A 115343-nucleotide genomic window follows, 5' to 3' on the forward strand; every position below is an offset into this window, starting at 1 on the left:
TTTTCGCAGGCGTAAGGACCGGTAAACGAACAGAACGTTGGTTACGTCTTGCTGAAGATTAGCGCTAATCGGCTAAAATCATAGGCTCCCGATGTTTCTCAGGTCGGAGGTCTTAAGCCGCGCTTGACGCGGCGGTCGTTTCGCTTTTTGAACTCCTTTTGATACTCTTCGATTCTTTCCTTGGTTGCCTCAAGCACCATTTCCTTTCGGCCCTTCAACTCCAGCAGGTAGACGAGAAGTTCGTTATGGAAGGCGGTGTCGAAACCTCCTTTAACCACTACCGACGCCTCGTCGTTTTTCGATAGTCCTCCCTCCGTGAGGTTTGCCGACCCAATAATTGCGGTGAATTTGCTGGAGGTTCTGAAATAATAGACCTTGGTGTGAAAGATCGAGCCTTTCTTTTCACAGAGGTAGAGCTTAGCCCCCCTGTGCTGCGAGACTAAGTCAAGCAACTCAGTGAGGGCCTCCGGCGTGGTGTTCCACTCGTTCAGGCTGGCGTAGATTTCCACCGGGACCCCACGCTCTAAAGCAGAGATGAGTTGCGATTTGATTAACCTGATGCCATTGGGTTTCCAGTAAGCCGCACAGAGGATGATAGATTCTGCGTCAGTTCCGGCCTTGGCGAGTACCTCTTCATGACTGTGTCCCTTGTTCAGGCTGTTGCTCACAAACTCTATGGAATCCATTTAGCAGTCTCCTTCATGGGGAATAGCAGTTTACTGGGGCTGATAAAGGCTAGAGGGGGGGCGTCCATGTATTGTGGGCTAATATTAGCAAGAGGGACGTGTTGAGATTTTAACTTCTTTCTCTGTTGCGTCTGCAAATCTCAGAATCTCAGCAACGTCCCCTAGTGCCCTAGTGCCTCTCTACCTTGCGATTTTAAGTAAATTTCAAGTAAGTCTTACTGTCAAATCTGTTCTACAACACTAACGCCGAGAGCGCAGCGTCGTGACCGCTGTCGCGCTTGTGATCTTTTGCCGTCAATCCCCGGTATCGGTGCCATGGCGCTTGCCAGCGGCTTCTTTTAAGATTTTTTCAAATCGTTATTGTCTGTGTGACAATCATTGCAAATATCATCTTTAAAATATGATGCAGGGAAGAACGACTTACATTTTTGGCACTTTATAAGTTTGTATCGTAAATACAACCACATTTCATTCCAGTATTCACTGTCTGATTCTTTCATCAACAGTGTTTCCTTCACCTCGTTCTTTTTTAAGGCAAATACAGCTTGGAAATAGGCGCCATTTCTGAGGTGATGCCGCAACGAAATGAGGTATGTAATTCTTGCGTTCGCAATTAGCGAACCGAACATAGTAACGTATATAAACTTTTTCGCACTAATTCTTGTCAAGTTCATTACTTTAAATGCAGTAGGGTCAATAATAAATAAAACTTTTGATATCAGTCCAATTTGATCAAACCAATACAGCAAAAAATAAAATACAGCTAAAATTAGAGACAAAAAGGAAATGTAGGTCAGGCATTCGGCAAATACCCACTGTTCTTCAATCTCCTTTCTGGCATCTTTGTCGAGAAGCAGCCAAAACATTGGCCAGAAAAAAATTGACTTAATTCCATATCTTGAATTGGGATATGCTTCATAAGCTCTAAGAATATTTCCGAGCAAAGTTGGCATTTCCGCTTGGTAACGCGGCACTCGTTCAGTTGGAATTTCTTTTATTGGAAAGCGGAGCAATTTGCCATTGATAACTTGTCGCTTTATCTGATCATTAGTCTGATCATAGACTGTTTGAAGATGTGTGATTTTTTTTTGTAATCGTGAAATGCAAAATTTTCTCAGAAATTCCGGCCAAAACCAGTACCCTTCGTAGAATCTTAAAATATGTTCTCCAATAAAGATACAAAATAAACCTACAGCAATTGAAAAGAAGATATAAAATTCAAAGTTACTACCTAGTCTGTAAGGAAACACACACTCGTACACTGGAGCTATAGCCAGCGATGCGAATGAACCCGGGATAATTATTCGCAATAAAAAAGGAAAGCCAAAACTGAAAAATGATTTCATGTACGCCCTCGTTGTTATTTCTTAGGAGGTGACGGAGGGACATCGTCTTCACCTCCAGGATTTACGCAGCAAACAGCGCTTTCAACGCCTATGACTTTTATTACCAAACCTGCGGTAATTTCTGGGTGTAACTTTACCAGCGCCCTGTGCTCACCAATAGCTTTTATTGGTTCTGTCAAAATTATGCGTTTTCTATCAATTTCTACGCCGCACTCTTTTAAATTATTGGCAAGTTCTAGGTTAGTGATAGAACCGAATAATTTGCCATGCTCTCCTGCTTTATGCTGCACAGTTATCTGTATAGCTTCAATTTTAGCTGCGAGTACTTTTGCTGCATCGAGGACTCGTTTCTTTTTATACTCTAAATGTCTTTTAGCGTGTTCAAGAGCTTTTGCGTTCTTTGTATTTGCTTCAACTGCAAATCCCTTAGGAAGTAAATAATTTCTTGCATAGCCTGGTGCTACTTTAACGATATCGCCAATTCTCCCAAGTTCCTCAATGTTCTCCTTTAGTATAACTTTCATTGCTCCTCCGTTCATATTGAAATTCTAATTTGTTAGGGGTGCTAAGGGGACGTTGTTGAGTTGATTGACTTGGCGGGGTAAAAGCAAACAACTTCCGCCTGCCATACCTTCGCCATATGGCCCCATCGTCACATGACCACCAATCTCGGCTATCAATATCCATATTCGAGACTGAGAACTTTGCTCACGCGGCCGCCTTTAAAACAAACACCTTGCATGAACTCATTGGGACCAAAGTTGTACAACCAAATCTCTCGGCAGTCTCTGGCGCCACCTGATCGAGTTGCCGGCTGTGCGCATTTTTCTAAGACCTCTCCCCTTGTGTCGCCTTTCGTCGCTATACCGTTACTGCACCTGCACGCTTCAAAGACGTTCATCCGGGTGTTGCCATTTGCTGCATTCATAGCAATCAATGCGACATTTTTCGGTGGGGCGGCGTGTTGTGGTGCAACCGGTGCCGGAGATGCCTGTTCAGGGGACAACGGTGAACCCTGCTGCAAACCTTGCTGGTATGCAGCCTGAATAGGTGCCTGTTCAGCACGGGGTGCTTGGTATCTTGCCGGGACGATAACGACCTCGTTCCCGTTCTTGTCGGTGTAGTGTTCGTAACCGGCTGAATCTGTCTGTTTCTGAGCCTGCTGGGCGTCCCCCTCTCTCCCTCTCTCCCTCTCTCCCTCTCTCCCTCTCTCCCTCTCTCCCTCTCTCCCTCTCTCCCTCTCTCCGATTGGTCTGAAAACCGACTGCTTGGGACACATTTGCTTACTTCAAAAAAAATGGAGAATTGCCTCTCCATCTTTCTCGAAGGGCTACCCCATTGTGGTTGATTGTTTTTTAAGTTGGCGAAGCAATAACCATGTGCTCATCATCACGCCAAGAATGGACCCAACTCCGGTAGAGAACTCGTATGTTAACCGAATTTTCTTCAATTCCCGAACGGGATAGAACACTCCAGTGCCCTCTTCGATAATGTTTAGTTCGTATTGCATTACTCCTAGCACATCCTGTGGCATAATGGATTGCGTTGGGCTACTACGGGGAGGGTAAATAATTTTTTGACTATAATTTGGTACTCCAAGTTTCTCGCTTGTCACCTCCTTCCAATCAGAAAGGACAATGTCATAAGAATACGGTACCTTTTTTGTGATTTTTTTGTGTATTAATATCGGCCTCCCAGATCCATCCATGACAGCCATTTTTAAATTTTGACGCCTGAGCTTGGAGGGAGGATCAGTGGCGAGGTGGTTTTCGGGAAGTTCCACTTCTTTCCATGCATATTGGGGTACGATTTCGTCATAAGTCACCGTTCTTTTTGGTAATACATGATCTAAGGTGATAGATAGAATTAGCGCCAGCGCACCACAGAGCAGTGGTGACAGAGCTATACACTCCTTTATTAAGCCCTCTTTTAAATATTTCATTGTGAATCCAATTTGCTATTCAGTAGCAGCCCGCAGTGTCCGATGTTTCAGCAATTGCTTATTAAGCGGGTCACACTATAAGATGTCTTTTGAGGCAAGTCAAACGGGAATGACTGCCATGCTGGAAGATCGACTGATCCAGTCACACGCAGGCTTGGAACACCGACGACCTCCCAGAGCGGGGAGGGGGGCGGGGCTTTGTGGTAAGAGTGGGGTCAGGGGGCGAGAACTGCTCGCGTGGGGACGAAAGAAGGGGCGAATGATTATTCGCCCCTACAGGGTCATGCGTACTGGCCTCAGCGCCCCACAGTGTACCAGGTCCCCCTGCCGTTGCCGTGCTGCAGGAGGTGCCCTTGCTGCACCAGTTGGCGGAAGTGAAGCTTGGCCGTGTTCCGGTTCAGACCGAGCAGTTCGACCGCATCGGAGATGGTGACCCTGCCACGCTCCCTGGCAATTGCCACCAGTCGCTCCGCCACCGGCGACATCCGCTCCAGGAGATTCTCGCGTTCCACCTTGTAGAGGAGGGCGTCCTTCTGCCTCTTCAGGCTCTGCAGGAAGAACCGCACCCATGGGTCGAGGTTCTCTTTCTCGCTGCGGATCTCGCGCTGCGCCTGCCGAAGCGCGCGGTAATAAGCATCCTTATTTTCCTCGATCACCCGCTCAAGCGAGCTGTAGGGGACGTAGCGGTAGCCGCTCCGGGTCAAGAGGAGGGTGGTGAGCACCCGGGAGAGCCGACCGTTGCCGTCTTGAAAGGGATGGATGGCGAGAAAGTGCACCGTGAAGGCCGCGACGACCAACAGCGGATGGAGTTCCCGCTCCGAGAGTGCACGGCGAGTCGCCTCGATGAACTCCGCCATGAGCTTCGGGGTGTCGAAGGGAGAGGCTGTCTCAAAGATGACGCCCAGGCTTTTGCCGTCAGGATCGAAGGCCTCGACGTTGTTGGAAAACTTCTTGTATTCCCCGCGGTGGGTCAGGTCCTTGCCGCTGTACTTGAGGAGAATACCGTGCAGTTGCTTCACGTGGTTCTCCGTGAGCGTGATCTGCTCCCAGGAATCGAAAACCACTCCCATGGCCTCGGCGTAGCCTGCGACCTCTTCCTCGTCTCGGGAGCGGAAGGAGTTCACGTCGAGGTTGGCGAGAAGAAGCTCCACCTGATGGTCGGAGAGCTTCGCCCCTTCGATCCTGGTCGAGGAACCGACCGATTCGATGGTGGCGACGCGGCGCAGCGACTGCAGCACGTCCGGCGCAAGTTTGCCCAGAAGTTCCCAGCGTCCCTTGAACTCGTCCAGTTCCGCAACCAGATTCAGCACACTTGCGTCGATAGTTATGCTTTCCAGTCTGATCATATCCCTCTCCACCCGTAAATATACCCATAAATACCCAAAAGAACAACGAGGATTCTCGCACGGTAAACCCCAAGTCCGTATCATGTAAGCGTGGTCGGGTCGAATGGGCGGTATTAGGGCGCAGTTGTTTTTCAGGAACGCGCTACAGACGCGATTTGGGACGGAAGCTTCTCAGAAGCCGTGCGAGGAAGTTGACTGGGAGATGCGGGATGGGATGAACGAAAGTAGGGGCGAATGATTATTCGCCCCTACAAGGTCATGCGTTTAGGTAATGGCGGAAGCACATGGGAATCGAACCCACCAGGGAAGTTTCTCACCCCCCTCACTGGTTTTGAAGACCAGGCCGCCCACCAGCGACGGTGGTGCTTCCTCATTCGTTTCTGTCGTACTTGTTTAAAACATCTCCAACCTTTAGTCAATATGTAAATTCGAATGTAATTCATTGGGCTCGGTCTGATCGAGCTGACCTACATCTTTCATATTTGTGCCCGGTATAAATTGTATTCGTTATTGCTAATACTTATCACACTCTCACTACCCCGCTCACCCTTGACAAACCATCGTGTTTTCTGTATAGCTTGGCATGCTTTACCACCCAATCTCTGAGGGGGAGAAATGATCCTGCTTGCCAACATCCTCTTGGCCCTTGCGAAGATCGTCGAGTTGGCCAGTGGTCTTTTAACCGTCTATAAGTACATACTGCTCGCGAGCGTCATCATCTCCTGGGTCAACGCCGATCCTTACAACCCCATCGTCAACTTCATCTACCGCGTGACGGAGCCGGCTCTGCGGCGCATCCGCCGCTACATGCCGGACACCGGGATGCTCGACCTCTCGCCGCTGGTCCTGTTCGCCCTCATCTACCTGGTGCAGATCATCGTCTTCGACACCGCCTATACCTACCTGATGATCTTCAGTACCCAGCTCAAAGGAGGGGGAACCCTGTGAAAATATCTCCGATGGACATCCAGCAGCAGCAGTTCAAGGGAAAGATGCTGGGCGGCCTCGACCCCGAGGACGTCGATAGCTTTCTGCAACTGGTTGCCGGCGAGATGGAGGAGCTGATCAGGGAGAACAACGACCTGAAGGAGCGCTTAAACCGTAACGCGACCGCGATGGCCGAGATGGAGGCCCGCGAATCGCAACTGCGAGAGACCATGCTCGCGGCCCAGCGCATCACCGAGGAGATGAAGGCGAACGCCCAGAAGGAGGCGCACCTCATGATCTCGGAGGCGGAGCTGAAGGGAGAGCGCATCATCGCGGACGCCGAGAACAAGCTGGTGCAGTTGAACAACCAGATACAGGACCTGAGAAGGGACAAGCTCCAGTTCGAGAGCGGCTTCAAGAACCTCCTGGATACCTACTACAAGTTGCTCGCGCTGGATAAATAATGAGCCAGGAGTCGGTGAGGGTTACCCAGACGCCGGAGGGGCTCATCTTTACGGTGCACGTGCAGCCGCGCGCCTCGCGCAGCGAGATCTGCGGCCCCAAGGAAGGCGAGCTCCGGGTCCGGCTCACGTCGCCGCCGGTTGACGACGCGGCCAACAAGCAGTGCGTGGAACTGATCGCGAAAAGCCTGGGCATCGCCAAGTCCAAGGTGAGCATCAAGTCCGGGTCCAAGTCCCGGCACAAGGTAGTGAGGGTGGAGGGGGTAGAGCAGGATGATCTCGACCCGCTATTCAAAATAAACAAGGAGCATCCATGAAGGCGAGAGACATTATGGTAACGGACGTGCCGTCCATCACCACCAAGACCACGGTGGCAGAGGCGGTCCGGATCATGAAGAGCAACTTCGGCGACGAGAGTTTCCTGAACGCGGCGCCGGGCCTGATCGTGGTCAACGAAAGGGGAGGGCTGGCAGGCATCCTGACGCCGCTCAGCATCATCACGGCCATCATGGACGGCGCGCCGGAAGGGAAATCCGACCCCGCTTTCTTCGGCTCTCTGTGCGACCGCATCAAGGATCTTCCCATCTCCGTCATCATGGAGCACCAGCCGATCTCGGTAACCCAGGACGCCAGCGTCAGCGATATAGCGCGGCTCTTCCTCACCCACCGCTTCCAGAGGGTGCCGGTGGTGGACGGCAAAAAGGTGGTGGGCCTCATCTACCGCTCGCGCCTGCTCTTCGCCATTTCCCATAGTCTCCAGGTTGCCCCTTGACAAAGATGGGGGCGGGTCTTTATATTAATCCTGCCCTTAGCCGTCTTATGGCTGGTGTCACAGTTTATTAGGAGGTAGCAAAGAAATGCCACTTTACGAGTATCAATGCAAAAGCTGCAATAATACCTTTGAGTTGCGCCAGAAGTTCTCCGACGCGCCCGCTTCCGAATGCCCCGCCTGCGGCGGCCCGGTCGAGAAGCTGATCTCCCAGTCTGGTTTTTCACTGAAAGGGGGAGGGTGGTACGGCGACGGTTACGGCACCACCAAGACTGCCGCACCCGCCTGCCCCTCCGGCGGAAGCTGCGCCGGCTGCCCCTCTGCCTCCTGATCGAAACCCACCAGGCCCCCGTTCGCGGGGGCCTTTTTTTGTCCCGTTTTCCGGCAAAGTCCTTTACAAAGACCCTCACTTTACTTATTATCGACAGCTTAAAACCTGATGCCGGTCGGGCCCGCGCGCCCGCACCGCGCCTGCATATTTCATTGAAAAGAGGGGTGCACGTTAATGGCGAAAATCATCGACGGGAAGGCCATCGCGGCGAAAATCCGCGCAGAGATCAGCGCAGAGGCGGCTCAGCTGAAGGAGAAGGGGATCGTCCCCGGTTTGGCCGTGGTGCTGGTGGGCGAGGACCCGGCCAGCAAGGTCTACGTCTCCATGAAGGAGAAGGCGTGCGCTGATGTGGGGATCTTTTCCGACGAGTACAAGCTCCCGGTGGAGACCAGCGAAGACGAGCTGTTGGCCCTGATCGCGAAGCTGAATGCGGACCCCAAGATCCACGGTATCCTGGTGCAGTTGCCGCTGCCCAAGCAGATCAACACCGAGCGCGTCCTCGAGGCGATCTCGCCGGACAAGGACGCTGACGGTTTCCACCCCTACAACGTGGGGCGCCTGGTGATCGGCAAGCCGCTCTTCCAGCCCTGCACCCCCTACGGCGTCATGGTGATGCTCAAGGAGGCGGGAGTGGAGCTTTCCGGCAAGGAAGTGGTCGTGGTGGGGCGCTCCAACATCGTCGGCAAGCCGGTCGCCTTCATGTGCCTGCAGCAAAACGCCACGGTGACCCTGTGCCACTCGAAGACGCGCGACTTGGCCGGCAAGGTGGCCCAGGCCGACGTAGTGATCGCGGCGGTGGGCGTGCCGGAGATGATCAAGGGCTCCTGGATCAAGGAAGGGGCGGTGGTCATCGACGTGGGCGTGAACCGCGTGGGCGAGAAAAAGCTGGTCGGCGACGTGGAGTACGCGGCCGCCAGCGAGCGCGCCTCGGCCATTACCCCGGTGCCGGGGGGCGTGGGGCCGATGACCATCACCATGCTGCTGCAGAACACGCTGGAGTCGGCGAAGCGCGGCATGTAGGAATGCTGACGGGGGCGCTGGGTTGGATGCGCCAGCTAGAAGCAAATCCCCCCTATCCCCCCTTCGCAAGGGGGGGACGTGAGGCGACGTGTTCCGCTAGTGGCCATCATTCTGCAATATTATTCAATGTGAGGTCTCGCTATGCGCGTTAAAAAGGCGGTCTTTCCGGTCGCAGGCCTGGGAACCAGGTTCCTGCCGGCCACCAAATCCACACCCAAGGAGATGCTGCCGCTCATCGACAAGCCACTGGTGCAGTACGTGGTGGAGGAGGCGGTAGCTTCGGGGATCGAACAGATCCTCTTCGTCACCGGCCGCGGCAAGAGGGCGATCGAGGACCACTTCGATATCGCTTTCGAGTTGGAGTCGCTGCTCTACGACAAGGGGAAGGACCACGAACTGCAGCAGGTGCGCCAGATCGCGGAGATGGCCAACATCTTCTTCGTGAGGCAGAAGGAGGCGCTAGGCCTTGGCCACGCCATCCTCTGCGCCAAGGATTTCGTGGGCGACGAGCCCTTCGCAGTCCTTTTGGGCGACGACATCATCGATGCCCAGCAGCCCTGTCTGGGGCAGCTCCTGGAGACCTACGAGACCTACCGCTCGCCGGTACTCGCCCTGGAGCAGGTCCCGATCGAGAACATCTCCTCGTACGGATGTGTCAAGGCGAACCACCTGGCCAAGCGCGCCTTCGAGGTGCTGGACCTGGTGGAGAAACCGCCGGTCGCGGAGGCGCCCTCGGACCTGGCCATCATCGGCCGCTACATCCTGACCCCGGGGATCTTCCCGATCCTGCAAAACCAGGAGCCGGGCAAGGGGGGAGAGATCCAGTTGACCGACGCCATCAAGACGCTCTCGCGCCAGGAGCCGATCTACGGCTGCCGCTTCGACGGCATTCGCCACGACTGCGGCGACAAGCTGGGCTTTTTGAAGGCAACGGTGGATATGGCGCTCAAGCGCGATGAGTTCAACGGGGATTTCGAGGCGTTTTTGAGGCAGCGCCTGGGCTGCTAGTGCAGCCGGCCGCTGCCGCTGCCGTAGTGGAAGAAGGCGATCAGTTTGAAGGTGTCGCCGGTGTACCCCTTGGGGAAGGAACCGACCGGTCCCAGGGCGTTCAGGGTGCGCAGCACCTCGTCGTCGAGGATCTTGCTCCCCGAACTCTCCAGCATGTCGACCCGGACGATCTCGCCCTTGCGGTTGAAGGTGATCCGGACCGGCGTGGTCCCCTCGATGCCGCGCAGAAGGGCCGCCTGCGGATAGTGCCACACGCCGTAGATCGCGTTTTCCAGGCGGCGTAAGAAGGAGCCGAAAAGGATATCGTCGGTGTTGAGGAAGCGGGTTTCCCCCTCCTCGACCTCGCTGCGGTACTTCTCCCGGTAGCTCTCCTCCAGGCGCGCCATCTTCGTGGCGCTGGGAAAGAGCTTGGCCCGGTCGGGAACCTGACCGGTCTTGGGCTTGAAGATCCCCTGGCCCGGAGTGACCGGCTCCTGGGAGGGTTGCACAGCCTGAGGTGAGGCCGGCTGTCTCGGCGCCGGGCGGCTCACCTGCGGCAGCGGTTTCGACCGGGGCAGCATCCGGTCCACCTCGTCCAGCCCCTTCGGTGCCGTCTCCTTGACAACACGCTGCGGTTTTTCCGCGTGCCGCTTGATCTCGGGCTTGGGCTCGGGCTTTTCCACGGGCTGGGGCTGCGGCTTCAGGTCGGGCAGCTCGGTGAGGTCGACCATGGTCGGTTCCGGTGCCGTTTTGGGTTGTCCTGGGGGGATTATCATGATAACAAGATATACCGCTACATGGACCAGTAGTGACAGCGCCAGCAGGTAGAGGAAGTTTTTTTCGATATATCTGTCGGACATGTAGCTCCACCCGCCGTTTCGGGTGTGGAATGGTCTTCACGCAAAGGGTTCCGCCCGTACGCTCCGCGTGATGGTAGAAGATCATCCGGCAAAATGCAAGGGGTTTGGGGGGCGCCCGGGCACCACGACGTTGCTAACTCCGCTGAACCCTTCCGTAAACATCCGCTCCTTGACCTAGGTCAACTTTTTTTCCCAATTCTCTAGTACTGTGAAGGCATCAAAATATCCGAGGTCACCATGCTCGTAGTGGTATGCGTTAAGCAGGTTCCCGACACAACGCAGGTACAGATCGATCCCGTCACCAACACCCTGATCCGCGAGGGTGTCCCCTTTATCGTCAACCCCTACGATACCCACGCGGTGGAGCAGGCGCTGCGCTTTAAGGACCGCTTCGGCTGCCGCGTGGCCGCCATCTCGATGGGGCCTCCCAACGCCGAGGCGACGCTGAGAAAGGCGCTGGCCCAGGGGGTTGACCGTGCGGTGCTCCTCTCCGACCGGACCTTCGGCGGCGCCGACACGCTGGCGACCAGCAAGGTGCTGGCCGCGGCCATCGAAAAGCTCGCCCAGGAAGAGGAGGTCGGGGTGGTGATCTGCGGCAAGCAGACCATCGACGGCGACACCGCCCAGGTCGGCCCCGGCATCGCCACCCGGCTCCACTTCTCGCAGCTCACCCTGGTGGACCGGGTCGACGAGCTCGATCTCTCCGCCAAGAAGATCCGGGTGAGCCGCAAGCTGGAGGGGCGCCACGAGCACGTGGAGGCGCCGCTGCCGGTGCTTTTGACCGTGGTGCGCGAGTTGAACCGGCCGCGCTACCCAACCGTCGCCATGCGCCTTGAGTCCGCCGACGCCCAGGTCGAGGTCTGGGACAACAAGGTGCTGCAACTCGACGCGAACGGCATCGGCCTGAAGGGCTCCCCCACCTGGGTGAGCCGCATCTTCTCGCCCGAACGGGCCAAGGGGGAGATGCTGGGGGACGGGGTGCACGACCCGGAAGGGGCGGCGCAGTTGCTGATCGACAAGATGCTGGAGAAGGACCTCCTGGCTCTCTAATTACATTACCAAGGGAAATGCAATGACCGATGCTGTGAAACCACCCAAGAAACCGCGCGGCAAGGCAAGGCTGCTGGAGAACAAGTGCATCGCCTGCGGGGCCCGCTGCCAGAGCGCCTGCCCGGTGGACGCGATCCAGATGAACGACGCCGGGGAGCCGATCATCGACGCCTCCCGCTGTATCGGCTGCGTCAAGTGCGTCAAGGTGTGCCCGGTGCAGGCGCTGGAGATGTCCTTCACCCCTGAAGAGCTGCGCATCCTGCAGGAGCTGGCGGCGGTGTCCGGCGGCGAGCCGGTTGAGGAGGACGCCGAGGAAGCGGCACTTAAGAAGAAGCTCGCCGCCTATTCCGGGGTCTGGGTCTTCGTGGAACAGACCGAGGGGGAGGCCGCCAAGGTCTCCTGGGAGCTTTTGGGTAAAGGGAAAGAGCTGGCACAGGCGCGCAAGTGCCCGCTGTGCGCCGTGGTGATGGGGGACGGGGTGGAGAAGCTCTGCGACCAGGCCTTCGGCTACGGCGCCGAGAAGGTCTATCTCATGGACGCGCCGGTTCTGCGCCACTACCGCACCGAGGCCTACCAGAAGAGCCTGTGCGCCCTGGTCGAGAAGTACAAGCCGGAGGTGATCCTGATGGGCGCCACCGGTCTCGGGCGCGATCTCGCTGGCGTGGTCGCCACCGTGATGGCCACCGGTCTCACCGCGGACTGCACCGGACTCTCCATCGACGACAAGGGGAACCTGATGCAGACCCGCCCGGCTTTTGGCGGCAACATCATGGCCACCATCGTCTGCGATAAGTTCCGCCCCCAGATGTCCACGGTGCGCCCGCACGTGATGCCCATGCCCGACTTCGACCCGCAGGCCAAGGGGGAGATCGTCCGGGAGCCGGTGCCGGTGGCCGAGGAGCAGGTCCTGGTCAAGGTGCTCGACATCCTGATGGACGGCGGCGGTTCCAAGGTCGACATCGCCGGGGCCGAGTTCATCGTCTCCGGTGGGCGCGGCATGATGGCCAAGGAGAACTTCTCCATGCTCGAGGAGCTGGCCCAAGTATTGGGCGGGGTGGTGGGCGCCTCTAGGAGCGCGGTCGACGCCGGCTGGATGCCCCCGGACCGCCAGGTGGGGCAGACCGGCAAGACGGTGCGCCCGAAGGTCTACATCGCCTGCGGCATCTCCGGCGCCATCCAGCACCTGGTCGGCATGCAGGACTCCGACGTGGTGATCGCCATCAACCGCGACGCCGAGGCCCCCATCTTCGAGGTGGCGAGCTACGGCCTCGTCGGCGACCTGTTCAAGATCATCCCGGCGCTGACCAACAAGCTGAGGGCCCTCAAGGCAGCCCGCTCCAAGGCGTGATCAACCTGAAAGACTAGTTGCGCGGCAGCGCCGCATTCCATAACGAGGTACCCCTATGATGCCGCAAACCGTTATTTTCACGACGCTCCTGGTCGCCTCGCTCCTCTTTTTCTGCTGGAGCGTGTACCGCCGCTTCTCGCTGGTCTACTTCGGCCAGCCGGAAGACAGGCTGGACCAACCGGCGCGCCGTCTTTCCGAGATGTTCCTGTACGCCTTCGGCCAGTTGCGCGTGCTGAGAAAGCCTTTCGGCCTGAACCACTTCGTGATCTTTTGGTCCTTCGTGATCCTGGCGCTTGCCAACGGCGAGTTCCTGGTCAACGGGGTCTTCCCGTCGGTGAGCCTCGCCCTGTTGCCGGAAGGGGTGCACCGGGTGCTCCTGTTCGCCTTCGACGTGGTGTCGCTGCTGACCCTGTTCGCCATCGCCTTCTCTTTCATCCGGCGGCTGGTGGTGAAGCCCCCCTACCTGGATAGCCTGTACGTGAAGGGGAGAAGCCCCGAGGCCTTCGCTATCCTATCCTTCATCGCGCTTTTGATGCTGGCTTACTTCGGCCTGCACGGCGCGCTGATCGCCCTCCAGACCGAGGGCAATTCCTCCGCCATGCCGGTGTCGAGCCTGGTAGGGGCCTGGCTTGGGCAGCACCCCTCCCTGATTCCGACCGTCTATCTCGTCTCCTGGTGGGTGCACGCCTTCGTGCTCTTCGCCTTCATCTGCTTTTTGCCGCACTCAAAGCACATGCACATCCTGACAGCGATCCCTAACTGCTACTTCGGGGCGCTCACCTGGCCCGCCACCCAGCCGCGGGAGAAGTTCGAGAAGGGAGCGGTCTACGGGGTAGGGGCCGTGGAGCGCTTCACCTGGAAGGACCTTTTCGACTCGTTCTCCTGCACCGAGTGCGGCCGCTGCCAGGCCGCCTGCCCGGCCACCAACACCGGTAAGGCCCTGAACCCGCGCCAGGTCGTGCACGCCATCAAGACCAACCTCATGGAGAACAGTCACGCGCTCCGGGAGGGGAGAAGCGGCACCCTGCCGCTCATCGGAGACGAGGGTGAGGGGACCAATACCGAGGAGGCCATCTGGGCCTGCACCACCTGCGGCGCCTGCATCGAGGCCTGCCCGGTGCTGATCGAGCAGATGCCCAAGATCGTCAAGATGCGGCGCCACCTGGTGGAAACCGAGTCCCGCTTCCCCGAGGAACTCTTGAACCTGTTCGAGAACATGGAACAGCGCTCCAACCCGTGGGGCATCGCCCCGGGCGAGCGTGCCAAGTGGGTTTCCACCCTGCCGGTGCAGCCGTTCGTCGCCGGCGAGACCGAGTACCTCCTCTACGTCGGGTGCGCGGGCTCCTTCGATTCCCGCGCCAAGCAGGTCACCGTGGCGCTCGCCACCGTGCTGAACGCCGCCGGCATCTCCTGGGGCATCCTGGGCAAGGACGAGAAGTGCTGCGGTGATTCGCTGAGAAGGCTCGGCAACGAGTACCTGTTCGAGAAGATGGCACTGGAGAACGTGGAAATTTTCCGCGAGCGCGGCGTCACCAAGGTGATCACCCTCTGCCCGCACTGCCTCACCACTTTGAAGAACGACTACCGCCAGTACGGCCTGGAGCTCGAGGTGGTGCACCAGAGCGAGCTGATCGCGGAACTCATCCGGAGCGGCCGCATCAAGCTGGACCGCAAGGACGACAGCCTGGGGCGGATCGCCTACCACGACCCCTGCTATCTTGGGCGCCACAACGACATCTTCGACGCACCGCGCACCCTCGTCGAGGCCGCGACCGGCACCGCCGCCGTCGAGGCGGAGCGCCACGGCAGGAACTCGTTCTGCTGCGGCGCCGGCGGCGGGCGCATGTGGATGGAGGAGTTCACCGGTGAGAGGGTGAACCACGCCCGCGTCGACGAACTCCTGGCCCAGAAGCCCGACACCATCTGCGTCGCCTGCCCATACTGCATGACCATGGTGGAGGACGGCCTCAAGGACAAGGGGGCGGGCCAGGTCCGGGTCAAGGACGTGGTCGAGGTGCTCGCCGAGGGGCTGTTGAGGAAGAACGCGTAAGGGTGGATTACTCCTCCCACCTGTAAGAGGGGGAGCGCACACCGTTCCTGTAGGGGCGAATAATATTCGCCCTCACCAGCCCTTTGCCCCTCACCCCGGCCCTCTCCCGAGGGAGAGGGGGATTGGACGGAAATGATGAAGAAGGCAATGAGCGCCACGAAAGCCTAAAAAGGAGGCTGCGGGCGGGAACCGATGCACCGTTAGTAGGCAAGGAAAGGAACTTCACCTGTCCCATTTCATCCGCATCAGCGCCAAGCTGCGCCCCTTCCGGGGCGCTGTCCTCTTTTTTTTACTCCTGCTGCCGTTCAGCGCCTACGGCGCGCCCACCGTCACCGTGGCCGCCGTGGGCGACATCATGATGGGGAGCGACTTCCCGACCTCGAAACTGCCCCCCCGCGACGGCCGGGAACTCTTCGCCGCGGTCGCTCCCTACCTGCGCCGCGCCGACCTCGCCCTGGGCAACCTGGAGGGGCCGCTGTGCAGCGAGGAAACGCCTACCAAACAGCCCCTTGCCGGGCGCCGCTACCTGTTCCGCACCCCGCCGTCCTACGCCCAAAACCTCAAAGATGCCGGCTTTTCCGTGCTCACCCTGGCCAACAATCACGCCCTGGACTTCGGCCGTGCCGGTCTCGAGTCGACCAGGAATGCGCTCAGCGAGGCGGGGCTACAGTTTTCCAGCAGGAAAGGTGAGATCGCCCGCTTCGACCTGCACGGCGTGCGCGTCGCCGTGATCGCGCTCTCCTTCGGCCCGCCGCCTCGCTCCCTCGTTTTTCCGGCACAGCCGCTGCAAGAGATCGCCCGTGCCTCCGCCGACTACGACGTGGTGATCCTCTCCATCCACGCCGGTGCCGAGGGGAGGGGGGCGCTGCACGTGGCTCCCGGGGAGGAGCGCTTTCTGGACGAGTCGCGCGGCGACTTGGTCCGCTTCGCCCACGATGCCATTGACCGCGGCGCCGACTTGGTGCTCGCCCACGGGCCGCACGTGCCGCGCGCCCTGGAGCTGTACCGCGGCAGGCTCATCGCCTACAGCCTCGGGAACTTCGCCACCTACGGCGGGGTGAGCGTCGCCGGCGAGAGCGGCTACGCGCCGCTTCTCAACGTGGAGCTGGCGGCGGACGGGTCCTTCTTGGGCGGGAGCATCGACTCCTTCCGGCAGTTCCGCTACACCGCCCCGCAACCCGACCCCAAGCGCCGCGCCCTGCGCCTGATACGCAGGCTCTCGGCCGATGACTTCCCTGAGTCGCCGCTGGTGTTAGGGGAGGGGGGGCGGATCACGGTAAAGAAATAGGATAACAACATCTAAATTCGGAGGTTCAATGTTCCTGATCGTGCAAAACGACCCGCTGTGCCCGGCTGGCGGACTGCTGCATCTGCTGAAGGAGTCCGGGTCCCCCTACCGCTGCCTGGCCGCTTACGCCGGTGAGCCCCTGCCCGACCCGGCCTCTTGCACCGGCATCGTGGTGCTTGGCGGGGAGATGGGGGTGCACGACACGGCTGACCACCCGCACCTTGCGCTGGTGATCGACTTCATCCGCGCGGCACTCACGACGAGGACGCCGCTTCTCGGTATCTGTCTCGGCGGCCAGCTCCTCTCCCACGCCGCCGGCGGGGTGGTGAGCTCCCCCTCGCCCCACCGCGAGATGGGGATCTGCCGGGTCGATGTGATCGCCGAGGGAAGCTCCGACCCGCTCTTCGCCGGTATCCCCAATCCTTTCGTCACCTTCCAGCTCCACAGCGACAGCTTCACCGTCCCCCCCGGCGGGACGCTTCTGGCCAGCTCCGGCGCCTGCCCTGCCCAAGCCTTCCGGCTACCCGGCTGCGTCTACGGCGTGCAATTTCACCCCGAGGTGGACCGCGCCATCGTCGACGCCTGGGACGGCCTGTTCTCACCCCGTGCCGACTACCTCTCCGGCTTCATCGCCGCCGAAACCGAGTTCAACGCTGCCTCCCGGGCCATCCTGGCCAACTTCATCTCCCTCGCTACGGGCGCCCGCCTGTCTTGAAATCCCAACCTTATATTGTAAAGTTCTAACGTTTCCCTTCCGGGCATCACGAGACCGCGCCCCCACCGGGGCGCCGGCCGGTCAATTCCCCCTCCGGAAGCGACAAAGGAGGTGCCGTGAAGCTTCCGTGGCCGGGAAAAAGCTCCCTCAAGTCCAGACTGATCACGTTCCTCCTCGGCTGCAACACGCTGCTGCTTCTTTGTCTCACCCTCAGTTTCATCTGCTACCACTTCTGCACCTCACCCCTCGCCGCCGCTTCACAATCCGCCTTCTTCGCGTCGCTCCAGTTCACCCTGGCCCTGCTCGGCTCGCTGGGGCTCGCCGCGCTGCTCTCCCAGCGCATCGACTGGACCATCTCTGAACCGATCCGGGACCTGAGCAGGAAGATGGAGATCGTCTCCAGGAGCCAGGATTACCGGGTCCGGGTGGAGCGCGCCGGCGAGGACGAGCTGGCGGTCCTGTTCGCCTGCTTCAACAACATGCTCGCCGAGATATCGGTCCGGGACGAGCGCCTCGCGCTGCACTCCGAGGAACTGGAGCTGGAGGTGGCGGAAAGGACCCAGGAGCTGTCGGAGGTGAACCGGCAGCTGGAGGCGAGCCTGGTGAGCGTGCGTGAGGCGATGCAGAGCGCCCAGTCGGCCAACCGCGCCAAGTCCGACTTCCTGGCCCAGATGAGCCACGAGATCAGGACCCCGATGTACGGCGTGCTCGGCATGACCGAGCTCCTGTTGGGGACCGACCTGACCAAGGAGCAGGCCCGCTACGTGGACACGGTGCGGCGCTCCGGGGAGGCGCTTCTCTCCATCATCAACAACATCCTCGATTTCTCCAAAATCGAGGCGGGGCGCATGGAGCTGGAAAAGATCCCCTTCGACCTGCACCAGTTGGCGTCCGACGCGGTCGCGGTCTGTGCCGAGGACGCGGCCAGGAAGGGTCTGGAGCTTACCCTGGCACTGGAGCAGGGGCTGCCGCGCATGTTCGTCGGGGACCCGGGGCGACTGCGCCAGGTGATGGTGAACCTCTTGGGCAACGCCGTGAAGTTCACCCTTAAGGGATCGGTACGCCTGTCCGTGGCGGTCGCCGAGTACCCCGCACAGGTGCGCTTCTGTGTCGAGGACACCGGTATCGGCATCGCCCCCGACGCGCAGCAGCGCATCTTCAACCAGTTCACCCAAGGCGACGAGTCGATGACCCGCAAGTACGGCGGCACCGGGCTGGGGCTGGCCATTGCCCGGCAGCTGACCGAACTTATGGGGGGCGCCCTGGAACTGGAGAGCGAACCTGGTCGCGGCTCCCGCTTCAGCTTCACCGCCAGGCTCGACCTTCACGAGGAGGCGCCGCGCCCTGAACGCTGCTGCACCGCACTGCGGGATAAACGGGTACTCCTGGCCACCGACGACGAACAGACCAGGGAGGGGATCGGTGAGCAGCTCGCGTCCTGGGGGGTGGACCTGGAATGCGTAGGCGATGCCCCTGATGCCTTTTGCCGCATCGTGACCGCCCCCTTCGACGTTGCCGTTGTGGACCATCGCCTGGCCGGAACCGACGGCATCGAACTGGCCGCCACCATGCGCACCGTCCCGGCAGGGCGCTCGGTCAGGATCCTGCTCCTTACCGAGCGGGATGACCAGGCGGGCGACCCTCGCCTGGCCGAACTGGAGGCATGCTCGTTCCCCAGGCGGCCGCTGTGGCAGGACGGGCTCTACCGCGCCTTGATGGGAGCATTGGGGATGGACGAGGAAGAGCGGCTGGCAGTAGGCTGCTGCGGCGCCCCCGCTCCGCACCAGCGCCAGGTGCTCCTCGTGGAGGACAATGTGGTGAACCAGGAGGTGGGAAAGGGGATGCTGGAAAGCCTGGGGTACCGAGTCAAGGTGGTGGAGGACGGCGCCGCCGCCGTGAGCGAGGTGCAACGTAACCGCTACGACGTGGTATTCATGGACTGTCAGATGCCTGTACTGGACGGGCTGGAGGCGACCAGGCGGATCAGGGCGTGGGAGCAGGGGAGCGGCAACCGGGTCCCCATCATAGCCCTGACCGCATACGCCATGCCGGGAGACCGGGTGGCATGCCTGGACGCCGGCGCGGACGACTACCTTTCCAAGCCCTTCACCTGTGACCAGATCGCCAAGGCGATGGATCGGCAGTTGGACGGCAGCGCCGCGACCATGGTGGCCGCCGAGAGGGATGGAGACGGGGCGAGTGCTCCCGTGGAGCCCTTGCAGGTGATCTCTCACGACAAGATGAGCGGCGCCCTGGAGATGATCCGCACGCTCCCCGGCCACCGCGGCATGGAGATCCTGCGCAAGGTGGTGGACCTGTACCTGGCCAGCACCCCCGCTCTTTTGCAGACCATGCGCGAGGCCGAATCCGGCGGTGACGCGGAGAAGCTCAAGGCGGCGGCGCACAGCTTCAAATCCAGTAGCGCCAATCTCGGCGCCCTGCGCCTGGCCGGCGTCTGCATGGAACTGGAGAGCCTGGGCCGGGCCGGATCAACGGAAGGGGCACTGCCGCTATTACACCAGGTCGAGGAAGAGTACCGGCTGGTGCGGGACGCGCTGAGGGGAGGACCGCTATGCTGACCAGAAAGTCCAAGCGAGTCACCCCGCTGGTCATGGTGGTGGATGACGATCAGGCCGTGCGGCTGCTGGCCCGGGAGACCCTGGAAAATACAGGTTTCGTGGTGCGCGACGTCGAGACCGGCGAGCAGGCGCTGGAGGAGTTCGTCGCCTACGCCCCCGACCTCGTGCTCCTGGATGTGATGCTCCCGGGGGTGGACGGCTTCTCCGTCTGCAGTTCCATCCGTCGCACCGAGGGGGGACGCGACACCCCGGTGCTCATGATGACCGGCCTGAACGACCTGGAATCTATCGACTGCGCTTACGAGGTCGGCGCCACCGACTTCATCACCAAGCCGATCAACTGGCACATCCTGGGCTACCGGGTGAGTTACATGCTCCGGGCCAGCAGCGCCCTCGAACAGCTCAGGGAGAGCCGCGCCGGCTTGGCCCACGCCCAGAGTCTCGCCCATATAGGTTCCTGGGAATGGGACCTCGCCACGGGGGAAATCCGCTGCTCGGAAGAGGTCTACAGCATCTGCTGCGTCGATCCCAAGTACCGCGACGGCAATCCCATCCTCGACCCGGTGCACCACCAGGACCGTGCCTTCGTGCAGGGCTCCATCGATGACGCCATCGCCAAACGTGCCCCGCTCAGCTTCGATTACCGCATCCTGTTGGAAGGGGGGGAGCGTACCCTGCACGCCGAATTGGTAACCGTACTGGACGAGGAGGGGGAGGCCGTCAGCCTGACCGGGACCATCCAGGATATTACCGAGCGCAAGCGGGCCGAAGAGCAGATCCGCCTCTTGGCTTACTACGACGCCCTGACCGGGCTCCCCAACCGCCGCTTCTTCCAGCAGCAACTGGAGCAGGCGCTGGTGTTCGCCAACAGAAACGACCGGATGCTGGCCGTGCTGTTCCTCGACTTGGACCGTTTCAAGCTGGTAAACGACACCCTGGGGCACGGGGTGGGGGACCGGCTCCTTCAGGACGTGGCCGACCGCCTGCTGCGCTGCGTGCGCCGCAGCGACTGCCTGGCCCGCGCCGAGGACGATTGTCCCCCCTCGCTGGTTTCCCGCCTGGGTGGCGACGAGTTCACCATCATGCTCTCGGACATCGAGCACTTCCAGGATGTGGCCAAGGTGGCAAGGCGCATCCTGGACACGGTGTCGGTCCCGTACTCGCTGGAAGGTCAGGAGGTATTCGTCTCGACCAGTATCGGCATCAGCCTCTACCCCTTCGACGCGACCACGGCCAGCGACCTGATCAGGAACGCGGACGGCGCCATGTACCAGGCGAAGGAACAGGGGAGAAACGGCTACCAGATCTACGACGAGTCCATGAATGCCAAGGCGCTGGAGCGGATCATCCTGGAGAGCCAGTTGCACAAGGCACTCAAGGATGAGGAATTCGAGGTGTACTACCAGCCCCAGGTCAGCTGCCGCACCGGCGAGGTGGTGGGGATCGAGGCGCTGGTGCGCTGGAACAGCAAGGAGTTGGGCGTGGTCGAGCCGGGGCGGTTCCTGCCGCTGGCCGAGGAGATCGGGCTGGTGATCCAGATCGACCAATGGGTGATGCGGGAGGCCTGCCGCCAGCACAAGCTCTGGATCGACCAGGGACTGCCGCCGGTTACTATCGCCGTCAACATCTCCGGCCAGCAGTTTTTGAAGAACGAACTTTTGGACACAGTCACCGCCGTCTTGGAGAGCAGTGGCCTCGACCCGGGCCTCTTGGAACTGGAACTCACCGAAGGGGTGCTCATGGCGCACACCGAACGGACCGTGAAGACCCTTCAGGCCCTCAAGGGGATGGGGGTGCGACTCGCCATAGACGACTTCGGCACCGGCTTTTCCTCGCTTTCCTATTTGAAGCGGTTCCCGCTCGACGTACTGAAGATCGATCGTACCTTCATCAACGACATCACCAACGATCCCGACGACGCGGCCATCACCCTTGCCACCATCGAGATGGCGCACACCCTGAAACTGCAGGTGATCGCGGAAGGGGTCGAGACCCAGGCCCAGCTCGAGTTCCTCACCAAGAACCGCTGCGACATGTTCCAGGGGTACCTGTTCAGCAAACCGATGCGGCCGGAGGAATATCCCCGTCTCTTTGCTGCCGCCCATGTTGATCCCGCTGTTTCCGACCGCTCCCCTATCGCCGCCGCCGACGTCTTGGATGGCGGGGTGGATGACGTCTCTCCCGAATCCCCCGCGCCCTGAGCTCCCATCGCACCAGCTGTCTTCCCACCCCATTCCCCTGCCTAAAAAAACATCATGGCTGCCGCAATAAAAGACCGCCTCGGCACCGCGTTTACGGTGCGAGGGTGAAAAATCCTATGGTTTCAACCTGTTGCACCTGTGAATGCGCGCTGGCACAGCCTGTGCTAAGAGATGATCACACGGCACGAAGGTGTGCCGCAGAAGGCTTTCCCGCCCGTTTAGGCAATGGTGCAGGTCGTGGTGGAGGGCATCATATCGGGAAAGGGGGAACTGTTTTCAAGGCTGGAAAGAGCTGTTTATTCAGAGTTGAACAAAAGGCAAGGGCATCGAAGCCTTCAGGGGCCTGAAAAGAGAGGGAAACCTGGAACCGATGGATGCTATGTCTGCAAGCCGGCTGATCGGCCTGCCGAATGTTCTGCAAGACCTGTGATGCACGCAGTGTGCAACGACAAATCCACCGCCATTACTAACAAAGGAGGCAAGCGATGAAGCTGATAGAAGCAATCATCAAGCCGTTCAAACTGGATGAGGTGAAAGACGCCCTCAACGAGATCGGGATAGAGGGGATCACCGTGAGCGAGGTGAAGGGGTACGGGCGCCAGAAAGGCCACACCGAACTGTACCGCGGCGCCGAGTATGTCGTGGACTTCATACCCAAGGTGAAATTGGAAATCGTCGTGGCTGACGAGCTGGCGGCAAAGGCCGTGGCCACCATCGAGGATACTGCCAAGACCGGCAGGATCGGCGACGGCAAGATCTTCATCCTTCAGCTGGAAGAAGCGGTCCGCATCAGGACCGGCGAGAAGGGCGACGAGGCGATCTAGGACTTCAGGTTCTTTCAATCCAACCCATAAATACGATCAATGGAGAGTGTTATGATGCGTGACATTAATAAGCTAAAGGATGCAGCCAAGCCCGCTTCCAGCTGCCTCACCATGAAACTCGGGAAGCTGACCCTCCTGGCCAGCCTGATGCTGGTACCGGTGCTCGCCATAGCCGAGGAGAAGGCGGCCGAATCCGCCGCCGCCCCGGCTGCCGCCACCGCCACCGCGGCCCCTGCAGTCGCAGCACCCGCCGCCGCACCGGCAGCCGCAGCACCGGCAGCCGCAGCACCCGCCGCCGCTCCGGCGGCCAAGAACGTCGCCCCGGTCCTCAACACCGGCGACACCGCCTGGATGCTGGTCTCCGCCGCCATGGTCCTGTTCATGACCCCGGGCCTCGCCCTGTTCTACGGCGGCATGGTTCGCCAGAAGAACGTCCTCTCCACCATGATGCATTCCCTGGTAGCCATGGGCATCGTCGGCGTGCAGTGGGCCATCATCGGCTACTCGCTCGCCTTCGGACCCGACATGGGTCACGGCCTGGTGGGTGACTTCAGCAAGGCCCTTTTGAACGGGCTGATCACCTTCAAGGACGGCAACGCGATCTACGCGTTGTTCCAGAACGTCCCGACCGAACCGGGTGCCATCCCCGAGTATGTCTTCGCCATGTACCAGGCCATGTTCGCCATCATCACCGTGGCGCTCATCTCGGGTGCCCTGGCCGAGAGGATCAAGTTCTCCGCCTACTGCCTGTTCGTGCTGCTCTGGACCACCCTGGTCTACGATCCGCTGGCGCACTGGGTCTGGATGTCCGACGGCTGGCTCTTCAAGATGGGCGCGCTCGACTTCGCAGGCGGCACCGTCGTTCACCTCTCCTCCGGTATCTCGTCCCTGGTGGTGCTCTACTTCCTCGGCAAGCGTCACGGCTTCCCGAACGAGCGCATGGCCCCGCATAACCTGCCCTTCACCCTGCTCGGCGTCGGCCTGCTCTGGTTCGGCTGGTTCGGCTTCAATGCCGGTTCCGCCATCGTGGGCGCAGGCTGCTCCGACGCTGCGGGCGGCTTGGCCGGCCTCGCCTTCATGACCACCACCATCGCACCGGCCGCTGCCGGCCTGACCTGGATGATCGCCGAGTGGATCCATGCCGGCAAACCTTCCGCCCTGGGCTTTGGCTCCGGCGTAGTGGCGGGCCTGGTTGTGATCACCCCCGCAGCCGGTTTCGTACAGCCGGGTGCCGCCCTGCTCATGGGCGTCGCCGGCGGCCTGGTCTGCTACGGCGGCGTGCTGCTCAAGGCGAAGCTTAAGTACGACGACTCCCTGGATGCCTTCGGCGTACACGGCGTGGGCGGCACCACCGGTGCCATCCTGACTGGCGTCTTCGCCACCGTCGGCGCCACCGGCCTCACCTCCGGCAACATGAAGCAGTTCGTCACCCAGCTGGTCGCCGTCGGTGCTGCAGGCGCCTACGCGGTGGTGGTGACCCTCGTGATCGCCTTCGTCCTGCACAAGACCATCGGCCTGCGCGTCGAGAAGGAAGACGAGATCATGGGCCTCGACCAGACCCAGCACTCCGAGACCGCCTACAACTAGAACGGACTGGACAGCTAGCACCGAGAAGGGGGGCCGAAAGGTCCCCCTTTTCTTATTTGGGTGGCCGCACAAGCTGGCAGAGCGAAAGCCCCCTCACTGTCCCTCCCCCTCCGGGGGCGGGGACGCTGCGGCAACTTGGTCAGAGACAACAACTGCGTTTCTTCACGTTGGTTCCCCTCTGCGCCCGACTGGCGCGCCTTTACTCGCATACCTGCTCCCCCGTTGCGGAAAAAATCGCCTACCCTTTTGAAATTGCGAGATTTCCTGTTACTGTTTTCCAGCCATAAATAGACCGTGAGGGGAGGAACGTTATGAATTCCAGGGACATGGTGCTCCGGAAGGAAGGGGACGGCATCGGGTACTACGAACGCTGCGGCGCCGAGGCAGGGGTAGCGGGGCTCTCCACCATCTTCAGGATGTTCAGCGAGGACGAGCTGCGTCACGCGGGTGCCCTGCGCGCGCTGCGGGACGGAGGGAGGGTGGACCTGCGCCAATCGGCCACGCTGGAGGGGGCCCGCCGCATCCTGCGCCGGCTCTCGGTCGAGGAACTGTCTCGTTATCGCGGCGATCTGGGACTGTACCGGAACGCCATGCAGTTCGAGGCCCTTTCCGCCCGCGCCTGTTCTGAGCTTGCCCGCGAGGCGCTGCACCCCTGGGAGCGCGAGATGTTGCAGACCATGGCCGACGAGGACGAGATCCACTTCACGCTCCTCGAGGAGATGCAGGAACTGTTGGAGGAAACAGATGTCCAGTGAGGTCGAGCTGCGTCACATGCTCGAGGTAGCCGTGGCGGCCGCACGCGAGGCCGGGGCTTTGCAGAAACAGAAGCTCTGGAGCGATTTCAGCTACTCCTTCAAGGGGGAAGTAGATATCGTAACCGAGGTGGACCGGGCTTGCGAGGAGATGATCGTCAGCCGAATCCGGAGCGCCTATCCCGGCCACAGCTTCCTGGCCGAAGAGAACCTCTACGCCGACGGCGACCCCTCCTGGCGCTGGGTCATCGACCCCCTCGATGGCACCACCAATTACGCCCACGGTTTCCCCTGGTTCTGCGTTTCCATCGCCCTGGAGCGAGAGGGGGAACTCACCCTCGGGGTGATCTACCACTGCATGATGGAGGAGCTCTTCACGACGACCCTGGGGGGAGGGGCCTTCTTGAACGGCGCTCCCATCCATGTCTCGTCGCGGCAGCCCTTGAGGCAGTCCCTGATCGCCACCGGGTTTCCCTACGACGTCGCGCGCGGCAACGAGAACAACTTCCGCAATTTCTTCGAACTGCAGCTTGCGGCGCGTGGGGTGCGCCGGGCCGGGGCCGCCGCGCTCGACTTGGCCTATGTGGCGGCGGGCCGGCTGGACGGCTACTGGGAGTGCAAACTGAAGCCCTGGGACGTCGCTGCCGGGGCGCTACTAGTCAGGGAGGCCGGCGGGATGGTGACCAATCACAAGGGAGAGCCGCACCGGATCGATGACCACCGCATACTGGCCACCAACGGGCTTATTCACGAGGAGATAGAATCGCTCCTGGAGCGGGCGGAAAAGGCTCAGCCGGTGCTGTGACCGGCACATCATAGTGGGAAAAGGGGCGCCTGCGGGCGCCTTTTTGGTTGGATTATGTTGAAGCAAATCCCGTAAAGGCAAATCCCCCCCGCCCCCCCTTCGCAAAGGGGGGAGCCCTAGCTCGCGGGCAGCGCTTCGTGGGCACGTGCCGGTGGTTGACAGGCGTCCAGGACGGATTTGATTTTCAATGGGCCGGGACCAGGAGACGGTTGCCACGAAGCTTTGCATGAGGCACCAGGTTCCCCCCTTTTGCGAAGGGAGGACAGGGGGGATTTGCCTTAAAATACTGTAGGAAAAAGCGCGGCGATGTTATATAGTTGAGCGGCCTTTCACCCCCCCAGCCGCACTCCGGAGGAAAGATGCTCAACCTGCGCAAGAAGATCCTGGTGGCCATCGACGGTTCACCGCTTTCGGACAAGGCCGCCGAGGAGGCGGTCCGTTTCGCGGCGGGCATCCCGAGCCAGTTTAAGAGCAAGGTCTACGGGCTCCTGGTGCTCCCCAACGCGCCGCGCAACACCTTCACCGACTTCGTCCCCGCCCGCCCCATCACCGAACAGGACCAGTGGACCGAACTCAAGGAACGTATCTTCTACGTGGTGGAGAAACTCGCCGGCGAACTCGAGGTGCCTCTGGAAACGGCCGTGGTCTACGGCGACCCGGCCGAGGAACTGATCCGTTTCGCCCAGAAGGAGGAAATCGACGTGATCGTGATCGGGAGCACCGGCAAGGGGTTCCTGAAACGGAAGCTCCTGGGGAGCGTGTCGCACAAGGTGGTGCGCGACGCGAAATGCTCGGTGTACGTGGTCAGGGGGTAGTCTTGGCGGTTTCCTGCCTCAGGTAGGCGAGGATCTCCTTGAGGCTTTGCGTGATGATGCCTTCTCCCTTGGGGAATTCATGGGGGGAAAGCTCGAGGGTCAGGATGTCGTTGTAGGCGGTGTTGCGCAGGTGGTTCAAAAAGCGGGTGAGCGGCAGGATGCCGTGCCCCGGCAGCAGGTGCTGACGGCCATGCCCGTAGTCGGAAAAATGGATGTTCCTGATCCGGCCGCTGTTGTAGCAGAGGTAGAAGTCGTTGATGAAGTTGGCCCGCCCGCTTCCCATGTGGGTGCAGTCGAAAGTGAGGTAGAGGTTCCTCTCGTGGAGGAACTCGATCAGCTTCTGGGTCTCGGAGAGGATGTAACCGTTGATCCGGTACTTGCCGGTCCAGGGCATGTTTTCCAGGGTGACCGCCACCTGGTCCCCGCCGATCTCCTTCTGGAAGTCCTGCATTCGGTACAGCCAGCGCCAGTAAGCGAACTCCAGTCCCAGCCATGAGGGGGGATGGAAGTTCACCAGCCCAATGCCGCACTCCGCCGCGATCTCCACGCACCGTTTCAAAGAATCGACCGGACTCCCCCAGCCGTCCAACTGCAGGAAAGGGGCATGGATCGAGAAGATCGGCATGGTCTCGCCGAGCTCCTTGACCAGCCTGCGCGCATTCACCTTCTGGAACTCCTGGTTGATCACCAGTTCCATACCGTCAAAGCCGGCCTCCCGCGCCATGGCGAAGGCCTTGGGGAGGGGGAAGGTGAACAGCGTTCCTGCGGAGATCGATATGCGCATGGCCGGTCCTATACCTGTCCCACCAGCCTCTGGTAGGCGATCTTCTGCAGGTTGAGCACCGCCTCCAGCGCGCTCCGAAGCCGCGCGTCGACCGCCATGCCGAAATCCTCCGGGTTGGCGAAGGCTGCCGCCCCTTCGCTGCGGATCTCACCCTCGATCCTCAACTGCATCAGGCACTGCAGCGCCTTCAAGAGCCGCTCGGCCAGCTCCACGTCCAGAGCGCCCCGGTAGAGGAGCTGCCGGATCCGCTCGAGCGTCCCCCCTTCGTGCACCTCCGCCTGCAGCGCCAGGATGCGGACCAGCTGCACCAGGGGGGAGAGCCCCAGGGTCTCGATGTCGATCTCCCCCTGGTGTTCTCCGCCGCGCTCCAGGCGCCAGCGTCCGAAGTGCCCGAGGGCGAGGGGGAGGTTGATGACACGGCGCGCCAGTTGGAAAAATGGATCGCGGCCGCGCTGCTCCTTGAGGGCGGACGCTGCTGCGCTGAGCGCCTGTTCGGCCAACGGCTCAAACCCCGCCACGTGGCAGAGATCAGCCATCGACTCCAGGCGCCAGCTCCATTCCGGGAGCGGGGGGGGCGCCTGTTTCTGCGCGGCGGCAAAGGGAGCCATCGGCTCCAGTTCGGGGGGGCGCTGCTCCTGGTGCCGATCCCCGTTTTTCAACAGCGAGCGCCATTCGGTCAGCGAGCCGTGCCAGGGTGTTTCACCCTCGTCTAGCAGCCCGGCTTCGTGGAGCGCCTGGGTCAGTTGGTGGCTGAACAGGTAGAAACGCTGGGAGTCGAGCTGGTGCAAGAGCAGGTAGCGGTTGCGACCGTAGAGGGTCTGTTCGCCGCGGCCACGATCACCGGAAACGAGCAGGGCGTAGACCGGCGCCGTCCCCTGTCCCAGGTCGCGCATCCGTTCCTCGGCCAGTTGTGCCGCGCGCAGTAGCACTCGGTCGTGCAGGGCGTTGCAGGTGCTGCACAGGGCCAGCGGGGAGTTGCGGCGCCGGAAATGGGCGGCAACCAGTTCCCGGTAGCGCGCCTGCAGCGGCACCAGCGCCGCCGGGGTGGAAGCCTCGGCGATCGCCTGATGCAGAGCCGTCAGTTCCTCATCCAGCTGCCCCTCGTAGACGAGTTCCTCCTTGAACGAGTCGATCAGCGTGCCGAGGAAGGCCTCAGCCTCCCGGGACGAACTGCTGCCCCACTTGCGCTCCAGGCGCTTCTTGAGGTTATCCACCAGGTCCGTGCTGGCGCGCCACTTGAGGATCTCGTCACCCTTGGTTCCCAAAAGCATGGGCATAAAAACTCCAGAACCGGTTCTACGTTCTATGTTCTACGTTCTACGTTGAAACCTTAGCTGACCCCCTACGACTTCCACCAAACCTGTTCTAAGTCTGATCCGAAATCTGCTGCTACCCCCGCCGCTTCAACTAGTTGAGACTGTGTAACCCTGCTCCTAAAACCTAGAACATAGAACGTAGAACGTCCTTTGCCTTTAATCCAGGTGCCCATGCACCTCCTGCTCCAGGAAGCGCCTCATCTCCTCGGGTGGGGCGGGGGTCGCGAGCGATACGGCGATCATTACGCAGATGACCAAGGGCGCGCCGCACAGGGCGGAGGCGGTGACCGGAAAATAGAAGGCCACCCCCGGCAGTACCCCTCCCAGAAGCGGGGTGGCGACGGTGCAGAGTACGCCGGTCACCATGCCGGCGATGGCGCCGTAACGGTTGGCCCGATCCCACCAGATCCCCAAAAGGAACAGTGGGAAGATGGTGTTGCCGGCCAGCGCGAAGGCGACCGCGGTGATCTCGGCGATGAGGCCGGGCGGGTTGAGCGCCACCAGGAGCACCAGGGCGGCCAGCACCAGGGTCCCCCCCTTGGCCACCTGCATGCGCGAGGTCTCGCTGGCCTTCGGGTTGATGAAGCTGTAGTAGAGGTCGTGGGAGATGGAGGCGGCGCCGGTCATCAAGAGACCGGCCACGGTGAAGAAGGCGGCCGACAGCGCACCTGCCGCCAGCACCCCCACCAGCCATCCCGGCAGCCCGGCCATCATGGCGGTCTTCAGGGCGATCACGTCGGCGGCGGCACGTGCTGTATCGGGGGTGAAGGCGATACCCTGACGTGCCTCGATCAGCCTGCCGAAGACGGCGAAGGCGGGCGCGGACCAGTAGATGAGGGCGATGAAGAAGAGCCCCCAGACCACGCTCCAGCGCGCGTCCCGCACGTTGGGGACGGTGTAGAAGCGCGACAGCACGTGGGGGAGCCCGCCGGTCCCGACCATCAGGGTGAAGCAGAGCGCGCACCACTCGAAGAGGGAGTCACCGGCGAAGGGGAGGGTGAAGTCGATGCGGAACTCCCGGGCGAGGTCGGTCAGGGCCCGGCCGTAGCCGAACTGGGGCAGCAGCCAGAAATAACCGAGCTTGCGGGCCAGCCACATGAGCGGAACGATGAAGGCGACGCAGATCACCAGGTACTGCAGCTGCTGATTGCGCGGCACCCCGAGCGCCCCGGAGACCACCAGGTAGGAGACCACGGCGAGCGCGCCGTAGGTTACCCCCTGCTCGTAGCCTATGTCGAACATGAACGCGAAGATGAGCCCGATCCCCTTGAACTGGGCCACGCAGTAGATCACGGAGATGGCGATGGCGATCACGGCGGCCATGAGCCTTGCGGCGGGGGATCCGTAGCGTTCGCCCACGAATTCGGGTGTGGTGAATTTGCCGAAGCGCCGGATCTGGCTGGCCAGGAGCACCAGCAGGAGCACGTAGCCGCCGGTCCAGCCGATTACGTAGGCGAGCCCCTGGTAGCCCCGCAGGTAGATGATGCCGGCCAGCCCCATGAGGCTCGCGGCGCTCATCCAGTTGCTGGCGATGGCCGCGCCGCCGCCGATCCTGCCGGTGTAACGCCCGCCGAAGCCGTACTCCTGGCTCTCGCGCGACTTCTGCCTGAGCCCAACCAGGATGAACGAGAGCAAGACAGCCAGAACGACGAAGATGGACCAGGACGAGTCATTCATAACTTTTGTCTCTCCGGCGGCTGTGGTACTCGCTGATCCGGTCCACGTAGATGTTGAAGATGACGCACAGGATGATGAACCACAAGGGGAGGAACTGCCCGGTGAACCAGAAGTGCAGCGGCAGGTTGAACAGGGTGAGCCGGGTCAGGATGCTGCCGGCGCCGGTGCCCCGGCAGGCGTAGACCAGGAACTGGAAGCCGAAGGTGCAGACTCCCCAGCCGAAGAGGATGGCAAGGATGATGCGCACCTCGTCCCGCATGTGCCCCTCTTTGGGGCGGAGCAGGTTGACCTTGGACTTCTCGGATCGGCTCATGTCTCCTCCGCTGATGGAGCCGCTTGGGGAAAACCCCGGCACGGCAAGGCTATCGCGCTCCTAAACTATGGAAAAGTTGGTGTGAATGGTCTTTTGCAGATCCTCGATGAGGAGCAGCGCCTGCCTCATCCGTTCCCGTTCGTCGTTGGGGAGCGAATAGGGGTTCAGGTAGTAGGCGTCGTTCTGGATTCCCTTGATTACCTTGATCTGGAGCAGGATACGGTGCTTAGTGAGGATGCGGTAGGCCGCCACGAGCCCGCGCGCCATGTTGGCCGAGAAGCTGTGCTCCTTTTCCAGAAGCTCGATCCTCTTCACCGTCGAGGTCGCGGGAATGCCCTGGTTGATGGCCAGTATGCGCACGTTCATCACCAGGGGGGCCCAGGCCAGGAGTTTCAGGTTGAAAGAGCCCTTGTGCTCGCCGCTCCCCTCGGTCCAGAACCGCTTTAAGAACCCGAGCGCCAGCTTCATCTCGGTGGCGGCCTTGGCCATGCCCCAAAGGGCCATGAAGTAGTCCTGCAAAAGGGAGCGGATCAGGGAGACCAGCCTGCCGGCCAGTTCGGCGTCACCGGCCACGAAGCGCGCGTCGGAGAGGACGATCAGGTCCATCATGTTCTTGCCGTAGTCCTCGGTCTCGTAGCGCACGATGGCGTGCAGCCGGCGCTGCCACTGCGACAGCGAGCCGCGCCAGTTGTCGTTGACCGGCATGATCCCGCCGCTGCACTTCTTGAAGCCGATCTCGGCCAACCGCTCCACCAGGATCCGGCTGTACTCCTGAAAGTATCGGTCGGCCTTCTCCCCGCCGTCGTCGCTGTAGACGATCAGGTAGTCCTGGTCGGTGATGAGGGTCTGTTCCTCGCGTCCGTCGCTCCCCATGCTCACCAAGGCGAAGGGGACCGGCGGGGGGGAGGGCATCTCGGCCTCGACCAGTTCCAGCGCCCGCCCGGCCAGCGCGTCGCGGTACCAAGTACAGTTCTCGTGCAGCGCGGTGACCGAGTAGAAGTTGAGGAAGCGCTCCATCTCGAGGAGGTTCAACTCCTCGTGGAGTTTCAGGAGTTGGGCGTAGTCGGTCTCGGTGCCCACCTGCTCGATGATGGCTTCTTCCCTGCCTGAGTACCGGCGCAGCTTCCCCAGTTCCTCGGAGCTTTGCCACACCAGTCCTTCCAGCAGCTTTTTCCCCTCGTTCCGGTCCAGCAGCGGGAGAAAGGCGTGCACCTCCGCCAGCAACTCCGAAAGGAGTTCGCCGTCGCCTGGCTCGGCTGGATAGATCTGATGGGGCATGCGGGGCCACCTCTTAATAAATATGCTGGCGTTGATTCTACAGAAAAAAACTGCGATGTAAAACTGTTTTGCTCATAACCGGAACGATTCGTTGACTTTTTCCGTTGTGCATGGAGCGGGGAAGGGGAGGAAAGGATTGGGCGCGGGACAAAAAAATTGGGGAAGGTTTCCCTTCCCCAATTCCATGCTGCTTTGCTGCTTGCTGACTAGTGCTCGACTGCCTTGGCCATACCCAAACCGGTGTTCTGGCGGACGTAGACCTCGTCGAACATTTCCTCGGAGCGCCGGTTCGGGAAGGCGAGTGCGCCCAGGATGGCGGCCATGAAGCCCAGGGGGATGGAGATGATGCCCGGGTTCTTCAGGGTGAAGAGCGGCTTATCCAGGCCAACGATGGAGGTGCCGTCCTGCTGAGCATCAACCTTCGCCTTGGCGAGCGCCTTGGCGTCCTTCTCGGCGAGGGTCTGGCCGGCCGGCAGTGCGGCCTGCTTCTTCTCCATGGCGGCTACCACTTTCTTGGCGCCGGCTGCGACCACTTTCGGGTAGGTCATGTTGGGGGATACCATCACCAGGCCGATGGAGGCGATGGTGCCGACCAAGAGGCCGGAGATGACGCCGCCGGTGTTGAACTTCCTCCAGAAGAGCGAGAGGATGACGACCGGGAGGTTGCCGGAGGCGGCGACGGCGAAGGCCAGCGCTACCAGGTGGGCGACGTTTTGTTTCTCGGCGGCGAGGCCGATCATGATGCCGCAGGCGCCTACCACGAAGGAGGTGACGCGGGCTGCGAAGACCTGCTCGTGCTGGTCGGCGTGGCCGTCCTTGATCACGTTCACGTAGATGTCGTGGGCGATGGCCGCGGAAGCCGCGAGCACCAGGCCGGAGACCACGGCGAGGATGGTGGCGAAGGCGACGGCGCACAGGAAGGCGAGGAAGAGGTCGCCGATGACCGGGGCGATGTCCGCGCCCATCTGCTGTGCCAGCATCAGGGTAGCCATGTTGCCGCCCGGGTCGACGGAGGTGATACCCTGCGGGGTCAGATGGATAGCGGCGCCGAAGCCGAGCAGGGTGGTCAGGATGTAGAAGCCGCCGATGATGAACATGGCGATGATGACGGACTTACGTGCGGCCTGTGCGGTCGGCACGGTGAAGAAGCGCATCAGGATGTGCGGCATACCGGCGGTGCCGAGCACCAGGGCCATGCCCAGCGAGATCTGGTCCAGCGGGTTCTTGAGGTACAGGCCGGGCTCGAGGAAGCGCTGCCCGGCGTCCATGCCCGAGAGGATGACGCCGTCTTTCAGCACCAGCTTGGAAACGTGGTCCTGGATGTCCGGGCTGCTGACGATGGTCGAGAAGAAGCCGATCGGGTTGAAGCCGGCCTTGACCATGACCAGGAAGGAGAGCAGGAAGGCGCCCGACATGAGGAGGCCCGCCTTGATGATCTGTACCCAGGTGGTGGCGACCATGCCGCCGAAGACAACGTAGCCGACCATGAGGATGCCGACGCCGATGATGGACATCTTGTAGGGGATACCGACCAAGAGTGCCATCAGTTTGCCCGCACCGACCATCTGGGCGGTGAGGTAGAAGGTGGAAACCGCGACAGTGGAGATGGCGGCGAAAGCGCGTACCGGCTTGGGCGAGGTCCTGAAGGAGAGAATGTCGCCCAGGGTGTACTTGCCCGCGTTGCGGCAGGGTTCCGCCACTATCAGAAGCACTGTGATGTACGCCACCAGCCAGCCGACCGAGTACATGAACCCGTCATAGCCGTAGAGCGAGATCAGGCCGGAAATACCCAGGAAGGAGGCTGCCGACATGTAGTCGCCGGCGATGGCCCAGCCGTTCTGGGTGCCGGTGATGCCGCCGCCCGCCGCGTAGAAGTCCGCAGCCGACTTGGTCTGCTTGGCGGCCCAGACCACGACGCCCATGGTGATGGCGATGATGATCATGAACATGCCGATGGTGATGGTCTTGTTGGTTTTCAGTTCCCTCTTGGCCGGTGCCGGTGCGGCAGGGGCAGGGGTGGCCACGGAAGCGGCTGCGTTGGGCGCGGGTGCGGTAGCTGTCGCGGCGGGTGCTCCCTGGGCTGCCGGGGCACTCATCGCCGGCGCTGCGCCGGCTGCCGGCGCCTTCTGCTCTTCAGCGTAGGCTGCTGCGGCGACCGAGAGGGCCAAGCTGGCTGCTATGAATATCTTCTTGATGGTCATGTCCTGTCCTCCTTCCCTAGAGATGTAATTCGTCGATCAGTTCCCTGGTCAACCGGTCAAAGTCCTTGTTGGCGACGTGAGAGTAGTAGAGTGCAATCCCCCAGGAGACGAAGAACTGGGAGAGTGCGAATACGTACCCGAAGTTGATCACGCCGATCATTTTGACCTTGAAGATCCCCGGTGTGTAGGCCGCCCCGATGGGGAGCAGGAAATAGTACACACAGGAGAAAATCCACCACCCGAAAAGGAAGGCCGTCTTCTTGTGATGCAGTTCCACGAATTTGGGATTTTTTGCGATTGCTTTCCAGTCGTACTGTCTTTCTGCCATGGTTGTCACTCCTTTCTCAGTAAGATGCGTTGCGGCGGCGTCCCGCCCCTCTGGTTTCAGTTCCCGATAAATCCCCCTTTCCAAGATCTGTAAATTTTGTTTCTAAAAATGTCGGTACTGTTTTGCTGGAAATGGTTAAAGCGTTCTGTTTGGAGCGCCGGTTTGCAAGTTACCGTTTTTTATGGAATGGCCGCATCAGGCGGTCTGTGGTAGCCCTTTCTCCTGCTTTCGGGCCTCGCCTCATTTTTCCGTATACGTGAGATTGTTGTATCACAGGATTTTCAAATGCACAATAAAAATAAACAGCGTTCTAAATAAATTGATGCTCTTGAGAGGCCTTGTTTTATGATCTGGTCGCGTGCAAATATTTTAAATGACAGGCGAAAAAAGAAAAGCAGACGGTAAATTATTTTTTATTATTGTTGGGTGGTCGCGCGGGGCTCGCCTTTTTGCTGAATTTCGTGGTGCCGTTTTGGGAGTTGCTCAAACGCTGTCGCATTATTGTGTCAAACAAATTTGATTCTCAATCTGGTTGTGCCATAAGCGTACCAGCGCACTATCCCGTGCTCAATGCATTGTTATTTCCAGGCAGTGGCGGGTTCAGCACAGATTGTCAGGCGATCAATGTGCTTCGTGAAGATTTCATGGGGAGAGTAAAGACAATAGAGACAGTGGATTTCGTATCAGGATAGCTTTGAGGCGTTCGTATCAGGCAGGAACTGTGAATGCTAGTGCGGTGGTGTAACTGTAATTACATGAAAAGGCATGACGATGTTTTATAATCATAATATTAGCGGAAGGAGATGGCAAAAACAAAGGGGAAACCTGGACCGGTTTCCCCTGTTAATACAGATGCATGTGGAGAAGAATCTACACGTGTTTCTCCGTTGTCAGTCTGCGGGGTCCATTCATGCGTATCGCGGCCGCGAACTCCATCCAGAAGATGAGATAGATGGAAATCATCAGGGAGAGCCCGATATTGGCGTTCTCCGGGCCAAGGGCCTTGGTGAGTATCGGGGAGGCGAAACCGGCGCCAAGGGTGCCGGTGGCCCGCTCCAGCAGGTAGAAGACGGGGAGGGTGATCAGGGTCCCCGCGAACATGATGGCGATGCCGCGTCCCCGTTTCACCCAGTACTTGGGCGAGAAGCCGAACATCCGCATGAATATCACCACCAGGATGATCCAGACCGAGTAGTCCACGGCTGCATCGGGAAGAGCGAGCTTGTTCTTGACCAGGGCCACCTCGAGGATAGTGACCGCGAAGAGCAGCACGAACATCCAGTTGAACTTCTCATTGGCCTGGGTCTGCCAGTTGCGGCTGTCAGGAGCGGCGGTCTCGCGCATGGAGTGGTTCGGTGTCCCCAGCGCGGAGAAGAGAATGGCGAACCAGATTCCCGCGTTATGGAACAAGAGCGAGGCGTGGTTGCCCGCCACGTTGGCGATGCGGGACATGGGATCGCGGGCGAAGTCGGCGGCGATCCGCATCAGAAACAGGTTCACGATCACCGAGCACATGATGATTACGGTCAGGGTGAAGATGCGCCGCGGCAGGAGGTATGGGTCGATTCGGTCCGGGAATCCCAGGATGAAAGCGAACCAGATCAGGTACATGATGAGGGGGATACCCAGGCAGATGCCGTAGACCGAGTTGCCGGCGAAGTCGCCGTTTTGCGCGTAGATGATGTACTTTTCGTCGTTGTCCGGGTCGGTGTTGGCCGCCTGCACCACTTCCTTGGCCACCTTCTTCACGTGGGGGAGAAGACCCATGCCGTACCAGCCATGGTCGCCCTGCGAGGTGTCCACCACCCAGTACTGGTCCCCCATCATCTCGTCGAGCCCCTGGAAGATGCGCAGGGAAAAGGTCGCGCAGAGGACGACGACCAGTAAAAGAAGTATCACGTTTGACAGTTTCATCGGCATGTGATGTTCCTCCTAATCGGCGCCAGGCGCTGTTATTCCTTGTGGGTGGTCCAGAACATGGAGACGGCGTTGGCGGCGAAGAGGCCATAGAGCCACATGGTGTTCCAGGCAGGCCCGGACCAGTGGCTGCCGCGACCGCCACCGACCACGCCGGAGGCGATGACGATGCCGATCATGGCGGTGAAGGCTACCATGGCGACGGCGCGCAGGATGGCAGAGTTGCGCCAGGTGTGCCGCTCCAACTCCTCAAGCCTCGAGAGCAGTTCAAGTTCTTTTTCACTCATCGCCGTTCTCCTTTTCCATAGTAGTGCAGTGCTGCTTTGATTCGTCCCCGCCCGGCTTCACCCGTCGGCTACACCAGGCAGAGGTTGGAATCGAGTTGCCCGGCCGGGACCCGGTCGGACAGCTCCTGGTATTTGAGGCACTCCCTGTGACGGCAACTGCAGAAGGTGATGATCTGCTTGACGTCGTGCGGCGAGATGTAGCCGCACCCCACGTCGCAGTAATCATCATTTTTGCCGAAGAAGGGGCAGACCGTCGCTTGCTGCATAGGACCTCATACCTTTTTACAACGTAAAGAAAGGGTGACGTAAACAGTGTTAGCAACTGGCGTACCAATTTGGCGTTTACCGGCAAATGGGTTGCAAAACAACGGAATACCAGAGGGTTGCGAGGTGTGACTTAGCGGGGGTGGGCGGCGGCGAGCGGGACGCTTTTGCAGAATCGCGAAGAAAGATTAAAGGGTGGCGACGCAGGAGTTAACTTTTCCCGCTGGGGGTGACTCGGAGCTGGCAGCGTTAAAATGGTGGTAAAACGGGTGGTTACGTGTCAAGGGGCGTGTAGTGCGGCTGCATTTGCAAGCCTGCAAGGGGGGGAGTCCCGTTTTTTGCATTGCTGCAAAAGCGGGCGTCACTTTGGTGAGGGCGTTAGCTGTTGTACTCGTCCTTCCTGATGCCGTATTTCTTGATCTTGCGGTAGATGGTGGCCATGTTGGCACCGGCCTCCTTGGCGGCCGCCTCCACGTTGCCCTGGTTCTTGCGCAAAAGCCCCCTCAGGTACTCGGTTTCAAAGCGCATCAGCGCCTTGGAGTATTCCCCCTCCTCGGAGAGCGCCTCGCCGGCGGTTTCCGTGGGAACCACCTCGATGAACTGGGACAGCACCGGCAGGGTGATGTAGTCGCTGCTCTCCATGGCGATGCAGGCCTCGATCACGTTTTTGAGCTGGCGGATGTTGCCCGGCCACGGGAATTCCACCGCGGCCTCCATGGCGTCGTGGGTAAGCCCTTTGATGTGGGTGCCGAACTTGGTGTTCTGCAGCGAGATGAAGTGTGCCGCCAGGAGGGCGATGTCGTCCCTGCGCTGGCGCAGCGGGGGGAGGTGGATGTTGACCACGTTCAGGCGGTAGTAGAGGTCCTCGCGGAACTCTCCCGCCTTCACCCCCTGCTTCATGTCGGCGTTGGTCGCGGAGAGGATGCGGACGTCGACCTTGGTCGGGGTGGGGTCGCCCAGCCGGTTGAACTCCTGCTCCTGGAGAAAACGCAGCAGGGTCTTTTGCACGGTCATAGGGAGGTTGCCCACCTCGTCCAGAAAGAGGGTGCCCCCGTCGGCGGTCTCCAGGAGGCCGCGCCTGTTCTCGGTGGCGCCGGTGAAGGCGCCCTTCTTGTAGCCGAAGAGTTCGCTTTCCAAAAGGGAGGCGGGGAGGGCGCCGCAGTTGATGGCGACGAACTTCTTCTCCTTCCTGGGGGAGTTGTAGTGTACCGCCTGCGCGATCAGTTCCTTGCCGGTTCCGGACTCGCCGGTGATGAGCACGGAGGTGTCGCGCACGGCCAGCTTCTCGACCCGCTCCAGCACCTCCTTGAGCGCGGTGGAGGCGCCGATGATGTTGCCGAAGTTGAAGCGCCCGACCAGCTCCTCGCGCAGCTCGCGGTTCTCCTCCATGAGGCGGGTGTGCTGCAGCGCGTTCTTGACCCGGTACAGCAGTTCCTCCGGTTCGAACGGCTTGGTGAGCATGTCATAGGCACCCTTCCGCAGGGCCTGGATGGACATCTCCACGGTGGCGTAGGCGGTCACCATGATCACCGGTATGGCGGGGTCCTTCTGCTTCACCTTCTGCAGCAGCTCGAGCCCGTCCATCCCCGGCATCTTGATGTCGGTGACCAGGAGATCCCACTGGCCGGCCTGGAAGCTCTCGGCGGCTTCGAAGCTCCTGGTGAACGCGGAGACCGCATAACCGTTATCGGAAAGGACCGCCTCCATCATCCGGCACAGCCCCTCCTCGTTATCCACCAACATCACCCGTTTTTTGGTCATGGACCTACTCCGTCAGCCGCGCGGGGGCGGCGGTAATTCAATAGTATTCATCCCTTTTCAAGGGAAGGCGCACCTCGACCGTGGTCCCCGCGCCGATCGTGCTCTCTATGCCGATCTTGCCGTGATGCTGCTCCACGATCTGCCTGGTGATGGCAAGCCCCAGCCCGGTCCCCTTCACCTTGGTGGTGAAGAAGGGCTCGAAGATCTTTTCCATGTGCTCGGGCGAGATCCCTGCGCCGTTGTCGCGGAACTTGAGGCTCACCCACTCCTCGCCGCCGGCCTCGGTGCTGACCACCAGCTCGCCACCTTTTTGCATGGCCGCCCCCGCATTGAGGATCAGGTTGATGGCCACCTGGCGCAGTTGGTCGCCGTCCACCATGATGGGCGGCAGGGTGTGGTCGAAGCTCTTTTTCACGCTGACGTGGTGCATGTCGGTGTGGTTGGCGGCGAAGTCGACGATCTGTTCCAAAAGCTCGTTGATGTCGGTCTCCTCAAGCACCGGCTGCGGCGTCCGGGCGTAGGAGAGGAGATCCTGGACGATCTTCTTGCAGCGCTTGCTCTCGCGCTTGATCTCGTGGATGAACTTGTAGTTGGGATCCTCGGGCGTGAGCTTGTTCTCGATGTAAGCCGCGTAGCCCAGGATGACCCCCAGCGGGTTGTTGATCTCGTGGGCGACCCCCGAGGAGAGGACGCCGAGCGAAGCCATCTTCCCCTGCTGGGCGAGATTTGCCTCTAACTCTTTGTTGTGCTTGATGATCCTGGTCATCCGGTTGAAGGCGTGGGCCAGTTCGCCCAGTTCGTCCTCGGAGTCGACCGGCATGGTCTCGTCCAGCCGTCCCTGTTTGACCCTGCGGATCACCTCGATCATCCGGCTGATCGGCTCGGTCATCACGCGCGAGGCGAGCAGCACCATGAACACCGACAGCACCGAGATCAGGATGGTGAGCACCACCATGCTCTCCAGGATGCGCCCCTTGATGGCGTTGGCCTCCTGGTAGAATTCCTCCTCGTAGGAACCGACCGCCACGATCCAGTTCCAGGGCTCGAAGTACTCGTAGCGCACGATCTTCATGCGCGGCGCCTCCTCCCCCTTGTTCTTCCAGGGGTAGCGGATCCAGCCGTTTTTGCGCTCGCACATCTCCTTGATGAAGTGCTGGCCGTTGGAGTCCTGGGCGTTGAGGAAGTTCCTCCCCTCGCCGGTGGGGTGGATCATGAAGTTGCCGGAGCTGTCCATGGCGTAGATGTAGCCGGTCTTGCCCACCTTCTTGCTCTTGATCTTTTCCTTGAGGGCCTCAAAGGAGCGCCGCTCGAAGGCGAGGTCCTCGTAGGTCTCCTCGAGGTAGCCGCCGGCGGCGATGATCCAGTCCCATTCCTTGAAGTAGCGGTAGGCAACCACCTTCTTCCTGAGCGACTTGTCGCCCAAGGCCGCGTTCTTCCAGGGGTAGACGATGTAGAGCACCTCGCCCGGCTTGGCGCGGTGCGCCTTCTCGATCATCTCCTTGATGAAGTAGCGGCCGGTCTCGTCCCGGCTCTCGGAGACGTTGGTCCCCTCCTGGGCCACGTGAACCTTCAGCTCGCCGCGGCTGTTCATGGCGTAGATGTAGCCGGTCTTGCCGACGTTCACCTTGAGGAGCGCGCTTCTCGCCTCGTGCATGGCGGTGGCCAGGTCCATGCGTCCGGACTTTTGCAGGTTGTGCTGGCTCTTGACCACGTTGTAGGCCAGTTCGCTCACCGTGCTCAGCTCTTCGTGGAAGCTCTTTTCCTTGTCCTGCTTGTAGACCTGGAACTGCTGATAGTGGGAGTTCAAAAGGTCGACCGTGAAGGAAGCCATGTGCTGCAGGTCGTCCTTGCTGGTCTGGGTGATGCCGAGATAGGCCTGCTTGGTGGAGATGTAACCGATGATGCCCCCCACCAGGAAGATGGGGATGATCACCAGGGGGAGCACCAGTACCACCATTTTCCAGCGCAGTTTCAGGTTCTTTATGAAGTTGAAGAGATATCTCTGCACTGCTCCCCCGGAAAAATCCGTTTTCTTTTTGCGCTATTTCCTAATTCTCTTTAACTGGACAGTGCCGCATTCTGCTTTATGATTACTGGCTTTGCGATTGCCAAACAGCTTTTTGCAAATGCTGATGGTAGAGTAACCGCGATACTACCGTATACGGTGAGGGAAATGCCAGTCCTTTTTTCGCAATTCTGCAAAAAAATGAGTATACTGACACAGATTTTTCCCGGGAGAGACAGATGGAGATTCCACGTTACCCACAAAGCCGCGGCATCGACTTGCAGGACAAGCCACTGTTGGACGTGCTTTTCGCCGAGTTGCAGCCCCGCGTCTCGGAACTGACCTTCGCCAACCTGTACCTGTTCCGCAAGGTGCACGAGTACCGACTGACGCTTGTGGGCGACGCGGTGGCGGCTCTCGGGCGCGGCTACGACGGCTCCGCCTACTTTCTCACTCCCTTTGGCGGCGACATCGCCGCGGCGACCCGGGAGTTGCTGGACCAGGGGCTTACCCTGTACGGCGCCGACGACGGCTTCCTCACCCGTTACCTGGACGGGGGGGAGGGCGTGGAGGCGACCGCGGATCGCAACAATTTCGACTACCTGCACCTGAAAGAAGAGATGGCGCAGTTAAACGGCAAGCAGTACCACAAGAAGAAAAACCGGGTGAACTACTTCCTCAACCGGCACCGGCACCAGGTGGAGATACTGAACGACGGGCACCTGCCCGGGGCGCTCGCGCTCCTGGAGGAGTGGGGGCGGGTCAGGACGGAGATCGTGCCGCGGGGGCTGGGAGAGGGTGGCTCGGTGCAGGGGGAGATCGAGGGGACGGCGGAGGCGCTCAGGCTGCACCGCGAGCTGGGGCTGTCCGGGGTGGTGATCCTGGTGGATGGCGCCGTGCGGGGCTTCGCGCTCGGGGAGCGGCTGAACCGGGAGACGGCGGTGTGTCACTTCGAGAAGGGAGATCTCTTCATGGAGGGGCTGTACCAGTTGCTGGACCGGGAGTTTTCCCGGCTTTTGTTCACCGAGTGCACCTACCTGAACCGGGAGCAGGACCTCGGTGAGGAGTCGCTGCGACAGGCGAAGCTTTCTTACCATCCGGTGGAGATGGTGGTGAAGTATCGGGTGAGGAAGGGCAGGGGCTAGGGGCTGGGGGGTAGGGCCAGCCGCGCGGCCAGGACCTTTTCCAACTCTTCGGCCGCCCGGTCGAAATCCTCCATGTCGAGGTTGAAGTCCGCTTCCCAGGTCCGGTTCTTGTAATACACCTTGTCGTAGTAGTCGCAGACCAGCCCGGTCATGAATTCCTTCATCTCCCAGCGCTCGAGGTTTTCCGCCAGTTCGTCGCACCGCTTTCCACCCAGCTTCTTCCTGATGCGCTGCAGGGCGACGCCCATCTCTTCCTTGTATTCGGGGAGGCCATATTCCTCGATCAGCCTGCGCACCCGGGTCTCCAGGCTAGCGTGGCACCACACCCGGACCCCCTGCGCCATCTTCTGGTAGAAGTCCCCGGGCAGAGAGACGCGGCCGATGCGCTCGCTTTCCCCTTCCAGGATCAGCGGTTGCCCCGCCGGCGCCTTGCGAATCGCGTCCCACAAGAGGGTTTCGAAGCGCTTCTGGGTGAGATCCTGGTTCAGACCGAGTTGGCCGAAGGCGGAACCGCGGTGACAGGCGAGCCCTTCCAGGTCGAGCACCGAGTTGCCCCGCTCCTTGAGGCGCTGCAACAGCGTGGTCTTGCCGATGCCGGTCATGCCGTGCAGCACGACGAGCGGTGTCTTGGGCAGGTAGGGCGTGAAGTACTCGCCGACCACGTGGCGATAGCTCTTGTAGCCGCCGATCAGCTGGGTCGCTTTCACCCCGGCGAGATCGAGGATCGAGGTGACCGTCTTGCTGCGCAGCCCGCCGCGCCAACAGTAGACCAGAACGGGACGGCCGGCAGCGCTGTCGGCGATCTGCCGCACCATCTCGGGGAAGCGGTGCGCGGTCAGTTCCAGCCCGCGCCGGCGGGCAGCGTAGGGGCCCTGCTCCTTGTGCAGGATGCCGATCTCGACCCTTTCCTCGTTGTCCAGCAGCGGAACGTTGATCGCACCGGGAATATGGTCTTCCAGGTATTCCAGGGGGGAACGGACGTCCACCAGCAGGTGGCTGTCCAGAAGTTCTTCGTTGAATGGGGTTGTTTCCACGTACAGGGGCTCCTTTTTGGCGGGCTCATTATAAAGACGCGCCGCCGTGATTGCAACAACCAGGGCGAATAATTCCACCGAGGGAGGGGGCTGGCTCCGCCAGGTGCCTGTCCCCTTTGGGTTTTCTCCACTGCCTGGGTAAGTGGCGCCAGCGGAATGTAGCGTTCCGCTAGAGGGACGGGCACCTAACGGAGCCAGTCCCTTCTGCTACCACCGCCCTCTCCAGAGAGGTAGGTATGAGGGGAGGGGGGCGGAACAGTTGTCACGGTCAGGCTTCTACTGGTGCTTCTGGTTCACTCACACTCTTTTCTAGGGGGGCGCAAATGGCTCATAGCAGGCGCCTTTTCAGTTGAGGGTTTCTCACTTTTGTGGTAGCGTACACTGTTTTTTTTATCCTGTTTTTACTGCTAAGGAGATTTCATAGATGTTTGGCGCGCTTATAAAGAAGTTTGTCGGCAGCAAGAACGAGCGGGAACTGAAGCGTCTTTGGCCCATTGTGGAGCGTATCAACCAATTGGAAGCCGAAATCGTCAAACTCTCCGACGACGAACTGCGCGGCAAGACCGCCCAGTTCAAAGAGCGCTATGCCAAGGGTGAGAGCCTGGACAACATGCTCCCCGAGGCCTTCGCCGTCTGCCGCGAAGCCGGCAAGCGCGTGCTGGGCATGCGCCACTTCGATGTGCAGCTGATCGGCGGCATGGTGCTTCACTCCGGCAAGATCGCCGAGATGAAGACCGGCGAGGGCAAGACCCTGGTGGCTACCCTTCCTTCCTATCTCAACGGCATCTCCGGCAAAGGCGTGCACGTGGTCACGGTCAACGACTACCTGGCCAAGCGCGACGCCGACTGGATGGGGCGCATCCATAAATTCCTGGGGCTGTCGGTAGGGGTCATCGTGCACGGCCTGGAGGACTGGGAGCGCCGCGAGGCCTACGCCGCCGACGTCACCTACGGCACCAACAACGAGTTCGGCTTCGACTACCTGCGCGACAACATGAAGTTCGACCTGGCGGACTACGTCCAGCGTCCCTTCAACTTCGCCGTCGTCGACGAGGTCGACTCTATCCTCATCGACGAGGCGAGGACGCCGCTCATCATCTCCGGCCCCACCGAGGACTCCACCGACAAGTACTACATCATCGACCGCATCATCCCCATGCTCAAGAAGGGCGAGGTGATCGAGGTCGAGGCCAACACCCTCTCGGGCAAGAGAAAGACCTATACCGGCGATTTCACCGTCGACGAAAAGGCGAAGAGCGCCTCCCTCACCGAGGAAGGGGTGCTGAAGGTCGAGCAGCTTCTGAAGATCGACAACCTTTACGATCCGCGCAACATGGAGATGCTGCACCACACCCAGCAGGCGCTCAGGGCGCACGCCCTGTTCAAGCGCGACGTGGACTACGTGGTGCGCGACAACGAGGTCCTCATCGTCGACGAGTTCACCGGCCGGCTCATGCCGGGGCGCCGCTGGTCCGACGGCCTGCACCAGGCTATCGAGGCTAAGGAAGGGGCGAAGATCGAGAACGAAAACCAGACCCTCGCCACCATCACCTTCCAGAACTACTTCCGCATGTACGACAAGCTCTCGGGCATGACCGGTACCGCCGACACCGAGGCGGAGGAGTTCCACAAGATCTACAAGCTGGACGTGGTGGTCATCCCGACCAACCGTCCGCTCTTGCGCCCGGACTTCCCGGATGTGATCTACAAGACCGAGCGCGAGAAGTTCAACGCGGTCATCGCCGAGATCAAGGAACTGCACGAGAAGGGGCAACCGGTTCTGGTCGGCACCATCTCCATCGAGAAGTCCGAACAACTCGCCGAGCTTTTGAAGCGTGAGGGGATCCCGCGCTTCGTCTTGAACGCGAAGCAGCACGAGAAGGAAGCGGAGATCGTGGCCCAGGCCGGGCGCAAGGGGATGGTCACCATCGCCACCAACATGGCCGGCCGCGGTACCGACATCGTCTTGGGCGGCAATCCCGACGGCCTGGCTCGCCAGGAGTTCGGCGGCACCCAGGAGACCAAGGCCGAGGCGTTCGTGCAGGCTTACGTCGAGGCGCAGGCGAACGGCCTGGCTGAGAAAGAGCTGCTGCAGGCGCTGGAGCGGGACTACCCTGGTTGCTCCGCTGCGGTTGCCGGCTACCTGGACGCGCACGAAGAGATCGATTTCGAGGAACTGCAGGGGCTGGTGCTCCCGGTATTCAAGAAGCAGTTCGACGCGCTGGTGGAAAAATACAAGCCGACCTGCGCCGTCGAGCACGACGAGGTGGTGGCTCTCGGCGGTCTGCACATCCTGGGCACCGAGCGCCACGAATCGCGCCGCATCGACAACCAGCTGCGCGGCCGTTCCGGCCGTCAGGGTGACCCGGGCTCCTCGCGCTTCTACCTCTCGCTCGAGGATGACCTGTTGCGCATCTTCGGGTCCGAGCGCGTCTCCATGATCATGGACAAACTTGGCATCGAGGAAGGGGAGGCGATCACCCACGGCCTGATCACCAGGGCCATCGAGAACGCCCAGAAGAAGGTCGAGGCGCACAACTTCGAGATCAGGAAGCACCTGATCGAGTACGACGACGTCATGAACAAGCAGCGCGAGGTGATCTACACCCAGCGCAAAGAGATCCTGGCCGGCAACGAGATCAGGAAGAGCTTCGTCGGCATGCTGGACGACACCGTCACCGACGTGGTCGGGGCCTTCGTCATCGACCGCACCCCGGCGCGCGAGTGGGACTGGCAGGGGATCACCGACACGGTATTCAAGCTGTTCGGCTTCAACCTGGACCTCACCCCGGAGCTCTTCGACCGCATCACCCCGGTGAACTTCGAGGACACCCTGAGAAGCGGCACCCGTGATCGCTTCAACGCGAAGGTCACCGAATTCGGCGACGAACTCATGGACCACCTGATCAAGGTGATCATGCTGCAGGTCATCGACACCCAGTGGAAGGACCACCTCCTTTCCATCGACCACCTGAAGGAAGGGATCGGCCTGCGCGGCTACGGCCAGAAGGACCCGAAACAGGAGTACAAGCGCGAGGCATACCAGCTCTTCATGGACATGATGAACAGGATTCGCCAGGAAGTGGTGGAGAAGATCTTCTGGGTCCAGGTCGGGACCGAGGAGGACATCGAGCAGTTGGAGCTGGAGCAGCCCAAGCCGCAGAAGATGGTCTTCAACCTCGTGGAGGAAGAGGACGAGGAGGCGCCCGGCAAGGGGAGCCCCATCAAGAGCGCGAGGAATGCCGGCCGCAACGAGCCCTGCCCCTGCGGCAGCGGCAAGAAGTACAAGAAGTGCTGCGGTAAGTAGAGAGGCCGTTCAACGTTCAACGTTCGACGTTAAAAAACGCAATCTGCGATCTAACGGGCGTGGTGACTTGCCATGTCCGGTTGCCGCAGCTGCAGCGTGGTCGGACATAGAACGTGAACGGTAACTGTTACGTCCCCCGTACCGGGGTGGCGGCCGCAGGCACGTAGCTCCCTCGAACATTGAACGTTGAACGTTGAACCGTTTTTGGAGGTTCCATGAAAGGTTTTCGCTTTGCCGCCGTTGAGGCGGCCATCAAGAAGCCGGGGCGGCTCGACCTGGCGCTGATATTTTCCGATCTTCCCGCCCAGGTGGCGGCGGTTTATACCACCAACAAGGTCCAGGCAGCCCCTGTCATCATCTCGCGCCAGCGCTCGCAAAACGGCAGGTGCCGCGCGCTCTTGGTCAACAGCGGCAACGCCAATGCCTGCACCGGTGAACAGGGAATGACTGACGCACTCGAGTGCGGCAGGAAAACCGCCGAGGCCCTCGGGCTCTCCGACGAGGAACTGCTGATCGCCTCGACCGGCGTCATCGGCCAGCCCCTCCCTATGGAACGCTTCCGCAAGGGGATCCAGCCCCTGGTCGATGGGCTCGACCACGGCACGCTGGACGACGTGGCCAAGGCCATCATGACCACCGACACCTTCGAGAAGATCGAGCGCCGCAGCGGCGAGGCCGGCGGCAAGCCCTACAGCATCTGGGGTATTGCCAAGGGAGCCGGGATGATCCATCCCAACATGGCCACCATGCTCTCCTTCCTGGTCACCGACGCCAACGTGGACGGCGCTTTCCTGACGAGCGCCTTCACCCAGGCTGTCGATGGCTCGTTCAACGCCATCACCGTGGACAACGACACCTCCACCAACGATACGGCCCTCATCTTCGCCAACGGCGCAGCCGGGAACTCCGTCATCAAGGGGGGAACCCCGGAAGGGGCCGCCTTCGCCGCGCTCTTGCACGACCTGCTCCTCTCCCTGGCCAAGCTCATCGTCAAGGACGGTGAGGGGGCGACCAAGTTTGTCGAGATCAGGGTGAAAGGTGGCGCGACCCAGGCCGACGCCAAGAAGGCAGCGCTCGCAGTCGCCAACTCCATGCTGGTCAAGACCGCCTTCTTCGGCCAGGATGCCAACTGGGGCAGGATCATTGCCGCCATCGGGTACTCCGGCGCGCAGGTGGAGCAGGAGCGGGTAGAGATCCGGTTCGACGATGTGATCATGGCGACCGGAGGTATCTTCGCCGGCGGCGACGCCGAGGCGGCAGGCACCCGCGTGCTGCAGCAAAAGGAATTCAAGGTCACCATCAACCTGAACATCGGCGGCGGCGAGGCCGTGGTTTACACCAGCGACCTCTCCTACGACTACGTCCGCATCAACGCCGACTACAGGACCTGATCAGGCACCCAACGCTGCCGCTTCCCCCCGGGGCGGCACCGGCGTCACAGCCGGTATCCCACTCTCCGCAAGCGCTGCTGGAGGCACAATGAGCCGTACCTCGATTCTTTCGATCGCAACCGCTGTAGTGTTGGCAACCCTCGCCGGCTGGAGCCAGTCGTGGGCGGGCGACTTGAAAATCACGGAGATGGCGGTCACCACCAAGATCGTCAAAGGAAACCCGATCGACTCGGTGCGCCGCATCTCGTCCACCTCGGTCAAGGCGCTCTACTGTTTCACCAGATTCTCCGCACCCGAGGATACCGACACCACCATCAAGCAGATCTGGTATCTGAACGATGAGGCTGTGGCGGAGTACGAGCTGCCGGTCAAAGGGGCCCACTGGCGCACTTACAGCCGCAAAGCGGTGGAAAAGGGGCTCTCCGGCGAGTGGCGCTGCGACGCCGTGGACACCGAGGGGAAGGTCCTCAAGTCGGTCAGTTTCCGGATGAATTAACCAGGGCAGTATCTAGCAAGGACCAAGAGAACCACATTGAGATTTAACACGTATCTTCGGGTGCGCTTGCGCCCCCTTTTGAGCAGCATCTGCGGTTGCCTGTTGGTCATCTTCTTCATCTCCAACTGCCGCGCCGCCGACCAGCCCCGTATCGACTCCCTGATGAACGAGGCGATGGCCCGCAACCTCATTGCCGGCGGCGTCGTCCTCATCGGCAACCGCGACAAGATCCTCTTCGAGAAGGCCTACGGGCGCATCTCCCCGTTTCCCGACGCACCCCCCATGGCCACCGACACCATCTTCGACGTCGCCTCGCTGACCAAGGTGATTGCGACCACCCCCTCCATCCTGAAGCTTGCGGAAGAGGGACGGATCTCCCTGCTCGATCCCGTCGTCAAGTGGTTCCCGGAACTGGCAGGGAAGGGGAAGGACGCCATCCTGGTGATGAACCTACTCACCCACACCTCGGGGCTGGACGACGTCCCGCTCTCCAGCGCCGCCCCCTTGCAAAGCGCCATCGACGGCGTCGCCGCTCAAAAGCTGAAAGGCGACGTCGGGAGCCGTTTTCACTACGCCGACCTGAACTTCATCCTGCTTGCGGAGCTGGTGCGCCGCGCCACCGGCGCTCCGCTCGACCTCTACACGCAGGTCTCTTTCTACCGTCCGCTGGGCATGACCGACACCGCCTTTCACCCCAGGGAGGCCGGGCGCTGCTCCGGGACCATCAGCGACGACCGCGTCCTGTTCGGCGAGCCCCAGGACTACCTGTGCCGCCAGTTGGGAGGGGTGGCCGGGCACGCCGGTCTCTTCGCCACCGCACGCGACCTGTCCCGCTTCTGCCGCATGATGCTCTCCGGCGGCACCCTGGACGGGAGACGGGTTCTCGCCAAGCGCACCGTGGACCAGATGACGGCGCCGTACTTCTCCCGCGGCGGGGCGGTGGTCCGGGGACTGGGTTGGGACATCTCCTCTCCCTTCTCCGCACCACGGGGACAGGGATTCTCCCGGGTCTCCTTCGGCCACACCGGGTACTCCGGGTCGTCGATCTGGATCGACCCGGCCACCGACACCTTCGTTATCCTGCTCACGGCGCGCCTGGAATACAGAAAGACCCACGAGTTCAACAAGTTGCGCGGTGATATCTCCACGCTTGCCGCGCAGATCTTCGGCATTCCCGTCGAGTTCGGGGACATGGCGCGTTTCAATGACGAGTGATTAATAAGAAAGGGCAAAAACCTTGACACTCTACGCCCTTTATGCTAGTTTTTTTTACCATTTTTAGTGTCATACTGGTTATATTTGCGCCTTATTACCAACTGCCAATTATGTCTGTCCTGTGTGCGAGAAATCCTGAGAGCCTCTTCCCGGATCATCTCTGTATCAGTCGGACTACTGGAATTGGTCGTGGCAACACAACTCCTGAAGTAAGGTTCCTAAGTAGAGGGGGGATAGATGGGCAATAGACTGCTCCTCGCCGATGACAGCATCACCATCCAGAAGGTCGTGGCGATCATCTTCGCCAATGAGGAGTTTGAACTGACCGTTGTCGACAACGGTACTGCTGCCCTTGAGAAGGCGCGGGAGACCAAGCCGGACGTGATGCTGGTCGACGCGCTGATGCCCGGCAAGACCGGCTACGAGGTCTGCGCTGAGATTCGCCGCGACCCCGTGCTCGGCGCGGTCCCCATCATCCTCCTGATAGGCGCGTTCGAGCCGCTGGACGAGGAGAAGGCGCGCGAATGCGGCGCCGACGCCACTATCTCAAAGCCCTTCGAATCGCAGCAGTTGATCGACCGGGTCAAGGAAATGCTGGAACTGGGCAAGACCCGCAAGACCGCTCCCCCCGTGCCACAACCGGCAGCCTCCGATGCCGCCGAGGAACTCTGGGGCGACCTTTCTTCTCTCGATGCCATGGCCCCGGCTACACCCGCTGCCCCGGCAGCCCCGACTGCCCCGGCAGCCGCCGCGCCCGCCGCCGCTGCCGCTGCAGCCCCGGCGCCCGCAGATGAAGACATCTGGGAGAGCGTCGGCATGGAGACCGAACCCGCCTGGGACTCCTCCGCCGCGCCGCAAGAGCCCGTCTGGGAAGCCCCGGCAGCCCCCGCGCAGCCGGTGGCCGCCGCTCCCGAGGCGCAGCTGGAGCCGGTCGAGGCGAGCACAGAGGATGATCTCTGGGGCGCCTTTGAACTGGAGGAAGAGACTCCCGCCGTCGAGGAGCCGTCCGAGCTGTTTGGCGTGGTGGAGCCGGAGGGGTATGAATCCGAGTTCGAGGCAGAAGAGGTGTTCAGCTTCGACGAGTCCGAAGAGATAGAAGAAACCGGCCCTGCGCTCGAACTGGAGGAGCCGGTCGTCGACTCCTCGCTCACCGTCAGCGAGGAGGAGTTCTTCGCCTTCAGCGAGGAGTCGGAACCGGCCGCAGTTGCCGTCCCGGCGCAGGCCGAGACCGAGGCTGAGGCCGAGGCGTTCGGCGTGCCGGTGTACGAGCCGTTCGAGTTCGAGGGGGAGGAGCCTGCAGCACCGGCCGCGGCACCCGTTGCCCCCGCAGCACCGGCAGCACCCGTTGCCCCCGCACAGACCGCAGCACCGGCTGCAGCAGCGCCGCAGACGGCTACCGTTGCCGAACTGACCGAGGACCAACTGGTGGCCGCACTTTCCAAGGTGTCCCGCGAGGTGATCGAGCGGATCGTGTGGGAAGTGGTGCCTGACCTGGCCGAGGTGATCATCAAGGAAGAGATCCGGAAACTGAAGAGCGGCGTCCGCGGCTAAAGCGGACGTCTCTTGCGCATCCGCTTATGAAACAGGGGATTTTACGATCCCCTTTTTCATTATTCGCCCGTCCCCCTTCTTTGCCCATGACCTCCCTCTCCCACCGGGAGAGGGCCGGGGTGAGGGCGCTGCGATAGGCGATACCTTTCCCGAGAACGTTTCCCTCGCCCGGCCTCCGGCCACCCTCTCCCAGGGGGAGAGGGGATGAGGGAAGAGGCTATAGATACAAGCTATGCAGGCTCCGCCTGCTAAAGCATTTTTCCCATGAGGTAGATTAGATGGCAAACAAAGAGCTGGAAAAGGTTTACGAGCCGAAAAGCGTTGAGCAGAAGTGGTACCAGGAGTGGGAAGGGAAGGGCTACTTCCATGCCACCGTCCCCTCCGACAAGCCGGGATACTCCATCGTCATCCCCCCCCCGAACATCACCGGCGTGCTGCACATGGGCCACGCCCTGAACAATACCCTGCAGGACATCCTGTGCCGCTGGAAGAGGATGAGCGGCTACAACGTGCTCTGGATGCCGGGCACCGACCACGCTGGCATCGCGACCCAGAACGTGGTCGAGCGCCAGCTGGCCGCCGAAGGCAAGGACCGCTTCGAGCTGGGCCGCGACGCCTTCATCGAGCGCGTCTGGCAGTGGAAGGGGGAGTCCGGCGGGCAGATCATCGGCCAGCTTAAAAGGCTCGGCGCCTCCTGTGACTGGGAGCGCGAGCGCTTCACCATGGACGCCGGTCTTTCCAAGGCGGTGCGCGAGGTGTTCGTGCGCCTGTACGAAGAGAAGCTCATCTACCGCGACAACCGCCTGATCAACTGGTGTCCGCGCTGCCACACCGCTCTCTCGGACATCGAGGTCGAGCACGAGGACAAGGCGGGCAACCTCTGGCACCTGCGCTACCCGGTAGTGGGAAGCGACGAGTTCCTGGTGGTCGCCACCACCCGTCCCGAGACCATGCTGGGCGATACCGCCGTGGCCGTGCACCCCGAGGACGAGCGCTACAGCCACCTGATCGGCAAGAAGATCATGCTGCCGCTGGTGAACCGCGAGATCCCGGTCATCGCCGATGACTACGTCGACCGCGAGTTCGGCACCGGCGTGGTGAAGATTACCCCGGCGCACGACTTCAACGACTTCGAAATGGGCCTCAGGCACAACCTCGACCGCATCAACGTCTTCGACGAGTCCGGCGTGGTGAACGCCGCCGGCAAGCAGTACGAGGGGATGGAACGCTTCGCCGCCAGGAAACAGGTGGTGGCTGACCTCGAAGCGGCCGGGCTTCTGGAGAAGATCCAGGACCACGCCCTTTCCGTCGGCGGTTGCTACCGCTGCAAGACCGTGGTCGAACCGTACATGTCGCTGCAGTGGTACGTGAAGGTGGGACCGCTGGCCGAGCGCGCCCTGGGCGCCGTCAAGGACGGGCGCACCAAGATCGTGCCGCAGCAGTGGGAAAACACCTACTACGACTGGATGGAGAACATCCGCGACTGGTGCATCTCGCGCCAGATCTGGTGGGGACACCGGATTCCCGCCTGGTACTGCGACCACTGCGGTCACATCACGGTGGCCAAGGAAGATCCGACTTCGTGCGCCCAGTGCGGCTCCGACGAGATCCGCCAGGAAACCGACGTGCTCGATACCTGGTTCTCCTCGGCTCTCTGGCCCTTCTCCACCATGGGGTGGCCGGAGAAGACCCCGGAGCTGTCGGCTTTCTACCCGACCTCCTGCCTGGTCACCGGCTTCGACATACTCTTCTTCTGGGTGGCCCGCATGATGATGATGGGGCTGCATTTCATGGACGAGGTTCCTTTCACCGACGTCTACATCCACGCCCTGGTGCGCGACGCCCAGGGGCAGAAGATGTCCAAGTCCAAGGGGAACGTGATCGATCCGCTCACCGTGATCGATGCCTACGGCACCGACGCCTTCCGATTCACTCTGGCCGCCTTTGCCGCGCAGGGGCGCGACATCAAGCTCGCCGAGGAGCGGATCGCCGGCTACCGCAACTTCGCCAACAAGATCTGGAACGCTTCCCGCTTCGCCATGATGAACCTGGAAGGGTTTGACCCGGACCAGGTCGATGTCGCATCGCTCAAGCTCTCCAACGCCGACCGCTGGATCCTGTACCGTCTGAACGAGGCCGCCGGTTCGTTGGACTCGGCGCTTGCGGGCTTCCGCTTCAACGAGGCGGCAAGCGAGCTGTACCGCTTCACCTGGAGCGAGTTCTGCGACTGGTATATCGAGCTGGCCAAAGACGACCTCTACAAGGGCGACGCCGAGCGCCAGGCTGCGTCCAAGTACGTGCTCTGGCTGGTGCTGGAGAATCTCTTGCGCCTCTTGCATCCTTTCATGCCCTTCATCACCGAGGAGATCTGGCAGGCCCTGCCCAAGAAGAAGGGCGCCGCCGATTCCATCATGATCGCCGACTTCCCGACCCCGTGCGAGGAGTGGGCTGGCTACGCCTCCGCCGCCGCCGAGATGGAGCTGGTCATGGAAGTCATCAAGGGGATCAGGAACATCAGGGGCGAGATGGAAGTCGCGCCGAGCAAGCAGATCGCCGCCATCCTCGACTGCAAGTCCCCGGCGAGCCTGGCGCTTTTGAAGAAGAACGAGGTGTACGTGATGAGCCTCGCGCGTCTTTCCGACCTCGCCATCGGCCAGGGGATCGAGCGTCCCGCCGAGGCATCGCTGCAGGTGGCCGGTGACGTCGAGATCATCGTGCCGCTCAAGGGCCTCGTGAACGTCGAGGAAGAAGAGAAGCGTCTTGGCAAGGAGATCGCGAAGATCGAGAAGGACATCGAGTTCCTGTCCAAGAAGCTGGAGAACCCGAGCTTCATCGAGCGCGCCCCCGCCGACGTGGTCGAGAAAGAGCGCGAGAAGATCGCCGAGTTTGGCAACAAGAAAAAGCTCCTCCAGGAGAGCCTGGAGAAGATCCTGAGGCTGAAGTAAACTGCAGGGGCTAGGGGATAGGGACTAGGGGCTAGTAAATCCAAGAGATTTTCTCCAGCCCCCAGCCCCTAGCCCCTAGCCCCTGTTTCACGAGGTTTCCTTGTCGCCCTACATCACCTACGCCGTATTCGCTTTCGTCTTCGGGGCCGTGGTCGGCTCTTTCCTGAACGTCTGCATCTGCCGGATGCCCAACGACGAGTCGGTGGTGTCGCCTCCGTCGCACTGCCCCAAGTGCGACTACCAGATCCGCTGGTACGACAACATCCCCATCCTGAGCTACCTGCTGCTGCGCGGCAAATGCCGCTCCTGCGGGACGCCGATCTCCATCCAGTATCCGCTGGTCGAACTCCTGAACGGCGTACTCTCCCTGGCCCTTTTCTTCAAGTTCTTTCCGCAGCGCCTGTTCGAGGACGGGGCGCCGATCCACTTTCTGTTCACCGGGATGTTCTACTTCAGCGTACTCTTCGTGTTCTGCAGCGCCCTGGTGGTGACCACCTTCATCGACCTGGAGCACCAGATCATCCCTGACCGCATCACCCTGCCCGGCATCATCCTCGGCTTCGTGATCTCCTTCTTCATCCCGCAACTGGGTTGGTTCAACTCCCTGATCGGCATCGTGGCCGGAGGGGGGAGCCTGCTCCTCATCGCCTGGCTCTACCAGGTGGTCGCCAAGAAAGACGGCATGGGAGGGGGCGACGTAAAGCTGCTGGCCATGATGGGCGCCTTCCTGGGGTGGCAGTCGATCCTCTTCATCATCTTCGTTTCTTCGCTGCTGGGATCGATCATCGGCGTCACCCTGATGCTGATCCGCAAAAAGGATTCCACGCTCGCCATACCGTTCGGGCCGTTTCTGGCCGGCGGCGCACTGCTCTACGTCTTCTACGGCGGGCGCATTATCCACTGGTACCTGAACATGGGACGCTGAAACGGCCCCTTATGAAACCATCCCGTTTCAGCCTCACTTTCTACATCCTCTCCGCCCTGAGCATGCTGCTCGTGCTCACCTGGCTCCTCCTCTCTCTCATCTCCTTCAAGACCGCCGAAAACGATCTGCTGGCCCAGAACGCGGACGAGGCGCGCGTGCTTGCCTCAAGCATCATGCTGCTCCTACCGCGACCGGTGGTGCCCCCGGAGCCCGGGAGTGCCACCTTCAGGTACATCGAAAATCTGCGCAAGCACCAGCGTTTTGAAGGGCTGCTTGTCGTCGACAGGGTGGGGCAGCCGCTGTACACGGTCTCCGTGCGAGGAGGGGCGGACGCCACCCTGCTGGAGGTCATGCACAGCGGTCACGGAACGTTCCTGGTTTCACCGGACGGGAGTACCGGGCGCAGTTATCAGCCGGTCATAGAGCAGGGCAAGGTGGTGGGTGGGGTACGGGTCACCGTTTCTTTGGCCTCGGCGCAGGAGCGCCTGAAGAGTTCCCGTCATTTTTTTATCGCCTATTTCGTCCTGGACTTTCTGCTCCTGCTGATTTTAGGCTCCTTTCTGCTGTCGCGCTCCGTGGTTCAACCAATAAGGAAGCTTTTGGGTGCCACGCGCCGGATCACCGCCGGCGACCTGGGGGTGACCGTGCAGATCCAAGGCAGCACCGAGGTTGCCGAGCTTTCCGATGCCTTCAACACCATGACCATTGCCCTGAGGGGCAAGCGGGTGGAAGTCGAGGAGAAGGTGGCGTCGCTGAAGTGGACCAACAAGGAGCTGGTCGAGGCGAGAAACGAGACGGTCCGTTCCGAGAAGATGGCATCCGTCGGGCTCCTGGCCGCCGGGATGGCGCACGAAATCGGCACGCCCTTGGCGGCGATCATGGGGTACAGCGCGCTGCTCGCTGAAGACCTGGCCGCTGATCCGGAAAAGTCCGACTACCTGCGTCGCATCGAGGAGGAGTCCCGGCGTATTGACCGCATCGTGCGTGGCCTTTTGGATTATGCCCGTCCCAAGCGTGTGCAGTGGGAGGAGGTTGACATCCGGCCGTTACTGGACAAGGTGGTGGAGCTCCTGGCGGACCAGGGCGTGCTGAAGCACCTCGATGTATCCGTCGAAGTCGAGGAGGGGCTTGCCACCGTGCATGCCGATCCGCACCAGGTTGAGCAGCTGTTGATCAACCTCATAGTGAACGCCCGGGATGCGATGCCGCAGGGAGGGAAGCTGTGGTTAAAGGGAAGTCGCGCTGGATCCGAAGTAGTCATCGAGGTGGTGGACAGCGGCGAGGGGATGCCGCCTGAGTTGCTCAGCAAGGTTTTCGATCCGTTTTTCACCACCAAGGAGCCGGGTAAGGGGACCGGTCTTGGTTTGGCGATAGCGGCGCGGATAGCCGAGTCCTGTGGAGGCCGCCTAGACGTGCAGAGCGAGCTCGGCAAGGGTAGCCGTTTCACCCTGTCCCTCCCTGCCAGTGAAAAAGCAGGGACTAGGGGCTAGGGGGCAGGGTGGCAGGGTGGGGTTTACCCACCGTAGCTGCCTGCGCTAGCAGGCGTTTAGCGAAGGCGGGAGTGCGCAGTGGCCGAGAAGAAGAAAATCCTGGTGGTGGACGATGAGGCGAACCTGCGCCACATGCTCCAGGTCCTCCTGAAAAAGCAGGGCTACCTGGTTGAGCAGTCCTCAGACGGCGCCGACGCCCTGGCGAAGGCGCGCGAGGGGGAGTACGCCTTCATCCTGTGCGACATCCGGATGCCGGTCATGGACGGCAAAAGGTTCCTGGCCGCCTGCACCGAATCCGGCGTCGGCGCCACCATCATCATGATGTCCGCCTACGGCACCGTCGACGATGCCATCGAGTGCATGAAACTGGGTGCCTACGACTACATCTCCAAACCCTTCAACAGCGACGAGATCTCCCTGGTGCTGAAGAAGGCGGAGGAGCGGGAGCGGCTCAAGGACGAGAACCGCAGGCTGCGCGCGGCGGTGCGGGGACGGGTTTTCCCGGACATCATCAGCAACAACGACCGCATGGCCCAGATCATGGAACTGGTCAAAAAGCTCTCCGGGCACAAGACCACGGTCCTGATCCAAGGCGAATCCGGCACCGGCAAGGAACTGGTGGCGCGGGCGCTGCACAACTGCGGCGTGCGTCGCCAGGCCCCTTTCGTCGCCGTCAACTGCGGCGCCATTCCCGCCTCGCTGCTGGAGAGCGAGCTCTTCGGGCACGTCAAGGGCGCCTTCACCGATGCCAGCCACGACAAGATCGGTCTCTTCGAGGAAGCCGACGGCGGCACCCTGTTCCTGGATGAGATCGGGGAGCTGCCGCTGTCGCTCCAGGTCAAACTGCTGCGGGTGCTGCAGGAGGAGGAGATACGCCCCCTCGGCGCGGCCGCCGCCCAAAAAGTCGACGTCCGGGTGGTCTCCGCCACCAGCAGGGACCTGACCCGGGAAGTAGCGGCGGGAAGGTTCCGCGAGGACCTTTATTTCCGCATCAACGTCTTCGCCCTTTCCCTCCCTCCCTTGCGGGAGCGGGTGGAAGATGTGCCGCTGTTGGTGGACCACTTCCTGGAGAAGCACGGCGAACGCATGGGTGTGCCCGGGGTGCGCCCCACGCCCGAGGCGCTGCAGGCGCTGGTCCGCTACGGCTGGCCGGGGAATGTGCGGGAGCTGGAAAACTGCGTCGAACGCGGCCTGGTCCTCTGCGACGGCGTCACCCTGGGACTTGCCTCCCTCCCGGAGGTGGTGCGCAGGGGGGCGGGGGGGGGGCGCAGAGGGGAGGGGCTGCCCGATTCCCTCTCGATAAAAAAGGGTGCCGAAGCGCTGGAGCGGCAGTTGATCATGCGCGCGTTGGAACAGACGGCGGGGAACCGGACCCACGCGGCGCGGCTTTTGGAGATCAGCCACCGGGCCCTGCTCTACAAGCTCAAAGAGTATGACTTGGGCTAGCGTCCGGGGCTGCTGCGGTGCCCGATCACGGCCAAGGTGCCAATTTTTTGCGGGGAAGGCGCCTCAGCTATGAAAAAAATGCGTAGTTTTTTGCGATGCGCCCATGCTATGGTATGCCACAACTGACCGTATTGACGCTGAAACCGCGGCTTCGGCGTCTCGAACGGGGCCAGGGCACGGTTGTTGCTGCCCTGTCGGAGCATCGAAATCACCCACGAGGTAGCTGAATGTCTTTCGCAAAAAATCTCTCCCGCTTCTTCGCGGCCTGCTTCACCCTGGTCATCATCGCTTTCGCCGCACCCGCCTTCGCCATGTCGGAAGGATGCAGCGGGGACTGCGCTTCCTGCCACTCCATTACGCTGCAGGAAGCCACTGGCCTGCTCAAAGGAATCGGACCCGTGACGGGCGTCAAGCCGGCGCTGGTTCGGGGGCTGTACGAGGTTACCTTCGAGCAGGGGGGCAAAACCGGGGTGGCCTACCTCGACTATGCCAAGAAATACCTCATCGCCGGCCAGGTCTTCGATATAGCGACCCGGCAGCCGGTGGCGACTTCGACCCAGGCGAAGCAGGAGCAGAAGGCAGCCAAGGAGCGGCTTGATCCGGCAACGATCAGCACCGATCACGCGCTTGTGCTTGGGAACCCCAAGGGGAAAAAGAAGCTCTTCGTATTTACCGACCCTGAATGCCCCTTTTGCGCCAAAGCCCACGTAGAGCTGAAAAAATTGGTGTCCCTGGAGCCGGATCTTTGCATCTACATAAAGCTCTATCCGCTCAAAATACATCCCAGGTCTTACGATAAGTCGCGGGTGATTCTTTCCAAGGGTTCGGTCGAACTGCTGGAGAAGTCGTTCGCCGGGCAGGCGCTGCCGGCGGCGACGGAAAAGGACGCCAAAAAGCCTGTGGATGACACCGTCAAGTTCGCGGAGAGTAACGGCATGTATTCCACGCCGACCCTAGTGCTTTCTGACGGCCGCATCCTGGTGGGATACCGGGACGCGAAGGCGATGCAGGAACTGCTGCGGTAGAAAGCCGCCGCGCAGCATTCTCCGCGAGTGCAGGAAGGGCCGGAGAAAAGAATTGACGTATTCCAGAGAATTTCCCTGAGGTGAGCCCATGAGACTTGCAACAAAGATCCTGTCACAGAGTTTGTTCTTGATGCTGCTGCTGTCCCCGCTGGCAGCTCAGGCGGCTACTTTGAACGATTATTGCGTGGTCCCGCCCTTCATCCAGGAGATCGCCAAGCCCAACCTGCTGATGATCATCGACAACTCGGCGAGTATGTACGACCTCGCTTACGTCGATAAGGGGAGAAAGGTCTGTTCGGGCGACAACACTTATGCCTGCGAGGCGGACGCGACCTGTGCCGCGGCCGGCAAGGGAACCTGCACTACCTTCCTGAGGGAGCCATATTACTGCTACGACCAGACCTTCTCCAGCGCCAAGAAATACGTCGGCTACTTCGACGAAACCAAGAATTACCAGTACGATTTCGGTGCCAATCAGTTCGTGGAGGTGGCGGACATCCCGTCATCCTGTGCCGTCGCCGCATCGAGCGTCTCAACCGGCACCATTATTTGCAAGATCAGGCCCGGCATCCTCCATGTCAACATGGGTAGGGACGACGCCAAGGCAACCCATTTTTTCTATGCTTCCGGAAAGTACCTGAACTGGATCACCGCCTCCAAATTCGACGTGGAAAAGCAGGTGTTGACCGGAGGGAAATACGTTACCAAGGTCTGCTCGGGTAACACCAATAAGGCGTGCCTCACCGACCCCGACTGCACCGTTAATAGCGTCACTGACACCTGCGTCAATGCATCGAGCTTCCTGCTGCCCGAGTCGCGCGGCTGCGTCGGGCGCGCGTTCGTCAAAGAGGCGTTGACGAGCGACTTCGTCAACTACACCAGCAACACGGACAATACCAACACCTCGCTGCAGGTCGCCTTTAGCGTCATGGGGCCGGCCAATCCCATCCCTACCGCGCCTGCTCCCGGCGGGCAGACCTTCATCACGGTCTTCGGTGGCAAAGACTACGACTTCGGCAAGTGCCAGGCGGCTATCGACGCCATCGCTACGGGCGGGAACGCGACCATCAAGACCACCGTGGCCGACTGCCTTGCCTCCTCGGCGCCCACACAGGGTACCTGCCAGCAACAAACCAGCCAGACATGCACCACTTCTTCCCAGTGCGTGAAGAACAGCACATACTCCACGACCAGCAAGGTGTGCAGCGGGGCCACCAACCTTTCCTGTACCAGTGACGCGAACTGCTCCATAGACGCCACCACCACCTGCACGAAAACACCCTCCGTGGTCTGCAGCGCCGATACCGACTGCGTGGTCAACGTGGCGGAAGTGCTCGGGACTTGCGGCAGCTATTCTCCCACTCTGTCGCAGGGGGCGTCCAACCAGTTCCCGACAAGCTGCCGGGCCAACTCGGACTGCACCTTCAGTCATGGCAATACCACCTATACCGGTACGTGCAGCGGTCATGTAGCGGCTTCTTCGACCAACAACGGCCCCTGCCAATCCACCGCGGCACAGAGTTTCGGCACGTGCGTTTCCAACTACACCGGTCCCTGCAACCTCCCAGATCCGTCGACCAAAACCAGCGTCTCCTTTCAGCAATCGATGCAGGCCTGCTGGCAGTACCGGCAGTGGAAATTGGGCAAGCCGGGGGCGCAGGACATCGGCATCGATGATGTCAACACCGTCATCAACCAGTGCTCGGATGTCTACGGCAGCCTTTATACCTGCTCCAACAACACCCTGCTCTCCTGCGGCGGCACCAGTGATACCACCACGTGTGGCGCCGGCACCTGCGTCAGCGGACCGCTGGCCATCGGGTCCGGCAGCCCGGCCTTGATCTGCGGGGAGAGCTGGGAAGGGCAGTACTTCGAGAAAATATCCGGCGCCTGGGTGCTGAAGGACGGCTTCGATAAGAGCACCCCGGCCCTGAAAACCACCCATCAAGCTTTCTGCGATTCCTTGGACTCCGCGCCGGTCGCGGTCACCGACCCCACCGACTCCCCGTCCGATACCTCCGTTTCCGAGAACCTCCCGGCCATCCTGAGCGGCATCGGTCTCGAGGCGCAGATGGGGACTCCCTTTGGCACCCTGCGCGCCCGGATCGCCGCAAGCACGGCCCCCAGCGGGTTGGTGCAGGAATTCGAAAGCAAGATCCGCCTCGGCATGATGTCCTTCAACTCGGTCGGCTCCAAGGCTGAGGTCACCAGCGGGTTGCTGCCGGCCACCAAGGTCTGCTCCAACGCGCCCGACAGGACCTGTGTCACCGCAGCTGACTGCACGGACAACGCCACCTGCGACGCCCTCGCGGACCACGACGGAGCCGTGATCCAACCTACTGACCTCATTGGTAGGGGGCACTGCAAAGTCACCACGGGCACCACGTGCACCAAGAGCGCCCACTGCCCCACCGGGGAAGTCTGTGTAAGCGACGGGGTGGGGACACACACCTCAGCGGGGCTCGTCCACAGCATCGACGCCCTGCGCGCATCCACCTGGACTCCCTTCGCCGAGGCCTTCTACGACGCCATAGGGTACTTCGCCGTTTCACCCGGCGATACCACGGGCAAGACCAGCCGCACCGACCTCAGGCTGAACAGCACAGATTTCCTCTCCGACATGAACCCTTCGGAATACGTCTGCCAGTCCAACAACGTCCTGCTGGTGACCGATGGTGCCTCCACGGCGGACCAAAACGGCGACGTGGGCGACGTGGTGACTACCTACAAGGGAGTCTCCGGCAATGTCACGGGGGCCTGCCCCAAATACGCCGGCAGCAAGAATCTCGACGACTTGGCCTGGCTGGCGCGCCACCGCAACATCAACACCTTCTCCCGAACCACGGCCTCAACCGAGGTGCCGACTAAGAAGAACCAGATGGTTTCCACCTACGTGGTCTTCAACGGCGCCGACAACGGCGAATCCGGCGAGTGCGACAACGTCACCCTGCTGACCCAGACGGCGCAAAAAGGCGGCACCGATTTTATGAGCGCGGAGCTCCCGGATAAGATGAAGGAGACCCTGCGTAAGGCGTTCGAAGCGGTCGCCGGCGGCACCGCATCGGGTACTGCGGCATCGATCCTCAGTAACAGCGAGGGGAGCGGGGCGAATATCCTGCAGGCGGTCTTCTATCCCTCCAAGGATTTCGAGACCCCGACCGACGGGACCTCGCCCACCTACGCGAGATGGATCGGAGAGGTGCAGAACCTCTGGTACTACGTCGACCCGTTCATCGGCAACAGCACCGTGCGCGAGGACAGCCCCACCCCCACCCCCAACGATGAGCTGGACCTGGTCAACGACTACGTGGTCGACTTCCAGTTCAAGGGGGGCGAGACGCTGGCGGTGCTGACAAAGGACACCAACGGCGACGGGGCGGGTGATACTGTGGTGACCCCGGCGATGGACTCCAGAGTGAAAACCCAAGGGTTCTGCACCAACACCACCACCCCCACCAACTCGTCCTACAGCAAATGCGCAGCGGATGCCGGCTGCCTCACCGGGGAGACCTGCGTGTTTCAAGGCGTGGTCAACGCGGACGACGTGAGCAGCCTGTGGCGCGCCGGAAGGACGCTGTGGGATCGAAACCTCGATAGCAGCCACCGCACACTCTACACCTACCTGCACGGCACCAGTGCTCCCGGCTGCACAGGCACCTTCTCCGTCGACGGATTGTACGACCTTGCCGCCGCCGCCAGAAACTGGGCGAGCATCGGCGCCAACGACAAATGCATTCTGAAGAGCGTCCTGCAGGCGACCAGCGACGACGAGGCCAAGAACATCCTCAAGTTCGCCGAGGGATACGACTACAAGGACTACGATTCCTCCACCAATAGCATTCCCGGGACCATCGGCAGCAAAACACCCAGGAAGCGCACCGTGCAGAGAGGCGGTGTCAATAAGGTCTGGAAACTCGGTGACATCATCGCCTCAACCCCCCGCATCCAGTCTTTCAACAAGCTGAACAACTACCACCTGGACGTGCCGGCTGGCTATGCCGACACCACCTATGCCAACGATGCCACCAAGACCGGCTTCGCCAACTCCACCACCTACAAGGGGAGAGGGATGGCCTATGCCGGGGCCAACGACGGCATGCTGCACGCGTTTAACCTGGGTAACCTTGTCATTCCGGGAACGAATGGGGGGCTGGCCACGCTGAACAGCGGTGCCGACCCTCTCGGCAAGGAGGAGTGGGCCTTTTTGCCGAGGCACGTGCTTCCGTACCTGAAGTACCTTGCTGACCCGGACTATAGTCATATCTACTTGGTTGACGGCCCCACGCGCCTGGTAGATGCCAGCATCGGCAACGATGATTATTCCACCTCCACCGAGCCCTACGCTACCGCCGGTTGCAACGGCAGCGCCAAGCAATACTGGTCCTGCAAGAGGGATGGGGCCACCACCGGCAACAAGAGCTGGCGTACCATCCTGATCGGCAGCATGGGGGTAGGGGGCGCGTCCGCCAACCTCGGAGCCGCCTGTACCGATTGCGTAAAGAATCCAGTCGACGGCGTTGGATACTCCTCCTATTTCGCCCTCGACATCACCAACCCCGGCACCCCGACCTTCCTCTGGGAATACTCGAACGCCGACATGGGGGCTGCCACCAGCGGCGCCGCCGTGGTACGTATCGGCCACACCTTTACCGCAACAGACGGGGTCTACGGCAAGGAAGGAAGCACCCCGACCAACGGCCGCTGGTTCGCAGTCATCGGCAACGGGCCGAGCGGTCCCATCGACACCACCTATCACCAGTTCAAGGGCAAATCCAACGGACCGCTTCGCGTCTTTATCCTGGACCTGAAAACCGGAGCCTTGGCGAAACAGATCGACACCACGATCAACAACGCCTTCGCCGGGGCCATCACGCCGGGACCGCTCGATACCGACCGCAGCAAGAGGACCGACCCCGGATTTTACTCGGACGACGCCGTCTACTTCGGGTATGCCAACTGCTCAGCCAACTGCGGCACGGACACGCCGACCTGGGACGGCGGCATCATGAGGCTTCTGACCGGCGAAACCTCCGACTTGAGCACGTGGTCGCTGAGCACCCTGGTAAGCGGTATCGGTCCGGTAACGACCGCGGTCAGCAAGATCCAGGACCGCAAAAACCACAACCTCTGGCTGTACACCGGGTCCGGCCGCTACTTCTTCAAGGGAGACGATTCGTCCACCGCCGGCAAGATTTTCGCGGTGAAGGAACCCTGCTACGATGCGGTCAACGATGACATCTACAAGCTGAACACCATCAATGGCCAGTCTCCCAAATGCACCACCGAAATCGCCTTCTCGAGCTCTGATTTCGCCAACCAGACCACCGACATTAACTCCATGATCGACAAGAAGGGGTGGTACATCAATCTGGGAGGGGAGGACACCACCAACAAGTACGGTGCCGAACGGATCATCACCGAACCGGTGGCGATGGGCAATGGGGCGGTCTTCTTTACCTCGTTCATGCCTAGCACCGACATCTGCAACTACGGCGGCAACTCGTACCTGTGGGGCATGCGTTACGACAACGCGGGGCCGGCTTCCCCAGGCCAGTTGAAGGGAAAGGCCCTGGTCCAGGTGTCCACGGGCAGCTTCGAGGAAATCGATCTCTCCACCGCTCTCACCTCGAACATGAACAGGAGAATGGCAGTGCCTATGGTCGGTAAACCGCCGACCGACCCGCCGCCCATCGTGTCCAGTTCCGGCAACAAGCCGCTTAAGAGGATTCTGCACATACAGGAAAAATAATTATGGATCGACGCGGATTTACAGTCATCGAACTGTTGGTCGCGGTCGCCGTGATGGGGCTTCTTACGGCGCTGGGGACGGTTCAGTTCAACAATTACATGAAGAAAGCCCAGATCACCTCCCAAACGAGGACGCTCTACGGGGAATTGATGCAGTACCGTATAAAGGCGTTCCACGAGAAGCGGAACTGGACTTTCAAGTTCACCGCCTCCGGCTATGGAATCTACTCGTCGGCCAACGTGGCGGTGTCGCCGGTACGGTCAGTTGAACTGAAGCATAACGTGATCAGCAGCGACACTGACAATGTGACCTTCGACGGCCATGGGGGGAGCACCGCCGCGGCAAAAACCGTCTGCGTAGAGTCTTCAAACGATGCAACTGTCGATTCGGTTGTCATTTCCACGTCCAGAGTTTTGATCGGCAAAAAAGATGAAGGGAGTTGTGATAGTGACCATATTACCGCGCAATGAATCCGGTTTTACGCTGGTAGAACTGATGGTGGCCATGCTGATCATGCTGGTCGGTCTGGTGGGTCTTTTACAGACGGTCAACATCGCCATCGAGTACAACCTGAAAAACCAGATGCGTAACGAGGTGACCCGCGTGGCCCAAGACCAGATGAACGGCATGCGCGCGCTCGCCTTCGACGCGGTCACCGCCGTTGCCACCACTCAGGTCAATACCAACCTGAGAAACATCAACAGGCAATACGCGGTCACTAGGACGAAATCTCACATCAACGGCACCACGGACAGCTACCAGGTCGACGTCAGATGGAAGTACAAGAACGTCTCCACGACCTACTCGATAGTTTCTACAAGGAGTCGCACCGAATGAGCGCCCTGCGTCGTCCAGATTTTCTCGTGCGCCATGTCCTCCGTTCCAGGAAGGGGTTCACCCTGGTGGAGTTGGTTGTGGTCATGGGCATCTTCATGTTCATCATCATCATCAGCAGCGAGGCCTTCAACAAGCTCCTGACCCTTTCCAACCAGCAGACCAAGTCCGCCGAGAGCGACACGCAAGGCATTCTCGGTCTGGAGATGCTGCGGGTCGACCTTCAGCACGCCGGGTACGGACTGCCGTGGGAACTCACCTTCGAGGACGACTTGGAGGAGGTCACGTCGGGGGATCTGGGTTCGGGAGTCGATCCCAAAGACTACAACGACAACGATAATGCAAGCACGGATACTCATAAGGTGCCCCGCCCGGTACAGGCCGGCACCTCCCCAAGCGGTAGGGACTACCTCGTGCTCAAGTCCACCCTGATAAACACCAGCGATACCAGTAAAAAGTGGGCCTATGTGCAAGGTGTCGGTGGGACCAGCACGCTCAAGGCATGGGGCGACAACAATTTCGCCAACGACGAGCAGGTCGTGACCCTGAACTCCAAAAACAAGCAGTTGATCACCAAGCCGGTAGTTGCTCCCGCGGTGATGACGCCTGCTGATTTCTCCTATGGGATCACCTCTCCGACGATGACGCCCCCTGCTGGTTTCCAGCCCGGGGCCGAGTCGACGGTCTACCTGGTTTACGGCGTATCCAACGCCAGCAGCCTGCGCGCTCCCTACAACAGGGTCGATTACTACGTCAGGCGTCCCGGCTCCGCTGCGGAGATGCCGGCACGCTGCGCCCCGGGAACCGGGATCCTTTACAAGGCGGTGATGAACCACCCGGGGGGTGACCAGACTGAGCTGCCCTTAATGGAGTGCGTGGCTGACATGCAGGTCGTCTTCCAACTCGATACCAACGGCGACGGCGGCGCGGATTCCTTTGCGACGCACACCGGCCTCAGCAGCCTCTCGTCAAGCGAGATCAGGCAGCAGTTGAAGACCGTGAACGTGTACGTCGTGTCCCACGAAGGGGGCAAAGATCCCAACTATACTTACGATAAGGGGAAGGATCTGGTCGTCGGGGAAGGGTACGGCAGGACCTTGGACCTGCAGGCCCTGGTCGGTGCCGACTACAAAAACTATCGTTGGAAGACGTACAAGATCAGCGTCAACCCGAAGAACATCAATTATTGATCGCCATAAACAGGTACAGTCATGTCAACAGTCAGGAACGAAAATGGTATAGCTTTGGTGACGGCACTGCTGTTCACTCTCATATCTCTGGGTATCATGATGGCGCTTCTGACCATCGTCATCCAGGGAACCCAGGTGAGCGCCGCCAACAAGGCTTATAAAAACGCCACGGAAGCGGGATACGGAGCGGTCGATCTGGTGACCAAGGACATCTTCCCCACCATCCTGAGCTCCGCGTTCGACCAGAGGTATCAGGACAATATGCTGGATAAGGTGGGGATGGCGCTGTCGTCGGGTAACCCTTGCCTGACGCAGAAGATGACCACGTCCACCTCTTCGGTCAACTGGTCTAACTGTTCTGCCCTGGCCACCACCCCTTTGCCCAAGGAAGCTCCCGATTTGACCTTCACGCTTAAGGCGGCCGACGGCAGTGCCGGCTTCAAAATCTTTACCAAGATAGTGGACACCAAGTGCGGCGGTGATACCTCCGCCGGTCAGCTTTGCACCAATTCCGACACCTCCGGCATCGACTATCTCGATGTGGGGGGGGGGGTGACCGCCGGCAGCGGCTCGGTGACGCCGCAGCACAAGCCTGCTTATTTCCGTCTGGAAGTGCAGAGCGAGCGGGCTGTCAATCCGAAGGAAAAGGCACAGATGTCGGTGCTGTACGGTTACTGATTGCAGCCATACCCCGTTGCGGGCCTAAACTTTATAGCTGTTCCCGGCGGCTTCATTGCCTCCACACGCCCTTCTGCCTACCCGGTAGAGGGGCGTCGTTTTCTGCAGCAGTTTATCTCTCCCGGGCCCTCCCCAAATCCTTTCCCCAGCTTTCTTTTCCCGTGCGCTTTGCTAGTATTGGAAAGTTCAAATTTTGCCATCGGCGACCGCGCAAGGCACCTCTCAAGTGCAGCAGCGGGGGAAGCTATGCGATCTGAAGGTTATTCCTTACTAGAGACGATGTTCATCGTCGCCATCGTCGCCATTCTAGCCGTCATCGGGACCCTGCAATTCCGCGAATACCTGCAGCGTTACCGCACTGAGGCCCAGACGCGCCTGCTCTTTACGGAACTGCTCAAAGCGCGGACTCAGGCCATTTACCAGCACAGGCGGACGCGGGTCAAACTTTATGCCGACCGCTTCGCAGTCTACTCCTCCCTGCAGGACAGCAGCACGGTAACCCCGGTTCAGACCCATTCGTTGAACTATCGGCTGACTTCCAAAAGCGACCTTGCGGTGGGGCAGGACATTGACTTCGACGAGACCGGGATCACGTACGACTGGTGTTCCGTCTGCCTTGAGGACAGCGCCGGTGCCGGCGGGGTTGACAGCGTCGTCATTGCCGCGACAAGGGTGAGCATCGGCAAGAAGGACAAAGGTAATGTCTGTGAATCGGATAGCATCACGCTCAAGTAGTCGCGGCTTCACTCTGGTAGAGATGCTCATGGCTATGCTGGTCATGACCGTCGGCCTTTTGGGTCTGCTTCAGTCGGTGAACGTGGCCTACCAGCAAAACCTCAGGGACAAGCTGCGTAAGGAAGCGACCCAGGTGGCGGAGGAGCGCATGCATGACTGGTGCAGGCTACGCTTCGACATCATTACTTGCGGCGAAGCCAAAAAGGAGGATACGCATAAACAGGTAGGGGGGAGTCCCTGGTACTTTTCGGTGAACCGGAAAGCCGCACTGGTCGGGAGCGCCACCAAAAAACTGGATGTCACGGTGACATGGACCGTCAAAGGGGACGAGAAAAGCCATGAGATCCATGCGTTGCGGTCAAGGAGAAAGGGCGAATGAGGCGCTGGGGTAGGGGACAAGGGTATGCCCTGGTCGAACTGGTCGTGGTCATGCTGATCTTTGCGGTGGTGATGACGCTGATGAGCAGCTCCTTCGCCACCATCGTGCGCAGCACGGGCCAACTGGGCAAAAGGACCGAAACCGAGATCGGGGGGCTGATCGGGCTCGAGCTGATGCGCCGGGACCTGGAGCTTGCGGGGTTCGGCCTCCCTTACTCACTGTCTGAAGGTCTCAACTACGTGGAAGCGGACGAGGACACGCAGCTGGTGCCGGGCTTTCCCGACGTCAAGGCCAGCAACTTCAACGATCGCCCCGGGCTCGCTGCGCCTCCCGCCTTTCGCGTGGCTAGTGATGCCGGCTTCAACGGTTCAGATTACCTGGTAGTAAAAGGCACCCCCCTGGGCGATAACCCGGTCTGTCGCAGTTGGTGCTATTTGAACTACAGTGCGGTCACCAGGCCCTCGCGGGTCGAGCCCGAGCTCAAGATCGGCACCAAGACCCGTGCCATCGTGCTCCGCACCGGGGCCAGCGCATCAGGCGAGCCGGTGCGGGAACTGGTCACCTCCAGCGGGGATTTCACCTTCTTCCTCAACAACGTCGACATCAATTTCGCGCCACTGCGAAGGAGCGACAGCCACATTGTCTACGCAGTAGCCAACGATAAGGATGACGGCGATCTCAACTTTCCCTTTAACCGTTCCGACTATTACATTAGCCGCAAATCCGATATTTCCCCCCTGTGCAACCGGGGCACCGGCACGCTCTACAAGGCGGCCTTCAGCCACAACCAGGACCGGGGCGCCACCAAGTACCCCATCCTGGACTGCGCGGCGGATATGCAGGTCGTTTTCTACATGGACACCAACCACGACGGCACAACCGACTACCATCCCGATCCGGCTGATGGTCTTTTCTCCTTGAAGGACCTCGCGAAGTACTTGCGCGAGGAGCTGAAGGAGGTCCGGGTCTACATCCTGGCCCAGCAGGGGAAGCAGGACCCGGGCTACCGCTACCCGGTGAGCAATCCCGACAAAGCTATTGTGGTCGGCGACCCGGACCTGCCCGATCATGTGGGGCATATCTGGAGCGCGCAGGCGATGAGCGCTACCTTTGGTGCCGACTGGCGCACGTACCGCTGGAAAATTTACACGATCGTGGTGCAGCCCAAAAACCTGTAGCAGGGGAGGGGCAATGGCGGCTCTTCGTTCCGAAAACGGCGCAGCCCTGATTACCGCTTTGATGCTGACGACGCTTGCTTTGGTGATCGCGATGGCGCTGTTGTCCACCATCATCGCCGGAACCCACGTCGCGGCGAGCCAGAAGCGCTACCGCAGCGCTCTCACCGCAGCGCACGGCGGACTCGACCTGTTCACCAGCGAGATACTCCCGAGGCTTTTTCAAACCGGCTACGGGACCTCCAATTTTCAAGGGGATTTTCCCGGGATCGATCTGAAGGTTATGCTCGACCCGTGCCTGCAGCAAAAACTCGTTCTTGCGCGCGCCGAATGGAGCGCCTGCAGCGACGCTCAGGCCAACCCCGAACCTTCTCAGGCACCGGACACCACTTTTCGGCTGGCGGGGGTTCCGCCGGCGACCGGTTTCAACGTCAGCACTAAGATCATCGACACCGTCCCGGGGAATACCGACCGCAGCGGCTATTACCTGCTTGACGCGGGGGGGGCGGTGGCAGCCCAGGACGACGTGATCAGACCGCAGCACGTCCCGGTCATGTATAACATCCAGGTACAGGGGATGCGGGGAGAGCAGGGGACTCGCGAAAAGGCGCGCCTCGCGGTGCTTTACGCCTACTGACAGACCGTTTCGAAATAAGCCGCTTTTTCATTTATGCGAGTTGCCCGAAATTGCAACTCGCTTTTTTATTGGTATGATCTCCCCATTCCACCCATTAAAAAACGCCTGAAGACAGGAGGTGTAGCCTTTCCGAAGGGGAAAGTTTTTCTTTGACCTTTAATTACATATAACTTTGAATAAAAGGTTGACTTTCCTTTTTATAGATGGCAAGGTGTGCAAAAATTCGTATTGTCTGTCTTCAAGCGGTGCCACTTATGATCATGAACAGCGTCAAAAAACTCCGGGAAGAACGCCTGATGAGCAAAGCCGAGCTGGCACGGTTGGCTGGGGTGTCGCCCATCACCATCGACCGGATCGAACGGGGTGAGGACTGCAGGATGGAGACCAAGCGCAAGATCCTGCTTGCACTTGGCTTCTCCCTCTCCGACAAGAACAAGGTATTCCAGGACTAGGAAGATAGGACCACGCGATGCTTTTCTCCAAGAAGAAGGACATAGTAGGGGTCGATATAGGATCGAGTGCCGTGAAGCTCGTGCAGTTTCGCCCGGCCAAGGGCGGCTTCCAACTCGTGAAGATCGGGATCCTGCCGCTGCCGGCCGAGGCCATCGTCGACAACACCCTGATGGACAGCTCTTCGATCGTCGAGGCGGTCAAGCAGCTGTTGGACACTCTGGGGGTGAAGGCGAAAGAGGCCGTCTGCTCCATCTCGGGCAACTCGGTCATCATCAGAAAAATCTCCCTGCCGGTGATGCCGGTCGAGGAACTGGAAGACCAGATCCACTGGGAGGCCGAGCAGTACATCCCCTTCGATATCAACGATGTCAACGTCGACTTCCAGATCCTGTTCCCCGACGAGCAGGACCCCTCCAAAATGAACGTCCTGCTGGTGGCCAGCAAAAAAGACATAATCAACGATTACATCTCGGTGTTCGCTGAGGCAGGGCTCAAGCTGGCGGTGGTCGACGTCGACTCCTTCGCCGTCCAGAATGCCTTCGAGCTGAACTACCCGGTCGACCCTGACCAGGTGGTGGCTCTGGTCAACATAGGCGCCAGCATCTTCAACCTCAACATCGTCAGGGACGGCGTCTCCCTGTTCACCCGCGACGTGCAGATGGGTGGCAACCTCTACACCGAGGAGATCCAGAAGCAGTTCGGCATCAGCAGCGCCGAGGCCGAGGAAATGAAGCTTGGTGCAGGGCACTCCGCGGATTCCCGCCTGGGTGAGGTGCTGCAGCGGGTGAACGATACCATCGCCCTGGAGATGCGGCGCTCCCTGGACTTTTACAACTCCACCGCCGGCGAGGAGCGCATCACCAAGGTGTTTTTAAGCGGCGGCGCGGCCAAGACGCTGCACCTGATCGAAGCGGTACAGCAGAGGCTGGCGCTTCCGGTGGAAATCCTGAACCCGCTGGCCCGGGTTGCCGTCAACGAGAAGGAGTTCGATCCCAGGTACCTTGAGGAGATCGCCCCGCTCATGTCGGTTGCGGTGGGGCTTGCTGCGAGGAGGGCTGGAGACAAATGATCAAGATAAACCTCCTCCCGATACGGGCATCAAAGAAGAAGGAAACGATGCGCCAGCAGGTCACCATACTGGTGGTCCTCCTGGTTACCATCCTGGTGGTGGGGCTGGGGTGGTGGATTTACCTGCGCAGCCAGATCAACACGGTCAAGACCGAGATCACCACGGCTGAGACGGAACTTGCCCAGTTGAAGACCAAGATCGGCGTCATCGACAATCTGAAGAAGCTGCAAGCTGATGTGAAGAAGAAGCTCGACGTGCTGGACCGCCTGCGCCGCGGCAAGACCGGGCCGGCGTCGCGGCTCGCCACGCTCTCCGACTCCACCCCGGACAAGCTCTGGCTCACCAAGTACGCTGAAAACGGTTCGGCGGTGTCGCTTTCGGGCGGCGCCATGAGCGAGGACCTGATCGCCGTGTTTATGAAGACGCTGCAGGCCTCCGGTTCTTTCACCAACGTGGAACTGGTGGTTTCCGAACAGGCTGAGTTGGCCGGAACCAAGTACAAGCGTTTCGACCTGTCATTCCAGATCAAGGATCAGAAGCCGTAGCGCCGGGATTTCCGGCAGGATGCGGCGCGAGCAGGCGGCGCGCAAACCAAGAAGCTGAATCAGAGGCATTGCCATGGATCCACAAATAGAGAAGTTGCTGAAGCTCCCGACCAAGCAGAAGGTCGCGCTCCTGGTACTGCTGCTGCTCCTCGAAGCAGCAGGTCTGTACTACGGGCTGCACCGTCCCCGGCTCGAAGAACTGGAAACGCTCAAGACCAAGCAGCAGGATTTGCAAAAGCTGATCGACGACAATCGTCGCATCGCCAACAACCTGCCGCGCTTCAAAGCGGAGTACGAGCAGTTGAAGCGCGACCTGGACAACGCGCTGACCGAGCTTCCCAACCAGAAGGAGATCCCGTCGCTTTTGACCAACATCTCCAATTCCGGCAAGATGGCTGGTCTCGACTTCCTGCTGTTCAGGCCCAAGCCGGAGGTCCCCAAGGATTTCTACGCGGAGGTGCCGGTTGACATCTCCGTTTCCGGGACCTTTTACAACGTGGCCGACTTCTTCGTCGCGGTCGGAAAGCTGCCGCGCATCGTGAACATCACCAACGTCAACGTCGCGGACATCAAGGAAGTAGGAGGGCGCACGGTCATGAAGGTAAACTGCCTGGCCACCACCTTCCGTTTCCTCGATCCCAAAGAGAGCAAGAATGCGAATGCCAATAAACCTAAATAGCACGCTACTTTTGATGCTGTTGCTGGCGTTTTCGTACGGCTGTAAGAAGGAAGAGGCACCCGCGCCTCCCCCTCCCGCCGCGAAACCCGCACCCGCACCCAAGCCGGTGCCGCCGGTACAGCAGCAGATCTCTTCCGCAGCCAAGGTCGGTTCCGCGGTTGTTTTCAAGAAGGACCCGTTCAAGCCGCTGCTGACGTCGCAGGCGCCGGTTGTGCCTGCTGGTCAGGCCGCTAAGCCCAGCGGGGTGCCCCTGGCCGACCAGCTTCCGATCCAGAGTTTCGAGGCGAGCAAGTTCAAGGTTGCCGGGATCATTGCCGGATTCAAAGAGAACAAGGCCCTCGTAATCGATCCCAACGGCAAGGGGTATGTAGTGCAGGCCGGCATGCAGATAGGCAACGCCAACGGCAGGATCTCCAGGATCACCTCCTCGTCGGTGGAGATTGTGGAGAAGAGCGGTCGCAAGAGTAAAACCATCGTGCTTACGCTGGCCAAGAAAAGGTAAGGAGCGTTTCAGATGACCATGTACCAGAGCAGAATTCTTTGTCACGCCATGGCACTCATCGTCTTGTTGACGGTTTCTGCTGGCTGCGTCAAGAGGATGACCGCCGTTAACGAGCCCGCTTCGGCGGAAGCCGCGGCTTTTGCCACCTTGCGCTCCGTGACCGTGTCGGACGATGGCTCGAGCGTCGAGCTGACCAGCGACAGGCCGCTCACCTATACTTCCTACAAGGGAGGGGAGCCGGCCAAGATCATCGTCGACATCTCGCAGGCCGAACCTGGTGTGGTGGCGTCGCCCATCGAGGTCAACCGCGGCAGCGTGAAACGGATCGAGATCGAGCGCCAGCCGGTTGGTGCGAGCGTACTGACGCGGGTGGCCCTGGTGCTCAACCGCGACGTCGATTTCTCGGTCGCCACTGATCCGGGTAACAAGAACAAGCTCCTGATCAGCCTGCCGCGCGAGGCCGAGGCGAAGAACGAGCCGGTCACCAAGGAAGCTCCCATCGCCGAGCCGCGTATCGAGGAGAAAACGCTGGTAGCCGACGCGGCCCCCAAGGTCCAGGCTCCCCAGGTGAGCGAGGCCAAGGCTGTAGTTCCCGCGCCGCCCGCACTTCCTGTCGAAAAGCCGGTAGCCAAGGCGGTTCAGAAAGACACGGAAACCGGTAGCGGCCCCAGGCTGAACGGGGTGATCACCGCGGCCGACGGCGTGGAACTTTCGGTCCAAGGTGGGGTGGAGACCTTCAACTCCTTCAAACTCGCCAAGCCCGACCGCATCGTGGTCGATCTGTTCAAGGTCAAAAATGCCCTGGCCCAGAATGTCGTTCCCATCGGCGCCTTCGGCGTTGCCAACGCCCGGGTAGGCTCCACCCCCGATAAAGTGCGCGTAGTGCTGGATGCTTCAGGTGAGGGACTGCCCGCTTTCGAGGTTCAAAAGAGCGATCTCGGCGTGAAGATCAAGTTGAAAGGGAAAGGTCCCGCGACAACCGCGGCGCCCGCTGCCGCCCCTGCTGTAGCAGCGGTACTCGCACCGGCCCCGGCACCTGCGCCGGCCACTGCACCTGCGCCGGTCGCCAAGATGAAGGCTGAAGTGCCGCCGGGACGCCACGTGAAGGGCGCGCTGGAGGCCGTCGATTTCAAAGTCGTAGAGGGCGTATCCCGCATCTCCATGAAGCTCCACGGTACCTGCGAGCCGGGCGAACCGATCCACAGCCCACGCGGGCTGACGCTCACCATCAACAACTGCCAAGTGCCTAAGTCGCTGCAGCGCGCCATGGATACCTCCAAGTTCGGCTCTCCCGTGCTTTCCGTGACCCCCTACCAGGTTAAGGTGAAAGGCGGCTATGTCACCAAAATCGCCGTCAAGCTGCATGGCAATCCGGAGTACACCACCAGCCGGCAGGGTGACGTCCTCACTTGGGACATCGTGAACCCGGGACCGGCCGTGGCTGCAAAGCTTCCGCCGGCACCTGCCGCCAAGCCCAAGGCGCCCGAGGCCGCCGACGAACTGGGCGCTCCGACCCGCACCGAGGAACCGGTCACTGAGATTTCCGGTGGAGCGGATAAGCGCTTCGGCAAGAAGGTTTATAAGGGGAGGCGTGTCACCCTCGAATTCTCCGACGCCGACATCCGGAAGATTTTCCAGTTGATAGCAGAGGTGAGCAACCTCAACTTCCTCATCGGGGACGACGTCACCGGCACCATCAGCATCAAACTGGTAAATGTTCCTTGGGATCAGGCGCTGGACGTGATTCTGGACGCCAAGGGACTCGCCATGGTGCAGCAAGGCAATATCGTTCAGATCAAGCCGCGCAGCAAGATGCAGAGCCAAGCTGATGAGGAGACCGCGGCCAAGAAGGCGGCTGAGCGGTTGCTGGAGCTGAAAACTGCGGTGTTTGAAGTCAACTACGCTGCCATCGGCGATGTCGCGACGCAGTTCAACATCATGAAGAGCGAGCGCGGCGTGATTACCAAGGACGAGCGCACCAGCCGCGTCATCGTGAAGGACATCCAGCCTGCGTTGGACGACATGAGGGCGCTGCTGAAGAATCTTGACCTGCCAGAGAAGCAGGTTCAGATTGAGGCGCGCATCGTCGAGGCCACCTCGACCTTCACCCGCGACCTCGGCGTGCAGTGGGGGCTCAAGTACGCGGACGGTTCAGCCTCGATCGCCGGCGTCAACTCTCTCGAAACCAGGTTCGGCGGCGTGGTATCCCCGGCGGGCCCTGGTACAAGCGGTGCGGGCGGCATCGGGATGGGGGTTTCCTTCGGTAAACTCACCAGCAACGTGCAGCTCGACATGAGGCTCGCAGCAGCTGCCACCATTGGCCAAGTCAAAATCATCTCCACGCCCAAAGTGGTTACGCTGAACAACAAGGCCGCCAAGATCTCCCAGGGACAGTCGATTCCTTATCAGACTACTTCCGCTGAGGGGACCAAGACTGAGTTCGTCGAAGCTGCCCTTACTCTCGAAGTGACGCCCCACATCACTGCCGACGGCTCCGTCAGTATGAAGATCAAGGCGAGCAACAACTCCCCGGGCGCCGGGTCGCCGCCTCCGATCAACAAGAAAGAAGCCACCACCGAGCTCGTCGTTTCCAATGGCGACACCACCGTCATCGGCGGTATCTACGTCGACAACGAGACCGAGACCAACACCGGCATCCCGTTCCTCGCCGACATCCCGCTGCTCGGGTGGCTGTTCAAGTCCAACGCGAAGCAGAAAACTAAAACTGAATTGCTTATATTCATAACCCCGAAGATCGTACTTTAATCAACAGACAGTTGTCTGCATTGGAGAAACTATGAGATTGAAGCAGTTTTTATTGGTATTTTTCGCCCTGATTGCCTTGCTGCCACTGGCTGGTTGCGGTGGTAGTGGTGGGGCCGGATTGAACGGTTCGATTTCTCTGGAAACAGGGATCGAGGGAAGCGTTGTAACGGCGACCGCTACCTACACTAACCCGGACGGGAGCAAAAACCTTATTGGAACGCCGATTACCTTCTACGTTCAGTTTGATGGTGTTAAATACACCTTGGGGACTCTAAATACCAACTCCTCAGGATCGGTTAAAGTCGGTTTCCCTATGCCTGGTTTCAATGGCACCAAAGATATCATTATAAGTGCCAAGTCCGGAGAGCTTGAGGATTTCAAATCCATTAGCATGACGGGGCGGACCATTGTTCTGACCCCTCCTGCAGCTGTCACCCTGACCGCGGTTGCCGGGTCTGCCGCAACCCAGGCTTTTGCCATTGCCGGAACCCCGGGCTTTGTTAAAGTCACTGATCCTTTCGCTGATGAAACTCTGGTCGGCCACGTGCTGAATATCACCTACACCGTTTCGTCCAGCACAGGCAGCCCCGTCACTCTCAATGCTCCACTAACCACCACCGTTCAGGCTGACGGGACTGCGCCTTTCCCCGGAGCAACCGGAACCATTACTATACCCGCAACGGCCGGGACCGAGATCGTGACCATCAACTGGACGGCAAAGGATCCCATCACGGATCTGACAGCTTCAGGGTCTACCACGGTGACTCTGACTGCAAGCGCGCCTGTTGTGGTAGGCCCCTAATGTAACGGCACGGCGTCAAGCTTTGCATGTAGCAAAAATGCCAGGGTGCTCCCCTGGCATTTCTTTAGTTTTGGCACACAGGAGTACGCATGTTCAGATACCTTACCGCGGGCGAATCTCATGGTCCGCAGTTGACCGCCATTATCGAGGGGATCCCCTCAGGGCTCAAGCTCAGCGAAAGCGACATCAACGCCGATCTTTTGCGCCGGCAGGGTGGATACGGCCGTGGCGGCCGCATGAAGATAGAAACCGACCGCGCCAGCATCCGCTCCGGCGTGCGCTGGGGCGAAACCCTGGGCTCGCCGATCACCCTGGTGGTGGAGAACTCGGATTGGATCAACTGGGAGCAGCGCATGTCGGTCAGCCCCGAGCACCGCGACGATTCCATCCGCGTTACCCGCGCCCGTCCCGGACACGCCGACCTCCCCGGCGCCATGAAGTACGCCCACAACGACGTGCGCAACATTCTGGAACGCTCCAGCGCCCGCGAGACCGCGGTGCGCGTCGCGGTCGGGGCAGTGGCCAAGGCATATCTGGCCCGCTTCGGCATCGCCGTGGTCGGTTGTGTGGTCGAGTTGGGCGGGGTGAAGGCGGAGCGTCCGGAACTCTCGGTAAAGGCGCTGCAGGACGCCATCGCGTCCTCGCCGGTTTACACCTATGACGCCAAGGCCGAGCTCGAGATGGTCGATGCCATCGACCGCGCCAAGGCAGCCGGCGACACCCTTGGCGGTGTGGTCGAGGTCCGGGTAACCGGTGCTCCCGTGGGGCTTGGGAGCCACGTGCAGTGGGATCGCAGACTGGACGCGCGTCTGGCAGCGGCGGTGATGAGCATTCAGGCTTTTAAAGGGGTGGAGATCGGCGCGGGATTCGAGACAGCACGGCTTCCCGGTTCCCTGGTTCACGATGAGATCTACTTCGACGAGCAGCGCATGTCCCGCGGTGAGAAGACCGGCTTTTACCGCAACACCAACCGGGCCGGCGGCCTGGAGGGAGGGATCACCAACGGCGAGGAGATCGTGGTGTATGGCGCAATGAAGCCGATCCCGACCCTGTACACGCCGCTCAAGTCGGTCGATATCCTCACCAAGGAGCCGTTCGAGGCGACCGTGGAGCGCTCGGACTGCTGTGCCGTCCCCGCGGCTTCCGTTGTTGCCGAGGCCGTGGTCGCCGTCGAGATCGTCAACGCCTTCATGGAGAAGTTCGGCGGCGATTCCGTTGCCGAGACCGCCAGGAACTACTCGTCCTACATCGAGTACCTGCGTGAGTTTTAAAGACAAAGGCATTAACGCAAAGGCGCCAAGGCGCGGAGGCGCTAAGAAAGGATTGAGGTTTAGTTATTCCTCTTGGCGTCTTTGCGGCTCCGCGTCTTTGCGTTAGAGGTTTTACCTGTGACTTTCAAGAACATCTTTCTCACCGGCTTCATGGGATGCGGCAAGACCAGCGTGGGACAGGTGCTGGCGCAGCAACTCGGCTGGTCCTTCGTCGACCTCGACCAGATCATCGTGGCTGAGGCGGGACGGAGCATCAAGGAAATCTTCGCAGACCAGGGCGAACCGTACTTCCGCGAGTTGGAGTCGAAGATGCTGGAGCAGGTGGCCGCACGCGCCGGCCAAGTCGTTTCCACCGGTGGAGGCGTGGTGATCGCGCCCGCCAACCGGGCCAATATGCACGGGAACGGCTGCATCGTGAACCTCACCGCCAGCGTGGAAACTATCGCGCAGCGGGTGAGCGGCGACAGCGAGCGGCCGTTGCTGGCGGACGATGCTTCGGTGTTGAAGATCCGCACCATGCTTGAGGTGCGCGAACAGTTCTACGCCGACGCCGACATCCGGATCGACACTACCGGCAAGGATGTCGCTGCGGTTGCCAAAGAAGTACTCGATTACTCGAAGGGGTCCTTGTGATTGTTCAAACGATAAAAGTGGCGCTTGGTGAACGGAGCTACGACATACAGCTCGGTGCCGGCATCCTGGGCACCATCGGCACTGTCTGCCGCGAACTCGGCCTCACCGGCACCGCTGCTGTCGTCTCCAACACCACCGTTGCACCTCTTTATTTTGATACCGTGCGTGCAGCCATGGAGGCGGCGGGATACCAGGTGCTCCTGGTCTCGCTCCCCGATGGTGAGGCGTACAAGAACAGCGCCACGCTGAACCAGATTTACGACGCCCTGGTGGACGGCTCGCTCGACCGCGGCTCCTTCATTCTTGCCTTGGGCGGTGGGGTGATCGGTGACATGGCCGGGTTCGCCGCGGCGAGCTACCTGCGCGGCATTCCGTTCGTCCAGCTCCCCACCACGCTCCTGTCCCAGGTCGATTCCAGCGTAGGCGGCAAGACCGGTATCAACCACCCGCGCGGCAAAAACCTGATCGGGGCGTTCTACCAGCCCAAAGCGGTGCTGATCGACGTGATGACGCTGGACACGCTGCCGGAGCGCGAGTTCCGCGCCGGTCTGGGCGAGATCGTCAAGTACGGTGCCGTGCTGGACGGCGATTTCTTCAGGTTCCTCGAAGAGAACGTCGACGCGCTCCTGGCCCGCGACAAGGAGGCCCTGATCCAGGCCGTCGCCCGCAGTTGTTCTATCAAGGCCAAAGTGGTGGCGGTGGACGAGAGGGAAGGGGGGGTGCGCGCGGTGCTGAACTACGGGCATACCCTCGGGCACGCCGTCGAGACCCTCACTGAGTACACAACCTACCTGCATGGCGAGGCCGTAGCCATCGGGATGGTTCAGGCAGCGAAGATTTCCAAACATTTCGGCTACTGCAACCAGGCCGACCGCGACCGCATCGCAGCGCTTATCGCAGCGCTGGGGCTTCCCGCCGAGCTCCCCGCATTCCCGTCGGAAAAATACGTGGAGGCTCTCTCCCATGACAAGAAGGTGCGTGACAAGGGGTTGCTCTTCATCTGCAACCGCGGCATCGGCGCCTACAAGATGGAAAGGGTTACTGACCTCAAAGCACTTCTGGACATCTGCGCATAGGAGCGTGACATGGTAGAGGACGCGTTATCGTTTTGGACTGAGATTCAGCGTTACGAAGACATGCTGGTGGCGGACGCGAAATCGATTTGCTTCGCACCGCTCTCAGACTTGTATCGGAAGCTTGGGCTTTTGGACGATGCCGTCTTGGTGGCCCAGAAAGGTTGTGCGGCGCACCCTGAATACGCGCTGGGTTTCGTTGCCCTCGGCAACGCCTGTTACGCAAAAGGTATGACGCAGGAAGCGCGCCAGGCCTTGGAACGGGCGCTTGCCCTCAAGCCCGATCACATCCAGGCCATGAAACTGCTGAGCCAACTTTACGTTGAAGTGGGGGAGCTGTCGCTTGCCCGCCAAGTGCTGGGGCAGGTGCTGGCGGAAGACCCTGAGGACATGGAGAGCAGCATGCTTCTTAGTTCCATTGGCGCGTCCCCGGCCGCTCCCCCCGCGGCGGCGGCCGAAGAGGAAGTGCTCGAAGAGCTGGAAATCATCGAGGAGTTGGAAGAACTCGTCGAGGAGCCGGCGGTGGAGGTGAGCGTGCAGCCTTCGTCAGCGCCGTCCGCGTCCGCGTCGGTCGCCCCGACTGCTGTCGGTGCATCCGAAGACATGTGGGCCATCGAGGACCTGGAAGAGGTCGTGGAAATACCCGCTTCCGCCGCTTCCCAGCAAGCCGGGGCCGTTCCGGACCTGCTGACTACGGCGACACTGGCGGAGCTCTACGCGTCCCAGGGGTTCCTTGATAAGGCGATGGGGATCTACCGCGAGCTGGTCGCGGCGCACCCTGACAACCAGCAATACCGGCTGAGATGCGCGGAACTCGTGGAACAACAACAGTTGCAGCAGGCCGCGTCACAACAGCCGAAGCCGGCCGAAGTCGCCGCAGCACCTGTTGCCGTAGCACCAGTCGCCCCTGTTGCTCCCGTAGCGCCTGTTGTTCCTCCCGTATCCGCCCCTGCCGCTTTCGATGCGCACGAAGCGCCTGCCGCCATGGAGGTGCCCATCAGTGTCGAGGAGATCACTGTCCCCGCGGCTTTTGCCGGGATGGAATCGCCGGCGCAACAAGAAGCGGCACCGTTGGAGCAGCCCCGCGTGCCGGAGGAACCGACTGACGACGCTGACCTGGAGAGCTCGCTGCAACGCTGGCTGGAAAACATAAGGAGAAGAAAAGATGGGGTTTAAGGGGATTCTCAAGGAGATTGTCGAGGAGAGCGGCGGCATAGGCGGCGTCATCATGGGATACGACGGCATAGCCATCGACGAGTATCTGCGCGAGGCCGCCGGGTTGGACGTGCAGACTATGACCATCGAGTACGCTTCCGTCTTGAAGGAGATCAAGCGGACCGTGGGCGTGCTCAAGACCGGTGAGCTGGAGGAGGTTTCCATCATCACCGAGAAAAGCTGCATCATCGTGCGCGGCATCAGCGAAGACTTTTTCGGCGCACTGGTGCTCCCCGCCGACGGCAACTTCGGCAAGGCCCGTTTTCTCTTGAAGCGCGCCGCCCCCGGCTTTCGGGAGTCGCTGCAATGAGTGTCGCCAAGATCCTGGTCCTGCACGGGCCGAACCTGAACCTGCTGGGGGTCCGGGAGCCGGGTGTCTACGGCACCACCACCCTGGACGGAATCAACCAGGCGCTTACGGAGCTGGCGGCGGAACTGTCGCTGGAACTCGATATCGTGCAGAGTAACAGCGAAGGCGCCCTGGTCGACGCCATCCAGGGTGCGCTGGGCACATGCCAAGGCATCCTGATCAACCCCGCAGCTTATACCCACACCAGCGTCGCCATCCGCGACGCGATCTCCGCGACCGCGCTTCCCGCCGTCGAGGTCCACCTCTCCAACGTGCACGCCCGTGAACCCTTCCGAAGCCACAGTTTCATCGCCCCGGTAGCTGTCGGTCAGATCTGCGGTTTCGGCCCGGACAGCTACCTTTTGGGGCTGCGCGCCCTTGCCAAACGGCTGGGAAAATAAGATTGTCTTACGGACGGAATTATGATAGGTAACAGAATCCTCGCGGCCCGAGAATGCCTGAAACGGTTGAATGTCGATCTGTTGCTGGTCCTCAATTTGAGCAACATACGGTACCTCACCGGGTTCACCGGCAGCGAGGCGCTGCTGCTACTCTCTCCAGATGACGGGTGGTTTCTCACCGACTCCCGTTACACCTCACAGGCTGGCGCCGAGGTCACGGGCGCGAAGGTTATCGAGTTCTCGAACCGGATGGATACGCTGGTCGAACTGCTGCAGCAAAGCGGCGCGACCCGGGTCGCCTTCGAAGCCGGTTCCACCACAGTCGCTTTTCACCAGGAGCTTTGCGGCAAGACGCCGGAGATCGAGTACCTTCCCGCCGACAGCGAGATGGTCGGCCTGAGGACGGTGAAGGACGCCGGCGAACTGGAGATCCTCGAGCGGGTGGCGGCGATCGCCTCGGAAGCGCTCCTGGAGACCGTGGCGCGCCTGAAGCCGGGGATGAGTGAAAGCGAAGTGGCCTGGATGCTGGAAGTCGCCATGCGGGAGAGGGGGGCGGAAGGGAAGTCCTTCGACTTCATCGTCGCCTCCGGCGAGCGTGGCGCCCTGCCGCACGGCCGCGCATCGGAGAAAAAGCTGGTGGCGGGAGAGCTGGTTACCATCGACTACGGTGCCATCTACCGCGGCTACTGCTCCGACGAGACGGTGACCGTCTGTCTGGGGCAACCGGACCCGAAACAGCGCGAGGTCTATGAGACGGTCCTGGCGGCCCAGCGGGCGGCGATGGATGCGGTGCATCCCGGCCTCAGTTTCCGGGACGTCGACGCCAAGGCGCGCGATTACATCGCGGCAAAAGGATTCGGCGAGTATTTCGGTCACGGCCTGGGGCACGGGGTAGGCATCGACATCCACGAGCATCCCACCGCCTCACCGCGCAGCAAGCACGTGATCCAGGAAGGGATGGTCTTCACCATCGAGCCGGGCATCTACATTCCCGGGTGGGGCGGCGTCCGGATCGAGGACACCGTGGTGGTCGAGCAGAACTGCTGCCGTCCCATCACCAGGGTCCCCAAAGAGTTGATGATCCTCTGAGAGTTTTAGACGGGCCTGTCCGGCGTTGATCGGAAGGCCTTCAACCATGCAATAAAGTGAAGAAAAGGAGAATGATGTGGATATAAAAGACCTGAAGATGCTGATCAAGATGGTAACGGAGACCGACATCACCGAGTTCGAGCTGGAGAACGCTGATGACAAGGTAGTCATCAAGAGGGGCTGCAGCGCTGCTCCCCAGTACCAGATGCAGGCGCCCGTCGCCTACCAGTACGCTCCCGCCGCTCCCGTCGCCGCCCCCGCAGCTCAGGGTGCCGCTCCCGCTGCAGCCCCCGCTGCCGAGAAGGAGCAGGGTGATGTGATTACCTCCCCCATCGTCGGCACCTTCTACCGCGCTCCGGCTCCGGAAGCTGCTGCCTTCGTGGAAGTCGGCCAGATCGTCGAGAAGGGCCAGGTGCTCTGCATCGTCGAGGCGATGAAGCTCATGAACGAAATCGAAGCAGAGTTCAAGTGCAAGATCCTCAAGATCAGCAAAGAGAACGCGCAGCCGGTCGAGTACGGCGACACCCTGTTCGTGGTGGAGAAGCTTTAAGGCAGATTGAGATAAAGACAAAGATTAAGGGAGTAGAGACAGTGCTTCTGTCTCAACCTTAACCTCAACCTCAACCTGTTTTTCGGAGACATCATGTTTCATAAAATTCTTATCGCCAACCGGGGGGAGATCGCCCTCCGGATCATCAGGACTTGCAAGGAGATGGGGATCAAGACGGTCGCCGTCTACTCCTCGGCCGACTCCGAGTCGCTGCATGTGAAGCTCGCTGACGAGAGCGTCTGCATCGGTCCGGCCCCCAGCCTCTCCAGCTACCTGAACATCAACGCCATCATCTCCGCGGCAGAACTGACCGACGCGGAGGCGATCCATCCCGGCTACGGCTTCCTTTCCGAAAACCCGAGGTTCGCGGAGATCTGCGAGAAGTGCGGCATCACCTTCATCGGCCCTACCGCCGAGAGCATGCGCATTATGGGTGATAAGATCTCCGCCCGCCAGGCGGTCATCAAGGTCGGCGTGCCCATCCTCCCCGGCACCAAGGAAGGGGTCCACGACGTCACCGAGGCGATCAAGGTCGCCAAAGAAATCGGCTTCCCGGTCATCATCAAGGCGACGGCAGGCGGCGGCGGGCGCGGCATGAAGATCGTGCACTCCCCGGCGGCCCTCCCGAACGCGTTCATGACCGCGAGGACCGAGGCGCAGACCGGCTTTGGCAACCCCGAGGTCTACATCGAGCGTTACTGCGAGAACCCGCGCCACGTCGAGATCCAGGTACTGGCCGACAAGCACGGCAACGTGATCCACCTGGGCGAGCGCGACTGCTCGATCCAGCGCCGTCACCAGAAGGTGATCGAGGAGGCCCCCTCCACTGTCACCACCCCCGAGCTCAGGAAGGCGATGGGCGATGCCGCGGTTGCCGCTGCCAAGGCCGTCAACTACAACAGCGTCGGTACCATGGAGTTCCTGGTCGACAAGAACAACAACTTCTTCTTCATGGAGATGAACACCCGCGTGCAGGTGGAACACCCGGTCACCGAGATGATCACCGGCGTGGACATCGTCAAGGAGCAGATCCGCTCCGCCTACGGCGAGAAACTCCGTTACACCCAGGACGACATCAAGATCAAGGGCCACGCCATCGAGTGCCGCATCAACGCGGAGGACTCGGTGAAGTTCACCCCGTGCCCCGGCAAGATCACCGACCACCACACCCCGGGCGGGCTTGGCGTGCGCGTCGACTCCTTCGTGTACACCAACTACAGCGTCGTGCCGCATTACGACTCCCTGATCGCCAAGCTGATCGTGCATGCCGACACCAGGGACGAGGCCATCAAGCGCATGGCTCGCGCGCTTGACGAGTACATCGTCGACGGCATCAAGACCACCATCCCGTTCCACAAGCGGATCATGGCCAACAAGGACTTCATAGAAGGGAACATAGACACCAGCTTCATTGAAAGGCTGGTACTGGAGTAAGCTATGGACTTTCCCGAAGAGCTTAAGTACAGCAAAGAGCACCTGTGGGTCCGCGTCGAGGGTGACCGTGCCGTCATCGGCGTCACCGATTACGCGCAGGTCGAGTTGGGCAACGTCACCTCGGTCGAGCTTCCGGAGCTGGGAGATGAACTGGAGCAGGACGATTCCTTCGGCTCCATCGAGGCGAGGAAAACCGTGGCCGACCTCTACGCGCCGCTGTCCGGCACCGTGCTGGAGGTAAACTCGGAGCTTGGCACCGCGCCAGAGTTCGTCAACGACGATCCCTACGACGCCGGTTGGCTGGTGGTCATCGAGATGGCCGACGCCGAGGAGCTGAACCTCCTCATGTCCGCCGAGCTGTACGAGGACACCGTTTCCGTTTCAGAAGACTAACTGTTACGTGTTCGAGATATACCTGAAAAGGCGAGAGTTCCTCTCGCCTTTTCCTTTTCCGCTCGTCCCTCTCCCTTCGGGAGAGGGTGCCCGAAGGGCGGGTGAGGGCCTTGCCAGCTGCAGTTATGTTGCCTTCGGCAACTCCCTCACCCTGACCCTCTCCCCGAGGGAGAGGGGATGTTGAGCTTGTGGCGCAAGGTCAGGTCAGTCAGCTTCTTCTGCCGCACCCTTATCTGGAGTTTTCAGTGACCATCAACATAGGACACATAAAATACGCGAACTGCACCCCCATCTTCACCGCTCTCGCTTCCCATTTCGACTGCAGCGGCTACCGCTTCGTGGACGGGGTCCCGGCACACCTGAACGCCATGCTGCGCGCCGGAGAGATCGATCTCAGCCCTTCCTCCTCGATCGAGTACGCCTCGGCGCATGAGCAGTATTGCCTGCTCCCGGAACTCTCTATCAGCGCCATCGGTCCCGTGAAGAGCGTGTTCCTCTTCTCCCGGGTCCCGGTGGAGGAACTCGACGGCGCCGCCATCGGCCTTACCGCGGAGTCCGACACCTCGGTCAACCTCCTGAAAGTGCTAATGGCCCGGAAGTTCGGCTTCGCCAACAGCTTCGAGCGCACCACGCTGCCGCTTGACCAGGCGCTGGTGCAGTATCCCGGCCTACTGCTGATTGGTGACGCCGCCCTGAAAGGTGCCGCATCCGGTTCCGGCTTCTTCTGCTACGACCTTGGCGCGTTGTGGCACGAGTTTACCGGGCTTCCCTTTGTCTTCGCCCTCTGGATCGTGCGGCGCGAGGCGGCGCAGGAGAAGCGCGCCGAACTGGCGGAACTGGCCCGTGACCTTGTGGCGGCCAAGAAACTCGCCTATGAAAGCTACGCCGAGATCGCGGCGCAGTGCGAGGAGCGCGCCTGGCTCAGCGAGGAGGCGCTGGTTGATTACTGGCAGACCATCTCGTACGAGCTGACCGATGCGCACCTCGAAGGGGCGCGGCTCTTCTTCAGGCACGCCTTCGAAATGGGGCTCATTCCGAGCCTTCCGGAGTTGCGGTTTTTCGAGTAAAGGGATCTGGCGGGGTAGGGGGCAACTCTTTGGGGTTCAAACTCACGTACGTGGCGTCTAAAAAATCTCACCGCACGTTGAGCGCAACTCAGTGCGTTTCAACCGCAGGTGAGTTGTGATTTCGCATTCTTTATGTGCGGGAATTTCATGTCAGTTGAGTTTAAGAAATCTTACCGCGCGTAGTTCGCAACTCAGTGCGTTTCAAATGCAGGTCAGTTGAGATTGCGGAATTTTTATGTGCCGAAATTTCATGTAAGTTGCGTTTAAAAAAAGTCACCGCGCCTAGAACGCAACTCAGTGCGTTTCAAACCCGGGTCTGTGGCGATCACGCAATTTTTCTATGCGACAAATTCACCTGAGATGTGTGTAAAAAAATCTTACCTCGTGTTGAACGCAACTCTGTGCATTTCAAAACGGAGTCTGTGGCGAATATGCAATCTTTCTGTGCGACAAATTCACCTGAGATGCGTTTAAAAAATCTCACCGCGTGTTGAACGCAACTCTGTGCCTTTCAAAGTCAGGTTCCTGACGATGTCGCATTCATGTTCGAGTTCAAATCTCTCCAGCTTCTTTTTTTCTGCGGTAGTCCGACAGAATCCGTGCATGATCGAAACAGAGCGGTTCGGGTAGGGCGTCGATGGGGAAGATGGCGAACGCTGCTGCATCGTCGCCGGCTTTCGGCGTGCCGGTAGCCTTGGCGACGTACACGGTCGAGATGTTGTGGCTGCGCTTGTCGCGGGTGGGATCAGAGTAGCATCCCAGCAACCTCAAATCCTTCTCTGCCAACTCGACCGAAATCTCTTCCTGTATCTCCCGCACCGCCGCATGCTCCAGCGTTTCCCCGTAATCCACGAAGCCGCCGGGGATGGCCCAGCCGAATGGCTCGTTCTTGCGCTCGATGAGCACGATCCCCTCCGGGAACTCGGCGATCACGTCCACGGTGGGCAGAGGGTTCTTGTAGTCTTTCACCTTGGCCCCGCAGGCGGGGCAGGCCAGGAAGTCAAAAGGCATAACGCACCTCCAAATCTGGGTGATGGGCAAAAAAAAGGGAGGACCTGAGTCCTCCCTTTTTAAGGTACAGCAAATTACTTGGGTGCTACTTTTTCTTCTTGGCGCCTGCAGCTTTCTTAGAAGCCTTAAGCGGGTTGACCTTGGCGTCGTCGGTCTTGATCTCCACCTTGACGTGGGAAGCGAAGTTACAGATACCGCCGACCCACTTCTTCTCGGGGGCAGGGTATGCGCTGCAAACCTTCCCGATGGAGCCCTCTACGACCCTGTCACAACCCTCGCAGTTCTCTACGACCGGCTGGCAGGAGCCTTCGGTGAATACACAACCCTGTTTACCCCAGAAAGTGCACTCGGCACCAGGAAGTACGGTTTGACATTGCATGTTTAAGCCTCCTCAATTGCTTCGTAATCGTTGATAGTAGACACTCTACCAATTTCGAAAGAAAAATGTCAACCCACTTTTTTCGCTAAAACTTGACTCTCCCCGATGTCTGGATTAATCTCTAGTAATTATTTATTCGGGTCACCTGGTACTCCTGTTTTCGCTAGGTTATCGATCACCAGCGGGGGATGTGCCAGATCAAGTGACCTTACTATCGATTACCCTGGAGGGATTATGCAGCGGATTACTTTCGGTACTTCTGGCTGGCGCGGCATCTTGTGTGAAGATTTTATCTTTGAGAATGTCAAGGTCGTTACCCAAGCCATAGCCGATCACGTTAAGAGTAACGGCGAAGGGGGAAAGGGGATCATCGTCGGCTACGACTCCCGGTTCATGGGTGAGGCGTTCGCCCGCGAAGCGGCCCGGGTCCTGACCGGTTCCGGCATCCCCACCTTCCTCTGTGTCCGCGATACCCCCACCCCGGTCATCTCCTTCGAGATCCTTCGCCGCAAGGCCGCCGGCGCCATCAACTTCACCGCGAGCCACAACCCTCCCGAATATAACGGCATCAAGTTCTCTCCCTCCTGGGGGGGACCCGCCTTGCCGGAAACCACCAACGATATCGAGCGCCGCGCCAACGAGATGCTGGGGGAGATCTGCTACAACGAGTGCTCTATCGACGAGGCCGTGAAGAAGGGGCTCCTGGTCGAGATCGACCCGATGCAGGATTACATCGATGACCTGGCCAAAAAGATTGACTTCGCCGCCATCGCCAAACTCGGCACCATCGCCGTCAACCCGCTCTATGGTACGGCGCGCGGTTATCTGGCCGAACCGCTCAAGGCGCACGGGGTAAAGGTGGTGCAGATGAACGCCAACCGCGACCCGTATTTCGGCGGCTTCCCCCCGGAGCCCAGCGAGAAGTACATCCAGGATTTCATCAAGCTGGTGCAGCAGGATCCTGAGATTGCCCTGGGCATCGCCACCGACGGCGATGCGGATCGCTTCGGCATCGTGGACGGCGACGGCACCTTCATCGAGCCCAACTATATCATCGCGCTGCTGCTCGACTACCTGGTTCGGGTCAAGGGGATGAAGGGGGGCGTGGGACGCTCGGTGGCCACCTCGCACCTGGTGGACGCAGTCGCCAAGATGCACGACATCAAGGTTTACGAGACGCCGGTCGGTTTCAAGTTCATCGGCGAGCTGATCGCGCAGGACAAGATCATCATTGGCGGCGAAGAGAGTGCGGGGCTCACCATCAAAGGGCACGTACCCGAAAAGGATGGCATTCTCGCTTGCCTGCTGGTGGCCGAGATGGTGGCCCACGAGGGGATGCCGGTCAAGGCGCTTTTGGAGCGGCTGTACAGCAAGGTCGGGCGCTACCTCACCAAGAGGGTCAATCTCACCCTTTCCCCTGAACTGGAGGAGGTGTTCCCGGAGCGGATCGCGGCAACCCCGGCGAGCTTTGCCGGCGAGCCGGTCAAGGAGAAGATCACTGTCGACGGCAACAAGTTCATTCTCCAGGACGGCAGCTGGCTCCTGTTCCGCAAATCCGGTACGGAGCCCGTGGTGCGCCTGTACTGCGAGGCTTCCAGCGAGGAGCGCCTGCAGGCGCTGACGGATGCGGGACGCGAGTTCATCCTGGGTAAGGGGTAAAACGACAGGGGCGTACTCGATCCAATGACGAGACGAGGCTAACAGGTTCCCCCCTTTTGCGAAGGGGGGACAGGGGGGATTTGCTCTTTGCTGCACACCAGCAACATCTCTTCCTGAAACCGAAGCCATTACCACATCTGTCAGCTAGTGGCGCTGTTTCTGGAATGCCTCGTTCAACCGACGCTGCGTGGTCTACCCCAACAGCAAATCCCCTCTGTCTCCCCTTCGCAAAGGGGAGGACGCGAGTTCTCCTGCTGCGCTTCGTGAACAGCAGAATAGGTGTTCCCGTATTTACCTGAAGAACCTCCTGTTCCACCGGGACCCAGTTTGCCAAAGGCTTCCACTCGTCTTGTGGGAATTGCGTCCCATTTTATTGCAGATGCTCTTTTGTGTGGCACTCGGTGGTCACGCCACCGGCACCGATGGGAGGCGCTGACCATAGTCGCTCATCCGTGCGTCACAACTTTCGCCGCTAATTCCCGCAGTTATCACTTCGTGATTGGCTGCTGTGCCGGACGGGCTTACTGCGGAGCGGGAATTGCAGTTCCTGGCGGAAACGTTAGGTAAATTCCGGTACCCTACCGCATTGCTGTGAATTGTGCTCGTTTTGGGGTTGTTCTTTGCGCTAGCTTTGCGCTATGATAACCGGACTAATTAGAAGGGAGGGTCTATGTGGGACTACACCGATAAAGTAAAAGAACATTTCCTTAACCCTAGAAACGTGGGCGAGATAACGGATGCTGATGCGGTCGGCGAGGTTGGCAGCCTTGCTTGCGGCGACGCCCTTAAGCTGTTTATAAAGCTGGACGAGAACAAGGAACGCATCGTTGACGCCAAATTCCAGACCTTTGGCTGCGGCAGCGCCATCGCTTCGTCTTCGGCCCTGACCGAGATGGTGAAGGGAAAGACCCTGGACGAGGCGCTCGAGATCACCAACCAGCAGATCGCCGATTTCCTGGGCGGGCTTCCGGAAGAGAAGATGCACTGCTCGGTCATGGGGCAGGAGGCGCTGGAAGTGGCCATCGCCAAGTACCGCGGCGTCGACGCCCCGGCGCACGACCACGGCCACGACCATGTGGAAACCGAGGGCGAGCTGGTCTGCAAATGCTTCGGCCTGACCGACGTCTTCCTCAAGAAAGTGATCGCCTCCAACAAGCTGACCACGGCGGAGCAGGTCACCCACTTCACCAAGGCCGGCGGCGCCTGCGGCGGCTGCATTCCCAAAATCAAGGAGCTGATCGCCGAGGTGATGGGTGAGGAGAAGAAGACGGCGGCCGAGAGGCCGGCGAAACTCACCAACCTCAGGAAGATGCAGCTGATCCAGGAGACCTTGGAGAACGAGGTGCGTCCGCAGCTTTGGGCTGACGGCGGCGACCTCGAACTGATCGATATCGACGGCTCCAACGTCCAGGTCGCCTTCAGGAAGGCCTGCGCCGGTTGCGCCTCCTCCGGTTACACCGCCAAGTTCGTCGAGCAGAAGCTGCGCGAGCTGGTTTCCCCCGACATCACGGTACAGGAGGTTCAGGGATGAAAGAGATCTATCTTGACAACAACGCCACCACCAAGGTGGACGAGCGGGTTTTCGAGGAGATGCGTCCCTACTTCTGCGAGCTGTACGGCAACCCGAGTTCCATGCATTTCTTCGGCGGCCAGGTGCAAAAGAAGGTCGACGAGGCCCGCTCCCGGGTCGCCTCGCTTTTGGGCGCGCTGCCGGACGAAATCGTCTTCACCGCCTGCGGCACCGAGAGCGACAACGCCGCCATCCGTTCGGCGCTGGAGGTCTTCCCGGAGAAGCGTCACATCATCACCAGCCGCGTCGAGCACCCGGCGGTGCTGACCCAGTGCCGCAACCTCAGCAAGCGCGGCTACCGCGTCACGGAACTGAACGTAGATGGTAATGGCCAGCTTGATCTAGCCGAACTGGAAAGGCTGGTCGATGAAGATACCGCGATCGTCTCGCTCATGTACGCCAACAACGAGACCGGCGTCATCTTCCCGATCGAGGAAGCCGCCAAGATCGTTAAGAAGAAGGGTGCGCTGTTCCACACCGACGCCGTGCAGGCGGTAGGGAAGATCCCGCTGAACATGGCGGAGTCGGCCATCGACATGCTCTCCCTCTCCGGGCACAAGCTGCACGCCCCCAAGGGCGTCGGCGTCCTTTACGTGCGCCGTGGCACGCCCTTCCGCCCGATGCTGGTTGGCGGGCACCAGGAGCGCGGCCGCAGGGCCGGTACCGAGAACACCGCTTCCATCATCGCCATGGGCAAGGCCTGCGAGTTGGCCGAGCAGTATATGGCGGACGAGGCGGGGCGCGTGCGCGAGATGCGCGACCGCCTGGAGCGCGAGCTAACCGCGCTGATTCCGAACACCAGGATCAACGGCGGCGGCACTGACCGTCTTCCCAACACCGTCTCCATTGCCATGGAGTTCGTGGAAGGGGAGGGGATCCTGCTGCTGCTCTCCGAAAAGGGTATCTGCGCCTCTTCCGGCAGCGCCTGCACCTCCGGCTCCTTGGAGCCGTCCCACGTGCTGCGCGCTATGGGCGTTCCCTTTACCTGTGCTCACGGGTCCATCCGCTTCTCGCTGTCCAGGTTCACCACCGATGACGACATTGATGCCGTGATCACGGAACTGCCGCCCATCATCTCCCGTCTGCGTTCGATGTCGCCGTTCGGGCGCGAGTTCCTGAACAAGTAATAGCGTCTGTCGTAACGGGGCAGAGGGAGCAAAAGAAAAGGGGTGAGCATGTTCTGCTCACCCCTTGTTTCGTCGTGGGAAAGGGAAAATCATTGGTAGAGATCAGTTTACAGAAGGTAAAAGCACAGATAACGGAAGGAAAGCACCTTGAGGATATCTCGCTTGAGATAACGGAAGGGCAGCACTGGGCCGTGGTCGGGGCGAATGGGTCGGGGAAGTCGGCGATGGGGAGACTTCTTTGCAACGGGCTCACCGTGTTCTCTGGGACCTGCCGCCTCCCGGCCCGGTCCGGCTTCGTCTCCTTCGAGAAGATCGATGAGATCCTGGAGCAGGAGCACTACAACGACGACTCCGATTTCCTTGGCTACGTGACCGAGGGGACCCGCGTCGACAAGTTCATCCTTTCCGGCACCGACGCGGATGCCGCGCGATTGGCGGAACTGGCGCAGGAACTTTGCTTCACCAAGATCCTGGGACGCGGCATCAAGTTCCTCTCCACGGGCGAGATGCGCAAGACGCTCATCTGCAAGGCGCTCTTGCAGGAACCGGAACTGCTGGTGCTGGACGAGCCGTTCGACGGGCTGGACCATGAATCGTCGGAAGTGCTGCGGCAATTGATCAGCCGCTGCATCGAACGCGGCATCCAGGTGGTGCTACTCTTGAACCGCTTCAGCGAGATCATGCCGGAGACGACCCACATTGCGTACCTCCAGGAGTGTCGTATTCTCAGGTCCGGCACTAAGGACGAAATGCTGGGCTCGGAGGCACTGCGCCGTTTCCATGCCTTCCACTACACCCTGCCGGATACTTTGCCCGAGATCGACACAGCGCGCAGCGCGCCGCCGCTGGTCCCGGGGCAACCGCTCATCGAGATGAAGGACGTAACGGTGCGCTACGGCGAGAAGTACGTGCTGAACGGTGTCAACTGGACGGTGAAAGCCGGGGAACACTGGAAGGTCAGCGGCCCCAACGGTTCGGGGAAGTCAACGCTGTTGAGCCTGGTAAGCGGCGACAACCCGCAGGCCTACGCCAACGACATCAGCCTCTTCGGCCGCAAGAAGGGGAGCGGGGAAAGCGTCTGGGACATCAAGAAGCGCATCGGCTTGATCTCCACTTCCCTGCAGCAGGAGTACCGGGTCGGCGGAACGGTCAAGGTCGTGGTGATCTCGGGGATGTACGACTCAATAGGCATGTACTCCCAGTACACCTTGCACCAGCAGGAGATCGCACTGGAGTGGCTCAAGTTGCTGCACATGGACCACAGGAAGGAACACGCTTTCCGTGATCTTTCCTACGGAGAGCAGAGGCTTGTGCTGCTGGCCCGCGCCATGGTGAAACAGCCGGACCTCCTGATCCTGGACGAGCCGTGCCAGGGGCTGGACGATGTGAACCGGGAGATGGTGCTGAAAATGGTCGATCACCTGGGGCGGACCGGCAACACCCAGATCCTCTATGTGAACCACCATGCCGAGGACCGGATACCGTGCATCGAGAACAGCATGGAACTGGTGCCGGCGGAGGAGGGCGGGTTCACCGCGGTGATCACCTCGTAAGTAAGCTGACAGTAACTGGAGCGGTCCAAGTTCCCCTCGCCCTACGGGAGAGGGGCAGGGGTGAGGGCGCAGGCACAAGCGAGATCTCCTCTTCGTGGCGCCTCCCTCACCCGCCCTGCGGGCACCCTCTCCCAGAGGGCGAGGGAACAGGAGTAGAGGCGCTACGGGTACTGCCGCCAGTACTCAAGCCCGGTGTAGGATTCCTGGAAGCCGAAGCTTCTCAGTGGCGCGGCATAGGGCGATTCCTTCGCCGGCGCGCCGTTGATCTGCTCCACGGTGATGCGCTTCAACGGGTTGAAGTCGCGGCCGACCAAGGTTTTGAAAAGGTCGAGGTAGCTTTCGAGATCCGGGTCATCCGCGTCGGTTCTGAATTCCAGCTCCTTGCCGTAGCGCCTGGAGATCAGGGCCAGGCGCGGACCGTGGTAGACCAGATGGGTGGACGGGATGCGGGAAGGGAGCGTTTCGCGCAGCCCCTCCAGACCGCTGCCGCACAGTGAGGCCGGGTCCGCGGCGTTGAGCCAGAAGACGGCATCCTGGGGGAGGCCCCCCTCCAGCAGCTGGTACGCCTCCCGCGACACGAACTGCAGTCCCTGGATGCCGGCGAAGAAGTTGCCGGCAATGAGCTCGCCCGACATCTCCATGATGCGCAATGTTCTGAACAAGCGGCTCCACTGCAGGGAAGGAAGCTCCCGCGTCAAAAGCTCCCTGAACAGGATCCCGTAGCGCTCCAGCAGCACGCGGACGCGATCCTTGTTCCTTTCCTCCTTTTCCAGCGCGTCACTTTCCGCTTGGCGTCCCGGAAGCAGGAACCAGTTGCCAATACCTTCCTGGGCGCGGTTCCAACGGCTACCGGGGAGGCGCCGCGGGTTGCGACCGTGCAGCGGATGGCGGTGCCCGGAATCTCCCTGCGGCAGCTCGAAGCGGTTCAGGATTCCCTTGCGCACCGCCGCGAAGGAGTCGTTGCTCACCTCTCCCCGCCAAGCCTCCTGCCAAAGTTCGGTGGTCGCCGCTGCCGCCGTCACTCCCGTCGTGGAACAAATCGCGCTCAGGTTGTAGTGCCCCCGGTCATCGGGAATCAGTGCAGGGTGTTCTGGCAACGCTGAGTCCGTCTCCCCCTCATCCTGGTCCAGGAACAAGTCGAGGTCTTCGGGGAAAGCGAAGGAGAGTCTCTTGGGGCCGCAGCCGAACCAGAGCAGGTCGCTACTCTGCATCAGGCTGTCCAGCCAAGCTCCGAGGTAAGGGGCAAGGCGGGCGGGTAGGACATCTTCTTCCCAAAGACCCACTGGCAGCGGCGCGCCGAGCAGTTGCTCGAGCCGGTCCCGCAGATCTTCCGCTGTGCTGCCGGGCTGCGCTACCCCCTGGAATTGAGCCAGGAACAACGGGAGCTGGGCGAGTTCCAACGCCTCGAAGGTGGGGCGTCTCGACCTGCGCAGCATCCGTAGCAGCGCCTCCAGGTTGACGGCGTCGCAGACCTGCGGTTCGGCGCAGCCTTCGCTGAACTGGTCCACCAGCACGGAACCGCTTTCTTCCAGGCTCTGCAGAGCATCGCGCAGCAGGGCCTCCTCAAGCCCTAGGGTACGCTGCAACACGGCCAGTTCCACCGGGCCGTAGTAGGCAAGCCACCTCCCCAGCACTCTCGCGGTGGCAGGTTCCTCTTCCTCGCCGCCATTGTCCTGCCCCCGTCGCCACAACTGGTCGAGCGATTCCCGCAGCAGTTGGGGCAGGCGCGGGTCCGCGACGTGCGGGGTGACACTGATTTCTTCCCTGCTCCGCTCCAACCCTCGCGCGATTTCCGGGATCATCTCCAGTGCGGCGACCAGTGGGACCTCCGCACCGGTGAACTCCAAAAGTACCAGCCGTTCAGCGACCTGCGGTAGCAGCTCCTCCGCATCCGGGCCGCCGTCACGATGGACCGCTTGCAATAGCTCCGGCCATTCCTGGAGCGAAATCAGCAACCTTTCCTTGACCCAGTCGATCAATTCGCGGGCGGAGTCAGGGGCGTATCCCGACGCCAGCCGCTGGCGTTTCTCCTGGAACTGGCGCACCAGTTCGACAGGAAGGTGCGGGCGCAGGTGCGGCGAGAGTGCGAGCTCCTTAAGGAAGTCGCTGCCGAGAGAGGACTTTCGGCCGCCCCCCAGGGTGTCGTCCTCGTAGACGTACTTGTTGGTCTGCTGCCAGATCAGTCCCTTCGCGAATGGAGAGGCCTGCTTGGTGTGCACGGCGGTGACCTCGATGCTGCCGTCCTGGATTTCCTCCAAGAGCCGCTTCAGGTTGGGGAGGTCGAAGTCGTCCTTGAGCGCCGAGCGCCAGGTTTCCAAGAGGACGGGAAAGTCGCGGTAGCGCATCACGGAGGCAAGGAGCTTCTTGGAGCGGAGGCGGTTCAGCCACAGTGGCATCCGTCTCTTGAAGTTGCTTCGCGAGAGAAGCAGCGCCCGGCCGGCATTCTCACGGAATCGAGCCCCGAAGTAGCCGGTTCCCTCCAGCGATTCCCTGAGCAGGGGCTCGATGTTGTCGGGGGTGACCAGTTCAAGTATTTCGTTCAACTGCTCCATTTCGTGGGGCAATAGCAGCGCGATACCGTCGTTGTTGTAGAAGGCCTGCAGCGGATAGCCGTAGCGCCTCTCCCACGCCGCCACCAGCGCGAAGGTGAGAGGGCGGTTCACGGCGTTGCCCCACAAGGTGTGCAGGATGATCTGTTCGGTCTCCGCACCCCCAACCGGGTCGCGGAAGTGCTCCACCAGCAGGTGGTGGCGGTGGGGAAGGGACGCGCCGGTCGCTTCCCTTTGCAGCTTCAGGTAACTTTCCAACGCTCCGGCCGCATCCTCATCCATGTAATGGCGCCGCTTTAGCTCCTCGACCAGGTCCTGCCCTCCCAGCCGCGACTCGCACCATTCCAGGAACGAGGAGATTTTTTCGGAATAGAAGAAATCCCGGTCCAGTTCTTCGGCGCGCCAGAAGGGGATGATCTGCTGGGGCTTTCGCGACGGCACGACCAGCACCGTGCTGTGGCTGATCTCGGTGATCTGCCAGACTTGGGCCCCGAGCGCGAAGGTTTCGCCCAGTTTTCTTTCCCAAACGAACTCCTCGTCCAGTTCCCCGATCTTGGCGCCCGTGTCTTTGAGGCGAAGCTCGTAGTATCCCCGCTCCGGTATGGTCCCTCCCTCCAGGTAAACCAGCATCGACAGGGCAGGACGGGTGACGATCGTTTCCTCCAGGCGGTCCACCGTGACGCGCGGGCGCAGCTCGGGCACGTGCGAATCCGCGTACTTCCCTTCCAGCATGCCGATCACCAGATCGAACTGCTGCCGGGTCAGGTTGCGGTACGGATAGCTGCACTTCAGGAAATCGTAGAGCTCGTCCAGGTGCCACTGTTCGGGGAGCGCCATGGCGAGGACGATCTGGGCCAGCAGGTCCAAGGGCGCCTCCACCGGGTGCAGTTCCTCGATCTCACCCTCGGCGATGGCGCGCGCGATGACGGCGGCGCAGACGAAGTCCATGCCGTAGGTGGGGAAGAGCTTGCCGCTACTTATTTCGCCCACGCCGTGCCCGGAACGGCCGATGCGCTGGATCGCCGAGGAGATGGAGCGCGGCGTCTGGATCAGGACCACGCTGTCGAGTTTGCCGATGTCGATGCCGAGCTCCAGCGAGTTGGTAGCCACGATGGCTTTCAGTTCGCCTCGCTTCAGCCGTTCCTCGACCGCCAGGCGGATCTCCCGAGACAGCGAGCCGTGGTGGGAGTAGGCGAGTTCCTCCCCGGAGAGCTCGTTGATGAGCCGGGTCACCTTTTCCGTGGTCCTCCTACTGTTGGCGAAGAAGAGCGTGGAACGGTGCTTGGTGATGATGTCGGTGAAGCGGTCCACCAGCCCGGGCCAGAATTCTTCCTCTGCGCCGGAAAGCACCGAAGCGGGCGCGCTGATCTCCAGTTCAAAGTGCTTCTCCTGTTCGCTGCGGACGAGCGAGATCGGGCGCGGCTGGTGGCGTTGGCCGACCAGGCGCAGCCCAGCGACGAAATCGGCGATCGTTTCCAGGGGGCGCACCGTGGCCGAGAGGGCGATGCGCTGGAACTCGCCGCTCAGCAGGGTGAGCCTTTCCACCGCCGTAATCAGGTGCGTGCCGCGCTTGTCGCCGGCGACCGCGTGGATCTCGTCCAGGATGACGGTTGCCACGCCGGTGAGGGTGGCCCTGCTCCCTTTAGAGGTGACCATGATGTTGAGGCTTTCCGGGGTGGTGATCAGGATCTCGGGGGGATGACGCAGCATCCTGCGCCGCTCGTCGCCGGGGGTGTCGCCGCTCCTGGTCTGGACGGCGATGGCGGGGAATTCCTCGCCGTGAACGGCGAAAAACTCGCGCAGTTGGCCCAGCGGGGCGAGCAGGTTGCGGCGCACGTCGTTATTGAGGGCTTTCAGCGGCGAAACGTAGAGCACCCTGGTTTCGCCGCGGGACCAGGCGCCGGTGACCAGCTGGTTGATCGCCCACAGGAAGGCGGCCAGCGTCTTGCCGCTGCCGGTCGGTGCGGTGACCAGTACGTGGCGTTCCCGGCTAATTTCGTCCCAGGCGCGCAACTGGACGTCGGTGGCATTGCCCACTTTCTCGATAAACCACTGCTGGATCAGCGGGTGGAAATGTCTCAATACGGATGGTGGCATAGCTATGACTTTAGGCTACAAAGGCTGTTTCTTCAAGGCGGGGCGTTGCTGCACATATAACCCCAGGCGCTGAAAGCGAAGCCCCCTTCCTCCTGCGGGGGAAAGGGGGCTTTATGAGGTACTATCGTGCAGGGGTGCAGGCTAATCGGTGCAGAGTTGCCATTCAGCGTTTTCATTGGTAAGGGCGGTGACTGTGGCCCCTGTCGAACTGAAGGTGAGTCTGGCTTTCGTGCAATGGGCGCCGGCTGCCTGGAACACGCCCGAGGTCGGCACGCCGGAGAGGTCACTCACGTTCAATGGTGTCGGTGTGGTCACCTCTACGTAGCCGTAGTTCGGATGATAGTAGACGCCGGTGATGGTGAGTGTGTTCCCGGTGAAGGTGTAGACCCAATCCTTAACCCAGTAGTTGGGGCTCGAGTTGACGCTCACCGTGCAGGACATCCTGAGTGTTTCGCTGGTAGCGTTGGCGCTGAACGCGAAGGAGCCGTAAATGGTTGCGGTCCCCTTGGGGGTGGTGGCGGAAAGTGGTGTGCATTCCATGGTGATCGAGTCGTAGCTGCCGGTGCTCGGGTTGTAGATGCCGGTCATGGTGACGGTCCCCGAGATGGTCGGACCGTCGCTGACGTTCTGGTACTTGCTGTAGGTCATGGTCCCGGTGAAGTTGCCGGTGCTCTCGTTGACCGTCATGGTGACGGCGGCCGATCCCCCGACCGCACCGTACACCGTGCTGTTGGCGGCAACGCCGGTGAGCGGGGATGCCTGCTTGACCCGGGCTAAGGCCTGCGGGATGCTCCTCTGGACCGTGGCGGCAATCTGCGGGAGGGTAGTCAGTTTACCGCCGGGCGTGTCGTCGTTTTGCACCATGACGCCGATCACGTTTGCCGACGAGCCGATGCTACCGGCCGCGTAGGCGTCGGTAGTAAAGGCTACCGCGTTGCTGGTGGTGATGCTCGCCCGAGCGGTCGGACCGGTGTACTTCGAGTGGTCAACCGGCTGGTCGCTCCCCCCTCCGCCGCCACCACAGGCAGGCACCAGGGCCAACAGTAGCGTGATCCATAAAGCCTTGGACATCCTCTTCAGCTCTGTCATGTTCATAGCCACCTCCACTTACAGCTGGTTGTGCCTCTGCCACGGGCGGCGGAGACAGTTGTCGGGTTAGTCACGATGTGGTCTCTTAGTTTACGAATTATATATCTTTAATCTTTGGCGTGATTGTGACGGACGTCACCACTACCACAGTTACGGCGGCCTGGTGACAGAGGGAAGTGAGCCCGGCGCGTAGAGCACCCGCGGTAAGAAGTGGTTGTTATCTCGTTCGGCCGCCCAAAGGAATAGCGGATGAGACATGAGCAGGAAAAGATATTTACATGGTCAGGTCTTAATGGTAATGGTGCGTTCTGTTCATGCTGTTTGGATAGGCCGCTACGGCGGCGGAACTGAAGGAGGCAAGTATGAGGAAGGTGGTACTGGGGGCGTTGCTGCTGGCGGCGCTTGGTGGCTGCGCCGGAGAAAAGGGTAAGGAACTTTTCGATACGGCGCAATTCGAGGAGAAGCAGAATAACCGCGAACACGCGAAACAGCTCTACCAGGAAGTGGTGACAAAGTACCCGGATAGCCCGGTGGCAAAACAGGCGCAGGAGCGACTGGCCGCCCTGGGCAAGTAGATTGCTTCAGTCTCGCCGGCCGCGCCCCGTCGTGACGAAGGCGCGGCCGTATGCATTCCCTTGCTGGAATTCGCGCGGCTCCATCAGTCGCTCCTGAGAAACTGCTCCGGGGCCAGACTGGTGGCGAGCATGACCATGTTGATGTCGCCGTGCGACCTCCAGTGTTCCGTACCCTTTCTCCTTTCCTCGATCCAGAACCCTTCTATTCGCCCCGAAAGCTTGTGAAACCACAGCATCGCTTCGAGGCGAGGCTGCAGCCACTCAGCCAGTTCGCCTCCCCGCACGTCCGGATACTCCTCGAACAGCCTGGCGAGTCGCGCGGCCCCCTTCAATCCAATGGAGAGCCCGAGCTCACGAAACGCCAGCCGATACTTGGCAGGCTGGTCGAGAAAGCTGCCCCCCGAATCCTCAAGGGAGACAACCGCGTCGTTGACCACGTGCTGGAACAGGGCGAGGTCCTGGAACGCCTCATTGATGATCAGTTCTCCGGTCCGGCAGGCGTCGGCCAGGATGCTGCCGATGCCGAGGCTGTCGCCGGTGCTGAATTCCCTGCCGCGGCACATCTCCGTCAACTCCCGGATCTCCCGCTCCAGGTCCGGCAACTCCTCGTCTGGGAAATGGCGCGCGGCGCACCTCATCTCGCAGCAGGTCACCAGGCCGTCCAGCGGGTCGTGCTGCCCGACCGAGGGGACCAGGGAGCGCCGAAGGTCGGTACTCATCTTCCAGTAAAGACCCAACGACCCATCCGGGCCGTCGCTGAAGCGGAAGGCCCGGTGCGCCGTCTGCGCCAGTTCCATACCCCAACGCAGGTAAAAGGGCTCTCCGGTGACCCGGCTGGTACGGGTCAGGGCGCGCATCCACTTGGTCAGGTAGTGGTAGTACTGGCCGTCCCGCTCCCACTCCAGGCGCTCGTCCATCGGCTCGTCCGGCGCGCGCTCGTCCATCTTCTTGCCGATGCGCAACCCGCCCCGGGTTGGATGTCGTTCTCCTTCTTCGTCGCTTAAACCGCTCAGCCACCCATTTTTCGCCGAGTCCGGGCGGTGCCGCCCCAGGGTGTGATGCACCTGGTCCACCAGGCTCCGTGCCAGCACCAGCCACTCCTCGTCCCGACTGCGGTGGTAGAGTTCCAGGAAATTGCAGACCGCGAAGGCGTCGGTCCAGAGATAGCGGCGCTGCGGTTTCTCTTCCCGGGATAGCCCGGTTTGGGCGGCGAAATCGAGCATGATCTCTTCGGCCAAAGTGACGCTTTCTTCTTTGTTCATGTCGGCTCCCTTGCTCAGTCGGCGCTCCCGGTCAGGTAACGGTTGTTGACGGGCCACAGTCCCATGACCTGGCGCAGGATGGCGATCTCCCCTATGTGGTAGGCGTTGTGGTCGGCCGCGAGCAGCACCTCCCTGAAGATGCTGTACCCCGGCGCGTGCGGGAGCGGGGCCAGCAGGTCGGTTTTTTCGTCCCGGACCATGTCCTTGAGGGCCTCCAGATCGGCCAGGAAGCGGTCGCAGCTCTCGCGCCAGCCGGTTTCGTCCGTGGTCCGGTCGGGAGGCGGTCGATAGCCGGCGGGGTACTCCGGGGAGCGGTGCGCGGGGTTTCTGATGAATTCCAGGATGTCCCACTGGGCGATGCGCAGGTGTTCCACGAAATGCCAGAGGGAGTAGTGCGTGTTGGGCGCTTTGGCGTTGATGGACTCTGGCGGCAGATCCGTCAGTACCTCCTCGAAATCGAAGTGCGCGTTGCCCCCCTGGAGCAGCGCCAGCAGTTCCTTTCTCATAGCGGCGTCGGCTGCCATCACCATCTCCTCCTCTCTCCGGTTCTGAAATGCTCCCCAACTCTACTGTCGCTGACCCCGATTGCAAAAGGTTCACGACGACTACCTGTGCGTTGACGCAGAAGATTAGTTATTTATAATCTTTTGACCTTTTTGCAAGTGGCAATGAGCCTGGAGGGAATTCATGGATGCTTTTTTTGCCTCACCCGAACCGCACCTCTGTCGCAACCTGCGCGATGCCTGCCTAAGGCGCACCCCGAGCATCGTACAGGCGGCGCAGGCGCGCGATCCTCTGCTCGACTTCGCCCGCTCCTGCGTGCGCGGTTTCTACTCCGATCCCCGTAGCCTGGAAAGCCGGTTCCTTTACGATGCGGAAGGGAGTGCCCTCTTCGAAGAGATCACGCGGCAGCCCGAATATTACCTCACCGGCACCGAAGCCTCGATCTTGGCCGCGCATTCCCAGGAGATCCGTGAGCTGACCGGGCCGAGCCGGATCCTGGAGCTGGGGTCGGGAAGCGCGCTGAAGACGGACCATATGTTAAAGGCTTGGCTGGAGCAGGGGGGAACCACCCGGTACTACCCCGTCGATGTCAGTGCCGCCGCCCTTTCCGCCGCCTGCGCCGGGATCAGGTCAAGGTTCCCTGCGGTGAAGGTGGTCGGCGTCCAGTGCCAGTACCGGGACGTATTCCCTCTTCTGGCTCAGCTCTCCCCGGTGTTGGTCGCCTTTTTGGGGAGCAGCATCGGCAACTTCTCTCCGGAGGAAATGCGCGCCTTCGTCCGCTCGTTGGCGGCGGCGCTGTGCCCGGGAGACTTCTTCCTGCTGGGCCTGGACCTGGTCAAGGAGCGGGCGCTGCTGGAAGCCGCCTACAACGACCAGGCCGGGGTAACCGCGCGCTTCACCCGCAACCTTTTCGCCAGGATGAACCGGGAACTCGGCGCCACCATCGACCTGGACGCCATCGAGCACGCCGCCTGGTATCGGCCGGACCAGGAACTGGTAGAGGTTTCGGCGCGCTTCACCCGGGAGCAGACCTTCCGGCTGACGCCGCCGGGCAAGACGATCACCATCGGGCAAGGGGAGCTGGTCCGGACCGAGATCAGCAGGAAGTTCCGGCTGGAGCGGGTGGTGCCGGAACTGGAGGGGTGCGGCTTCAGTGCCGAGCGGGTCTTCACCGACGAGCGGGGCTGGTTCGCGCTTCTCTTGCTGCGCCGGCGGCCGCTGTACTCGCCGCGCAAGGCGAGGCGGCCCTTATGAGCGGGGACGGCGTAGAAAAACGAGACGGGCTCTGCGGCATCTGCCCGGCCGGGTGCTTTGTCACCGCGACCCTGCAGGAGGGGCGGCTCGTCGGTGTGGAACCGCAGGCTGGGACAGCGCTCGGCATGTTGTGCCGCATCGGACGCCACTCGCCGCAGATTGTCCACGATCCCGACCGGCTGCTCTACCCGCTGCGCCGCCGTGGCCCCAAGGGGGGGTACGACTTCGAGCGGATCACCTGGGACGAGGCCTTCGACACCATCGTGGCCCGGCTCCAGGAACTGAAGCTGCAGCGCGGGCCGGAAGCGGCGGCCATCTACACCGGCCGGGGCAGCTTCGACATGGCCCTGTGCGACCTGTTCCAGCCCGCCGACGCCGCGGTCTCCTCGGCCTCCAGCGTTCTTTTCCCCTTCGGGTCCCCGAACACCCTGGGCGTGGGAGCCCTCTGCTATGTCTCCTTCGCCATGATCGCCCCGCACGTCACCATGGGGGAGATGCTGATCACCATGGAGACGGATCTGGAGCAGGCGGAACTGATCGTCCTTTGGGGGGCGAACCCCGCCACCGATTCTCCCCCCTTGGCGCACCGCCAGATCCTCCAGGCGCGGGAGCGCGGCGCGAGGATTGTCGCCATAGACCCGCGCCGCGGCGAGACTGCCCGCGAGGCCAAGGCGCAGTGGATCCCGGTCCGCCCCGGCACCGACGGCGCCTTGGCGCTCTCCATGATCGCGGTCCTCGTCGATGAGGAACACTACGACGAGCGCTTCGCCAGGGATTGGACCGTGGGGTTTGAGGAGCTGTGCGCCCTGGTGCAGCACTATCGCCCGGAGGCGGCGCAGGAGATCACCGGGGTTCCCGCCGCGACCATCCGGGATCTGGCGCGGCAGTTGGCGGCGGCCCGGGGCGCCGTGCCGGTCATGTACACGGGGCTCGAGTACTCCGATAGTGGCGTCCAGGCCATCCGCGCCGTCTTCACCCTCTTTGCCCTGGCTGGGCAGCTGGACGTTCCCGGCGGGCTTCTGTTCCGCATGAAGGAAAACATCTTCCCGCAGAACCGCTCCGGCCTGATCGGCAACCCCGATATCAAGCGCGCGCTGGGGCGGGACCGCTTCCCGGTCTACAGCTCCTATCGCGGCGAATCCCACGCCTCGGTGCTTCCGGAGGCCGTGCTGGAGGGGAAGCCGTACCCGATCCGCGCCCTGATTGTCCTGGGGGGCTCCCTGATTACAGCCTGGCCCGACCCGGAGCTGTGGCGCCGGACCCTGGGGGCGCTCGACTTCCTGGTCACCATCAACCGCTACCATACTGCCGATTCCGCCTACGCCGACATCGTGCTCCCCGCCACCACCTACTACGAGAACGTCTCCTACATGCGCTACGGCCCCCTGTTCAAGGTGAGGGAACGCCTAGTCGCGCCGCAGGGGGAGGCGAGAAATGACTTCTTTATCCAGGCCGAACTGGCCCGGCGCCTGGGCTACGGCGAGCTCTACCCGCAAGGCGAGGAGGAACTGCTCCGCTTCGCCCTCGCCGGCTCCGGGTTCACCCTGGAGGAGGTCCGCGCCGCCGGAGGGGAGGCGCGGGTGCCGACCGTGATGATGCAGTACAAGAAATGGGAAAAGGGACTCTTGCGCCCCGACGGCCGGCCCGGCTTCAATACCCCCAGCGGCAAGTTCGAGATCGCGTCCTCCATCCTGGCCGAGCATGGCTACCCGTCGCTGCCGGTCTATAGCGAGCCCGGCGAGGGGCCGCTGGCCGATCCTGTCCTGGCTCGCGATTACCCCCTGGTGTTCAACTCCGGGGCGCGCAACATGCACGACTTCCGCAGTCAGCACCACGGTGTCGCCGTTCTCTCCGATCCGCTTCCCGAGCCGCCGGTGACCCTGAATGCCGAGGACGCCGCGCAATTGGATGTAGCTGACGGCGAGCGGGTTTGGGTGGAGACGCCACGGGGAAGGGCACTGTACCGGGCCCAAGTGACGGCGGACATCGCGCGCGGCTGCATCGACGCCGCCATGGGCGGGGGAGGGCCGCTGGGGCCGAAGGCCTGGCAGCAATGCAACGTGAACCAACTCACCGCCCCCAACCGCTTCGACCCCATCTCCGGGTTTCCGGTCTACAAGACCCTGCTCTGCCGGGTGGTCAAGGCCGGGGAGGAGGTAGGGACTCCGGCTTGGATTGAGGCGACGGTAGCCGGCGGCTGTGTCGTCGAGCCGGGTCCCCGTGTTGATGTCGCGCCGCAGCGCCTGGTCTACCTGGACCACAACGCCACCACGCCGGTGCACCCGGAGGTGCGCGAGGCGATGCTCCCGTTGCTCACCGACGAGTTCGGCAATCCTTCCAGCATCCACGGGGCGGGCAATCGCGCCCGAAGCGCCCTCGACGCCGCCAGGCGCATCCTGGCCCAGGCCCTGAACTGCACGGCGCGCCGCATCGTCTTCACCGGGGGCGGTTCCGAAGCGGACAACCTGGCCATTCGCGGTGCGGTCCTGGCAGGAGACGGCGCCAAGCGGCACCTGATCACCAGCAGTGTCGAGCATCCCGCAGTGCTCAATACCTGCCGCGCCCTGGAGCGAAGCGGTTGCGAGCTCACGGTGCTGCCGGTGGACGCCGACGGCGTAGTGCGGCCGGAGACGCTGGAGCGGGCCCTGCGCCCGGACACCCTGCTCGTCTCCGTGATGCTCGCCAACAACGAGACCGGTGCGCTGCAGCCAGTGGCCGAACTGGCAGGCATCGCCCACCTCCACGGTGCGCTCTTTCACTGTGACGCCGTGCAGGCACTGGGGAAACTGGAGCTTGACGTCGAACAACTGGGGGTGGACCTCTTGACGCTCTCCTCGCACAAGATGCACGGGCCTAAGGGAGTAGGGGCGCTCTACGTCGGGCGGGAGGTGGCGCTGGAACCGATCATCACGGGGGGAGGGCAGGAGCGGGGATTGCGTGCCGGCACCGAGAACGTTCCCGGCATCGTCGGCTTCGCCAAGGCCGTGGAACTCGCCCAGCAGATGCTGCATGCCGGTGAGGCGGCGCGGCTCTCAGAGCTGCGCGATCGCCTGGAACAGGGCGTCCTCGATCTGCTGCCGGGGGCGCGCCGCAACGGGCCGCGGCTCATGCGCCTTCCCAACACGCTCAACATGGAGCTCCCCGGTGTCCGCGGCGAATCACTGGTGCTGCACCTGGACCGGCAGGGGATAGCGCTTTCGTCGGGGTCGGCGTGCAAGTCGGGCAACCCCGACCCGTCCCACGCGCTCCTCGCCATGGGGCTCACGCCGCAGCAGGCGCACTGCTCGGTGCGCTTCTCGCTGGGGTGCTCCAACACTGTGCAAGATATTGATTACGTGCTTTTGTGCCTGGGTAAATTGCTGCGCGAGACGGCCGAGTCGGTCCGGTTCGTCCCCTGCCGCTAGGGGGGCAGGTGGGTGATCAGCAGGCGGAGGAGTCCCGCCGCGAGGCGAAACGGCTGGCAAGGATGATGAGGAAGAGGGCGCCGGAGCCGAGCGTGTTGCCAAGGCTCACCGCGGTGAAGATGTGGTCGTGCACCAGCAGGCAGGCGTAGAGGGCGGTGATGACGGAGCCCACGCACCAGCCGCCGAAGGTGATCGGTGAAAGGGAAAGGGCATGGTTGCGGTCGCTCCATGCCCTCGTTATTTGAGGTAGGTACAGCAGAACTGCGACGAAGCCGTTCATCGCGTAGAGGGATTTGAGCGCCGGAAGAAAGGTCATGATGGACACCTTACTACATCGGGGTTCCTCGGGAGGTGAACTGGGTCACAAAGTGGGGAAGTGTCGGTGGGGGCGGTACCGCCCCCACCGGAGCTGCGGCTTACGGGAAGGTGGCCAGGATGTATTGGCCGATTTTCTGGGCGTCGTCGTTGGAGATCATCCCCTCGTCGAACTTGTTCATGCCCGGACCGGGGTTACGCATGATCTTGACGATATCCTCGGGCTTGGTGATCTTGCTTCTGTCGGCCATAGCCTTGGCGCTCAATGTCTTGGCAGGGGTGATGGTGTTGCCACCGTTGGGGTGGCAGACCGCGCAGTGCTGTTTGAAGAGCTGCTCCCCGGTGAGGCCGGTTGCCGATGGTGCAGGCTGCGCGGTCGCCGGTGCTGACTTAGCCGTTGTTACCGCACTCTGTGGCGGTTGCGCCTGCTCTTCACTCTTCTTCTTGCAGCCTGTGACGCCTCCGGTTATCAAAGCCAAGATTGCCATTGTTACCACCAAACGCCTGTGCATGTGACACCTCCTGTTAGAGTTTATTCATCCGGCGAGTATACCAAAGAAAAGCATTCGCACCGGAATTGCGTCGATTTTCATGCCGGAGTTTTTCAAGCGGTGTTTGACAGATGATGGGCGAATGTTAATGTTAACCGTTCTCGCCATCCCGCCCCGTACTGGAGGAGCCAGCTATGAAGAAGATGCCGATCGCCATCGTGTTGCTGCTTTTGTCCCAGGCCTGGTTGTCGTGGGGGGCAGGTGATGAACTGGTGCACCGCGGTAACGGCAAGTTCCTTCCCGACCAGCGGGACGTAGAGGTAAGCCCGACGCAGGAGGACGCGTGTGAATGCTGCCAGAAGTGCAAGGCGGCCAAGAAGGAAACGAAGCCGCAGTTGGAAGAAGACACCAGCAAGCAAACCGGTTGCGAGGCGTGCTGCCAGAAATGCGGCAGGCCCGTTCAGCCGCTCCCCGAAGACATCCCCTCCGAGATCATCAACAAGCCACGGCCCAAGTGATAGCGCGCCAGCGATGTCCGCGCGACCTTGACATGAGTGGACTGCTCGGCAGTTGCCACGGTCTGTCTCACTGGCGCCTCTCATAGTGATCAGCCGCTTTCGTGAGCTTTGCACCACCCATTTCCACCCTGCCTGACACAGACTCTTCCCCATTTCCTTCAGTCACCCAAAAAAAAGTTGACAGTCACTGTCACGCTCGCTATCATGACATCCACTTTCAATTGGGGTTCTCATGAAACGAGCCAAGAAAAAAGTTTTCGCTGACTTCATGTCCCAGAAGGGTTTGAAGTCGACCAAACAGCGCGACATCATCCTCGACTGTTTCCTTTCCAGCGACAGGCATCTGAGTATCGAGGAACTGTACCTGAAGCTCAGGTCCAAGCACCCGAACATCGGCTATGCCACCGTGTACCGCACCCTGAAACTGTTCGCCGAGGCGGGCATCGCCCGCGAGATGCAGTTCGGCGACGGCCAGACCCGCTACGAGCACGTGAGCGAGGGGGAGCACCACGACCACTTGGTCTGTACCCGGTGCGGCCACATCGAAGAATTCGAAAACGAAACCATTGAAAAACTGCAGGACGAGGTGGCTAACAGCCGGGGCTTCCTGATCGAGCGGCACCGCCTCGAGATCTACGGCCTCTGCGCCAACTGCAGGAAGTAACAAAGACGTTTAACAGGCATACAAGGGATGAACAGGATGAAGTCCAAGGCAAAGGCTTCAGTCAAAATCCCTTTCATCCTCTTTATCCCTGTTAATTGCTTTACCGAAGAAAATTTTTTCCCGCCATCATGAAAGTGACATTCATTGACATTTCATTGGCAAACGAACGTTAAAAAGGGGTAGGTAGAGTCATGTCATTTTTTGGTAAGAAGGGTTCCTGTCACGAAACACCAACCGTCAGCAGTACCGGCGCCAAGAAAGTGGCCCTGGTAGGGAATCCCAATGTCGGGAAAAGCGTGCTCTTCAACGCCTTGACCGGTGCTTACGTTACCGTCTCTAACTATCCCGGCACGTCGGTGGAAGTCTCCCGCGGCAATACCGCGATCAACGGCGAGGAGTTCGAGATCATCGACACTCCCGGCATGTACTCCATCCTGCCCATCACCGAGGAGGAGCGGGTCGCCCGCGAGATCCTGCTCACCGAGCGGCCGCACCTGGTGCTGCACGTGCTCGACGCGCGCAATCTGGAGCGGATGCTCCCCATGACGCTGCAGCTGATCGAGGCGGAGCTTCCGGTCATTCTGGTCGTGAACATCATGGACGAGGCGGCGCGCATGGGGCTTGAGATCGACATCCCCCTCCTGTCCCAGCGCCTGGGCATTCCCGTCATCGGTGCGGCCACAGCCAAAAAGGTCGGCCTCCCGGAGATCAGGGCGGCCATCGCAGGCTCCAGCGCGGGCGCGACCCCTCCCTTCGCCTTCTCACGCCTCATGGAAGGAGACATCGCCGAGATCTCCGGTTGTCTGAAGGGAGAGTACATCCTCTCCAAGAAGTCACTGGCGCTGCTTCTCCTGCAGGGGGACGATGAGGTGGCGCAGCTGGTGTGCGAGACCGAAGGGGCGCATTTCGAAAAGGTCGAGACCGCGGTCAGGGAAAAGCGCTTCGAGCGCAGGGAATCCTTCCACCTCGACCTCTCCATGGAACGCAAGACCATCGTCAAGAAGGTGCTCGACGGCGCTTTCAGGACGCCTAAGAAACGGGTGGTCACCCTGGCCGAGCGCATCTCGCGCCTCACCGTGCGCCCGACCACCGGCATCCCGCTGCTCCTGATCGTGCTCTATTTCGGCCTGTACCAGTTCGTCGGCGTCTTCGGCGCCGGGACCCTGGTCGATTTGCTGGAGGGGAAAGTGTTCGAGGAGCACTTCAACCCCTGGGTCACCGAGGTGATCAAGGGGAGCATCCCCTGGCCCATCATCCAGGAACTCTTCGTCGGCGAGTACGGCGTCATCACCCTGGGCTTTCGCTACGCCGTGGGGATCATCCTCCCCATCGTAGCGACGTTCTTCCTTTTCTTCTCCGTTTTGGAGGACAGCGGCTACTTCCCGCGCCTGGCGCTCCTCGTCGACCGGGTCTTCAAGACCATGGGGCTTACCGGCCGCGCCGTGATCCCGATGGTGCTCGGTTTCGGCTGCGACACCATGGCCACCATGGTGACCCGAACCCTGGAGACGGTGCGCGAGCGCGTCATCGCGACGGTGCTGCTGGCGCTGGCGATCCCCTGCTCGGCACAGTTGGGCGTGATCATGTCGCTCTTGTCGAAGACCCCCAAGGCGCTGTTGGTTTGGAGCCTGTGCCTGTTCGGCATCTTCCTGCTGGTGGGTCTGCTGGCCGCCAAGGTGCTCCCCGGTGAGACTCCCATGTTCTACATGGAGATCCCGCCCATGCGGCTGCCGCAGTTCTCCAACGTGCTCACCAAGACCTACACCCGCATGCAGTGGTACTTCATGGAGATCCTGCCGCTGTTCATCCTGGCTTCCGTGCTCCTGTGGCTGGGCAAGGTGACTCACTTCTTCGAGAAGATGATCGAGGCGATGACCCCGATGATGGCTTCCCTGGGGCTCCCCAAGGAAAGTGCCGTCGCCTTCATCTTCGGGTTCTTCCGGCGCGACTATGGCGCCGCCGGCCTCTACGACCTGCAAACCAAGGGGCTGATGGACGCGCGCCAGCTCACCGTCGCCGCCGTCACCCTGACCCTGTTCATACCGTGCGTGGCGCAGTTCCTGATCATGAAGAAGGAGCGCGGCTGGAAGGTGGCCATCGGCATCGGCCTGTTCGTTTCCACCTTCGCTTTCGGCACAGGCTGGATACTGAACCGCTTCCTGCTCCTGACCAACCTTTTGTAAAGGGGCGACAACCCAAAAACACTCGAACAGGGATAAAAGGGATAAAAGGGATGAAGGCATAAAAATAAATACGGAAAGCAACTTAAAGAGATTTGTGAGGTACCCCCAGACGTGTCTTTTCTTCGCGACTTTGCGTCTTGGCGTGACACCGGCTTGGCTTTAGGGGTTATCCCTTTGATCCCTTTTATCCCTGTTAAATAGGTTTTGTAGAGCGTCAGTAGAGGTTGCCATGAGGTGCGGATTTTGCGGACATGAGTTCGCCGAGAGCGAAGGAAACGTGGGGTGCAAAAATTGCCCGATGTCATCCGGCTGCAAGATGGTAAAATGTCCCCGCTGCAATTATGAGAACCCGCCCGAACCGGCTCTCGTTAAGGGATTGAAGAAGATGTTCGGTAAGAAGGATAGATGAATCGCGCCCGTGGGCCGCAACGATGACCCCGAGTGAGGGTGACAAAAGGAGAAGTCATGAAGCTTAGCGATAAAGCGGAAGAGATACTGGAGGCGCTCTGGATCGAGTCGGAGGAGAAGGGGACCGGCTACGCCGAACTGGACCGGATGGAGATCGATGCCTCCGACCCTGCCTACCACGAGCTCTCCGCGCAGGCCCTGGTGGAGATCAAGGACGGGCGCATCTACTTCCGCCCGGAGGGGCGCGAGGAAGGACGCATGACCATCAGGCGGCACCGCCTGGCCGAGAGGCTGATGATGGACGTGTTGAACATCAGGGGCGAAAGCGGTGACGTGAAGGCGTGCCAGTTCGAGCACCTGTTGAACGAGGGGGTCGACAGCAAGGTCTGCACCATGCTGAACCACCCGGCGACCTGCCCGCACGGAAAACCCATCCCCCCCGGGGAGTGCTGCGAAGAGGCGCGCAAAAGCGGCGACCTCGGCGTGGTGCCGCTCACCGAGCTGAAGCCGGGCGACGACGGCGACATCGCCTACATCCAGACCGAAGACAGCAAGAAGATGCAGAAGCTGATGGCGATGGGGGTGCTTCCGGGGAACCGGATCTCCCTTTTGCAGGCCTTCCCCTCCTATATCTTCAGGGTCGGATTCTCCGAATTCGCCATCGACTCGGCCATGGCCCGCGAGATCTTCGTCCGGCGCTAGCCATACTAATCAATGCCGCAACAAGGGCGTCCCCTGCACCGGGGGCGCCCTTTTTTTTTGAACCTTTAAAAGCTGTATCGCAAAGAACGCCGAGTACCCGCTAAGGACGAGAAGAGAGGCTTTGGGGTAACAAACAAAAGCCTCTCTTGGCGATCTTTGCGCCTGCCTCGCGTACTTTGCGTAACAGCTTTTTTTGTGGTCAAAAGTCCCGAGATTATTGGTGAGTGGCGTTGGCTCGGGGGGGCGGTGGCCTCCTGGGTGGTGGCAGAACCCCAATGTGGGCGCGGATTTCCCATTAAATTGCGGAAGTTTTCGATTCCATGAGAAAAAGGCTTCAAGATCTGCCCGACGGTGTCGATAAAATATCTCAACCGGGCCGGTCGGCAAAAAAGCCGGCGGGGCCCGCAGGATCAACGCTCACGAGAAAAAGGAAAGCTATGATGGCTGGCGGCAACGATAGCGGCACGCGGGATTCGGAAGTCAGGGTGCTCGCGCCGGGATGGTCCGGCGTCCTGGCCAGGGCTGCGGCGGAACTGGCGGTGATTTCCGGGACCACCGAAGACGAGTTCCTGGCGATCGGCGGCAGGCTGCAGGACTTCTACCAACGCGGCCTCGGCATCTCCGGGCTCGCTTCGGACATGGTGGGGGAGGTCGCCGGCGACCACGTGACCGGCGCCATGGACCGTCTGGGGGAGATGCTCGATCACATGGGCCACTATGTGGACCGCGCCCATAACGAGATCGAGGGGAGCGCGCAGACCTTGCGCGAGATCCTCGGGCTCCTGGAGAAGGTCAGCGACCCGCTCTCCGGCTTCAAGAAGGTGAACAAGGTGCTGCGCATGCTTGGGATCTCCACCAAGATCGAGAGCGCGCGGCTGGGGCAGAGCGCCGCCGGGTTCGATACCCTGGCCAGCGATGTCGGCGATCTTTCGGTGCAGGTCAACGAGAAGGCGGCCTTCATCCTGAAGAGAAAGGACGACCTGGCGCGGGAGATCGAGCAGACCCTGACCGGGGTCCTTGAGAGTGGCGCCCAGCAGCATGACAAGGTCATGCAGGTGCTGGCACGGACCAGGAACAGCCTGCAGTCCCTCACCGAGATCAACACGCGCTGTTCCAGTTCGGTGGCCCTAGTCTCCGCCGTCTCCGACGAGGTGTACCGCTCCATCGGCGACGTGGTCATGTCCATGCAGGCCCACGACATCGTGCGCCAGCAGATCGAACATGTTCAGGAGGCGCTTGACGAGGTCAAGGACGGGTTGGACACGGGAAGCTGCGGCGCGGACGCGACGGCCACCATCTGCGAATTGCAGATCGCCCAGCTGAGGCACGCCTCCGACGAGCTCGACGGCGCGGTGCGCATCATCATGGAGAGCCTGAGGGAAGTGGCCAGGAAGCAGTCCGGCCTTTCCGCCCAGACCAGCGGCATGTCGGGCATCGCGGACCAGGCGGGGGGAAGCTTCTTCACGGGGATGGAAAGGGACATCTCGGTGGTGAGCGACGCGCTCCTGGAAAGCTCCAAGGTGAACCAGGCACTCTGCGTGGCCATGGGAACCGTGGCGGAGACGGTGGGGGAGATCGCCACCTTCGTCGGGGACATCGAGAAGATCGGCGAGGAGATCAAGCTGATCGCCTTGAACGCCCAGATCAAGTCGGCTTACACCGGCGACGAGGGGGCGGCGCTCGGGGTCCTCGCCGAGGCCATCCAGCGCCTTTCCATCGACGCCATCGACCATACCGGCGCGGTGTCCGGCACGCTGCAGGGGATCATCGGCGTCACCGACCGGCTGAACCAAGGGGTGAACGTCGAGACCACGGGGCTTGAGTCCGAGGTGCACGGCATGGTGCAGAACCTTTCCGACCTGGTGCAGACCCTGCGGCAGGTGAACGACAGTCTGCAGCGCTCGCTGCACAAGATGGATGACTCGGTCACCCGGCTCTCCACCGACATCGAGCAGGTGGTGTCGGGGATCACGGTGCACCGCAAGGTGGCGCAGGTGCTGGAAGAGTCGATCCGCGCCATCACCGGCGTCGCGACCGAGGCCCGCAGGCTGGCCCCGGCCGGCGTGGCGGGAAACCTGGACCAACTGGCGCAGCGCTACACCATGCAGAGCGAACGCAGGATTCATGAATCTCTGAACGGCCCCGCCACCGGCGGCAGGATGCCCACCCTCTCCGCGCCGGCCGCACCGGCGGCCGAAGAGGACGGACTGGGCGACAACGTGGAACTTTTCTAAAACAACAAGAGGATCCATATGGACGAGGTGAAGTTGGAACGGCTAACAGACCCGCAAGGGACAACCCTCAAGGTTTCCGGCGGGGTCACCATCTGCGAGGCCCGGGATTTCCGGGAGGCGCTCTTGGCGGCACTTGAGGAGGCGCCGGAGCTGCGGTTGGACGTCTCCGAGCTGACCGGGATCGATCTGACCGGAATGCAGCTGTTGTGCGCGGCGCACCAGAGTGCACGGCGCCGCGGCAAGGAGCTGCGTGTCTACGACGGCGGCAACGCCACCTTCCGTGAAGCGGCGAAGGGCGCCGGATTTCAAAGGCACTCCGGGTGTCCGCAAGATCGAGCTTGCAGTTGCATCTGGGTACGAGGAGAGAGCTAATGGCCAAAGTGATAATGACAGCGGATGATTCTGCCAGCGTAAGGCAGATGGTGACCTTCACCCTGAAGCAGGGTGGCTACGACGTGGTGGAGGCCGTGGACGGCAAGGATGCGCTGCAAAAGCTCGCCAGCACCAAGGTGGACATGCTGATCACCGACCTGAACATGCCCAACCTGGACGGCATCGGGCTGATCAAGGGGGCGCGGGCGCTGGCCAGCTGCAAATTCATCCCGATCGTCATGCTGACCACGGAGTCCCAGGACTCCAAGAAGCAGGAAGGTAAGGCGGCCGGCGCCACCGGTTGGATCGTGAAGCCGTTCAAGCCCGAACAACTGATGGCGGTTGTAAAGAAGGTGCTGGGATGACCGACCTTCATCGGCAGGCATTCAAGGAAGAGGCATACGAACTCCTGACGGAACTGGAGTCTTCGCTGCTGGAGCTTGAGGAGCGGCCCGATGATCAGGACCTGATCGGCCGGGTGTTCCGGGCCATGCACACCATCAAGGGGTCCGGCTCCATGTTCGGCTTCGACGACATCGCGAGTTTCACCCACGAGGTGGAAACCGTCTTCGACATGGTGCGCAACGGCAAGTTGAGCGTCACCAGCCGCTTGGTGAACCTGACCCTGGCGGCCCGGGACCAGATCCGGGCCATGCTGGACGCCGCCGACAGCGGTGCGGCAACCGACCTGCAGGCGAGTGCTGCCATCATCGTGGGGCTGCGCGAACTGGCGGGCTTCGGCGGCGGCGAGGCGGGAGCGCCCGAGCGGCACGAGGAGGCGGCGCCACCGCAAAAGGACCCGGTCACCTACCGGATCCGCTTCGTGCCCCCCCGGGACGTCTTCGTCACCGGCACCAACCCCCTGAACCTGCTGGCGGAGATGATGGAGCTTGGCACCTGCACCGTGGTGGCGCAGACCGGCGGCCTGCCGTCGCTGGAGGAGATAGACCCGGAAGGGTGCTACG

Annotated in this window: 100 protein-coding genes, 1 tRNA gene and 1 pseudogene (1 of these 102 running past the window's edge); 73 read left to right on the forward strand and 29 right to left on the reverse strand. The window is 61.0% G+C overall.

Going from position 1 to position 115343, the window contains the following annotated elements; all coding sequences use genetic code 11:
* Positions 1–98: 98 nt before the first annotated feature.
* The 7 genes and pseudogenes from JFN90_RS16970 to JFN90_RS17000 form a co-directional block, all read right to left on the reverse strand.
* Positions 99–686, reverse strand: coding sequence for a phospholipase D-like domain-containing protein (locus tag JFN90_RS16970; protein ID WP_199396308.1), 588 nt, complete (start codon positions 684–686; stop codon positions 99–101).
* A gap of 338 nt (positions 687–1024) precedes the next feature.
* Positions 1025–2032, reverse strand: a complete 1008-nt coding sequence (locus tag JFN90_RS16975; protein ID WP_199396309.1) for a hypothetical protein — start codon at positions 2030–2032, stop codon at positions 1025–1027.
* A 92-nt stretch (positions 2033–2124) separates the two neighbouring features.
* Positions 2125–2556 (reverse strand): annotated as a pseudogene (gene rplI, locus JFN90_RS16980) (50S ribosomal protein L9); the annotation flags it as partial.
* Between the two features lie 152 nt (positions 2557–2708).
* A complete protein-coding gene (locus JFN90_RS22650) occupies positions 2709–3311 on the reverse strand; it encodes a DUF2845 domain-containing protein (protein WP_199396311.1) in 603 nt (200 codons plus the stop codon).
* 51 nt (positions 3312–3362) lie between these two features.
* Positions 3363–3974, reverse strand: coding sequence for a hypothetical protein (locus JFN90_RS16990; protein ID WP_199396312.1), 612 nt, complete (start codon positions 3972–3974; stop codon positions 3363–3365).
* Between the two features lie 296 nt (positions 3975–4270).
* Positions 4271–5320, reverse strand: a complete 1050-nt coding sequence (locus JFN90_RS16995; protein ID WP_199396313.1) for a Fic family protein — start codon at positions 5318–5320, stop codon at positions 4271–4273.
* A 272-nt stretch (positions 5321–5592) separates the two neighbouring features.
* Positions 5593–5690: transfer RNA gene (locus JFN90_RS17000), tRNA-Sec, on the reverse strand.
* A gap of 245 nt (positions 5691–5935) precedes the next feature.
* Here JFN90_RS17000 and JFN90_RS17005 point away from each other — a divergent pair.
* The 7 genes from JFN90_RS17005 (at position 5936) to galU (ending at position 9836) form a co-directional block, all read left to right on the forward strand.
* Complete coding sequence (locus JFN90_RS17005) at positions 5936–6268, forward strand: YggT family protein (protein ID WP_199396314.1); 333 nt, start codon at positions 5936–5938, stop codon at positions 6266–6268.
* On the forward strand, positions 6265–6711 hold the full coding sequence (locus tag JFN90_RS17010) for a DivIVA domain-containing protein (RefSeq protein WP_199396315.1): 447 nt from the start codon (positions 6265–6267) through the stop codon (positions 6709–6711). The genes JFN90_RS17005 and JFN90_RS17010 overlap by 4 nt, the downstream gene beginning before the upstream one ends.
* Entirely contained in the window at positions 6711–7025 is a 315-nt protein-coding gene (locus tag JFN90_RS17015; RefSeq protein ID WP_199396316.1) for a DUF167 domain-containing protein, read from the forward strand. The genes JFN90_RS17010 and JFN90_RS17015 overlap by 1 nt, the downstream gene beginning before the upstream one ends.
* Complete coding sequence (locus JFN90_RS17020) at positions 7022–7480, forward strand: CBS domain-containing protein (protein WP_199396317.1); 459 nt, start codon at positions 7022–7024, stop codon at positions 7478–7480. The genes JFN90_RS17015 and JFN90_RS17020 overlap by 4 nt, the downstream gene beginning before the upstream one ends.
* Positions 7481–7565: 85 nt before the next feature.
* Positions 7566–7808 (forward strand): FmdB family zinc ribbon protein, encoded by a 243-nt coding sequence (locus JFN90_RS17025; RefSeq protein ID WP_199396318.1) that lies wholly within the window; start codon positions 7566–7568, stop codon positions 7806–7808.
* Positions 7809–7982: 174 nt separating this feature from the next.
* Positions 7983–8828, forward strand: coding sequence for a bifunctional methylenetetrahydrofolate dehydrogenase/methenyltetrahydrofolate cyclohydrolase FolD (gene folD, locus JFN90_RS17030; protein ID WP_199396319.1), 846 nt, complete (start codon positions 7983–7985; stop codon positions 8826–8828).
* A gap of 141 nt (positions 8829–8969) precedes the next feature.
* Positions 8970–9836 carry a UTP--glucose-1-phosphate uridylyltransferase GalU gene (galU, locus tag JFN90_RS17035; protein ID WP_199396320.1) on the forward strand — a complete coding sequence of 289 codons (867 nt, stop codon included), beginning with the start codon at positions 8970–8972 and terminating at the stop codon, positions 9834–9836.
* Here the strand turns inward: galU and JFN90_RS17040 are convergent.
* Positions 9833–10675 carry a TonB family protein gene (locus JFN90_RS17040; protein ID WP_199396321.1) on the reverse strand — a complete coding sequence of 281 codons (843 nt, stop codon included), beginning with the start codon at positions 10673–10675 and terminating at the stop codon, positions 9833–9835. The genes galU and JFN90_RS17040 overlap by 4 nt on opposite strands.
* Positions 10676–10912: 237 nt before the next feature.
* On the opposite strand from JFN90_RS17040, the gene JFN90_RS17045 reads away from it, so the two are divergent.
* The 12 genes from JFN90_RS17045 (at position 10913) to JFN90_RS17100 (ending at position 26689) form a co-directional block, all read left to right on the forward strand.
* On the forward strand, positions 10913–11725 hold the full coding sequence (locus tag JFN90_RS17045; protein WP_199396322.1) for an electron transfer flavoprotein subunit beta/FixA family protein: 813 nt from the start codon (positions 10913–10915) through the stop codon (positions 11723–11725).
* 22 nt (positions 11726–11747) lie between these two features.
* Positions 11748–13073: an FAD-binding protein gene (locus JFN90_RS17050; RefSeq protein WP_199396323.1), complete on the forward strand. Its 1326-nt coding sequence runs from the start codon at positions 11748–11750 to the stop codon at positions 13071–13073.
* Between the two features lie 55 nt (positions 13074–13128).
* On the forward strand, positions 13129–15123 hold the full coding sequence (locus JFN90_RS17055; protein ID WP_199396324.1) for a (Fe-S)-binding protein: 1995 nt from the start codon (positions 13129–13131) through the stop codon (positions 15121–15123).
* Positions 15124–15466: 343 nt separating this feature from the next.
* On the forward strand, positions 15467–16411 hold the full coding sequence (locus tag JFN90_RS17060) for a CapA family protein (RefSeq protein ID WP_328755758.1): 945 nt from the start codon (positions 15467–15469) through the stop codon (positions 16409–16411).
* A gap of 28 nt (positions 16412–16439) precedes the next feature.
* On the forward strand, positions 16440–17126 hold the full coding sequence (locus JFN90_RS22430; protein WP_199396326.1) for a type 1 glutamine amidotransferase: 687 nt from the start codon (positions 16440–16442) through the stop codon (positions 17124–17126).
* A gap of 116 nt (positions 17127–17242) precedes the next feature.
* Positions 17243–19705, forward strand: a complete 2463-nt coding sequence (locus JFN90_RS17070) for a response regulator (protein ID WP_199396327.1) — start codon at positions 17243–17245, stop codon at positions 19703–19705.
* Positions 19699–21906, forward strand: a complete 2208-nt coding sequence (locus JFN90_RS17075; RefSeq protein WP_236019041.1) for a putative bifunctional diguanylate cyclase/phosphodiesterase — start codon at positions 19699–19701, stop codon at positions 21904–21906. Before JFN90_RS17070 ends, JFN90_RS17075 begins: the two co-directional genes overlap by 7 nt.
* Before the next feature lie 485 nt (positions 21907–22391).
* Positions 22392–22730, forward strand: coding sequence for a P-II family nitrogen regulator (locus JFN90_RS17080; RefSeq protein ID WP_199396328.1), 339 nt, complete (start codon positions 22392–22394; stop codon positions 22728–22730).
* Between the two features lie 51 nt (positions 22731–22781).
* Positions 22782–24317, forward strand: coding sequence for an ammonium transporter (locus tag JFN90_RS17085; RefSeq protein ID WP_199396329.1), 1536 nt, complete (start codon positions 22782–22784; stop codon positions 24315–24317).
* A gap of 311 nt (positions 24318–24628) precedes the next feature.
* Complete coding sequence (locus JFN90_RS17090) at positions 24629–25072, forward strand: ferritin family protein (protein WP_199396330.1); 444 nt, start codon at positions 24629–24631, stop codon at positions 25070–25072.
* Entirely contained in the window at positions 25062–25874 is an 813-nt protein-coding gene (locus tag JFN90_RS17095; protein WP_199396331.1) for an inositol monophosphatase family protein, read from the forward strand. Before JFN90_RS17090 ends, JFN90_RS17095 begins: the two co-directional genes overlap by 11 nt.
* Before the next feature lie 359 nt (positions 25875–26233).
* The gene (locus tag JFN90_RS17100; protein WP_199396332.1) at positions 26234–26689 is read left to right on the forward strand and encodes a universal stress protein; all 456 of its coding nucleotides are present in this window, start codon (positions 26234–26236) and stop codon (positions 26687–26689) included.
* Here JFN90_RS17100 and JFN90_RS17105 read toward each other — a convergent pair.
* The 12 genes from JFN90_RS17105 to JFN90_RS17160 all read right to left on the reverse strand — a co-directional run bounded on the left by JFN90_RS17105 (position 26679) and on the right by JFN90_RS17160 (position 40823).
* Positions 26679–27473 (reverse strand): sugar phosphate isomerase/epimerase family protein, encoded by a 795-nt coding sequence (locus tag JFN90_RS17105; protein WP_199396333.1) that lies wholly within the window; start codon positions 27471–27473, stop codon positions 26679–26681. The genes JFN90_RS17100 and JFN90_RS17105 overlap by 11 nt on opposite strands.
* An 8-nt stretch (positions 27474–27481) precedes the next feature.
* Positions 27482–28750, reverse strand: coding sequence for a putative nucleotidyltransferase substrate binding domain-containing protein (locus JFN90_RS17110; RefSeq protein ID WP_199396334.1), 1269 nt, complete (start codon positions 28748–28750; stop codon positions 27482–27484).
* Positions 28751–28945: 195 nt separating this feature from the next.
* A complete protein-coding gene (locus tag JFN90_RS17115) occupies positions 28946–30466 on the reverse strand; it encodes a VC_2705 family sodium/solute symporter (RefSeq protein ID WP_199396335.1) in 1521 nt (506 codons plus the stop codon).
* Positions 30459–30779: a DUF4212 domain-containing protein gene (locus JFN90_RS17120; RefSeq protein WP_199396336.1), complete on the reverse strand. Its 321-nt coding sequence runs from the start codon at positions 30777–30779 to the stop codon at positions 30459–30461. Before JFN90_RS17120 ends, JFN90_RS17115 begins: the two co-directional genes overlap by 8 nt.
* Positions 30780–30839: 60 nt before the next feature.
* Positions 30840–32057, reverse strand: coding sequence for a putative nucleotidyltransferase substrate binding domain-containing protein (locus tag JFN90_RS17125; RefSeq protein WP_199396337.1), 1218 nt, complete (start codon positions 32055–32057; stop codon positions 30840–30842).
* 206 nt (positions 32058–32263) lie between these two features.
* Entirely contained in the window at positions 32264–34258 is a 1995-nt protein-coding gene (locus tag JFN90_RS17130) for a solute symporter family protein (protein ID WP_199396338.1), read from the reverse strand.
* 16 nt (positions 34259–34274) lie between these two features.
* On the reverse strand, positions 34275–34586 hold the full coding sequence (locus tag JFN90_RS17135; protein WP_012529951.1) for a DUF485 domain-containing protein: 312 nt from the start codon (positions 34584–34586) through the stop codon (positions 34275–34277).
* A gap of 870 nt (positions 34587–35456) precedes the next feature.
* Positions 35457–36506 carry a hypothetical protein gene (locus JFN90_RS17140; RefSeq protein WP_199396339.1) on the reverse strand — a complete coding sequence of 350 codons (1050 nt, stop codon included), beginning with the start codon at positions 36504–36506 and terminating at the stop codon, positions 35457–35459.
* Between the two features lie 32 nt (positions 36507–36538).
* Positions 36539–36790 carry a hypothetical protein gene (locus tag JFN90_RS17145; RefSeq protein ID WP_012529954.1) on the reverse strand — a complete coding sequence of 84 codons (252 nt, stop codon included), beginning with the start codon at positions 36788–36790 and terminating at the stop codon, positions 36539–36541.
* 68 nt (positions 36791–36858) lie between these two features.
* A complete protein-coding gene (locus JFN90_RS17150; protein ID WP_199396340.1) occupies positions 36859–37056 on the reverse strand; it encodes a hypothetical protein in 198 nt (65 codons plus the stop codon).
* A 376-nt stretch (positions 37057–37432) separates the two neighbouring features.
* Entirely contained in the window at positions 37433–38815 is a 1383-nt protein-coding gene (locus JFN90_RS17155; RefSeq protein ID WP_199396341.1) for a sigma-54-dependent transcriptional regulator, read from the reverse strand.
* Between the two features lie 37 nt (positions 38816–38852).
* Positions 38853–40823, reverse strand: a complete 1971-nt coding sequence (locus tag JFN90_RS17160; RefSeq protein WP_199396342.1) for a cache domain-containing protein — start codon at positions 40821–40823, stop codon at positions 38853–38855.
* Between the two features lie 236 nt (positions 40824–41059).
* On the opposite strand from JFN90_RS17160, the gene JFN90_RS17165 reads away from it, so the two are divergent.
* A complete protein-coding gene (locus JFN90_RS17165) occupies positions 41060–41965 on the forward strand; it encodes a DUF2156 domain-containing protein (protein WP_199396343.1) in 906 nt (301 codons plus the stop codon).
* On the opposite strand, the gene mnmH is transcribed toward JFN90_RS17165, so the two are convergent.
* Positions 41962–42999 carry a tRNA 2-selenouridine(34) synthase MnmH gene (gene mnmH / locus JFN90_RS17170; RefSeq protein ID WP_199396344.1) on the reverse strand — a complete coding sequence of 346 codons (1038 nt, stop codon included), beginning with the start codon at positions 42997–42999 and terminating at the stop codon, positions 41962–41964. The two genes, JFN90_RS17165 and mnmH, sit on opposite strands and share 4 nt — an antisense overlap.
* A gap of 424 nt (positions 43000–43423) precedes the next feature.
* On the opposite strand from mnmH, the gene secA reads away from it, so the two are divergent.
* The 37 genes from secA (at position 43424) to JFN90_RS17355 (ending at position 86458) form a co-directional block, all read left to right on the forward strand.
* Positions 43424–46306, forward strand: a complete 2883-nt coding sequence (gene secA / locus JFN90_RS17175) for a preprotein translocase subunit SecA (protein ID WP_199396345.1) — start codon at positions 43424–43426, stop codon at positions 46304–46306.
* Between the two features lie 215 nt (positions 46307–46521).
* Positions 46522–47697: a bifunctional glutamate N-acetyltransferase/amino-acid acetyltransferase ArgJ gene (argJ, locus tag JFN90_RS17180; protein ID WP_199396346.1), complete on the forward strand. Its 1176-nt coding sequence runs from the start codon at positions 46522–46524 to the stop codon at positions 47695–47697.
* 88 nt (positions 47698–47785) lie between these two features.
* Entirely contained in the window at positions 47786–48193 is a 408-nt protein-coding gene (locus JFN90_RS17185; protein ID WP_199396347.1) for a DUF2914 domain-containing protein, read from the forward strand.
* A 36-nt stretch (positions 48194–48229) separates the two neighbouring features.
* Positions 48230–49408 (forward strand): serine hydrolase domain-containing protein, encoded by a 1179-nt coding sequence (locus tag JFN90_RS17190; RefSeq protein ID WP_199396348.1) that lies wholly within the window; start codon positions 48230–48232, stop codon positions 49406–49408.
* Between the two features lie 237 nt (positions 49409–49645).
* Complete coding sequence (locus JFN90_RS17195) at positions 49646–50959, forward strand: response regulator (protein WP_199396349.1); 1314 nt, start codon at positions 49646–49648, stop codon at positions 50957–50959.
* Between the two features lie 278 nt (positions 50960–51237).
* Positions 51238–53904 carry a valine--tRNA ligase gene (locus JFN90_RS17200; RefSeq protein WP_199396350.1) on the forward strand — a complete coding sequence of 889 codons (2667 nt, stop codon included), beginning with the start codon at positions 51238–51240 and terminating at the stop codon, positions 53902–53904.
* A 100-nt stretch (positions 53905–54004) separates the two neighbouring features.
* Positions 54005–54829 carry a prepilin peptidase gene (locus JFN90_RS17205; protein WP_199396351.1) on the forward strand — a complete coding sequence of 275 codons (825 nt, stop codon included), beginning with the start codon at positions 54005–54007 and terminating at the stop codon, positions 54827–54829.
* An 11-nt stretch (positions 54830–54840) separates the two neighbouring features.
* Entirely contained in the window at positions 54841–56319 is a 1479-nt protein-coding gene (locus JFN90_RS17210; RefSeq protein ID WP_199396352.1) for a sensor histidine kinase, read from the forward strand.
* A 78-nt stretch (positions 56320–56397) separates the two neighbouring features.
* Complete coding sequence (locus JFN90_RS17215; protein ID WP_199396353.1) at positions 56398–57765, forward strand: sigma-54-dependent transcriptional regulator; 1368 nt, start codon at positions 56398–56400, stop codon at positions 57763–57765.
* 227 nt (positions 57766–57992) lie between these two features.
* Positions 57993–58790, forward strand: coding sequence for a DsbC family protein (locus JFN90_RS17220; RefSeq protein ID WP_199396354.1), 798 nt, complete (start codon positions 57993–57995; stop codon positions 58788–58790).
* 88 nt (positions 58791–58878) lie between these two features.
* Positions 58879–64539, forward strand: a complete 5661-nt coding sequence (locus tag JFN90_RS17225) for a pilus assembly protein (protein ID WP_199396355.1) — start codon at positions 58879–58881, stop codon at positions 64537–64539.
* A 2-nt stretch (positions 64540–64541) separates the two neighbouring features.
* Positions 64542–65009 carry a pilus assembly FimT family protein gene (locus JFN90_RS17230; protein ID WP_199396356.1) on the forward strand — a complete coding sequence of 156 codons (468 nt, stop codon included), beginning with the start codon at positions 64542–64544 and terminating at the stop codon, positions 65007–65009.
* Positions 64987–65376, forward strand: a complete 390-nt coding sequence (locus JFN90_RS17235) for a type IV pilus modification PilV family protein (RefSeq protein WP_199396357.1) — start codon at positions 64987–64989, stop codon at positions 65374–65376. Before JFN90_RS17230 ends, JFN90_RS17235 begins: the two co-directional genes overlap by 23 nt.
* Positions 65373–66563 (forward strand): PilW family protein, encoded by a 1191-nt coding sequence (locus JFN90_RS17240; protein WP_199396358.1) that lies wholly within the window; start codon positions 65373–65375, stop codon positions 66561–66563. The genes JFN90_RS17235 and JFN90_RS17240 overlap by 4 nt, the downstream gene beginning before the upstream one ends.
* A gap of 21 nt (positions 66564–66584) precedes the next feature.
* Positions 66585–67241 (forward strand): pilus assembly protein PilX, encoded by a 657-nt coding sequence (locus tag JFN90_RS17245; RefSeq protein WP_199396359.1) that lies wholly within the window; start codon positions 66585–66587, stop codon positions 67239–67241.
* Between the two features lie 246 nt (positions 67242–67487).
* Positions 67488–67976: a pilus assembly FimT family protein gene (locus JFN90_RS17250; RefSeq protein ID WP_199396360.1), complete on the forward strand. Its 489-nt coding sequence runs from the start codon at positions 67488–67490 to the stop codon at positions 67974–67976.
* The gene (locus JFN90_RS17255; protein WP_199396361.1) at positions 67942–68355 is read left to right on the forward strand and encodes a type IV pilus modification PilV family protein; all 414 of its coding nucleotides are present in this window, start codon (positions 67942–67944) and stop codon (positions 68353–68355) included. The genes JFN90_RS17250 and JFN90_RS17255 overlap by 35 nt, the downstream gene beginning before the upstream one ends.
* Positions 68352–69533 (forward strand): PilW family protein, encoded by a 1182-nt coding sequence (locus JFN90_RS17260; RefSeq protein ID WP_199396362.1) that lies wholly within the window; start codon positions 68352–68354, stop codon positions 69531–69533. Before JFN90_RS17255 ends, JFN90_RS17260 begins: the two co-directional genes overlap by 4 nt.
* Positions 69534–69546: 13 nt before the next feature.
* Entirely contained in the window at positions 69547–70167 is a 621-nt protein-coding gene (locus tag JFN90_RS17265; protein WP_199396363.1) for a pilus assembly protein PilX, read from the forward strand.
* 254 nt (positions 70168–70421) lie between these two features.
* Entirely contained in the window at positions 70422–70619 is a 198-nt protein-coding gene (locus JFN90_RS17270; RefSeq protein ID WP_041248407.1) for a helix-turn-helix transcriptional regulator, read from the forward strand.
* Between the two features lie 17 nt (positions 70620–70636).
* Positions 70637–71689, forward strand: coding sequence for a type IV pilus assembly protein PilM (pilM, locus tag JFN90_RS17275; protein ID WP_199396364.1), 1053 nt, complete (start codon positions 70637–70639; stop codon positions 71687–71689).
* Entirely contained in the window at positions 71686–72234 is a 549-nt protein-coding gene (locus JFN90_RS17280) for a PilN domain-containing protein (protein WP_199396365.1), read from the forward strand. The genes pilM and JFN90_RS17280 overlap by 4 nt, the downstream gene beginning before the upstream one ends.
* Before the next feature lie 73 nt (positions 72235–72307).
* Entirely contained in the window at positions 72308–72913 is a 606-nt protein-coding gene (locus JFN90_RS17285) for a type IV pilus inner membrane component PilO (protein ID WP_199396366.1), read from the forward strand.
* Positions 72894–73415, forward strand: coding sequence for a pilus assembly protein PilP (locus tag JFN90_RS17290; protein WP_199396367.1), 522 nt, complete (start codon positions 72894–72896; stop codon positions 73413–73415). Before JFN90_RS17285 ends, JFN90_RS17290 begins: the two co-directional genes overlap by 20 nt.
* Before the next feature lie 12 nt (positions 73416–73427).
* Positions 73428–76181, forward strand: coding sequence for a type IV pilus secretin family protein (gene pilQ / locus JFN90_RS17295; protein WP_199396368.1), 2754 nt, complete (start codon positions 73428–73430; stop codon positions 76179–76181).
* A 31-nt stretch (positions 76182–76212) separates the two neighbouring features.
* Positions 76213–76983: a hypothetical protein gene (locus JFN90_RS17300; protein ID WP_199396369.1), complete on the forward strand. Its 771-nt coding sequence runs from the start codon at positions 76213–76215 to the stop codon at positions 76981–76983.
* An 89-nt stretch (positions 76984–77072) separates the two neighbouring features.
* Positions 77073–78254 (forward strand): chorismate synthase, encoded by a 1182-nt coding sequence (gene aroC, locus JFN90_RS17305; RefSeq protein WP_199396370.1) that lies wholly within the window; start codon positions 77073–77075, stop codon positions 78252–78254.
* A gap of 117 nt (positions 78255–78371) precedes the next feature.
* The gene (locus JFN90_RS17310; protein WP_328755759.1) at positions 78372–78887 is read left to right on the forward strand and encodes a shikimate kinase; all 516 of its coding nucleotides are present in this window, start codon (positions 78372–78374) and stop codon (positions 78885–78887) included.
* A complete protein-coding gene (aroB, locus tag JFN90_RS17315; protein WP_199396371.1) occupies positions 78884–79963 on the forward strand; it encodes a 3-dehydroquinate synthase in 1080 nt (359 codons plus the stop codon). The genes JFN90_RS17310 and aroB overlap by 4 nt, the downstream gene beginning before the upstream one ends.
* Positions 79964–79972: 9 nt before the next feature.
* The gene (locus tag JFN90_RS17320) at positions 79973–81136 is read left to right on the forward strand and encodes a tetratricopeptide repeat protein (protein ID WP_199396372.1); all 1164 of its coding nucleotides are present in this window, start codon (positions 79973–79975) and stop codon (positions 81134–81136) included.
* Positions 81126–81485, forward strand: a complete 360-nt coding sequence (locus JFN90_RS17325) for a roadblock/LC7 domain-containing protein (RefSeq protein ID WP_199396373.1) — start codon at positions 81126–81128, stop codon at positions 81483–81485. Before JFN90_RS17320 ends, JFN90_RS17325 begins: the two co-directional genes overlap by 11 nt.
* Positions 81482–81925: a type II 3-dehydroquinate dehydratase gene (gene aroQ / locus JFN90_RS17330; protein ID WP_199396374.1), complete on the forward strand. Its 444-nt coding sequence runs from the start codon at positions 81482–81484 to the stop codon at positions 81923–81925. Before JFN90_RS17325 ends, aroQ begins: the two co-directional genes overlap by 4 nt.
* Positions 81926–81946: 21 nt before the next feature.
* On the forward strand, positions 81947–83014 hold the full coding sequence (locus tag JFN90_RS17335; protein WP_199396375.1) for an aminopeptidase P family protein: 1068 nt from the start codon (positions 81947–81949) through the stop codon (positions 83012–83014).
* A 76-nt stretch (positions 83015–83090) separates the two neighbouring features.
* Positions 83091–83564 (forward strand): acetyl-CoA carboxylase biotin carboxyl carrier protein, encoded by a 474-nt coding sequence (gene accB / locus JFN90_RS17340; protein ID WP_199396376.1) that lies wholly within the window; start codon positions 83091–83093, stop codon positions 83562–83564.
* A 93-nt stretch (positions 83565–83657) separates the two neighbouring features.
* The gene (gene accC, locus JFN90_RS17345) at positions 83658–84998 is read left to right on the forward strand and encodes an acetyl-CoA carboxylase biotin carboxylase subunit (protein ID WP_199396377.1); all 1341 of its coding nucleotides are present in this window, start codon (positions 83658–83660) and stop codon (positions 84996–84998) included.
* A gap of 3 nt (positions 84999–85001) precedes the next feature.
* The gene (gcvH, locus tag JFN90_RS17350; RefSeq protein WP_199396378.1) at positions 85002–85391 is read left to right on the forward strand and encodes a glycine cleavage system protein GcvH; all 390 of its coding nucleotides are present in this window, start codon (positions 85002–85004) and stop codon (positions 85389–85391) included.
* 245 nt (positions 85392–85636) lie between these two features.
* A complete protein-coding gene (locus JFN90_RS17355; RefSeq protein ID WP_199396379.1) occupies positions 85637–86458 on the forward strand; it encodes a menaquinone biosynthetic enzyme MqnA/MqnD family protein in 822 nt (273 codons plus the stop codon).
* A gap of 552 nt (positions 86459–87010) precedes the next feature.
* On the opposite strand, the gene JFN90_RS17360 is transcribed toward JFN90_RS17355, so the two are convergent.
* A complete protein-coding gene (locus JFN90_RS17360) occupies positions 87011–87469 on the reverse strand; it encodes an NUDIX domain-containing protein (RefSeq protein ID WP_199396380.1) in 459 nt (152 codons plus the stop codon).
* An 85-nt stretch (positions 87470–87554) separates the two neighbouring features.
* Complete coding sequence (locus tag JFN90_RS17365; protein WP_199396381.1) at positions 87555–87848, reverse strand: PxxKW family cysteine-rich protein; 294 nt, start codon at positions 87846–87848, stop codon at positions 87555–87557.
* A 234-nt stretch (positions 87849–88082) separates the two neighbouring features.
* On the opposite strand from JFN90_RS17365, the gene JFN90_RS17370 reads away from it, so the two are divergent.
* From JFN90_RS17370 to modF, 4 genes are all read left to right on the forward strand, one after another.
* Positions 88083–89507, forward strand: a complete 1425-nt coding sequence (locus JFN90_RS17370; protein WP_199396382.1) for a phosphoglucomutase/phosphomannomutase family protein — start codon at positions 88083–88085, stop codon at positions 89505–89507.
* A gap of 670 nt (positions 89508–90177) precedes the next feature.
* Entirely contained in the window at positions 90178–91038 is an 861-nt protein-coding gene (nifU, locus tag JFN90_RS17375) for a Fe-S cluster assembly protein NifU (protein WP_199396383.1), read from the forward strand.
* Positions 91035–92204, forward strand: a complete 1170-nt coding sequence (nifS, locus tag JFN90_RS17380; protein WP_199396384.1) for a cysteine desulfurase NifS — start codon at positions 91035–91037, stop codon at positions 92202–92204. Before nifU ends, nifS begins: the two co-directional genes overlap by 4 nt.
* A gap of 74 nt (positions 92205–92278) precedes the next feature.
* A complete protein-coding gene (modF, locus tag JFN90_RS17385; protein ID WP_328755760.1) occupies positions 92279–93757 on the forward strand; it encodes a molybdate ABC transporter ATP-binding protein ModF in 1479 nt (492 codons plus the stop codon).
* 161 nt (positions 93758–93918) lie between these two features.
* Here modF and JFN90_RS17390 read toward each other — a convergent pair whose 3' ends face one another.
* Positions 93919–98403, reverse strand: coding sequence for a DEAD/DEAH box helicase (locus JFN90_RS17390; RefSeq protein WP_199396386.1), 4485 nt, complete (start codon positions 98401–98403; stop codon positions 93919–93921).
* 141 nt (positions 98404–98544) lie between these two features.
* On the reverse strand, positions 98545–99498 hold the full coding sequence (locus JFN90_RS17395) for a hypothetical protein (protein WP_199396387.1): 954 nt from the start codon (positions 99496–99498) through the stop codon (positions 98545–98547).
* A 356-nt stretch (positions 99499–99854) separates the two neighbouring features.
* On the opposite strand from JFN90_RS17395, the gene JFN90_RS17400 reads away from it, so the two are divergent.
* Positions 99855–100067, forward strand: coding sequence for a hypothetical protein (locus JFN90_RS17400; protein WP_199396388.1), 213 nt, complete (start codon positions 99855–99857; stop codon positions 100065–100067).
* An 83-nt stretch (positions 100068–100150) separates the two neighbouring features.
* Here JFN90_RS17400 and JFN90_RS17405 read toward each other — a convergent pair whose 3' ends face one another.
* Both JFN90_RS17405 and JFN90_RS17410 read right to left on the reverse strand, forming a co-directional pair.
* Positions 100151–101329, reverse strand: coding sequence for a hypothetical protein (locus tag JFN90_RS17405; protein WP_199396389.1), 1179 nt, complete (start codon positions 101327–101329; stop codon positions 100151–100153).
* A gap of 14 nt (positions 101330–101343) precedes the next feature.
* Positions 101344–101853: a DinB family protein gene (locus JFN90_RS17410; RefSeq protein WP_199396390.1), complete on the reverse strand. Its 510-nt coding sequence runs from the start codon at positions 101851–101853 to the stop codon at positions 101344–101346.
* A 163-nt stretch (positions 101854–102016) separates the two neighbouring features.
* On the opposite strand from JFN90_RS17410, the gene egtD reads away from it, so the two are divergent.
* Both egtD and JFN90_RS17420 read left to right on the forward strand, forming a co-directional pair.
* Entirely contained in the window at positions 102017–103087 is a 1071-nt protein-coding gene (gene egtD / locus JFN90_RS17415; RefSeq protein ID WP_199396391.1) for an L-histidine N(alpha)-methyltransferase, read from the forward strand.
* On the forward strand, positions 103084–106491 hold the full coding sequence (locus JFN90_RS17420) for an IscS subfamily cysteine desulfurase (RefSeq protein ID WP_199396392.1): 3408 nt from the start codon (positions 103084–103086) through the stop codon (positions 106489–106491). Before egtD ends, JFN90_RS17420 begins: the two co-directional genes overlap by 4 nt.
* Positions 106492–106507: 16 nt before the next feature.
* On the opposite strand, the gene JFN90_RS17425 is transcribed toward JFN90_RS17420, so the two are convergent.
* Both JFN90_RS17425 and JFN90_RS17430 read right to left on the reverse strand, forming a co-directional pair.
* A complete protein-coding gene (locus tag JFN90_RS17425; RefSeq protein WP_199396393.1) occupies positions 106508–106807 on the reverse strand; it encodes a PQ-loop domain-containing transporter in 300 nt (99 codons plus the stop codon).
* 100 nt (positions 106808–106907) lie between these two features.
* Positions 106908–107294, reverse strand: coding sequence for a c-type cytochrome (locus JFN90_RS17430; protein WP_236019042.1), 387 nt, complete (start codon positions 107292–107294; stop codon positions 106908–106910).
* Between the two features lie 197 nt (positions 107295–107491).
* Between JFN90_RS17430 and JFN90_RS17435 the strand changes: the two genes are divergently transcribed.
* The 9 genes from JFN90_RS17435 to JFN90_RS17470 all read left to right on the forward strand — a co-directional run.
* Positions 107492–107815: a hypothetical protein gene (locus JFN90_RS17435; protein ID WP_199396395.1), complete on the forward strand. Its 324-nt coding sequence runs from the start codon at positions 107492–107494 to the stop codon at positions 107813–107815.
* 232 nt (positions 107816–108047) lie between these two features.
* Positions 108048–108479, forward strand: coding sequence for a Fur family transcriptional regulator (locus tag JFN90_RS17440; RefSeq protein WP_183346692.1), 432 nt, complete (start codon positions 108048–108050; stop codon positions 108477–108479).
* Positions 108480–108670: 191 nt separating this feature from the next.
* Complete coding sequence (gene feoB / locus JFN90_RS17445) at positions 108671–110662, forward strand: ferrous iron transport protein B (protein ID WP_199396396.1); 1992 nt, start codon at positions 108671–108673, stop codon at positions 110660–110662.
* Between the two features lie 229 nt (positions 110663–110891).
* A complete protein-coding gene (locus tag JFN90_RS22290; protein ID WP_236019043.1) occupies positions 110892–111071 on the forward strand; it encodes a hypothetical protein in 180 nt (59 codons plus the stop codon).
* A 56-nt stretch (positions 111072–111127) separates the two neighbouring features.
* Complete coding sequence (locus JFN90_RS17450; RefSeq protein ID WP_199396397.1) at positions 111128–111772, forward strand: metal-dependent transcriptional regulator; 645 nt, start codon at positions 111128–111130, stop codon at positions 111770–111772.
* Positions 111773–112212: 440 nt separating this feature from the next.
* Complete coding sequence (locus tag JFN90_RS17455; protein WP_236019044.1) at positions 112213–114006, forward strand: methyl-accepting chemotaxis protein; 1794 nt, start codon at positions 112213–112215, stop codon at positions 114004–114006.
* Between the two features lie 18 nt (positions 114007–114024).
* Positions 114025–114378, forward strand: coding sequence for an STAS domain-containing protein (locus JFN90_RS17460; RefSeq protein ID WP_199396399.1), 354 nt, complete (start codon positions 114025–114027; stop codon positions 114376–114378).
* Positions 114378–114743, forward strand: coding sequence for a response regulator (locus JFN90_RS17465; protein WP_199396400.1), 366 nt, complete (start codon positions 114378–114380; stop codon positions 114741–114743). Before JFN90_RS17460 ends, JFN90_RS17465 begins: the two co-directional genes overlap by 1 nt.
* Positions 114740–115343 carry the beginning of a chemotaxis protein CheA gene (locus JFN90_RS17470; RefSeq protein ID WP_199396401.1) on the forward strand. It continues 1487 nt past the right edge of the window, so 604 of the gene's 2091 nt are visible here — the first part of the coding sequence; it begins with the start codon at positions 114740–114742; its stop codon lies off the right edge, out of view. Before JFN90_RS17465 ends, JFN90_RS17470 begins: the two co-directional genes overlap by 4 nt.

It is taken from the genome of Geomonas propionica (assembly GCF_016458235.1).
Classification (GTDB): domain Bacteria; phylum Desulfobacterota; class Desulfuromonadia; order Geobacterales; family Geobacteraceae; genus Geomonas; species Geomonas propionica.

Bases quoted from the DNA above. Each gene is read 5' to 3' on its own strand.
- JFN90_RS17460 (WP_199396399.1), top strand. From the start codon at position 114,025: ATGGACGAGGTGAAGTTGGAACGGCTAACAGACCCGCAAGGGACAACC.
- JFN90_RS17425 (WP_199396393.1), bottom strand. From the start codon at position 106,807: ATGACCTTTCTTCCGGCGCTCAAATCCCTCTACGCGATGAACGGCTTC.
- JFN90_RS17005 (WP_199396314.1), top strand. From the start codon at position 5,936: ATGATCCTGCTTGCCAACATCCTCTTGGCCCTTGCGAAGATCGTCGAG.
- JFN90_RS17020 (WP_199396317.1), top strand. From the start codon at position 7,022: ATGAAGGCGAGAGACATTATGGTAACGGACGTGCCGTCCATCACCACC.
- JFN90_RS17095 (WP_199396331.1), top strand. From the start codon at position 25,062: ATGTCCAGTGAGGTCGAGCTGCGTCACATGCTCGAGGTAGCCGTGGCG.
- JFN90_RS17270 (WP_041248407.1), top strand. From the start codon at position 70,422: ATGATCATGAACAGCGTCAAAAAACTCCGGGAAGAACGCCTGATGAGC.
- JFN90_RS16975 (WP_199396309.1), bottom strand. From the start codon at position 2,032: ATGAAATCATTTTTCAGTTTTGGCTTTCCTTTTTTATTGCGAATAATT.
- JFN90_RS17430 (WP_236019042.1), bottom strand. From the start codon at position 107,294: ATGGCAATCTTGGCTTTGATAACCGGAGGCGTCACAGGCTGCAAGAAG.
- JFN90_RS17025 (WP_199396318.1), top strand. From the start codon at position 7,566: ATGCCACTTTACGAGTATCAATGCAAAAGCTGCAATAATACCTTTGAG.
- JFN90_RS17100 (WP_199396332.1), top strand. From the start codon at position 26,234: ATGCTCAACCTGCGCAAGAAGATCCTGGTGGCCATCGACGGTTCACCG.
- galU (WP_199396320.1), top strand. From the start codon at position 8,970: ATGCGCGTTAAAAAGGCGGTCTTTCCGGTCGCAGGCCTGGGAACCAGG.
- JFN90_RS17075 (WP_236019041.1), top strand. From the start codon at position 19,699: ATGCTGACCAGAAAGTCCAAGCGAGTCACCCCGCTGGTCATGGTGGTG.
- JFN90_RS17265 (WP_199396363.1), top strand. From the start codon at position 69,547: ATGGCGGCTCTTCGTTCCGAAAACGGCGCAGCCCTGATTACCGCTTTG.
- JFN90_RS17130 (WP_199396338.1), bottom strand. From the start codon at position 34,258: ATGACCATCAAGAAGATATTCATAGCAGCCAGCTTGGCCCTCTCGGTC.
- JFN90_RS17220 (WP_199396354.1), top strand. From the start codon at position 57,993: ATGTCTTTCGCAAAAAATCTCTCCCGCTTCTTCGCGGCCTGCTTCACC.
- JFN90_RS17230 (WP_199396356.1), top strand. From the start codon at position 64,542: ATGGATCGACGCGGATTTACAGTCATCGAACTGTTGGTCGCGGTCGCC.
- JFN90_RS17210 (WP_199396352.1), top strand. From the start codon at position 54,841: ATGAAACCATCCCGTTTCAGCCTCACTTTCTACATCCTCTCCGCCCTG.
- JFN90_RS17395 (WP_199396387.1), bottom strand. From the start codon at position 99,498: ATGAACATGACAGAGCTGAAGAGGATGTCCAAGGCTTTATGGATCACG.
- secA (WP_199396345.1), top strand. From the start codon at position 43,424: ATGTTTGGCGCGCTTATAAAGAAGTTTGTCGGCAGCAAGAACGAGCGG.
- feoB (WP_199396396.1), top strand. From the start codon at position 108,671: ATGTCATTTTTTGGTAAGAAGGGTTCCTGTCACGAAACACCAACCGTC.
- JFN90_RS17465 (WP_199396400.1), top strand. From the start codon at position 114,378: ATGGCCAAAGTGATAATGACAGCGGATGATTCTGCCAGCGTAAGGCAG.
- egtD (WP_199396391.1), top strand. From the start codon at position 102,017: ATGGATGCTTTTTTTGCCTCACCCGAACCGCACCTCTGTCGCAACCTG.
- JFN90_RS17200 (WP_199396350.1), top strand. From the start codon at position 51,238: ATGGCAAACAAAGAGCTGGAAAAGGTTTACGAGCCGAAAAGCGTTGAG.
- JFN90_RS17040 (WP_199396321.1), bottom strand. From the start codon at position 10,675: ATGTCCGACAGATATATCGAAAAAAACTTCCTCTACCTGCTGGCGCTG.
- JFN90_RS17150 (WP_199396340.1), bottom strand. From the start codon at position 37,056: ATGCAGCAAGCGACGGTCTGCCCCTTCTTCGGCAAAAATGATGATTAC.
- JFN90_RS17370 (WP_199396382.1), top strand. From the start codon at position 88,083: ATGCAGCGGATTACTTTCGGTACTTCTGGCTGGCGCGGCATCTTGTGT.
- JFN90_RS17120 (WP_199396336.1), bottom strand. From the start codon at position 30,779: ATGAGCCGATCCGAGAAGTCCAAGGTCAACCTGCTCCGCCCCAAAGAG.
- JFN90_RS17435 (WP_199396395.1), top strand. From the start codon at position 107,492: ATGAAGAAGATGCCGATCGCCATCGTGTTGCTGCTTTTGTCCCAGGCC.
- JFN90_RS22430 (WP_199396326.1), top strand. From the start codon at position 16,440: ATGTTCCTGATCGTGCAAAACGACCCGCTGTGCCCGGCTGGCGGACTG.
- aroC (WP_199396370.1), top strand. From the start codon at position 77,073: ATGTTCAGATACCTTACCGCGGGCGAATCTCATGGTCCGCAGTTGACC.
- nifU (WP_199396383.1), top strand. From the start codon at position 90,178: ATGTGGGACTACACCGATAAAGTAAAAGAACATTTCCTTAACCCTAGA.
- JFN90_RS22290 (WP_236019043.1), top strand. From the start codon at position 110,892: ATGAGGTGCGGATTTTGCGGACATGAGTTCGCCGAGAGCGAAGGAAAC.
- JFN90_RS17290 (WP_199396367.1), top strand. From the start codon at position 72,894: ATGCCAATAAACCTAAATAGCACGCTACTTTTGATGCTGTTGCTGGCG.
- JFN90_RS17155 (WP_199396341.1), bottom strand. From the start codon at position 38,815: ATGACCAAAAAACGGGTGATGTTGGTGGATAACGAGGAGGGGCTGTGC.
- JFN90_RS17185 (WP_199396347.1), top strand. From the start codon at position 47,786: ATGAGCCGTACCTCGATTCTTTCGATCGCAACCGCTGTAGTGTTGGCA.
- JFN90_RS16995 (WP_199396313.1), bottom strand. From the start codon at position 5,320: ATGATCAGACTGGAAAGCATAACTATCGACGCAAGTGTGCTGAATCTG.
- JFN90_RS17245 (WP_199396359.1), top strand. From the start codon at position 66,585: ATGTCAACAGTCAGGAACGAAAATGGTATAGCTTTGGTGACGGCACTG.
- JFN90_RS17090 (WP_199396330.1), top strand. From the start codon at position 24,629: ATGAATTCCAGGGACATGGTGCTCCGGAAGGAAGGGGACGGCATCGGG.
- JFN90_RS17115 (WP_199396335.1), bottom strand. From the start codon at position 30,466: ATGAATGACTCGTCCTGGTCCATCTTCGTCGTTCTGGCTGTCTTGCTC.
- JFN90_RS17280 (WP_199396365.1), top strand. From the start codon at position 71,686: ATGATCAAGATAAACCTCCTCCCGATACGGGCATCAAAGAAGAAGGAA.
- JFN90_RS17140 (WP_199396339.1), bottom strand. From the start codon at position 36,506: ATGCCGATGAAACTGTCAAACGTGATACTTCTTTTACTGGTCGTCGTC.
- JFN90_RS17335 (WP_199396375.1), top strand. From the start codon at position 81,947: ATGATAGGTAACAGAATCCTCGCGGCCCGAGAATGCCTGAAACGGTTG.
- JFN90_RS17135 (WP_012529951.1), bottom strand. From the start codon at position 34,586: ATGGCAGAAAGACAGTACGACTGGAAAGCAATCGCAAAAAATCCCAAA.
- JFN90_RS17320 (WP_199396372.1), top strand. From the start codon at position 79,973: ATGGTAGAGGACGCGTTATCGTTTTGGACTGAGATTCAGCGTTACGAA.
- JFN90_RS17420 (WP_199396392.1), top strand. From the start codon at position 103,084: ATGAGCGGGGACGGCGTAGAAAAACGAGACGGGCTCTGCGGCATCTGC.
- JFN90_RS17260 (WP_199396362.1), top strand. From the start codon at position 68,352: ATGAGGCGCTGGGGTAGGGGACAAGGGTATGCCCTGGTCGAACTGGTC.
- JFN90_RS17300 (WP_199396369.1), top strand. From the start codon at position 76,213: ATGAGATTGAAGCAGTTTTTATTGGTATTTTTCGCCCTGATTGCCTTG.
- JFN90_RS17365 (WP_199396381.1), bottom strand. From the start codon at position 87,848: ATGCAATGTCAAACCGTACTTCCTGGTGCCGAGTGCACTTTCTGGGGT.
- JFN90_RS17195 (WP_199396349.1), top strand. From the start codon at position 49,646: ATGGGCAATAGACTGCTCCTCGCCGATGACAGCATCACCATCCAGAAG.
- JFN90_RS17055 (WP_199396324.1), top strand. From the start codon at position 13,129: ATGATGCCGCAAACCGTTATTTTCACGACGCTCCTGGTCGCCTCGCTC.
- JFN90_RS17450 (WP_199396397.1), top strand. From the start codon at position 111,128: ATGAAGCTTAGCGATAAAGCGGAAGAGATACTGGAGGCGCTCTGGATC.
- JFN90_RS22650 (WP_199396311.1), bottom strand. From the start codon at position 3,311: ATGTGTCCCAAGCAGTCGGTTTTCAGACCAATCGGAGAGAGGGAGAGA.
- JFN90_RS17110 (WP_199396334.1), bottom strand. From the start codon at position 28,750: ATGCCCATGCTTTTGGGAACCAAGGGTGACGAGATCCTCAAGTGGCGC.
- JFN90_RS17325 (WP_199396373.1), top strand. From the start codon at position 81,126: ATGGGGTTTAAGGGGATTCTCAAGGAGATTGTCGAGGAGAGCGGCGGC.
- JFN90_RS17015 (WP_199396316.1), top strand. From the start codon at position 6,711: ATGAGCCAGGAGTCGGTGAGGGTTACCCAGACGCCGGAGGGGCTCATC.
- JFN90_RS17255 (WP_199396361.1), top strand. From the start codon at position 67,942: ATGTCTGTGAATCGGATAGCATCACGCTCAAGTAGTCGCGGCTTCACT.
- JFN90_RS17400 (WP_199396388.1), top strand. From the start codon at position 99,855: ATGAGGAAGGTGGTACTGGGGGCGTTGCTGCTGGCGGCGCTTGGTGGC.
- folD (WP_199396319.1), top strand. From the start codon at position 7,983: ATGGCGAAAATCATCGACGGGAAGGCCATCGCGGCGAAAATCCGCGCA.
- JFN90_RS17045 (WP_199396322.1), top strand. From the start codon at position 10,913: ATGCTCGTAGTGGTATGCGTTAAGCAGGTTCCCGACACAACGCAGGTA.
- JFN90_RS17440 (WP_183346692.1), top strand. From the start codon at position 108,048: ATGAAACGAGCCAAGAAAAAAGTTTTCGCTGACTTCATGTCCCAGAAG.
- JFN90_RS17225 (WP_199396355.1), top strand. From the start codon at position 58,879: ATGAGACTTGCAACAAAGATCCTGTCACAGAGTTTGTTCTTGATGCTG.
- JFN90_RS17080 (WP_199396328.1), top strand. From the start codon at position 22,392: ATGAAGCTGATAGAAGCAATCATCAAGCCGTTCAAACTGGATGAGGTG.
- JFN90_RS17390 (WP_199396386.1), bottom strand. From the start codon at position 98,403: ATGCCACCATCCGTATTGAGACATTTCCACCCGCTGATCCAGCAGTGG.
- JFN90_RS17455 (WP_236019044.1), top strand. From the start codon at position 112,213: ATGGCTGGCGGCAACGATAGCGGCACGCGGGATTCGGAAGTCAGGGTG.
- JFN90_RS17405 (WP_199396389.1), bottom strand. From the start codon at position 101,329: ATGAACAAAGAAGAAAGCGTCACTTTGGCCGAAGAGATCATGCTCGAT.
- JFN90_RS17050 (WP_199396323.1), top strand. From the start codon at position 11,748: ATGACCGATGCTGTGAAACCACCCAAGAAACCGCGCGGCAAGGCAAGG.
- gcvH (WP_199396378.1), top strand. From the start codon at position 85,002: ATGGACTTTCCCGAAGAGCTTAAGTACAGCAAAGAGCACCTGTGGGTC.
- JFN90_RS17240 (WP_199396358.1), top strand. From the start codon at position 65,373: ATGAGCGCCCTGCGTCGTCCAGATTTTCTCGTGCGCCATGTCCTCCGT.
- nifS (WP_199396384.1), top strand. From the start codon at position 91,035: ATGAAAGAGATCTATCTTGACAACAACGCCACCACCAAGGTGGACGAG.
- JFN90_RS17165 (WP_199396343.1), top strand. From the start codon at position 41,060: ATGGAGATTCCACGTTACCCACAAAGCCGCGGCATCGACTTGCAGGAC.
- JFN90_RS16970 (WP_199396308.1), bottom strand. From the start codon at position 686: ATGGATTCCATAGAGTTTGTGAGCAACAGCCTGAACAAGGGACACAGT.
- JFN90_RS17125 (WP_199396337.1), bottom strand. From the start codon at position 32,057: ATGCCCCATCAGATCTATCCAGCCGAGCCAGGCGACGGCGAACTCCTT.
- argJ (WP_199396346.1), top strand. From the start codon at position 46,522: ATGAAAGGTTTTCGCTTTGCCGCCGTTGAGGCGGCCATCAAGAAGCCG.
- JFN90_RS17285 (WP_199396366.1), top strand. From the start codon at position 72,308: ATGGATCCACAAATAGAGAAGTTGCTGAAGCTCCCGACCAAGCAGAAG.
- JFN90_RS17360 (WP_199396380.1), bottom strand. From the start codon at position 87,469: ATGCCTTTTGACTTCCTGGCCTGCCCCGCCTGCGGGGCCAAGGTGAAA.
- JFN90_RS17105 (WP_199396333.1), bottom strand. From the start codon at position 27,473: ATGCGCATATCGATCTCCGCAGGAACGCTGTTCACCTTCCCCCTCCCC.
- JFN90_RS16990 (WP_199396312.1), bottom strand. From the start codon at position 3,974: ATGAAATATTTAAAAGAGGGCTTAATAAAGGAGTGTATAGCTCTGTCA.
- JFN90_RS17410 (WP_199396390.1), bottom strand. From the start codon at position 101,853: ATGGCAGCCGACGCCGCTATGAGAAAGGAACTGCTGGCGCTGCTCCAG.
- pilM (WP_199396364.1), top strand. From the start codon at position 70,637: ATGCTTTTCTCCAAGAAGAAGGACATAGTAGGGGTCGATATAGGATCG.
- JFN90_RS17250 (WP_199396360.1), top strand. From the start codon at position 67,488: ATGCGATCTGAAGGTTATTCCTTACTAGAGACGATGTTCATCGTCGCC.
- pilQ (WP_199396368.1), top strand. From the start codon at position 73,428: ATGACCATGTACCAGAGCAGAATTCTTTGTCACGCCATGGCACTCATC.
- accC (WP_199396377.1), top strand. From the start codon at position 83,658: ATGTTTCATAAAATTCTTATCGCCAACCGGGGGGAGATCGCCCTCCGG.
- aroQ (WP_199396374.1), top strand. From the start codon at position 81,482: ATGAGTGTCGCCAAGATCCTGGTCCTGCACGGGCCGAACCTGAACCTG.
- JFN90_RS17145 (WP_012529954.1), bottom strand. From the start codon at position 36,790: ATGAGTGAAAAAGAACTTGAACTGCTCTCGAGGCTTGAGGAGTTGGAG.
- JFN90_RS17085 (WP_199396329.1), top strand. From the start codon at position 22,782: ATGATGCGTGACATTAATAAGCTAAAGGATGCAGCCAAGCCCGCTTCC.